92 protein-coding genes, 1 tRNA gene and 4 pseudogenes (2 of these 97 cut by a window edge) are annotated in these 115,343 nt (G+C 70.9%); 49 read left to right on the top strand and 48 right to left on the bottom strand.

Translation table 11 applies throughout. The annotated features are described in order from the left end of the window. The 3 genes from ABZU32_RS03900 to ABZU32_RS03910 all read right to left on the bottom strand — a co-directional run. Positions 1-12,619 carry the 5' portion of a hemopexin repeat-containing protein gene (locus ABZU32_RS03900; RefSeq protein WP_354916737.1) on the bottom strand. The gene continues 2,087 nt to the left of window position 1, outside the view, so the window shows 12,619 of its 14,706 coding nt (coding positions 1-12,619); its start codon is at positions 12,617-12,619; its stop codon lies off the left edge, out of view. A gap of 557 nt (positions 12,620-13,176) precedes the next feature. Next, the gene (locus ABZU32_RS03905) at positions 13,177-13,767 is read right to left on the bottom strand and encodes a nucleotide disphospho-sugar-binding domain-containing protein (RefSeq protein ID WP_354916741.1); all 591 of its coding nucleotides are present in this window, start codon (positions 13,765-13,767) and stop codon (positions 13,177-13,179) included. 74 nt (positions 13,768-13,841) lie between these two features. After that, entirely contained in the window at positions 13,842-15,038 is a 1,197-nt protein-coding gene (locus tag ABZU32_RS03910; RefSeq protein ID WP_354916744.1) for an FAD-dependent monooxygenase, read from the bottom strand. 352 nt (positions 15,039-15,390) lie between these two features. Between ABZU32_RS03910 and ABZU32_RS03915 the strand changes: the two genes are divergently transcribed. Genes ABZU32_RS03915 through ABZU32_RS03930 form a run of 4 tightly spaced genes read left to right on the top strand, consistent with a single transcriptional unit; the run spans position 15,391 to position 19,279 of the window. Then, positions 15,391-17,892, top strand: a complete 2,502-nt coding sequence (locus tag ABZU32_RS03915) for a nitrate- and nitrite sensing domain-containing protein (protein WP_354916747.1) — start codon at positions 15,391-15,393, stop codon at positions 17,890-17,892. A 31-nt stretch (positions 17,893-17,923) separates the two neighbouring features. Then, positions 17,924-18,349, top strand: coding sequence for a roadblock/LC7 domain-containing protein (locus ABZU32_RS03920; RefSeq protein WP_354838416.1), 426 nt, complete (start codon positions 17,924-17,926; stop codon positions 18,347-18,349). Further along, complete coding sequence (locus ABZU32_RS03925; RefSeq protein ID WP_354838414.1) at positions 18,346-18,696, top strand: DUF742 domain-containing protein; 351 nt, start codon at positions 18,346-18,348, stop codon at positions 18,694-18,696. The genes ABZU32_RS03920 and ABZU32_RS03925 overlap by 4 nt, the downstream gene beginning before the upstream one ends. Then, positions 18,677-19,279 carry an ATP/GTP-binding protein gene (locus tag ABZU32_RS03930; RefSeq protein WP_354838411.1) on the top strand — a complete coding sequence of 201 codons (603 nt, stop codon included), beginning with the start codon at positions 18,677-18,679 and terminating at the stop codon, positions 19,277-19,279. Before ABZU32_RS03925 ends, ABZU32_RS03930 begins: the two co-directional genes overlap by 20 nt. A gap of 103 nt (positions 19,280-19,382) precedes the next feature. Here ABZU32_RS03930 and ABZU32_RS03935 read toward each other — a convergent pair whose 3' ends face one another. Continuing rightward, a complete protein-coding gene (locus ABZU32_RS03935; RefSeq protein WP_354916750.1) occupies positions 19,383-20,231 on the bottom strand; it encodes a M23 family metallopeptidase in 849 nt (282 codons plus the stop codon). 444 nt (positions 20,232-20,675) lie between these two features. On the opposite strand from ABZU32_RS03935, the gene ABZU32_RS03940 reads away from it, so the two are divergent. From ABZU32_RS03940 to ABZU32_RS03955, 4 genes are all read left to right on the top strand, one after another. Next, on the top strand, positions 20,676-22,142 hold the full coding sequence (locus ABZU32_RS03940) for an alpha/beta fold hydrolase (protein ID WP_354916753.1): 1,467 nt from the start codon (positions 20,676-20,678) through the stop codon (positions 22,140-22,142). A gap of 187 nt (positions 22,143-22,329) precedes the next feature. Continuing rightward, positions 22,330-22,776, top strand: a complete 447-nt coding sequence (locus ABZU32_RS03945; RefSeq protein WP_354916756.1) for an ATP-binding protein — start codon at positions 22,330-22,332, stop codon at positions 22,774-22,776. 9 nt (positions 22,777-22,785) lie between these two features. Next, complete coding sequence (locus tag ABZU32_RS03950) at positions 22,786-23,574, top strand: tRNA(His) guanylyltransferase Thg1 family protein (RefSeq protein ID WP_354916759.1); 789 nt, start codon at positions 22,786-22,788, stop codon at positions 23,572-23,574. 250 nt (positions 23,575-23,824) lie between these two features. Continuing rightward, on the top strand, positions 23,825-24,208 hold the full coding sequence (locus tag ABZU32_RS03955; protein WP_354916762.1) for a histone-like nucleoid-structuring protein Lsr2: 384 nt from the start codon (positions 23,825-23,827) through the stop codon (positions 24,206-24,208). A gap of 192 nt (positions 24,209-24,400) precedes the next feature. Here the strand turns inward: ABZU32_RS03955 and ABZU32_RS03960 are convergent, their stop codons facing one another. Together ABZU32_RS03960 and ABZU32_RS03965 are read right to left on the bottom strand one after the other, a co-directional pair. Next, positions 24,401-25,195: a metalloregulator ArsR/SmtB family transcription factor gene (locus tag ABZU32_RS03960; RefSeq protein ID WP_354916765.1), complete on the bottom strand. Its 795-nt coding sequence runs from the start codon at positions 25,193-25,195 to the stop codon at positions 24,401-24,403. A gap of 258 nt (positions 25,196-25,453) precedes the next feature. Beyond that, entirely contained in the window at positions 25,454-26,509 is a 1,056-nt protein-coding gene (locus ABZU32_RS03965) for a saccharopine dehydrogenase NADP-binding domain-containing protein (RefSeq protein ID WP_354916767.1), read from the bottom strand. Positions 26,510-26,590: 81 nt separating this feature from the next. On the opposite strand from ABZU32_RS03965, the gene ABZU32_RS03970 reads away from it, so the two are divergent. Both ABZU32_RS03970 and ABZU32_RS03975 read left to right on the top strand, forming a co-directional pair. Continuing rightward, positions 26,591-27,169 carry a TetR/AcrR family transcriptional regulator gene (locus ABZU32_RS03970; protein WP_354916770.1) on the top strand — a complete coding sequence of 193 codons (579 nt, stop codon included), beginning with the start codon at positions 26,591-26,593 and terminating at the stop codon, positions 27,167-27,169. A gap of 175 nt (positions 27,170-27,344) precedes the next feature. After that, positions 27,345-28,115: a class I SAM-dependent methyltransferase gene (locus tag ABZU32_RS03975; RefSeq protein WP_354916773.1), complete on the top strand. Its 771-nt coding sequence runs from the start codon at positions 27,345-27,347 to the stop codon at positions 28,113-28,115. A 128-nt stretch (positions 28,116-28,243) separates the two neighbouring features. On the opposite strand, the gene ABZU32_RS03980 is transcribed toward ABZU32_RS03975, so the two are convergent. After that, positions 28,244-28,822, bottom strand: coding sequence for a GNAT family N-acetyltransferase (locus ABZU32_RS03980; RefSeq protein ID WP_354916776.1), 579 nt, complete (start codon positions 28,820-28,822; stop codon positions 28,244-28,246). 136 nt (positions 28,823-28,958) lie between these two features. Between ABZU32_RS03980 and ABZU32_RS03985 the strand changes: the two are divergent. Further along, positions 28,959-29,626, top strand: a pseudogene (locus tag ABZU32_RS03985) (DUF4240 domain-containing protein). Between the two features lie 322 nt (positions 29,627-29,948). Then, positions 29,949-30,125: a DUF6879 family protein gene (locus tag ABZU32_RS03990; RefSeq protein ID WP_354916779.1), complete on the top strand. Its 177-nt coding sequence runs from the start codon at positions 29,949-29,951 to the stop codon at positions 30,123-30,125. Between the two features lie 541 nt (positions 30,126-30,666). On the opposite strand, the gene ABZU32_RS03995 is transcribed toward ABZU32_RS03990, so the two are convergent. Next, positions 30,667-31,311, bottom strand: a complete 645-nt coding sequence (locus ABZU32_RS03995) for a TetR/AcrR family transcriptional regulator (protein ID WP_354916782.1) — start codon at positions 31,309-31,311, stop codon at positions 30,667-30,669. Between the two features lie 144 nt (positions 31,312-31,455). Between ABZU32_RS03995 and ABZU32_RS04000 the strand changes: the two genes are divergently transcribed. Beyond that, on the top strand, positions 31,456-32,235 hold the full coding sequence (locus ABZU32_RS04000) for an SDR family oxidoreductase (RefSeq protein ID WP_354916785.1): 780 nt from the start codon (positions 31,456-31,458) through the stop codon (positions 32,233-32,235). Next, positions 32,232-32,708, top strand: coding sequence for a nitroreductase/quinone reductase family protein (locus ABZU32_RS04005; protein ID WP_354916788.1), 477 nt, complete (start codon positions 32,232-32,234; stop codon positions 32,706-32,708). Before ABZU32_RS04000 ends, ABZU32_RS04005 begins: the two co-directional genes overlap by 4 nt. A 375-nt stretch (positions 32,709-33,083) precedes the next feature. On the opposite strand, the gene ABZU32_RS04010 is transcribed toward ABZU32_RS04005, so the two are convergent. The 3 genes from ABZU32_RS04010 to ABZU32_RS04020 form a co-directional block, all read right to left on the bottom strand. Next, positions 33,084-33,740, bottom strand: a complete 657-nt coding sequence (locus ABZU32_RS04010; protein WP_354916791.1) for a class I SAM-dependent methyltransferase — start codon at positions 33,738-33,740, stop codon at positions 33,084-33,086. 131 nt (positions 33,741-33,871) lie between these two features. Continuing rightward, a complete protein-coding gene (locus tag ABZU32_RS04015) occupies positions 33,872-34,129 on the bottom strand; it encodes a hypothetical protein (protein ID WP_354916794.1) in 258 nt (85 codons plus the stop codon). Between the two features lie 14 nt (positions 34,130-34,143). Then, positions 34,144-34,680: an ATP-binding protein gene (locus ABZU32_RS04020; protein WP_354916797.1), complete on the bottom strand. Its 537-nt coding sequence runs from the start codon at positions 34,678-34,680 to the stop codon at positions 34,144-34,146. A 213-nt stretch (positions 34,681-34,893) separates the two neighbouring features. Between ABZU32_RS04020 and ABZU32_RS04025 the strand changes: the two genes are divergently transcribed. Genes ABZU32_RS04025 through ABZU32_RS04040 form a run of 4 tightly spaced genes read left to right on the top strand, consistent with a single transcriptional unit; the run spans position 34,894 to position 37,237 of the window. Then, positions 34,894-35,754, top strand: a complete 861-nt coding sequence (locus ABZU32_RS04025) for a helix-turn-helix transcriptional regulator (protein WP_354916800.1) — start codon at positions 34,894-34,896, stop codon at positions 35,752-35,754. Beyond that, a complete protein-coding gene (locus ABZU32_RS04030; RefSeq protein ID WP_354916803.1) occupies positions 35,751-35,948 on the top strand; it encodes a DUF397 domain-containing protein in 198 nt (65 codons plus the stop codon). The genes ABZU32_RS04025 and ABZU32_RS04030 overlap by 4 nt, the downstream gene beginning before the upstream one ends. After that, positions 35,945-36,307, top strand: coding sequence for a hypothetical protein (locus tag ABZU32_RS04035; protein WP_354916805.1), 363 nt, complete (start codon positions 35,945-35,947; stop codon positions 36,305-36,307). The genes ABZU32_RS04030 and ABZU32_RS04035 overlap by 4 nt, the downstream gene beginning before the upstream one ends. Before the next feature lie 3 nt (positions 36,308-36,310). Further along, positions 36,311-37,237 carry a DUF4231 domain-containing protein gene (locus ABZU32_RS04040; RefSeq protein WP_354916808.1) on the top strand — a complete coding sequence of 309 codons (927 nt, stop codon included), beginning with the start codon at positions 36,311-36,313 and terminating at the stop codon, positions 37,235-37,237. An 814-nt stretch (positions 37,238-38,051) separates the two neighbouring features. Here the strand turns inward: ABZU32_RS04040 and ABZU32_RS04045 are convergent. The 4 genes from ABZU32_RS04045 to ABZU32_RS04060 form a co-directional block, all read right to left on the bottom strand. Continuing rightward, positions 38,052-38,861 (bottom strand): ParB/RepB/Spo0J family partition protein, encoded by an 810-nt coding sequence (locus ABZU32_RS04045; RefSeq protein ID WP_354916811.1) that lies wholly within the window; start codon positions 38,859-38,861, stop codon positions 38,052-38,054. A gap of 1,827 nt (positions 38,862-40,688) precedes the next feature. Further along, positions 40,689-41,654 (bottom strand): DUF6454 family protein, encoded by a 966-nt coding sequence (locus tag ABZU32_RS04050; protein ID WP_354916814.1) that lies wholly within the window; start codon positions 41,652-41,654, stop codon positions 40,689-40,691. A gap of 584 nt (positions 41,655-42,238) precedes the next feature. Next, entirely contained in the window at positions 42,239-44,617 is a 2,379-nt protein-coding gene (locus tag ABZU32_RS04055) for a BMP family ABC transporter substrate-binding protein (protein ID WP_354916816.1), read from the bottom strand. Then, a complete protein-coding gene (locus tag ABZU32_RS04060; RefSeq protein ID WP_354916819.1) occupies positions 44,614-44,856 on the bottom strand; it encodes a hypothetical protein in 243 nt (80 codons plus the stop codon). The genes ABZU32_RS04055 and ABZU32_RS04060 overlap by 4 nt, the downstream gene beginning before the upstream one ends. 180 nt (positions 44,857-45,036) lie before the next feature. On the opposite strand from ABZU32_RS04060, the gene dapB reads away from it, so the two are divergent. Beyond that, a complete protein-coding gene (dapB, locus tag ABZU32_RS04065; RefSeq protein ID WP_354916822.1) occupies positions 45,037-45,840 on the top strand; it encodes a 4-hydroxy-tetrahydrodipicolinate reductase in 804 nt (267 codons plus the stop codon). A 20-nt stretch (positions 45,841-45,860) separates the two neighbouring features. On the opposite strand, the gene ABZU32_RS04070 is transcribed toward dapB, so the two are convergent. After that, on the bottom strand, positions 45,861-46,247 hold the full coding sequence (locus tag ABZU32_RS04070) for a hypothetical protein (RefSeq protein WP_354916825.1): 387 nt from the start codon (positions 46,245-46,247) through the stop codon (positions 45,861-45,863). Positions 46,248-46,524: 277 nt separating this feature from the next. Next, positions 46,525-50,391 (bottom strand): hypothetical protein, encoded by a 3,867-nt coding sequence (locus tag ABZU32_RS04075; protein WP_354916828.1) that lies wholly within the window; start codon positions 50,389-50,391, stop codon positions 46,525-46,527. A 383-nt stretch (positions 50,392-50,774) separates the two neighbouring features. On the opposite strand from ABZU32_RS04075, the gene ABZU32_RS04080 reads away from it, so the two are divergent. Further along, positions 50,775-51,611, top strand: a complete 837-nt coding sequence (locus ABZU32_RS04080; protein ID WP_354916831.1) for a methyltransferase domain-containing protein — start codon at positions 50,775-50,777, stop codon at positions 51,609-51,611. A 211-nt stretch (positions 51,612-51,822) separates the two neighbouring features. Here ABZU32_RS04080 and ABZU32_RS04085 read toward each other — a convergent pair whose 3' ends face one another. After that, the gene (locus tag ABZU32_RS04085) at positions 51,823-53,940 is read right to left on the bottom strand and encodes a BMP family ABC transporter substrate-binding protein (RefSeq protein WP_354916834.1); all 2,118 of its coding nucleotides are present in this window, start codon (positions 53,938-53,940) and stop codon (positions 51,823-51,825) included. 186 nt (positions 53,941-54,126) lie between these two features. Here ABZU32_RS04085 and ABZU32_RS04090 point away from each other — a divergent pair, with 186 nt between their 5' ends. Next, complete coding sequence (locus ABZU32_RS04090; protein WP_354916837.1) at positions 54,127-55,596, top strand: ATP-binding protein; 1,470 nt, start codon at positions 54,127-54,129, stop codon at positions 55,594-55,596. Positions 55,597-55,649: 53 nt separating this feature from the next. On the opposite strand, the gene ABZU32_RS04095 is transcribed toward ABZU32_RS04090, so the two are convergent. Both ABZU32_RS04095 and ABZU32_RS04100 read right to left on the bottom strand, forming a co-directional pair. Beyond that, positions 55,650-56,813, bottom strand: a complete 1,164-nt coding sequence (locus ABZU32_RS04095; RefSeq protein ID WP_354916840.1) for a methyltransferase — start codon at positions 56,811-56,813, stop codon at positions 55,650-55,652. Between the two features lie 49 nt (positions 56,814-56,862). Continuing rightward, on the bottom strand, positions 56,863-57,318 hold the full coding sequence (locus tag ABZU32_RS04100; protein WP_354838269.1) for an Lrp/AsnC family transcriptional regulator: 456 nt from the start codon (positions 57,316-57,318) through the stop codon (positions 56,863-56,865). A 117-nt stretch (positions 57,319-57,435) separates the two neighbouring features. Between ABZU32_RS04100 and ABZU32_RS04105 the strand changes: the two genes are divergently transcribed. After that, positions 57,436-58,356, top strand: coding sequence for an SMP-30/gluconolactonase/LRE family protein (locus tag ABZU32_RS04105; RefSeq protein WP_354916843.1), 921 nt, complete (start codon positions 57,436-57,438; stop codon positions 58,354-58,356). Between the two features lie 88 nt (positions 58,357-58,444). Here the strand turns inward: ABZU32_RS04105 and ABZU32_RS04110 are convergent, their stop codons facing one another. Further along, positions 58,445-60,037: an FAD-dependent oxidoreductase gene (locus tag ABZU32_RS04110; protein ID WP_354916846.1), complete on the bottom strand. Its 1,593-nt coding sequence runs from the start codon at positions 60,035-60,037 to the stop codon at positions 58,445-58,447. 271 nt (positions 60,038-60,308) lie between these two features. On the opposite strand from ABZU32_RS04110, the gene ABZU32_RS04115 reads away from it, so the two are divergent. Further along, positions 60,309-60,887, top strand: coding sequence for a 1,4-alpha-glucan branching protein (locus tag ABZU32_RS04115; protein ID WP_354916849.1), 579 nt, complete (start codon positions 60,309-60,311; stop codon positions 60,885-60,887). Positions 60,888-61,188: 301 nt separating this feature from the next. On the opposite strand, the gene ABZU32_RS04120 is transcribed toward ABZU32_RS04115, so the two are convergent. Then, positions 61,189-62,010 carry a methyltransferase domain-containing protein gene (locus ABZU32_RS04120; RefSeq protein WP_354916852.1) on the bottom strand — a complete coding sequence of 274 codons (822 nt, stop codon included), beginning with the start codon at positions 62,008-62,010 and terminating at the stop codon, positions 61,189-61,191. A 227-nt stretch (positions 62,011-62,237) separates the two neighbouring features. Between ABZU32_RS04120 and ABZU32_RS04125 the strand changes: the two genes are divergently transcribed. The 3 genes from ABZU32_RS04125 to ABZU32_RS04135 are packed head-to-tail and all read left to right on the top strand — an operon-like array spanning position 62,238 to position 63,705. Further along, the gene (locus tag ABZU32_RS04125; RefSeq protein WP_354916855.1) at positions 62,238-62,741 is read left to right on the top strand and encodes a metalloregulator ArsR/SmtB family transcription factor; all 504 of its coding nucleotides are present in this window, start codon (positions 62,238-62,240) and stop codon (positions 62,739-62,741) included. After that, on the top strand, positions 62,741-63,244 hold the full coding sequence (locus tag ABZU32_RS04130; protein ID WP_354917342.1) for an SRPBCC family protein: 504 nt from the start codon (positions 62,741-62,743) through the stop codon (positions 63,242-63,244). The genes ABZU32_RS04125 and ABZU32_RS04130 overlap by 1 nt, the downstream gene beginning before the upstream one ends. After that, positions 63,241-63,705 carry a VOC family protein gene (locus ABZU32_RS04135; protein ID WP_354916858.1) on the top strand — a complete coding sequence of 155 codons (465 nt, stop codon included), beginning with the start codon at positions 63,241-63,243 and terminating at the stop codon, positions 63,703-63,705. Before ABZU32_RS04130 ends, ABZU32_RS04135 begins: the two co-directional genes overlap by 4 nt. 175 nt (positions 63,706-63,880) lie before the next feature. On the opposite strand, the gene ABZU32_RS04140 is transcribed toward ABZU32_RS04135, so the two are convergent. Further along, positions 63,881-64,015: a hypothetical protein gene (locus tag ABZU32_RS04140; RefSeq protein ID WP_354916861.1), complete on the bottom strand. Its 135-nt coding sequence runs from the start codon at positions 64,013-64,015 to the stop codon at positions 63,881-63,883. On the opposite strand from ABZU32_RS04140, the gene ABZU32_RS04145 reads away from it, so the two are divergent. From ABZU32_RS04145 to glnII, 6 genes are all read left to right on the top strand, one after another. Next, positions 64,014-64,610 (top strand): DUF6230 family protein, encoded by a 597-nt coding sequence (locus tag ABZU32_RS04145; protein WP_354916864.1) that lies wholly within the window; start codon positions 64,014-64,016, stop codon positions 64,608-64,610. The two genes, ABZU32_RS04140 and ABZU32_RS04145, sit on opposite strands and share 2 nt — an antisense overlap. A 134-nt stretch (positions 64,611-64,744) precedes the next feature. After that, positions 64,745-65,179, top strand: coding sequence for a DUF6114 domain-containing protein (locus ABZU32_RS04150; protein WP_354916867.1), 435 nt, complete (start codon positions 64,745-64,747; stop codon positions 65,177-65,179). A gap of 124 nt (positions 65,180-65,303) precedes the next feature. Beyond that, a complete protein-coding gene (locus ABZU32_RS04155) occupies positions 65,304-66,317 on the top strand; it encodes a DNA polymerase ligase N-terminal domain-containing protein (RefSeq protein WP_354916870.1) in 1,014 nt (337 codons plus the stop codon). 315 nt (positions 66,318-66,632) lie between these two features. Further along, positions 66,633-67,721, top strand: a complete 1,089-nt coding sequence (locus ABZU32_RS04160; protein ID WP_354916873.1) for an ATP-binding cassette domain-containing protein — start codon at positions 66,633-66,635, stop codon at positions 67,719-67,721. Continuing rightward, complete coding sequence (locus tag ABZU32_RS04165) at positions 67,718-68,497, top strand: ABC transporter permease (protein WP_354916876.1); 780 nt, start codon at positions 67,718-67,720, stop codon at positions 68,495-68,497. The genes ABZU32_RS04160 and ABZU32_RS04165 overlap by 4 nt, the downstream gene beginning before the upstream one ends. Before the next feature lie 316 nt (positions 68,498-68,813). Continuing rightward, positions 68,814-69,827 carry a glutamine synthetase gene (gene glnII / locus ABZU32_RS04170; RefSeq protein WP_354838234.1) on the top strand — a complete coding sequence of 338 codons (1,014 nt, stop codon included), beginning with the start codon at positions 68,814-68,816 and terminating at the stop codon, positions 69,825-69,827. 60 nt (positions 69,828-69,887) lie between these two features. Here glnII and ABZU32_RS04175 read toward each other — a convergent pair whose 3' ends face one another. From ABZU32_RS04175 to dnaK, 7 genes are all read right to left on the bottom strand, one after another. Beyond that, the gene (locus ABZU32_RS04175) at positions 69,888-70,547 is read right to left on the bottom strand and encodes an ATP-dependent Clp protease proteolytic subunit (protein ID WP_354916879.1); all 660 of its coding nucleotides are present in this window, start codon (positions 70,545-70,547) and stop codon (positions 69,888-69,890) included. A gap of 25 nt (positions 70,548-70,572) precedes the next feature. After that, entirely contained in the window at positions 70,573-71,139 is a 567-nt protein-coding gene (locus tag ABZU32_RS04180; RefSeq protein ID WP_354838747.1) for an ATP-dependent Clp protease proteolytic subunit, read from the bottom strand. Between the two features lie 389 nt (positions 71,140-71,528). Then, entirely contained in the window at positions 71,529-74,150 is a 2,622-nt protein-coding gene (gene clpB, locus ABZU32_RS04185) for an ATP-dependent chaperone ClpB (RefSeq protein WP_354916882.1), read from the bottom strand. After that, positions 74,132-74,452 (bottom strand): chaperone modulator CbpM, encoded by a 321-nt coding sequence (locus tag ABZU32_RS04190; RefSeq protein WP_354916885.1) that lies wholly within the window; start codon positions 74,450-74,452, stop codon positions 74,132-74,134. The genes clpB and ABZU32_RS04190 overlap by 19 nt, the downstream gene beginning before the upstream one ends. Before the next feature lie 109 nt (positions 74,453-74,561). Beyond that, a complete protein-coding gene (locus ABZU32_RS04195) occupies positions 74,562-75,545 on the bottom strand; it encodes a DnaJ C-terminal domain-containing protein (RefSeq protein WP_354916888.1) in 984 nt (327 codons plus the stop codon). Then, the gene (locus tag ABZU32_RS04200) at positions 75,545-76,129 is read right to left on the bottom strand and encodes a nucleotide exchange factor GrpE (protein WP_354916892.1); all 585 of its coding nucleotides are present in this window, start codon (positions 76,127-76,129) and stop codon (positions 75,545-75,547) included. The genes ABZU32_RS04195 and ABZU32_RS04200 overlap by 1 nt, the downstream gene beginning before the upstream one ends. Before the next feature lie 77 nt (positions 76,130-76,206). Beyond that, positions 76,207-78,123 carry a molecular chaperone DnaK gene (dnaK, locus tag ABZU32_RS04205; protein WP_354916895.1) on the bottom strand — a complete coding sequence of 639 codons (1,917 nt, stop codon included), beginning with the start codon at positions 78,121-78,123 and terminating at the stop codon, positions 76,207-76,209. Positions 78,124-78,389: 266 nt separating this feature from the next. Between dnaK and ABZU32_RS04210 the strand changes: the two genes are divergently transcribed. After that, a complete protein-coding gene (locus ABZU32_RS04210; RefSeq protein ID WP_354916898.1) occupies positions 78,390-81,272 on the top strand; it encodes a LuxR C-terminal-related transcriptional regulator in 2,883 nt (960 codons plus the stop codon). 72 nt (positions 81,273-81,344) lie between these two features. On the opposite strand, the gene ABZU32_RS04215 is transcribed toward ABZU32_RS04210, so the two are convergent. Then, positions 81,345-81,854 carry an ATP-binding protein gene (locus ABZU32_RS04215; protein ID WP_354838216.1) on the bottom strand — a complete coding sequence of 170 codons (510 nt, stop codon included), beginning with the start codon at positions 81,852-81,854 and terminating at the stop codon, positions 81,345-81,347. 265 nt (positions 81,855-82,119) lie between these two features. Between ABZU32_RS04215 and ABZU32_RS04220 the strand changes: the two genes are divergently transcribed. The 3 genes from ABZU32_RS04220 (at position 82,120) to ABZU32_RS04230 (ending at position 84,677) form a co-directional block, all read left to right on the top strand. Next, entirely contained in the window at positions 82,120-83,028 is a 909-nt protein-coding gene (locus tag ABZU32_RS04220) for a helix-turn-helix transcriptional regulator (protein ID WP_354916901.1), read from the top strand. 86 nt (positions 83,029-83,114) lie between these two features. After that, positions 83,115-83,663: a type 1 glutamine amidotransferase domain-containing protein gene (locus ABZU32_RS04225; RefSeq protein WP_354916904.1), complete on the top strand. Its 549-nt coding sequence runs from the start codon at positions 83,115-83,117 to the stop codon at positions 83,661-83,663. A gap of 126 nt (positions 83,664-83,789) precedes the next feature. Beyond that, complete coding sequence (locus ABZU32_RS04230) at positions 83,790-84,677, top strand: sugar kinase (RefSeq protein ID WP_354916907.1); 888 nt, start codon at positions 83,790-83,792, stop codon at positions 84,675-84,677. Between the two features lie 132 nt (positions 84,678-84,809). Here ABZU32_RS04230 and ABZU32_RS04235 read toward each other — a convergent pair whose 3' ends face one another. After that, positions 84,810-85,172, bottom strand: a complete 363-nt coding sequence (locus tag ABZU32_RS04235) for a peptidase inhibitor family I36 protein (RefSeq protein ID WP_354916910.1) — start codon at positions 85,170-85,172, stop codon at positions 84,810-84,812. A gap of 340 nt (positions 85,173-85,512) precedes the next feature. On the opposite strand from ABZU32_RS04235, the gene ABZU32_RS04240 reads away from it, so the two are divergent. Both ABZU32_RS04240 and ABZU32_RS04245 read left to right on the top strand, forming a co-directional pair. Beyond that, the gene (locus tag ABZU32_RS04240) at positions 85,513-85,827 is read left to right on the top strand and encodes a metalloregulator ArsR/SmtB family transcription factor (protein WP_354838206.1); all 315 of its coding nucleotides are present in this window, start codon (positions 85,513-85,515) and stop codon (positions 85,825-85,827) included. Further along, positions 85,827-86,366: an SRPBCC family protein gene (locus ABZU32_RS04245; RefSeq protein WP_354916913.1), complete on the top strand. Its 540-nt coding sequence runs from the start codon at positions 85,827-85,829 to the stop codon at positions 86,364-86,366. Before ABZU32_RS04240 ends, ABZU32_RS04245 begins: the two co-directional genes overlap by 1 nt. Before the next feature lie 179 nt (positions 86,367-86,545). Here the strand turns inward: ABZU32_RS04245 and ABZU32_RS04250 are convergent, their stop codons facing one another. Further along, entirely contained in the window at positions 86,546-87,859 is a 1,314-nt protein-coding gene (locus tag ABZU32_RS04250) for a cytochrome P450 (protein WP_354916916.1), read from the bottom strand. Between the two features lie 184 nt (positions 87,860-88,043). Next, on the bottom strand, positions 88,044-90,512 hold the full coding sequence (locus ABZU32_RS04255) for an FAD-dependent oxidoreductase (protein WP_354916919.1): 2,469 nt from the start codon (positions 90,510-90,512) through the stop codon (positions 88,044-88,046). Positions 90,513-90,583: 71 nt separating this feature from the next. Between ABZU32_RS04255 and ABZU32_RS04260 the strand changes: the two genes are divergently transcribed. Both ABZU32_RS04260 and ABZU32_RS04265 read left to right on the top strand, forming a co-directional pair. After that, positions 90,584-91,768, top strand: coding sequence for a phosphotransferase (locus tag ABZU32_RS04260; protein ID WP_354916922.1), 1,185 nt, complete (start codon positions 90,584-90,586; stop codon positions 91,766-91,768). A 104-nt stretch (positions 91,769-91,872) separates the two neighbouring features. Continuing rightward, positions 91,873-93,423 (top strand): amino acid permease, encoded by a 1,551-nt coding sequence (locus ABZU32_RS04265; RefSeq protein WP_354838196.1) that lies wholly within the window; start codon positions 91,873-91,875, stop codon positions 93,421-93,423. 127 nt (positions 93,424-93,550) lie between these two features. Here the strand turns inward: ABZU32_RS04265 and lipB are convergent, their stop codons facing one another. Continuing rightward, positions 93,551-94,210, bottom strand: a complete 660-nt coding sequence (lipB, locus tag ABZU32_RS04270; protein WP_354916925.1) for a lipoyl(octanoyl) transferase LipB — start codon at positions 94,208-94,210, stop codon at positions 93,551-93,553. A gap of 136 nt (positions 94,211-94,346) precedes the next feature. Further along, complete coding sequence (locus ABZU32_RS04275; RefSeq protein WP_354838193.1) at positions 94,347-94,553, bottom strand: PspC domain-containing protein; 207 nt, start codon at positions 94,551-94,553, stop codon at positions 94,347-94,349. A 147-nt stretch (positions 94,554-94,700) separates the two neighbouring features. On the opposite strand from ABZU32_RS04275, the gene ABZU32_RS04280 reads away from it, so the two are divergent. From ABZU32_RS04280 to ABZU32_RS04295, 4 genes are all read left to right on the top strand, one after another. Next, positions 94,701-95,279: a hypothetical protein gene (locus ABZU32_RS04280; protein WP_354838191.1), complete on the top strand. Its 579-nt coding sequence runs from the start codon at positions 94,701-94,703 to the stop codon at positions 95,277-95,279. Positions 95,280-95,510: 231 nt separating this feature from the next. After that, entirely contained in the window at positions 95,511-98,078 is a 2,568-nt protein-coding gene (locus ABZU32_RS04285; protein WP_354916928.1) for an ATP-dependent helicase C-terminal domain-containing protein, read from the top strand. Between the two features lie 239 nt (positions 98,079-98,317). Then, on the top strand, positions 98,318-100,123 hold the full coding sequence (locus ABZU32_RS04290; protein ID WP_354838187.1) for a hypothetical protein: 1,806 nt from the start codon (positions 98,318-98,320) through the stop codon (positions 100,121-100,123). Positions 100,124-100,139: 16 nt separating this feature from the next. Continuing rightward, on the top strand, positions 100,140-100,361 hold the full coding sequence (locus ABZU32_RS04295; protein WP_354916930.1) for a hypothetical protein: 222 nt from the start codon (positions 100,140-100,142) through the stop codon (positions 100,359-100,361). A gap of 102 nt (positions 100,362-100,463) precedes the next feature. On the opposite strand, the gene ABZU32_RS04300 is transcribed toward ABZU32_RS04295, so the two are convergent. From ABZU32_RS04300 to deoC, 4 genes are read right to left on the bottom strand one after another with little or no spacing between them, the layout of a single operon-like run. Next, entirely contained in the window at positions 100,464-101,333 is an 870-nt protein-coding gene (locus tag ABZU32_RS04300) for an aldehyde dehydrogenase family protein (RefSeq protein ID WP_354916933.1), read from the bottom strand. Beyond that, positions 101,326-101,535 (bottom strand): hypothetical protein, encoded by a 210-nt coding sequence (locus ABZU32_RS04305; protein ID WP_354916936.1) that lies wholly within the window; start codon positions 101,533-101,535, stop codon positions 101,326-101,328. The genes ABZU32_RS04300 and ABZU32_RS04305 overlap by 8 nt, the downstream gene beginning before the upstream one ends. Further along, entirely contained in the window at positions 101,528-102,982 is a 1,455-nt protein-coding gene (locus tag ABZU32_RS04310) for an aldehyde dehydrogenase family protein (protein ID WP_354916939.1), read from the bottom strand. The genes ABZU32_RS04305 and ABZU32_RS04310 overlap by 8 nt, the downstream gene beginning before the upstream one ends. Before the next feature lie 10 nt (positions 102,983-102,992). After that, positions 102,993-103,949 (bottom strand): deoxyribose-phosphate aldolase, encoded by a 957-nt coding sequence (gene deoC / locus ABZU32_RS04315; protein WP_354838740.1) that lies wholly within the window; start codon positions 103,947-103,949, stop codon positions 102,993-102,995. Between the two features lie 157 nt (positions 103,950-104,106). On the opposite strand from deoC, the pseudogene ABZU32_RS04320 reads away from it, so the two are divergent. After that, positions 104,107-104,528 (top strand): annotated as a pseudogene (locus ABZU32_RS04320) (transposase). Between the two features lie 92 nt (positions 104,529-104,620). Here the strand turns inward: ABZU32_RS04320 and ABZU32_RS04325 are convergent. Both ABZU32_RS04325 and ABZU32_RS04330 read right to left on the bottom strand, forming a co-directional pair. Next, positions 104,621-105,913: a hypothetical protein gene (locus tag ABZU32_RS04325; RefSeq protein WP_354916942.1), complete on the bottom strand. Its 1,293-nt coding sequence runs from the start codon at positions 105,911-105,913 to the stop codon at positions 104,621-104,623. A 291-nt stretch (positions 105,914-106,204) separates the two neighbouring features. After that, positions 106,205-106,465, bottom strand: a pseudogene (locus ABZU32_RS04330) (transposase family protein); the annotation flags it as partial. Positions 106,466-106,472: 7 nt separating this feature from the next. On the opposite strand from ABZU32_RS04330, the pseudogene ABZU32_RS04335 reads away from it, so the two are divergent. The 4 genes and pseudogenes from ABZU32_RS04335 to ABZU32_RS04350 form a co-directional block, all read left to right on the top strand. After that, positions 106,473-106,983: pseudogene (locus tag ABZU32_RS04335) on the top strand (IS5 family transposase); the annotation flags it as partial. 155 nt (positions 106,984-107,138) lie between these two features. Further along, the gene (locus tag ABZU32_RS04340; protein WP_354838177.1) at positions 107,139-107,306 is read left to right on the top strand and encodes a hypothetical protein; all 168 of its coding nucleotides are present in this window, start codon (positions 107,139-107,141) and stop codon (positions 107,304-107,306) included. 266 nt (positions 107,307-107,572) lie between these two features. Beyond that, a complete protein-coding gene (locus ABZU32_RS04345) occupies positions 107,573-110,440 on the top strand; it encodes an AAA family ATPase (protein ID WP_354916945.1) in 2,868 nt (955 codons plus the stop codon). 263 nt (positions 110,441-110,703) lie between these two features. Continuing rightward, the gene (locus ABZU32_RS04350; RefSeq protein ID WP_354838173.1) at positions 110,704-111,273 is read left to right on the top strand and encodes a TMEM165/GDT1 family protein; all 570 of its coding nucleotides are present in this window, start codon (positions 110,704-110,706) and stop codon (positions 111,271-111,273) included. A gap of 10 nt (positions 111,274-111,283) precedes the next feature. On the opposite strand, the gene ABZU32_RS04355 is transcribed toward ABZU32_RS04350, so the two are convergent. The 6 genes from ABZU32_RS04355 to ABZU32_RS04380 all read right to left on the bottom strand — a co-directional run. Beyond that, positions 111,284-112,405 carry a UDP-N-acetylmuramate dehydrogenase gene (locus ABZU32_RS04355; RefSeq protein WP_354916948.1) on the bottom strand — a complete coding sequence of 374 codons (1,122 nt, stop codon included), beginning with the start codon at positions 112,403-112,405 and terminating at the stop codon, positions 111,284-111,286. Between the two features lie 148 nt (positions 112,406-112,553). Then, positions 112,554-113,693 carry a hypothetical protein gene (locus ABZU32_RS04360; RefSeq protein ID WP_354916951.1) on the bottom strand — a complete coding sequence of 380 codons (1,140 nt, stop codon included), beginning with the start codon at positions 113,691-113,693 and terminating at the stop codon, positions 112,554-112,556. A gap of 130 nt (positions 113,694-113,823) precedes the next feature. Beyond that, entirely contained in the window at positions 113,824-114,252 is a 429-nt protein-coding gene (locus ABZU32_RS04365) for a MaoC family dehydratase (protein ID WP_354838167.1), read from the bottom strand. A gap of 3 nt (positions 114,253-114,255) precedes the next feature. After that, positions 114,256-114,705, bottom strand: a complete 450-nt coding sequence (locus ABZU32_RS04370; protein WP_354916954.1) for a MaoC family dehydratase N-terminal domain-containing protein — start codon at positions 114,703-114,705, stop codon at positions 114,256-114,258. Positions 114,706-115,042: 337 nt separating this feature from the next. Further along, on the bottom strand, positions 115,043-115,207 hold the full coding sequence (gene rpmG, locus ABZU32_RS04375; protein ID WP_089324515.1) for a 50S ribosomal protein L33: 165 nt from the start codon (positions 115,205-115,207) through the stop codon (positions 115,043-115,045). Between the two features lie 78 nt (positions 115,208-115,285). Next, a tRNA-Met gene (locus ABZU32_RS04380) sits at positions 115,286-115,343 on the bottom strand (it continues 16 nt past the right edge of the window).

The raw sequence follows: 115,343 nt of genomic DNA on the forward strand, positions 1-115,343 counted from the left end.
CGGCCACTCCGGCGTGCACCGCCCCGGGCCCGGTGAGCATCTCGCCGCCCCCGGTGAGCTCCGGCAGGCGCTCTTCGCGCTCCAGGTCGGCGTAGCTGCGCGCCGACCCGGTGCCGATGGCCGGGCGCAGGCGGCCGGGAAGGTCTCCGAGCAGGTCGTGGGCCAGGATGTAGAGCATCCGCGCCTCGTCCACGCTCTCGGCCGTGTACTGGCGGAACAGCATGTCCCCCCAGTCGAGCAGGTTGTCGACGTAGGCCATGACGACCGCGCGGCGGTAGGCCACCGGGCGCAGCGCGGCGATGGCGTGCGGGTCGAACGGGTCCTCCCGGTAGGCGGCGAGCAGCCGCCCGTTGTCGCCCACCAGGTCGTACTGCCGCCGCAAGCCCCCGACCAGCGCGACGCGCTCGCGCAGCTCGGCCAGCACCGCCCGCGCCCGGGGCGTCTCGGCGCCGGTGACCTCGTCCAGCGCGTCGTCGAAGTCGCGGGTGGCCAGGTCCCTGAGGTGGTCGACGTCGTCGTCCTCCAGCGCCCGCTCCTGGAACGCCGCCGCCAGCGACCTCAGCCGGTCCAGTTCCGGGCCGAGCTCCGCCTCCGCCCGGGACACCTCGGCGCCGAGCCGCCGCAGCTCGGCCAGGTCGCCCGCGCAGCCGTCGGCGAGCGCCCGCGGGTCGATCGCGAGGAACGGCAGGAACCGCCAGTAGGCGGAGGGGTCGGTCGGGTCGAAGATGTACTCGTACCAGCGGCGCGCGTCCTCGAACCGCTGGGCGCCGTTGAGCGCCTGCGCGATGAGCAGCGGCGCGTGGAAGAAGATCTCCCAGTAGTAGACGCTGTTGGCGCTCTGGAAGTCCAGGTAGGAGCTGGTGGGCAGCCGCTCGGGGGTGACCTTGTCCGCGCGCACCCGCACGGTCGTGGGCCCGGCCGCGCCGGTCCCGAAGGCGGGCAGCTCGTCGGTCTCCTGGGTCTCGGGGGCGAGCAGCGCCGCCACCCCGCCGGCCAGCAGCCGCCGGTTCAGCACGAACGCGGTGCTGGTGGTCAGGCGCACGATCTCCTGCGGCAGCGTGGCGTACTCGTAGGGGACGGCCACCTCGGCGTCCTTGGCGTAGCGCACGTACCGGTCGCCCATGAACAGGAACAGCTCCGCCGTGGTGTCCAGCGCCCCGGTCAGGCCGGTCTCCACGCCGTCGGGCAGCTCGCCCCAGTTACCGGCGATCGGCGCGTACGCGGTGACCGCTTCGAGGTCCCGCCCGGGTTCCCAGACGGCGTAGGAGCCGCCGCTGAAGACGTACCGGTGGCCGGACTGGCGGAACACCGCGTTGACCGGACGGGCCATCGAACGCGGATAGCCCTGGTCGGTGACGCCCGAGGGGGCGCCGTCCGGGCCGAGGGTGTACCGGGCGTACTCCGTGCCGCTGGTCACGTACAGCGCGCCGTCCTCGACGTAGGCGGCGTCGACGGTGCGCCAGCGGCTGCCGAGGTCGCGGGTCTCGTACGTGCCCGGCTCGCCGGTCCCCACGCGCAACTCGTAGGTCTGTGTGGTGTTGTCGAAGAAGCAAGAGAAACCGGGGGTGACCAGGGCCGCGCCGACGGGGCTCCAGGTGGGCAGGCCGTCGGGATTGCCGGCGAGCGTCTTGGGGTAGCCCTCGTCGAGCCGCTGCCGGCCGTCGTCCCCGGCGAGCGTGTACCGCAGGTAGCGGTCACCGAAGATCATGTAGGTGCGGCCGTCGCGGACGAAGGCGGCGTCCAGGTGGTCGACGGTGAAGGCCATGTCGTCGCCGCCGTCGGCGAGGTCGCGGGGCGGGGTCCAGCGTTCCCACATCGGCCGGACGGTCTCCAGCGAGCCGGACATGGCGTACCCGCCGCGCTCCTTGGAGAAGAAGTACTCGGTGCCGTCCGGCGCGGTGAACGCGGCGTCCACCGCGGACCATTTGGGCAGGTTGTCGCTGTTGTCGCGCATGTGCTGAGGGAAGCCCGGGTCGGGCGGCCCGATGGGAGCATCCCCCGTGCAGCGGACGTACTCATCGCCGGAGAACAGGTAGACGTGCCGGGCGCGCACCAGCACGGCGTCCACGACACCGGTCGTGGTGAGGTTCTCCGGCGGCCTGCCCCAGTCGCCGGCGATGGGCAGATCCGATTTGGCCCGCGTACGGCCACGGGCGATCTTGACGTAGCGGCCGCTCTCGTTGCCGAAGAAGTATCGGGTGCCGTCGGACAGTTCGAACGCGGCGTCGACGCGGTCCCACGCGGGCAGCTTGTCCTTGTTGCCGCGCAGCTTGGTCATGCGCGTCTCCTCGGCGGGGGCCGGGATGACCGGCCTGATGAGGAAGCTGCCGCCCTTGTGGTCGACGCTCAGCCAGTGCCGGTCGGGCGAGGAGGCCGGCCGGTTGAACCGCACGATCGCCCCCGCCCCGACGGCCTCGGCCTCCTCGGGCGCCAGGATGTCGGCGACCTCGCCCGGCCTGCCCGTCTGCGCCGTCAGCCCGGTGACCGGGACGGCGTACAGCTCGGGGGTGAGCGCGAAGGACACCGCGCCGGGCGCGGTGGGCAGGGCGCACGAGACGAGGATGGCGTCGTGCTCGTCACCGGGATCCTGACCGGGCAGCGGCGCCGACCACACCGACAGTGGGAGGTCCGGCGGCGCCCCGCTCCACAGGATGTCCGCCGACCCGACGACCTGCGGAGGGACCCACTCCTGGTTCAGGTTGCAGAAGGAGTAGAAGATCTTCACACGTTGCGGACCGGGGGGCGCGGTGACCGTCTGCTTGTCGCCCACGCGTGTGGCCGTGATCGCCGTGCTCGAGGTGTTCTGCGGGACGACCGCCTCCACGCCCACCCAGAAGACGAACACCCGGTCGAAGGCGTGGATCGGATAGACCTTCTCCGCGTCGATGCGCAGGTCGATCTTCAGCCACGGCCCCCAGGTCGTGGACAGCCGGACGCCCTCGCGGAACTCGGCGCGCCGGTAGTAGAACCGCAGCGGGGCGGTCCTGGTACGGCCGAACAGCACCAGGCCGCGCGTGCCCCGCCCGGCGCCATCGGGCACGTAGACGTAGCCGCCCGCGATCGCCAGGCGCGACACCTCGGTGTACTCGTCCAGGTAGCGCTTGTAGGCGCGCTGCACCCCGTCGCCGGTGATCTCCCCCTGGAGCAGGTCCTTCTCCAGCTCCTGGAAGGCCGGGGTCTTGGTGTCGCGCAGCTCCGGCCGCAGGTAGTTCTCCGGGTACAGGAAGACCTCGCGGTTGGCCTTCCACGTGCGGTAGTTGCGCATCCAGCCCCACAGGGCCTTGATCCGCGCGCGGACCTGCTCGGCGGCCAGGCCCGAGTACACCGTGACCGGCTCCAGGTCCAGCAGGTAGCGGTGCAGGTAGAGCTGGACGGCCGCGATGGCCTCCTTGACCCGCGAGGTCGTGCCGCGGGCGCCCATGTCCACGTCGATCAGCAGGTGTTCGAACAGCTCCCGCGAGGTCCGCCGCCCGGGGGCGGCGGCGAGCGCGGCCGAGACCAGGGCGTCCCGCTTGAGCAGGTTCAGCTCGTCGTGCACCTGCCGCGACAGCTCGGCCCACTCCTGCGGCCCGTGCGCCCGCGCGAGCAGCCCGTACAGGGCGGACGCGGCGCGCTCCAGCTCCACCGCGCGCCTGGCCGCCGACTCCCGCTCGGCCGTCGACTCCCGCTCGGCCGCCGACTCGTGCTCGGCCGTCGACTCGTGCTCGCCGTAGACCCGCGACCAGATGTCGGCGTACACCGCGGACGGGCCGAGGCCCAACCGTCCGGTGAGCAGGAACAGCTCGGCGAGCTGGAGGACGAACTCGATCTCCAGCCGGTCGCCCGGACGCGGCGCGCCCGGCAGCAGGTCGCGGTGCCGCTTGACCCACCTCAGCTCCTCGGCGTCCCAGCTGAACAGCGCGGCCAGGCCCCGGTAGGGGTCCTGGACGGGGACGGGCCCCGCGCCGAGCTGGGCGGCCAGCCCGCCGTCGCCGCCCGGGTACTCGCGGGCCAGGGCGGCGAAGCGGGCGATCGTGGCGACGTCGTCCAGCCGGTAGTCCGCCGCGGCGGACCAGCGTCGCGCGAACGCCTGCGGATAGGTGCGGTCCACGACGCCGTACCGTCCGGCCCCGCCCGGGCTCCCCGGACCGGCGCCGCTCGTCGTCGCCCGGCCGGCTCCGCCCGCGCCGCTCGTCGTCGCCTGGCCGGCTCCGCCGGCGCCGTGCCGGCTCGCCTCGGCGGCCGTACCGGAGTAGCGCACGTACTGGTCGCCCTTGGCGAGGTAGGTGCGGCCCTCGAAGACGAACGCCCCGTCGATGCCCGCCTCGAAGGACGCCGGCAGGTCGCCCCAGGCGTTCCGGATGGCGCGGGGGTGTCCCTGCTCGACCCGCTCCAGGTCACCGGGGGCGTAACGGGCGTACTGGTCGCCGCGGAAGGCGTACAGCTCGCCGTCCGGGGTGGCGAACGCGGCGTCCACCCCGGGCGGCCCGTCGGCGAAGGCGTTGCGCACCCGGCCCCACGTCCCGGCGACCGGCCGCGCGACCGGCCCTGCCACCTGCCTCGCGACCGGCCCTGCCACCTGCCCCGCGACCGGCTCGGCCCGTCCGCCCCCGGCGTCCGCGGGGGCGGCGTCCGTCGCCGGGGTGGCGGCGCCGTCGTCGGCGGTGGCCGGGTCGTCGGCGCGCAGGTATTTCTTGCCCTTGAACAGGTAGAGGTGCCCGTCGGCGCCGGTGAACGCCGCGTCGATGCCGTCGTGGAACTCCTCGGGCAGCGCCGCGACCCCCAGCTCGGCCGGCAGCGCGGCGGCGATCGTCCGCGGGTACCCCTCGTCGGCGAAGGCCAGGTCGGTGCCGGAGTAGCGCACGTACTGGTCGTCGGAGAACAGGAAGGCCCGCCCGCCGGCGACCAGCGCCGCGTCCACCCGGCCGCGCTCGGCCAGCGCGTTGCGCACCCGGCCGGCGAACCCCAGGTCGTAGGTGACGGCGGCGGCGTCCGACACCGCGTGGCACTCCCCGCCGACGAACAGGTAAACGGTGCGCCGGTTGGCGACCACCGCCTCGACCAGCCGGTCGTGGCCCGCGGCGAGGCGGTCGATCAGCACGTCGTCGAACGACTCGGGCAGGTTGGCGAACGCCTCCTCCTTGCGCAGCTCGCCGATGATCGGCTTGGGGTAGCCGGGGTCGGCGTAGCGGTACTCGGCGCCGGTGTAGCGCACGTACCGGTCGCCGGAGAACAGGAACGTCGTCGAGCCCCGGTACACGAACGCGGCGTCCACCCGTACCACGTCCTCCACCTGGCCGGCGCCGTCCCCGTCCGGCGAGCCGGAGACCGACCCGCCCGAGGGGCCGGAGGCCGACCCGGCAGGGGCCTCGGAGACCGGCGACCCGGCCGGGGAACCGTGCGCACCGGCGGCGCCGAACAGGCCGCGGGAGCCGCTCCACCGCTCCCTGGTCGGCTCCATGGGCGAGAAGGCGCCGTCGCGGTAGGCGGTGAAGCGGCCGGTGAAGAAGAAGTACGTGGCGCCGTCGCCGGCGGTGAAGGCCGTCCGCAGCACCTCACCCGGCCGCAGGTCCCGGCCGTAGCCCCGCCAGACGCGCTCGATCGGACGGGGGTAGGACCACACGCCCGCCACCTGGTCGTACTGCAGACACTCGTCGCCGCGCAGCAGGAGCATGGTGCTCCCCTCGAACAGCACGGCGTCGGGGAAGGTGAACCCCTCGGCGCGGTAGGCCTGCGGGATGTCCCAGAAGCCGGCGTCGGCGGGGCGCGGGTACCCGGGGTCGGGGCTCCGGTAGTCCGCGCCGGAGTAGACGACGTGGCGGGTCCGCCCGTCGGGGCCGGGCCGCTCGAACAGGTAGGTCCTGCCGTCGCGCACGTAGGCCAGCGCCACGTTCGACAGCCCCGCCCAGTGCTCGGCCACCGGACGCGGCCGGCCCGCCTCCGAGGCGTCCGAGGTGCGAGAGGTGCCGGAGGCGCCCGAGGTGCCCGGGGCGGCGGGGTAGGTGACGAACTGGTCGCCGCTGAACAGGTAGGTGTTCCCGTCCCGGCCGACGAACGCGGCGTCCACGATGCCGCGCTGGTGGATGTTGTCGCGCGGCCACCCCCACTCCTCGGCGAGGGGGTAGTCGCGTCCCAGCCGGACGTTGTAGCAGGAGGATCCCTTGAACAGGTAGGTGGTGCCGTCGGCGCCCCGCAGCACCGCGGAAAGGCCCGTGCGGTACTCGGGCGGGACGGCGCGCAGCGTCCTCGGTCGCGTGGGCGCCGAGGTCGCCACGGTCCCCTCCAGCGCGCCCAGGTGGCGCCAGCCGTCCGGTCCCTGCGCGACCACCCGGCCGTCCTCGATGAAGGCGCAGGTGACCCCGGCCAGGTCGAGGTGGGTGTGGCGCCGGTAGAGGCCGTCGGAGACGACGTGGCAACTGCCGTCCTTGAACAGGTACACGTTGCGCCGGTCGGCGAACGCGGCGTCGATGCCTCCCGCCAGCGGCACGTGCAGGTTCCGCAGCCGGGGCTCCTGCGCGAGGGCGGCGATCGGGCGCGGGTAGCCGTCCTGCACAGCCGAGTAGTCCTCCCCCTCGTAGCGGACGTACTGGTCGCCGGAGAACAGGTAGGTGTGGGTGCGCACGACCTCCACGCCGTCCACGACCTCGGTCGAGTCCGCCACCAGCGTCGCGTCGACCCGGCCCGTGCGCGCGAGGGCGTTGACGACGTTGCCCCAGAACGGCGTGACCGACGCCGGGTAGCGGTCGTCGACGCGGGTGTAGTCCGCGGTCGAGTACCTGACGTACCGGCGGCCGGAGAACAGGTAGGTCTTGCCGTCCTTGCCGACGAACGCGGCGTCCACCCGCTCGAACGGGAGACCGTCCCAGTCCTCGCGCAGCGTGCGCACCTCCGACCACCAGCGGCGCCTGCTGTCGAACACCACGAACCGGTCGCCGGAGAACAGGTACGTCAGCTCGTCGCGGCCGGTGAACACGGCGTCGACCCTGGTGAACCTCGGGTCGCCGGCAAGGCTCGACGGCAGGTTCCACCAGTCGTCGGTCAGCGGACGGGGGTGGCCGGGGTCGGGCGTCGAATAGTCGCGGGTGGAGTAGCGGACGTAGAACGAGGTCTCGTCGCCGGGGCCGCCGTGCACGGCCAGCCGGTCGCCCTCACGACGGACCTCCACCTCGATGCCCTGCTCGGTGGTCACCCTCCAGGCACCGCCGCCGCCCGCAGGAACGGGCCGGGCGTCGTCCGCGAGAGGGAGACCGTGCTCGGCGAGGCGGCGGCGCAGCGCCCGCGGGACGCGGCCGGCGGCCAGTTCGGCCTGCGCGGCCGAGGCGTCCTCAGGGTCGAGCGGCAGGTCGAACAGCCGCCCGGGCAGGCCGAACAGGTAGGTCTTGCGGTCCAGGACGAACGAGGCGTCCACCCTGCGCAGCCCGCCCCAGTCTGGCTCGATGCGGCGCGGGTATCCCTGGTCGACGACCGAATAGTCGGAGGTCGAGTACCGCAGGTACCGCTCGCCGCTGAACAGGTAGGTCCGGCCGTCCATCCCGACGAACGCCGACTCCACGGCGCCGCTGGACAGCACGTCGGACAGCACGCCCCAGCGCCCGGCCACCGGCACCACCTGGTCGGCGGCCCCCCAGCGGCCCTGCTCCCCGCCGGCGCCGCCCCCTGTTCCGGGGGTGGGCGGGAGGGCGACGGTCCTGCCGTCCTTGAACAGATGGACCGCGCCGTCCCCGGTCGCGAAGGCGGCCTCCAGTCCGCCCTCGAACGCGACCGGCGCGCCGGGGAAACGCGTCTCGATGCGCAGCGGATACCCCTCGACGGCCAGGACGCCGTCGTTCTCGATGCTGTCGGCGTACTCCATCACCTGGTCGCCGGCGAACAGGTACACCGCGCCCGAGGCGTCCGCGTACGCCGCGTCCACCCGCTCCGCGCCCGCGAGCGTGTTGCGCACCCTGCCCCAGGTGCCGGCGATGGGCTGGTCGGCCGCGTCGCCGACGGTGACGAAGCGGTCGCCGCTGAACAGGTGGACCGCGCCGTCCCGGTGCCGGAACCCGGCGTCGATCGACCGGCGGAAGGGCGCGGGCAGCGGGGTCCGCCGGTCCTCGCCCTCCCACCATTCGCCGATGCTCCGCGGATACCCCTCGTCCACGACGGTGTAGTCGGCGCCGGAGTAGCGCACGTACTGGTCGCCGCGGAACAGGTAGGCCCTGCCCTCCTCGTCCACGAACGCCGCGTCCACGCGCTCGGGGTCGTCGAAGGCGTTCTCGACCTTCCCCCACACCCGGTCGCGCTCCACCCAGCGGGCGCTGCCGTGCTCCCTGACGAACGTCCGCGAAGCGCCGTCGCTCCACCGTCCGACGATCCACTCGGCGCCGGCGACGGTGAAGGCCGCGTCCACGCTCCGCAGGCCGGCGAACCGGTCCGACAGCTCGGTGAGCGGCCGCGGCCGGGGGTCGGCCAAGGCGTAGGTCCCCGGCGAGTAGGCCCAGTAGGCGTCGCCCAGGAACAGCAGGACACCGCCGTCGGCGGTCTCCAGCAGGGCGTCGAAGCGGCCGGCGCCGGGCGGCAGCGCCAGCGGCTCGGGGTACCCGCCCACCAGGTCCTGGTCGCGGAAGGCCACCAGCACCTCCGCCGCGTCCAGGCCGAGCTTGGCCGCGAGCACGGCGAACCCGCGGATCCGCCGGTAGGCGCGCCGGAAGCGCGGGCCCACCGCGCCGGCCGCCTCCGCCGCGCCCGGGAGGCCGTCGTCCGCCGCGGCGTCCGCCGCGGCGAGCGCGGGCACCACCAGCACCTCCATGGTCTGCGCCGCGCCGCCGGTGACGCCCGCGCAGATGGCGGCGACGGTGTCCGCGGGCACGCCGAGGGCGTCCTGCAGCAGCGAGGACACCAGCGTCCGCTGCCGGTCGGCGAGCGCGCCGAGGGCCGCGACGATCTCCGCCATCCCGGCCGACACCTCGATCGCCACCGCGTGCAGCAGGTAGAACAGGTCCTTGGCGTAGTCCTCCAGGCCCGCGACCGTGTAGTGCAGCACGTTGCCCGCGTCGCCGAAGTACCCGAGCCGTTCGAGGGGGACGGCCAGCGCCCGGTTCAGGTCCCCCGCCCCGACGAGCATGTCCACCAGCCGGGCGCGCTCGCGCTCGTCGAAGTCCAGCGCCGCGAGCGCCACCAGGTCGAGCCGGTACGGCCGCTGCTCGGCGAGGATCGCGGAGACGCGGCCGGCCACCATGGCCGTCTCCGCGTCGGTGAACCACGCTCCCAGCAGAGCCGAGCCCGAGGAGTCCGCCACCGCCCTCATCGTCGCGTCCACCCGCATGAGGCCGTCGTCGGTGAAGGCGCCGTCGAGGTCGGCCAGGACCCGCCCGGCGACCGCCTCGTCGGCGATGTCCTGGAAGTCCTCGGCGACGAACGTGCACAGCTCCGCCCTGAAGTCCTCGACCTGGCCGCGCATCGCCGACAGCACGGCCCCGCGGTGCGGGTGGAACTCGGGCGGCAGCGCCAGGTCGTCGGCGCCGGTGGCGAGCAGGGCCGCCTTGTCGCGGTACGCGCCGTCCCGGTCGAGGTACTCGTTGAAGCGCAGCGCCTCCACCAGCGCGCCGACCTGGATCTCGGTCAGCGGGAGCGCCGCGAAGACGGCGGGGTCCAGGACGAGCCGTCCGCCGTGGAACCGCTCGACCCGCTCGCGCAGCCGTCCGAGCACGGCGGGGGCGACGTCCCCGAGGTCGGCGTTGACGGCGAGCAGCTCGATGTCGGAGTCCTGCGGGTCCTCCTTCGTGAACGGCGCGGGCCAGAGGATCTCGCCTTCGGCGTCGAGGTAACCGTTGAAGACGAGGTTGTCGTACAGCTCGGCCTGCTCGTCAGGCCCGAGTCCCAGCGAGACCAGATCGGACGGGTAAAGCGCCGCCGCCCCCGCCGCATCGTCGTCATCCGGCCACGCATCCGCGGCGTCCGCGCCCTCGGCCCCGGCGTCACCGGTCCCCTGGTCAACCGCGCCCGAACCGGTGTCCCCGGTGTCCTCCCCGTCCTCCGCGTCTCCGGCGTCTACAGCACGTCCGGGATCTCGGGGATCACGAGAATCACGAGGGCCCCCGGGATGTCCGACGTCGTCGGTGTTCTCCGTGCCCCGGGCACCCGCCGCGTCCTTGGTGCCATCCGCGGCCCTCGCGTCCCCTTCAGCCATCACGCCCAGAGCGCCCGCGCCCATGCCCGCGTGGGGCACCATGCCCTCGCCCATACCTGTGTCCGCGTCCGTGCCGGACGCCGGTGCGCCGCACAGGCGGGCGATCACGTCGTAGAGCGCGCGGCGGTGCGGGGTGAAGTCGCGCGTCAGGCGCAGCTCCTCCCCCGCACCCGGAAGCCTGTCCAGCACCAGTTCGCCGTTGGCCCGCAGGTAGCCGGCGGTGACGAGATCGGCGTAGATCTTCCCGGTCAGCCTCTCGTCGAGGCCGAGGTCCAGGAAGTCCTCCTCGGTGAGCACGGCGAGGTCGGTCAGCGCGTCGTAGGCGGCCGGCTCCGCTTCGGCACGGTCGAATCGGAGCACCCGGTCGTCGCCCGGCGACACCACGCCGTCGTAGGCGGTCAGCACGTCCTGAATGACCTGGGACGCCCGCTCCCCGAACCGGTCGGAGACGAAGGAGCCGGGGCCGAACGCCACGCTCTGGAACTCCCGGCCCAGGTCCGCGGCGACCGCGTCGGTCCCGTCGTCGGCGGGGACCGCGCCCTCGCCCGTCCGGCCCGTACCGTCCCCGCCCGCCGCCGACGCCCCGTCCGCCCTCGACGCCGCGTCCACGCCCGCACGCCCGTCCAGGCCGGTGGACAGCGGATCGCCGCCGCTCAGGGCCACCGGGCCGCCCATGACCGCGCCCAGGTCCTCGACGCCGAACCCGTCGGCCCGCATCCACTCGGCGACGCCGGAGAGCGTCCGGGCCAGCCACAGGCTCGCGCCGGCGTCCCCGGCCTCCAGGATGCGATGGCAGTCGCGGGTGCCCGGATCGTCGTCCAGCGGCAGCCCGCGGAAGGGTGTGTAGCCCTGCGGCCGCGGCGCGGGATCGGCCTCCACGGCCGCGAGCACGCCGAAGAACTCGCCGGTGGAAAGACCGAGCGCCGCGCTCAGCCGGGTGACCCGGTGCAGCAGCGACAGCGCCGCCAGACCGATCTCCTCGCGGTCGAACGGACCGGGCTCCAGCGGCGTGCCCGCGTACCTGCGGCGGTAGCGGACGACGATCTCCACCAGGTCGCTCTCGCCGACCGACAGACCGCTCGCCAGGCGGCGGCGGTAGGCGGCGTTGCGCGGCGCGAGAATGTCACCCGCGCACCGCAGCGCCTGCCCTGCCGGCGGCGCGTCCGGCCATGGCCAGACCAGGCCGTCCTCCTGGCCGCCCGGCCCGGTCATGACGTCGTTGTAGGTGCGGGTGAACAGGTCGCGGGGGTCGGCGCCGTCCCGGATGCCCGTGGTGTCCATCGGGGCGGCGAGGGCGCAGACCACGTCCACCGGCAGGTCGTGGGTCCGGTGCAGGTACACCACCGCGGCGAGCACGCGCAGGGCGGCCGGGTCGATGCGGTTGCCGCAGCAGGTCCTGAGCACCACGTCCAGGTCGGCCATCGACAGGCCGGTCCTGCGCGCGAGGCGCACGAAACGGCGCGTCCTCTCGAACCACTCCCAGGGCACGGGCGTCTCCCCGGTTCCCCACACCAGCCGCCGTCCCTCCGCGTCCACGCTCACGGGAGGGCCACCCTGGTTGACGAAGAAGGCCGACGCCTCGGCGTGCGGCGGGCGGGCGAGCGGGAGGAGGTTCTGGAACAGCAGGTCCCTCAGCTCCGCGGCGGTGAGCATGGTGGCCCGGCGGAACCGGTCGACGTCCTGCAACGCGGTCAGCGGCTTGTCGCCGAGGCCGTAGCACTCCTGGACGGCGGCCTCGCCGGAGAGCACGGTCGTCACGATCGCGGCGTCCTCGGGCGTGAGGCCCAGGTACTCTCGGGCGACCACGTCGGCGCTGACCCGCGCCGCGAACGCGCGGTAGAACTCCTCGGGGGCGATCTCGAACCGGCGCAGGTACGCCCGGAACCGCTCGTCCTGCAACGAGAACGGCTTGTCGAACGGAAACCGCAGCTCACGCAACCGCGCGAAGGCCTCCGCCTCCGCCTCCGCCTGCGTCGCGGGCTCCGCGTCCGTACCCGCGTCCGCGCCCGTACCTGCGTCCGCGCCCGCGCCCATACCCGCCGTGTCCGCGTCCGCGGACATGCCCGGCCCTCCGGACGTGTCCGGGCCCACGGTCGTATCCGGATCCGCGGACATGTCCGTACCCGCGGACGTATCCGGACCTGCGGACGTACCCGGAGCCGAGGTCGTGTCCGGAGCCGAGGTCGGGTCCGGGTCCGCGGACGCGTCCGCCGTGAGGAACCTCGCCAGCACCTCGTTGACGATGTCCAGGTACGGGACCTCGGTGTAGGTGCCCGCATGGTCGAGGACGACCCGCTTCAGCCCCGGCCGCCGTTCGAGCAGCGACGGCTCCTCGAAGTTGTCCTCCACGAGCTGGAGCAGGTCGGCCAGGTAGGCCGCGGGCGAGGTGACCGACCCCGGCTCCTCCTGCTCCCCGAAGTCCAGTTCGCCGAAGAGCCGGTCGTAGCTCGGCAATGAGCCGTCTTCGCGCAAGAGATCCTCCAGCTCGGATCCGATGAAGCGAGATAGGTGCCCCGGGGCATGGCGGATCGAGCCGTCGAATCTCGCACGAGGGCGCGAGATCACATGGCACGGCGATCGGCGAAGACGGTCCGTCTCTGCTCCGCCCGGCCATACTTGCACTCAACGCCTTGGAACGAAACAGATCCGGACTCAACAAAACAGGTAAAGCCAACCGTCCGGTGCCGACAACCGAGAATGACCACTTTTAATGCCACATGTCGTATTACGAGGAGCGCCTACACGAAGGCGCACGCCCGCCAGGTCAGGGGCCATCGCCACCGGGGCTTCCCCGTGGACCGGCGCTCACGAAAGTCGCCGCCGACTTTCTCGGACGAAGTTCGCAATAGCGGACGATGAACCCTTCAAATGCTCGAACATCACCAATCTTCTCTTCTCCCGAGAACGACCCCGGCCAAGTCGGCGAACGCGCCGTTGGCGAGGCCCAACGGTGATCAAAGACGAGACCGTGCCGATCGGCGTCGACGCGCGGGCGTGGCGGGTCGGGCACCCCCGCCACGTTCGCCGGGTCAGGTCAGGAAGGACTCGACCGCGTCCGCGGCGTGACCGGTTCCGCCGTGCGCGCGTACCGTGGCCCGCATCCCGGCCAGCCGCGCGGCCACGTCGGCTGAACCGGCCACGAACTCGACCGCGTCACGCAGCACGGCCGCGGTGACCTCCTCGGCCGGAAGGTGCCGGCCGACGCCGAGTTCCTCCAGCCGCGCCGCGTTGCCGAACTGGTCCACAGCCTGGGGAATGGCCACGGTCGGCACGCCGAACCACAGGGACTCGGTGCATCCGCCCATCCCCGCGTGGGTGACGAAAGCCGAGGCCTCCGCCAGCACGGCGAGTTGCGGCACGCTTCGATGCACCTCGAAGCCCGTCTCCGGCATCGGCCCGAGGTCCGCCGGGTCGACATGCGGACCGACCGCGAGCACGACGTGCCAGTCCGACCCCGCGAACCCTTCGACGCACGCCCGGAAAAGGTCGGGCCGATCGTTGTACGCGGTGCCGAACGACACCAGCAGCACGCGCCGCCCGTCGCCCGGCGGCGTCCAACTCGCATCGGCCAGCCGCACAGGGTCGAGGCACGGACCGACGAACCGCACGCTCGCCGGCACCCGGCCACCGTCACCCAGCGACCGTCACGCAGCGACCGTCACGCAGCCACCGATGAGCGGCCGCCGGGGAAGCGTCAGGTGGCCAGGGGCTCGGCGTCCACGTCGTGGGCGTAGAGCCAGGCGTTGTGCCGCAGGACGTCCCCCTCGCGCAGGCCGGCGTCGCGTTCGCGTTGCTCGGGACCGTCCGCCAGGTGGTTGTACTCGGCGCGGCCCCGGCTCATCAGTTGCGCGCGGCTCGCGCGCGGCCTGCGGGTCGCCTCGTAGGAGAGCAGGGCCTTCGGCACCGTGTCGGGGTCGGCGCCGCCCAGGCACCGGGCGAGCACGGCGGCGTCCTCGATGGCCTGGCCGGCGCCCTGGGCGAAGAACGGCAGCATCGCGTGCGCGGCGTCACCGAGCAGAGTGACACGGCCGCTGGTCCACCGCTCCAGCGGGCCGCGGTCGTAGAGCGCCCAGCGCTTGGTGCCGGGCGCGGCGTCGATGAGCCGCCGCAGGCCCACGTCCCAGTCCTCGAACTCGCGGGCGAAGTCGGCGAGCTCGCCGTCGGCCGTCCAGGACTCAAGGCGCCACTCGCCGGCCGGCACGACGGCGACGAGATTGACCAGGCGCCCGCCGGACACCGGATAGTGCACGACGTGCCGCGCGGGGCCGAGCCAGAGGGTCTGCACCCGCCGCCGCGCGTACTCGGGCGCCCGCTCGACGGGGACCAGCGCGCGGAAGGCGCTGAAGCCGGAGAACCGGGGCGCCGCCTCGGCCACGATGCGCGGCCGGACGGTCGAGTGGATGCCGTCGGCCCCGATGACCGCGTCGGCGCGCACCTTGGTCGTGGCTCCCGACCGGTGCGCGAAGGTGAGCTCGACCTCGGCGTCGTCCTGATCGAGGGCCACGCAGCGGTGGTCGAGGCGGACGACGCTCGCGGGCAGCGCGTTCTGGAACATCGCGAGCAGGTCGGCCCGGTGCGCGGTGTGCAGGTTGGCGCCGTACAGCCGCTCGCACGCCTCTCCCATCGGCTGGGAGGAGATCACCCGCCCGTCCTCCCACCGGCGGTACTCCCACGCCTCCTCCAGCCAGACCGCGCACCGCGCGAGGGCGTCCCCGAGGCCGAGCCGCGCGATGAGCCGCACCATGTTCGGCGCCAGCATCACCCCCGCGCCCACCTCGCGCAGCACCGGCGCCTGCTCGTACACCTGGGCCTCCACGCCGGCCCGGCGCAGGTACAGCGCCGCCGCCAGCCCCCCGAGACCACCGCCCACGATCGCCACCCGTAAGCCCACGCACGCCCCCAGCCACGATTCCCGGGTAGATCACCACTGCGGAAGTAGCGGGTTCATCTTCACCCGTGCGGCGGGGGCGGATCCAGAGCCTCGCGATGGACGAACCACAAGGTCATGTCCGAAATGGATGACGCACAGTGGCGTACTCCTCACAGCGATTACGCACCGTACACATCATGCGACTCTGGACGAACTTCGATATACAATCTTCGCCATGTTGTCTTGATGCACTTGTGCCCAAGTGGGCATAGTTGTCCAGATCATCGGCGCAGTGGCCGCGGGACGCCACTCGGGGAACGGCTCCAACCCGCGTCCACAAAGGGCGCGCCGCACACGAAATTGGACACGACAGATGAGCTCGCCCCCTCCGATTCGCACGAGGCTCCTGAGGATCCTCGCGCTGCCCCTGGTCTCCATGGTCGCCTTCTGGGGCTTCATCGCCTACTCCAGCATCACGGAGATCTCCGACATCTCCCGCACGCAGAGCCGCTGGCAGGCCATCGGGGCGCCGGTCCTGCAGCTGGTCTACGAGCTCCAGCGGGAACGCCAGGCCTCCGCCCAGGCCCGGAGCACCGGCAACGACCAGGCGCTGGCGAGGCAGCGGCAGCTGACCGACGACCGGGCCCAGGAACTGCGCGAGCTGATCGGGTCGGTCGGCCAGCAGAGCAAGGACGAGACCCCCGCCGAGGTGCGCACCCTGGTAGGAGCCCTGGACTCGCTCCAGACGCTCCGCCGGTCCGCCGACAGCGGCAGCCTCTACCCGCCCGTCCGGGTCATCGACGCCTACAACAAGCTGATCGACGACGCCGGCCGGCAGCTCAACGCCGGGGGCGCGCTGAGCGACGTGTCGACCGACCGGGCGGTGCGCGGCATGGCCGCCTACAACAGCAGCGCCGAGTACCTCAGCAGGGAGAACGCCGTCCTCACCAGCACGATCGTGCAGCGGCGGATGACTCCCAGCGACCGTTCGGCGTTCGTCGCCGCCATGACCGGCCGCCGCATGATCATGGCGAACGCCGCCCGTGACGTCGGGCCCGACCTGCGCGTCCAGTACGACAACCTCGTCCGGGGCCTGCCCTACAAGCGGCTGCTGGAGATGGAGGACAGGGTCTTCAACTGGAACGCCAGCGGCCTGCCCTTCGTGGATCCCGACGACTGGAAGAGCGACACCAGCCTCCTGCAGCAGACCATCAACCGTGACACCCAGAACGAGTTGTTCTGGGTGGAGGAGGCCCGGCAGGCGGCCAAGACCGCGGCGTACTGGCGCATCGGGCTGATCCTCGGCCTCGGCCTGGTGGCGGTCATCGCCTCGATCCTGCTGTCGTTCCGGTTCGGCCTGTCCATGATCGTCGAGCTACGGCGCCTGCAGAGGTCGGCCGTGGAACTGGCCGAAGTACGGCTCCCCCTGCTGGTCGAACGGCTGCGCAGGGGCGACGACGTGGACCCGGCGACCGAGGCGCCGCCCCTGGACTCCGCCCGCACCGCCGAGGTGGAGCGGGTGGTCCAGGCGTTCTCGGCCGTGCAGCGCACCGCCGTGGAGGCGGCGGTCAGCCAGGCGACGCTCCGCAAGGGCATCGGCCAGGTGTTCCTCAACCTCGCCTGGCGCAACCAGGCGCTGCTGCACCGCCAGCTCACCCTGCTCGACACGATGGAACGCCGCATCGAGGAGCCGGACACGCTGGAGGACCTGTTCCGGCTGGACCACCTCACCACGCGCATGCGGCGGCACGCGGAGAACCTGGTCATCCTGTCGGACTCCACGCCCGCCCGCCGATGGCGCGACCCGGTGCCGATCTTCGACGTGGCGCGCAGCGCCGTGCTTGAGGTCGAGGACTACACCCGCGTCATCGTGCCGCCCATGCCGCAGGCCCCGCAGTTGCTGGGCGTCGCGGTCGCCGACGTGATCCACCTGCTCGCGGAGCTGGTGGAGAACGCCGCCGTCTTCTCCCCGCCGGAGACCACCGTGCACGTGCGGGGCATGGCGGCGGCCAACGGCTTCGCGATGGAGGTCGAGGACCGCGGCCTCGGGCTGAGCGAGGCCGCCCTGGAGGAGCTGAACGCCAAACTCGCCGACCCGCCGGAGTTCGACCTGGTGGACAGCGACCGGCTCGGCCTGTTCGTCGTGGCCAGGCTCGCGGCCCGGCACGGCATCAAGGTCTCGCTGCGGCGCTCCCCCTACGAGGGCACCACGGCCATCGTGCTGCTGCCCGTCGCCCTGCTCGCCACGCCCGACGCCCCCGTCATCGAACCCATGCCGGACCGCGCCGCCCCGGCGCCCGCCCCCAGTTGGTGGGAACGTTCCCACATACCCTCGCAACGGGGCGCCCCGATGGGTCCCGACCGGGGAATCCGGCCCGCCCGGGCTCTTGGCACGCCTCCGCCCACCGCCCAACGGGCGCTTCCGGCACCGGAGGCGCCGTCCTTCCCCCACCGGACGCCAGGGGCCTCCCAGCCGCCGGCACAGCCACCCGTCCAGCCCTCGGGCCGGCGGTCCGCTGAGCTGTTCACCCCGCTCTCCGACCGGCCTCCCGCCTCGCCGCCCACCGAACCGTTCACCGCGCCATCCGCCCCGCCACCTGTTCAGCCACCCGCCGAGCCGCCCGCCCGGCCGGCGACCTCACCGGCCGCTCCACCGGCCGGCCGTCCGTCCGCCGCCGTGCCGAGCACCGACGAGGACGACCTGGACGGGCTGCCGATACGCGTGCGGCAGGCCAGCATGGCCCCCCAGCTCCGCCGCACGCGGGCCGCCGAACAGCGCGAAGTCAGCGTGCGCTCCCCCGAGGAACTTTTCAGCATCATGTCGTCCATGCAGCGCGGCTGGCAGCAGGGCCGCGGCGAGGCCGAGCAGAAGTAGATGACGCGCAATCGAAAGGAGGGCCATTCCAATGCCCGAACCCAGACCTGAACTGAGCTGGCTGCTCGACGACCTGACCCAGCGCGTCCCCGGCGTGCGGCACGCCATCGTGCTGTCCGGGGACGGCCTTGCCATGGGCGGCTCCCGGGGCCTGACCCGGGAGGACGCCGAGCACCTGTCCGCCATCTCCGCCGGCAGCCACAGCCTCGCCCTCGGCGCCGGACGCCACTTCGGCCTCGGCGGCGTCCGGCAGACCATCATCGAACTGGAGGAGGGCTTCCTGTTCGTCACCGCGGCGGGTCAGGGGGCCCGGCTGGCCGTGCTCGCCTCGGGCGACGCCGAACTGGGCATGGTCACCTACGAGATGGCGCTGATGGTCAAGCGCGTCGGCGAGCACCTGTCCGCTCTGCCGAGAGGAGCGGCTCCGGCACCCGCCTGGAACGGCGTGCGTCAGTGACCGGAGAGGATCCCGGGCCGCTGGTCAGGCTCTTCGGGCTGACCGGCGGCCGTGCGCGCCCACCCGGCGAATCCTTCAACTTGGTGGCCATCGTCACGACCGTCAGCATCCCGTTCGAGCAGCCGGACCTCGGCCCGGAGTACCTGGCCATCCTGAGGACGTGCCGCAGGCCGACCCCGGTCGCGGACGTCGCCGCCCAGCTGAGGCTCCCGATCAACATCACCCGCGTGATCCTCGGCGACCTGCGTCGCGAGGGTCTCGTGAGCATCGACCGACCGCAGCCTGCCGCGCAGGCGATCGACGAACGCATCTACAGGGAAGTGCTGCATGCGCTACGCAGCCTCTGATCGGGCCGCCGCCCCAGGCGCCGCCCCGGCGATGGCCATCAAGATCCTCATCGCCGGCGGCTTCGGGGTCGGCAAGACGACCATGGTCGGCACGATCAGCGAGATCCGGCCGCTGCACACCGAGGAACTGCTCAGCGAGCGCAGTGTCGGTGTGGACGACGTCTCTGGTGTCGAGGCCAAGACCACCACGACCGTGGCGCTGGACTTCGGCCGCATCACCGTCCGGGACGGGTTATGGCTCTACCTGTTCGGCACCCCGGGCCAGGACCGGTTCTGGTTCATGTGGGACGAACTGGCCCTCGGCGCGCTCGGCGCCGTCGTCCTGGCCGACACCCGCCGCCTGGAGGACTGCTTCCCGGCCGTCGACTACTTCGAGCAGCGCGGCCTGCCGTTCGTGGTCGCCGTCAACTGCTTCGACGGCGCCCGCCGCCACGATCCCGTCAAGGTCCGCCGCGCCCTCGGCCTGGACGGAGTGGCTCCCATCCTCCTGTGCGACGTGCGCGACAGGGACTCCGTCGCCCGCGTCCTGACCACCTTGGTCACCTACGCCGTCGGCGACAACTTCGAGCACGCCATCCCCTGAGACGCCACAGGCTCCCCACGCCGGGCGAGGCATGCGCCCCCGCCGACACGGACGGCGCCGTCCCCCCCAAGGGGGCGGCGCCGTCCGTGCATGGTGGCCGCCGTCAGCCGCAGTGCTCGAAGGGGCTGTCGTACTTGGCCGTGCCGATCGAGCCGCCCCACTTCACGCAGGTGCGGGCGGCCTTCGCGCGCACCGGCCCCGCGTAGTACTGGAACGTGCCCGCGTCGGTCTGCCGCGCCTTACCCTTCACTTCCAGGTACGCACTGGCGGCGACCTTGCCTCTGCCGCTGCTGCGGACCGTGGCGACGCAGTTCTGCCCGGTGGCCGAGGAGTACATCAGGAACACCCGCCCCTGCGAGCCGAGCGTCGCCACGTCGACCTGCTTGAAGCCCGAGCCGCAGACCTTCGCCGCGGTGTAGGGGTTGGAGCCGCTGGGAGCGCTTCGCGGGGCGGCGCCGCCTCCGCAGTTCCTGGACTTCACGCTCTGGCCCGGGTACCTGAAGGCGGCGCCGTTGAAGGTGGCACGGACGATCTTGCCCGCGGCCGAGCGCTGCTCGTAGTGGAGATGCGACACGATCTTGTACTTGGCGGAGGTGTTGCCCACCGCGCCGATCTTCTGCCCCTGCGCCACCTTCGCCCCCTGGGACACCGTCCGGGCGCTGAGGTGGGCGTAGAGGGTCGCGCTGCCGTCCGAATGGCGGATCTTGACCAGGTTTCCGAAGCCGTTGGCCGTCTGGTACGCGGAGATCACGACCGTACCGGCCGCCGCGGCGACGACGGTCCTGCCCCGGTCCCTGTCGCCGTCGTTCGCGCTGCCGTTGAAGTCGATCTCGTTGCCCGTGTGGGCGAAGCTGCCACTGCTGCCGACCCACGTCTCTCCGCAGGGGAAGGGCAACTGGAAGGTGGGGCCGGCGGTCCTGACGGCCGCGTTCGCCGTCGCTGAACCCGTCAACGCGGCCAGAGAACCACAAACAGTCACTATAAGGATCTTCGTTCGCACAAACGGCAAGATTGTCAGTCGGATGATCAGGTTGTCCAGATCATCCGCAAAGTGCACCCCGCCCACGAGGCGTGCAGGGCCGGAGGGTGGCGGGCTCGGCAGGTCCTGCTCCACCGGTCGCACCTGTCCGCGTGGCGGTGTGGTCCACGCCGATGATCAACACGGATTCCGGCGGTGGATCCGCATATAGGAGAAATACTGCCAATCTCTCCTGTTTCTGCTTACACGTATGCAGCGATCCGCTACGGTCGCACGTTCTGACAGAGGATCGACCGTTCCGACAGAGGATCGACGAGAGACTGGAGCATTGTGCTTAGGAGAGCTTCCTGGTTCGCCGCCTTTCTGGCGGTAGCGACGTATTTACCCGTTTCGACGGCCAGTGCGGACACCGAGGTTGTGACGCCGCGGACCATCGCTTGGGCGCCTTGCGAGGAGGAGCCTGCCGCCGAGTGCGGCACGCTGAGCGTTCCCATCGACTGGTCGAAGCCGGGCGGGGCGAAGGTGGACATCGCCGTCGCCCGGCGGAAGGCCACCGATCCGGCCGCGCGGGTCGGTTCGCTGGTGATCAATCCCGGTGGTCCGGGCGGGTCCGGAGTGGAAGCCGTGTACGGCGCCCCCGGCTCCTACACCGAGGAACTGCAGCGACGGTTCGACATCGTCGGGTTCGACCCTCGGGGCGTGGGACGCAGCAACCCGGTGATCTGCTCGGCGTCGGTGTACAACCGGATGCCGCACACCGTCATGAGAAGCCAGGCCGACTTCGACGCCTGGAACGCGTTCACGAAGAAGCTGCACGCCGACTGCCGCGCTCGTACCGGTCCGCTGTACGACCACGTCGACTCCGTCAACGTCGCCCGTGACCTGGACGCGCTCCGCGCCGCCCTGGGTGAGGAGAAGCTCACCTACTACGGCATCTCGTACGGCACTCTGATCGGCCAGATGTACGCCGAGCTGTTCCCCGGCCGCGTCCGGGCCCTCGGACTCGACAGCAACATGGACCACAGCCTCGGCGTCGCGGGCTTCCTGGCCACCGAGGCGGTCGCCATCGAGGACGCGTTCGACCAGTTCGTCGGCTGGTGCGAGCAGGACACCAGTTGTGTCCTGCATGGACGTGACATCCGTGCGATCTGGAAGGACCTGCGGGCCAAGGCGCGGCGCGGTGAGCTGAAGTACCCGAGCACAGGCCAGACGATGACCGAGCTGCAGGTCATCTACAACGCCGCACTGGGCACCGAGGGGCCGGACTGGCGCTTGCTGAGCGAGGTGATCAACTGGTTGAACGGCGGGCCGGAGCCGGAGTGGGTGCCCCCGCTGGAAGGCCGGGGGCCCGTGGAGGGCGACGTCGCGTATCTGCCGACCGCGGTTCTCTGCCAGGACTACAACCTCCGGGTGCGCAACTACGAGGAGTACGCCGCACTCATGCGCGCCTCCAGCCTGCTCGCACCCGACACGGGGTACCACCCGTACCCGATCGACGATCTGCCGATCTGCATGAACTCCCCGACCACCAACGCGCCGCACGCGCTGCGGTACACGGGCGACGCCCCGCTGCTGCTCGGCAACTCCGTGCACGACCCGGCCACCCCGTGGATATGGTCCGCCAACGCGGCCCGTCAGCTCGGGTCCAAGGCTGTGCTGCTCACGTACGAGGGCTGGGGACACCGCATCTACGGCAAGGACAAGTGCCAGGACGACATCTTCGACGCGTACCTGATCTCGCTGAAGGTGCCGCCGCCCGGCGCCCGCTGCGCCGTGGGCACGCCTGAGGAGAGCCTGCTCAGGCGGCAGACGCCGTCGCGGACCTGGCCGACCGGCCCGAACCACTGGGCGGCCGGCCCGGTCGCGTCCTCGCCCATCTCCTGACCCCGGAGGGGAGCCTCCGCCCGGTAGCTCATGCGGGTGAGATTCCTGCGACCATCGAGCGGATGGGTGTCGTCGCACCACGGCCAGTCCGGTGGTGCGACGACACCCGGTCCTCGCGTTCAAGGCCGGTGCCGACCGGCCGTCGTTCGACGCCTCATGGTGGAATTGCCGGGTGGGTGATCCGGAGGTGGCGATCCTCGTCGGACTGCAGGGGTCGGGCAAGACCACTTTCTACCGGCGGCTGCTGGCGCGAACACATGTCCATGTGAGCAAGGACGCATTTCCGAACGCCCGGAAACGGCAGCGGCGCCAGCTCCGGATGGTCCAGGAGGCGCTGGCCGAGGGCAGGAACGTCGCGGTGGACAACACCAATCCCTCGGCCGACGAATGGCGTCCGCTCATCGACATCGCCAGGGCGAACGATGCCCCGGTGGTCGGCTACTGGTTCCCGCCCGACGTGGCCGGCTCGCTCGAACGCAACGCCGCGCGGGCGGGAAAAACCCGGGTGCCGGAGGTCGGCATCTATGCCACGCTCAAACGCCTGAGGCGCCCCCGCCCGGCCGACGGGTTCGACCAGATCTTCCAGGTCGGCTTCGACGGCGACGGAGGTTTCACGATCGAGGTCTCACGATAAGGGAGAGCCGTGAACGGCAATGAGCTGGAAGCACGGATGCGAGCGCGGGAATGGTTCCACTCGCTGACCTTGCTGCCGGGCGCGTGGGCCGTCATCCGGGTGGACGGCCGCAGCTTCTCCCGCTACACCGAGCAGCGCTTCGACAAGCCATTCGACCAGCGCTTCTCCACCCTCATGACCGGAACCGCGCGAAGCCTGCTGGAGGAGTTCGGCGGACGGTACGCGTACACCGAGAGCGACGAGATCTCCGTCGTGCTTCCCCCGGCTTTCGACCTGTTCGGCCGCGAGGTGGAGAAACTGGTGTCGTTGTCCGCGTCCGTCGCCGCCGCGGCCTTCACCCACGCCGCGGGTGAACCCGTCCACTTCGACAGCCGCGTCTGGCTCGGCAACGGCGTCGAGGACGTCGTGGACTACCTGTCCTGGAGGCAGGCCGACGCCGCGCGCTGCGCGCTCAACGGCTGGTGCTACTGGACCCTGCGCAAGGACGGCCGCTCCCAACGCGAGGCCACCAAGCTGCTGGAACGGGCGAGCATCGCCGACAAGAACGAGCTGCTGTACCAGCACGGCGTCAACTTCAACGAACTGCCCGCCTGGCAGCGCCGCGGCATCGGCATGTGGTGGGAGACCTACGACCAGCCTGGCCACGACCCGATCCGCGACCTCGACGTCACCACCCGGCGGCGGCGCGTCCACGTCGAAACCGACCTGCCGATGAAGGACGACTACCGGAGACTGGTCGAACACCTGATGGACCCCGACGAAGCGCAGGCAGCCAAGTCTGCGCCGTCGGTGCGATGAGAGGCTCTGCCCGATCCTCCGGCACCACCGGCACACCTTGACCGACGGCACCACCGGCACACCTTGACCGACTCCCGCCGCGCGAGGTCGGCGGACCCTACCGGCGAGGCCGGCGACGTCCGACCGGCCCGTCATGTGCGCCCCTGTGGGCGAGTCGATCGCACGATCATTTCTCGAACACCAGTATGATGCCACGGTTCAGACAGACAACTGATGATCCACCCGGAAAGGGCCGCACGTGGCGCAGAAGGTGATACTGGTTGACGACCTCGACCACTCCGAGGGCGATGACGTGGCGAGACGGGAGTTCCCGCTGCTGAACCGGACCTTCGCCATCGACCTGTCCGACGCCAACCAGCAGCGGCTGAGCGAGGCCCTGGCGTTCATCGAGCAGGTCCTCGAGAGCTCCCGCGAGGTGAAGCAGGCGACCCGCGCGAAGAAGACCGCCGACACCTCCCCCCGCCTGCAGGGCTACACCCTCACCGACGTCCGCGAATGGGCGCGCGAGCAGGGCCTGGACGTCCCCGCCCGGGGCAAGCTCGCCGACGAGGTCCTCGAGAAGTTCATCGCCGCCCACCCCGACGCCGCCTCCCCGCAACCGGCGCCGGACGAACCAGCAGGCGGAGAGGCCTAGGACACAAGCCCCGGAAAGCCGGCATCAACGAACAGCCCGGCCGGAGAGCATCGGCTTACGGTGACTCCAGCAGGCCGCGGCTCCGTGGCGCGAACGGATCAGCGGCTTCCACGCTGCGAACCGTCGCTGATCCCCGGGCTGTTCCACACGCAAGCGGCACCTCGCGACGCCGTCGAACCCCGATCGGGGACGTCACGCATCGCCCGGCAGCGGTTCGCCGGTCTCCAGGAGCGTCTTCAGGCTCGCCACCACGTTCGGCCATCCGTGGACGACCATCTCGGCCAGGCTGGACGCGGGCTCGAAGCCGTCGTGTACGACGGTGAGCTTCACGACCTGCGCGGCCTCCTCGTCGATCGTGAAGGTGACCTTCGAGCGGGCCTCGCCGGACAGCCGGGCGAGCGTCTCGTCGTCCCAGCCGAAGCGCTTGGCGAGCTCGGGGGTGATGGCGTGCCAGGTGTAGGAGAGCCGCTTGTAGGGGTCGGCCTCCAGCACGACCTGCTCGGGGTCACTGATCTTGACGCCGTGGTTGTCCCAGGTCATCGGCGAGCCGACGGCCCAGTCCGTGTCGAACTCGGTGGCCCAGTAGCGGCGGGTGAAGGCCGGCTCGGTCAGCGCCTGCCAGAGCTTCTGCGGGGTGGTGCGGATGTAGGTGGTATAGACGAAGGTCGGCGCGTCCATCGGGGGTTCCTCCAGGGCGAGTTTCAGATCCGCCAGGGCTTGGACCCTGGCCTGGTCGTAGCGGCTGATCCACCGGTGGGCGATCTCGTGCACGGGCGCGGCGTTGAGGTAGTGCAGCTTCTCCCGGCCCCGCCGCACGGTGGCGACGAGCCCGGCCTCCTCCAGCACCGCCAGGTGCTTGCTGACGGATTGCCTGGCCATGTCGAGCCCGGCGCACAGCTCGCGCAGCGTCTGCCCGTTGCGGGCGTTCAGCGAGTCGAGCAGCGCGCGCCGGCTCGGATCGGCCAGCGCCTTGAAGACCTCGTCCATGTCCGCCTTCGTACCCGGATCACCGTCTGATATGCAGCCTTTTGGCTGCCTGTAACTTAGGCAGCCGGATGGCTGCCTGTCAAGACCGGCGTGAACCGACGCGGCCCGTTCCAGCACGGCCACGATGAGCGGACGCAAAAGTCGATCATCTCGGCACGGCCTCACACGCACCGCTGACGACCACGTGACGCGACCGATCGGGTCGAGCTCGCCGCCCGGCTTCCAGGAGACCCGTTTCGCCAGGTTCGGTACGAGTTCTCAGTCCGTGATCACGAACTCGGCGCCGGCGGCCAGCGCCACCTCGGGTCCGAAGAGCCTGGCCGGGGTGAACGCGCCGGGGCGGCCCTCGCCCTTGGCCAGGCGCTGGGCGACCTCGGTGACGGCGCCGACCGTGAACGTCATGCCTTCGCCGGTGCGCAGCCAGCCCTCACGCACGCGACCGGACGGCCATTCGACCCGGGCTCGGCCCCAGGACGACCGGCGCGGGCGCTCCTTGGCCGTGGTCGTCGTGATGCCGGCGAGCCGCCGAGTGACGAAGCCCGCCACGCCGGGCAACCGCAGCACGCCACTGATCACCGGCAGAGCCGCCCGGACGGCCGGGTTGGCCGGGACGAGAGCCGAGGCGCCGATCACCGACGGGGCGCCACTGGCCCGCCAGGCCGCGAAGAGCTCGCCGCCGCCCAGGGAAGCGGTGGTGACCACGTCGCCATCGGGGGTGGTCAGCCGCTCGGCGGCACCACCGGCCCGGGCGCGTACCAACCGGCCCTGCCGCACCTCGCGGCCGCCGTCAAGCAACCCGCGCACGATGGTGGCGGCCAGAGCTTCGCCGAGGGCGCCGGGTTCGATCGCGACCGACGCGACGGCGTCGATGCGTACTCGCGATGGCTTCTCCTCGGCCGCCAGCAGATGCAGCAAAATGCTCTCGGTCGCGAGCACGCCGAAGCCCGCCCCGCAGACCAGCGTGCGACCGGTCGCCGCCGCCTCCCGGTCCATGCCGTGGAGCAGTTCGAACGCGCTCAGCTCGGCGGCGACGTCGACGTAGTGGGTGCCCGGCGGACAGGCCCGCGCGACCCGCGGCGCCGTGACCGTGAACGGGCCCACCGTGTTGATCACGACGGCCGGCGCCTCGGTGGCCAGCCGCGCGCAGACCTCGTCGAGCGAGCCGGTCACCGCCCGGGCGTCCGGACACACCTGAGCCAGCCGCTCCCGATCGCGGCCCGCCACCACCACCTCGGCGCCCGCCTGCCGTAGACGCTCCACCGCCTCCCGGCCGACCCGTCCGGTCGCGCCGAGCACCCAGATTTCACCCGTCATGTTCGCCTCCCATAGTCATGGCACGTCGTGTCATCACTATGGCATGGCACGACATGGCGTGTCATCACTAGAATGTGCCGCATGGGTCGATGGCAGCCGGGTGCGCGAGAACGGCTCGAGCAGGCCGCGCTCGATCTCTTCCTCGAGCAGGGCTTCACCGAGACGACGGTGCCGCAGATCACGGCGAGGGCCGGGCTCACGACCCGTACGTTCTTCCGGCACTTCGCCGACAAGCGTGAGGTGCTGTTCGCCGGCGAGGAGATGGTGCCCGAGCAGGTGGCCCGCCTCATGGCCGAGGCCCCGCCGTCGCTCGGCCCGATGGAACTGATCGCCGAAGGCCTGGCCCCCGCCGCGGCCGAGATCTTCGAAGGCCGCAGCCTCGACTACCTGCTACGCCGACGGGCCGTGATCGACGCCGAACCCGCTCTGCATGAGCGCGAGCTGCGCAAGTTCTCGCTGATGTCCAAGGCCCTGGAGCAGGGCTTCCGCGACCGCGGCGTCGACGACCTGACCGCCCGGCTGGCGGCCGAGATCGCCGTGACAACGTTCCGGATAGCGGTGACCCGCTGGCTCGACCAGCATGGCGACCCCGACCTCCCGGCCACCATCAACCAGACGCTGGCGGCGATGAGGCACCTGACGAACACGCCCTCGACGTGAGCCGAACGACTCGATGGGAGCTCGGGCTTCCGCGGGAAGCACCACTCCCCTCGCAGCCGGCCCCCTGGTCGCATGCTCAAGTCCCTGTTCCATCAGTAGGGTGAAACAGCGATCAAGCGACCTCCCGGGCAGGGGCACGCCTCCAGGCCACCGGGACGACACGGAGCCGGCGAGGGTGACAGCCAGAGAGGCGGCGTCAATGTCCAGCGGGCAGTTGTACGACACCATCGGAGCCACCTACACCGCGACACGGCGCACCGAACCGCGCATCGCCGCGCAGATCTGGGCCGCGCTCGGCGATGCCCGGACCATCCTGAACGTCGGGGCGGGCACCGGGTCCTACGAGCCCCCCGACCGCCACGTCCTGGCGGTGGAACCGTCGGCGCTCATGCGTTCGCAGCGCCCCGCGGAGGCGGCGCCGTGCATGATCGGGTCCGCCGAGAACCTGCCGTTCGACGACCGGTCCTTCGACGCCGCGATGGCCGTCGCCTCGATCCATCACTGGCCGGACCCGATCGCCGGCCTGCGCGAGCTGCGGCGGGTCGCTCGCCGCGTGGTGGTGTTCACGCACGACACCAGTGACACCGGATGGCTTCACCGGTTCTGGCTCACCCGCGACTACCTGCCCGAGGTCGCGAACCTCCTTGTCGGCCGGCCTTCGATAACCGAGCTGGCCGATGCGATCGGAGCCAGGATCGAACCGGTGCCCATCCCGTGGGACTGCACCGACGGCTTCTTCGAGGCCTACTGGCGCCGCCCCGAGGCATACCTGGACGAGAACGTCCGCCGCGGAATGTCGGTCTGGACCACAGTCGGCCCGGACGCCGAACAGCGCGCGGTGCGCACCCTCCGCGACGACCTCACCTCCGGCCGCTGGCACGAACGCAACCAAGCCCTCCTCGCCCTCGAAGAAGCAGAACTCGGCCTCCGCCTGCTGATCGCCTGAACTCCCTGCGGCTGGGCGCCATCTCAGACGACTTCTGTCCGCGGCTTGCCGAGTCCTGCCCTCCAGCAGGACTCTCGCTCACGCCGCCGTACCGGCCGTGCCCTGGCTCATCGGCGCAAGCGCTCTGGTCACGCCTCGGCCGCCTGGCAGGCGAGCCACTGCTCTCGGGTGATCGCGTACTCGACCTCACCAAGATCGCTGCCGGGGATCGGCTCGTCCCACTCCATGTGGAACGTACGGACATGCTCCATCCCGAGTGCGGTCATGGTCGCGCGGGAGGCGGTGTTGACCACCATGGTCTCGGCGAAGATGCGGTGCAGCCGGAGATCTTCGAACCCGTGCCGGATGAGCTCGCGGGCTCCTTCGCTGGCCAACCCCTGGCGCCAGTAGCGACGCAGGAGCCGGTAGCCGAGCTCGGCCTGCCCCTCGACCGGCCCTTGGTCGGCGCGCTCCGGCGGCTGCAGGATCCACCAGCCGACGAACCGCCCGTCCACGAACCCGGCCCAGAAACCCAGTCCGGCGACGCGCTCCGCGGCCGCGAGCCGCTGCCCATGGAGAACCTCGACCTCCTCACGGCTGCGAGCACGGCCGTTGCCGAGGTACCGCATGACCTCGGGGTCGGCGTCGAGCGCGATCTCGTCTTCGAGGTGCTCGTCGGACAGGGGAACAAGCTCAATGCGGTCGGTGCGCAGCTTCGCCTGAGACATGCGCCGCATTCTCGCGCAAGAGCCACTCACCGGTCATCCGAGTATCGACCACCGCTCCGCCCGTCCGCGCCGTGGAGCACTAGAGCCTTCGTGATCAGTACGCGAAAATGTCATACCTGGCCGCCAAGCTTCCGGCATGAACACCGACGAGTACTGGGGCCTGGTCGAACGCTCCGGCGTGCACGCCACCGACCTGGACACCCGGGCCACATGGCTCGTGGACGAGTTGAGCGTTATGCCGCCGGCCGACATCGTCGATTTCAAGCTCCGTCACGCGGAGGTGAAAAGGGCGGCCGACACCTGGCCCATGTGGGGCGCCGCCTATCTCATTTGCGGTGGCTGGTGCTCGAAGACGTCTTCTGGTATTTCCAGTCGTGGCTCATCGGCCTGGGCAGGGAGACGTACGAAAGAGCGACCACCGACCCCGACACCCTGGCCGACGCGTCACAGATCGAGCGCCTCGCAACGGGCGGCGAGGACGTGGAACCACCAGAGTGGGAACTCCTCGACCACGTAGCCGACGAGGCCTACGAGCGAGTGACCGGCGAGCATGACGGCTTGAACCGAGTCCTCGAAGAACGAGGCATCGTGCTCCCGGTCGACCCAGAGCCTGAAGAAGACGGCCTCGATGAGGGACAAGCCGAACGAGCGCGGCGACTTCCACGACTGCTGGCAGTGTTCCCACCGGCGGACACAGCCTCAGACGGCCTGTCAATGCACGACATCCTGGACGACCACCTCACACGGACAGGGAAGCCGAGAGAAGAACTCCTCGCCGATCGCTCCACGGACGAACAGCCCTGAGGCCGTCGAGGTTCGGTATGGGGCGATCAGTCCAGCAGCCCTCACGGTGCTCGGCCGGTGGGCCAGGAGATCGCGGCGAGACATACGTGTTCCGAGGCCGCTCATCACCGACTCGGCCGTACTCGCTGACCTGGACATGCCCAGCTATGAGACAGTGATCGAGATCCCGAAGACCGCGCTGGAGGTGACCAGTGGCCTGGAGTGCCGGAGCGCCGACGTTCGACCAGTGGACCACCCTGTTCCGCTCGTGCGAGCGGTCGGCCGTCCACCTGGAGATGCGTGACCTGTACGCCGTATCCGTCGAGAACCCGGTGTTCTCGGCATGGCAGGCAGGCCACCGCTCGACGGAGACCGGGTGCAGTTCAACCACTTCACCGGAGAAGGCCACTGGGCTGGCGTGGAGTGGTGCGAAGAGCCCGACGTGGCGAAACTGTGCGCGACGGCGTTCGACGCGGTGTGGGCGGCGGGTATAGACCACGGCGACTACAGGCCCGTCTGACCCCGGCCCCCTATCCGCACACCCGGTAAGCAGCACCATGCCATCACCGCCCTGAACGCCTGAGAGCCTGGCCGAGCAGCGCGCAAGCCTCCCGATGACCTCGCATCCGGCCGGCCGAACGTGACCGATGACGGCTTCGGGGGTATGGGCAGAACCTTCTGCACGCGATCTGCACGTCACTGTCGGAGGGGTCTGCACGCGGCTGTGTGAGCATGCCCGGCGTGCGGAGACATGTGATGATCACCATGTTGGCGGCGCTGGGGCCGGTTGGCTCTTCACAGATGAGGGTGTGGCTGCGAGCCTGACTTGCGGGTCTTGCCACCCCTCTTGCCGTCGTTGGGAGTCCCCCCGAGAGCGCAGCCTTGCACGTTTGGGCTCGCTGCTGAGACCTCTTGTCGAGCCGTGCCGATGTCAGGCTGATCGAGGCGGGTCAACACATCGACGCTCCCTCCTTCGATGTCCGCCCCGGGATGCCCCGCGACGCCCTTGGTGCCGACGGCCTCGATCGCTTGGGCATCAGCTCCTTTGGTGGCGGCGGGACTCAGTCGTTGGTGGACGCCCCTGGTCCAGTCGCGGCGTACCGGGCGGCGATGGTGCGGACGGCCTCATCGACCACCTGAGCGACGCGTTCGGCGCTCACCTTCCAGCCCGGCACTAGGAGCGTCGGCCAGAAGACGTAGTTGGAGATCATGCCTAGGAACTGGGTGGCTGCGAGGTCCACGTCCTCGATCCGAACCGTTCCCGCCTCGTGCTCAGCCAGAAGGTAGCTGCGTACGGACTCGAAGTACGGCATCTTCCCGTGCGAGAACTGCGCATGGGCCAGCTCAGGGAACCGCGGCAGCTCGGCGATGACGATCCTGAACAGGTCGGTCATCTGGGCACGGCCCAACAGCTGGGCGTAACGGCGACCGATGATGCTGAGCCCGTCGACGACGTTGCCTGCCGGCGGGGGATCCTCCTCGTCAGCGGTCGACCAGGACTCGGTCACGATGGCGTCGAACAAGGCGGCTTTGCTCGGAAACTGCTTGAACAAGGTGGCCCGCGAAACGCCCGAGCGCTCTGCGATCCGCGCCAGCGACGTCCGGTCGTAGCCCAACTCGAGAAACAGTGCGGTCGCGGCCGTCACGATCAGCGCGCGCTTCTCCTGGGCGACGCGCTGGTGATACGTCGTCACGACCGTGCTCATGGGCCGAGTATAGGAGGTGAGTGGCTTGACTCGCCACTGTCGCCGACCTAGTGTCGAGGGGATGGTGAGTCGCCCGGCTCACCACTGGCCGCCGTTCATCACTGGTGATCCCGGTCATTCACCCACGTACCGAAGGAACAGCGGATGCCCCGCTTCGACAACCAGACCGTGCTCGTGACCGGTGGGACCGGCGGCCAGGGCTCGAGCCACGTGCGCGCCTTTCACGCGGAGGGAGCGAACGTGGTGATCGGCGACATCGACGAGGAACGCGGCGCCGCTCTCGCCGACGAGCTCGGGACCCGCGCTCGCTTCACCCGCCTTGACGTCACCGACGAGAGCTCGTGGTCCGCCGCCGTGCTGACCGCCGAGAGCGCCTTCGGCGCCCTGAACGTGCTCGTCAACAACGCGGGCGTGCAGAATCCCCCCGCAACAATCGAAAACACGGAGCAGGCCACGTGGTCGCGCATCCTCGGTATCAACCTCACAGGGACCTTCCTCGGCATCAAGGTCGCAGCCCCCGGTCTACGCCGCGCGGGAGGGGGAGCCATCGTCAACATCGCCTCGACCATGGGCCTGGGCGGCACGGCTCACTACGCGCCGTACGTCGCCAGCAAGTGGGCCGTGCGAGGCCTCACCGAAACGGCAGCACTCGAACTCGGCCGCGACCACATCCGGGTGAACACCATCCACCCCGGCGTGATCGCGACCCCCTTCATCCACGAACCAGCAGCCGGCGCAGTCGCGGCGATCGCCGACTTCTACTCACCCGAGCCGTTCGCCATCCCGCGGCTCGGGGAGCCGACCGACGTCAGCCGTCTTCTCCTGTTCCTCACGTCATCAGACGCGTCGTTCATCACGGGGTCGGAGTACGTCATCGACGGGGGACTCCTCCTCGGCCCCGCCCTGCAGGCCGAGACCGCATGAGCACTCCTGACACGACCGGGTCGAACGACTCCGCACGGGACGCGGCTCTGTCCCACCTGCCCGACCACGTCCGACAAGCCATCGAGATCACCCCCGCCGCGGGCACCAGAGAACGGATCATCGACATCACGACGCTGGGGCGCCGCACCGGCCGAGCACACCGCATCGAGATCTTCTTCTACCGAGCTGCGGGCACCACCTACCTCTGTAGCGGCGCCGGCGGTGCGGCGACCGACTGGCATGCGAACCTTCTCGCCAATCCCAACTTCACCTTCCACCTCAAGAACGGGATCCGCGCAGATCTGCCGGCACGGGCCACGCCTGTCACCGACCCAGCCGAACGTCAAGCCGTGCTGGCGGAGATCGTGGCGGATCTCAATCAGCCCCACGACCCCGGCACCATCCGGCCGACTCGGCTCGAAGATTGGGCTGAGAGTCGGCTGATGCGCATCAGCTTCCGCCGTCGGCCGTGATCGCGAATCCTTCGACAGATACACCTTCAACCGTGAAGAGCCGGGTTGCGGCTCAGGACCGAAGACCGCTCCTGAGATCGCCGGATATGCCGAGACGTATCTGCAGGCGCACCCGGACGTCAAGCGGGCGGCGAAGCGCCACCGTGGTCGTCAAGGGGCACCTTCTGCGATTGGGGTGCTACAACCGTCGCCGCCCCTCCGGCCGATCAGGTCCGGGTGCTGACCTGGTCGGATGGCAATTTTCGGCGGAGCCAGCGGCCGAGCACGGCCGGCGGACGTCGCCGGACGTCTACACGGCGCCGCGGAGCCGATGACCAGGCTGATTTGTTGACGTCGATATCGACGTGATCATTCAGGTGCTGGCGGCCCCGGAGATCACGCGGTGGCCGTGACCGCCAGCACTGAAGGGATGGGCCGCTCGCCGAGCTCGAAGACCTGCTCGATGTTCAGTCCGGCATTGATGAATGCGTTGATCAGGTCGGCCAGTGGCACATGGCTCATTCCCACCCGGTCCCGAACTCCACCCGTGGGCCACCACGGGCCGCGCCCGTGCCAGCCCGCGGTCCGGTAGGTGGGATGGATGAGCAGCGCGTCATCCGGGCGGCGCTCGATGTGCGGGCCGTTGAAACAGGGGTGCACTCCCTGGAACAGCAGCAGGCCCCCAGGGCGCAGCACACGAGCCGCCTCCTTCATCAGCCTGGCGAAGTCACCGATGTCGGTAGAGACCCACAGTGTGGCGACGGTGTGGAAGCTGTTCGCGGCGAACGGAAGCATCGTCGCATCGCCCTGGAGGAGTGGAGCGTGATCCCTGCGGCGGGCGATATGCAGTTGGTCGGTCGAGCGATCGAAGCCGATGACGGTCCGGCCGGTGGACCGGATGGCGTCGAGGTACAGGCCGGTGCCGCAACCGATGTCAAGGCACAAGCCTTCCCCAGCACCGAGGAGGTCGACGATGAAAGCGACGTTGTCAGCGGCGAAAGGCGCATTGAAGTCGTCGTACCACTCCGCATGGCCGTCATAGCGCGCGGTCATAATCCATCTATACATTGACGATGACGTCACCGCGGCGTGCCTTTGCCATTCGCGCCAAGCTGCGAGGCTTCAAATCTTCCCGCCGCGCCGCCGACACCGTGCATCATCCATCAACGAAACACCCCATCGGCTTACTCTTCCGGCGGCCAGATGCGGGCGTCACGCATCCCGGCGTCTCCCTGGCGCCGCTCCTCGAACCCGACGATCATCGCCAGCGCCGCGTGCGCGTTCATCCTGATCAGGACGCTGGCGTCTCCGGCCCGGTCGATGAACGGTGAGATGACCGGGGAGGCGGCGATCCCCCGACGGCCGAGCCACTCCTGCATGCGCCTGCGCAGCTCGGCGGCCAGGCGGAGCGCCTGGCGGTCGCGATCGGTGAGGTGACACATCCGGCCGCCTCCGCTCAGCTCTCGCCGACGAGCAACAGGTCGACCCACGTCTCGGGCAGCTTCTCGTCCACGTCGAACCACACGGCCATGCCGTCGCCGCGTCGCCGGGTGATGCCCCACTGCTTGGCCAGCACATCGACCAGCCGCATGCCCCGGCCGCTCTCGGCGCCCTGATCGTCCCGCAGCAGCCGCGGCAGACCGTTGTTCCCCTCGTCCATCACCTTGATGTGCAGGTCCTCGGCGAACGTCCGGACGATGGCCAGGGTGAAGAAGGACGATCCGCTGTACCGGACGGAGTTCGACGACAGCTCGGACACCAGCAGGACCGCGATCTCCGCGGCCGGATGATCGAGCAGCGTCTCCTCCGTGACCCGCCGCGCACAGGACACCTGATCCCCGGTCGCCCGGAACGTCTCCCGCCGAACCGACCGCACCCGCAGCGCCTCACCCGCCACCGGTGGATTCGGCACCAAACTCCACCCACCCGGCGCCCCAATCAACTCCCCCACCGCGACGTGCCCTTCCACGGCCCCCGCCTGGTCCATGGTCATCGCCCAGTCACCTCCAGATCTCCGGTTTCCCTGCGCTAACAGCAGGTTCGATGGCATGCTCTACCGAGAGTGACGGGTTGATTACTACGGTGCAACCGTAATCCTAAAAATACTGCGAGATAACACCGATCTTGAGTAAGGAGCACTCGCCACGGTCCATGCCGCCCTCGTCCAGAAAACGGCGAGTCGTCCCGAACAGCAGAAGGGTCCAAAATGCCTCAACTAACGAATCCCACCATCCGGCATCGCAGGCTCGCCTCCGAGTTGGAACGCCTGCGCGAGGCGGCCGGCTTCTCCAGGGAAGAGGTCGCCGAACGACTCGACTGGCACGCGACGAAGGTGTGGCGAGTCGAGAGCGCGCGCTCCGGCATCAGCACCGGCGACCTTCGGGACCTGCTCGACCTCTACGAGGTAAACGGGGCACGTCGGGAAGCACTTCTCGCACTCGCTCGGCACAGCCGACAGAAGGGCTGGTGGACTGAGTACCGCGACGTTCTCACCGGCTCCTACCTTGACCTGGAAGCTCAAGCCACCACGATCAGGAACTTCGAACCGCAGGTCATTCCGGGACTTCTCCAGACCGAGGCGTACGCCCGTGCAGTGATGCGTACCGCACTCGTCATGGAATCCAAGGAGGTCAGACGACGCACCGAGGCGCGCGTCGCACGACAGCGATTGCTCGCGGAAGACAGCGACGGCCCGACGCTGTGGGTCGTGTTCGACGAGGTGGCCATCCGGCGTCCCGTAGGCGACGGCAACACGATGCGCGAACAGTTGCAACGGCTCATCGACCTGAGCGAGCACCCGCGAGTCACCATGCAGGTCATCCGCACTGCGGCTGGCGCCCACCCCGGCCTGTCCGGTCCGTTCGTCATCCTCGACTTCCCGACACCGCAGTTCTTCGCCCCGATCATCTACCTCGAGACCGCGGCCACCGCCCTGTATTTGGAGGAGACGGAAGAAGTAGCGCGATATACGCTGATGTTTGACCACCTCCGGGCAATCGCCCTTGGCCCAGCGGAGTCTGTCAGGTTCATCCAATCGGTCCAGTCCGGATTCGGGAGCGAAGAATGATCAACCGGCAGGACATCGACCTCTCGCGCGCCGACTGGCGCAAGAGCACCCACAGCACGGCCCAGGGAGAGAACTGCGTAGAGGTCGTCCGAATGGACTCACACGTCGCAGTACGCGATTCCAAATGCCCCGACGGCCCCATCCTGATCTTGCGGCACCAGGAGTGGAGCGCCTTTCTAGCGGAGATCAGATGACGACACGGGTCTGGACTTGCGTTCTCGACTGGTCAGCATCACACGGCGACCTCGACCCGTCCGTGTGCGTAGTACAGGCAGAGGATCCCGACACTGCCACAGATCAGGCGATTACCCTGACCAGCGCCCACTTCGTCGGCGTCAACGAAGACTGGCGAACTGAAGTCGACATCGCGGAGCAACTCTTCCCCATCCTGACATTCCACGGCGATCTATCTGGCCTGGTGGCCTCACCAAGCCACTGCATACTTCGCAGTCCAGGGTCTGTAGATCATCTTGAAGGACCAGCCGACTTCACACAACCCTGGCCAGGTGCCAAGGAGTCGGCCATTCCCGCCAAACATAAGCCGTATCGTTGACTCATGCCAACCGAATCCTCAGGAGTCACTTCTAGTCAGTCGGCCGACGAAAGTGAGTTCTCGCCCTTATATCGCGATCTCGATGAAGCGGCGATGATAGGGCAACGGCGCTATCTGAGACTCACGACAATAAGGCTGACCATGCTACTGGCCGCTGCCTTCGCCGGAGCATTCACATTAAAATGGCGAAGTGCCGATGTAGCCGGAATCATAGCAGCAGGAGCGTTCGGCGCCGCCTTGGTCACCGAAGTACATCTGCTCGGCAGTCGCCCTCAGCAATTATGGTACGACGGCCGGGCCGCCGCCGAATCGGCTAAAACGCTTATCTGGCGATACGTCAGCGGCGGACGCCCATTCGCGAAGAATCAGGTCTCAGACGCGGAGGCAGATCGAGGCCTTGCCATTGCATTCCGCGAGATCACTCGCTTGTTGATGGGCGGAAGAATACTCCCTCCCATCACCCAGAGCGCACAGATCACTGATGGCATGCGGCGAATCCGAAATCTTCCGCTCACAGCCCGGCGAGCACATTACTTGGCCAACCGTTTGGGTGATCAGCAAAATTGGTACGCACAGAAATCCAGATGGCATGAACGGCGCGCGAATAGGTGGTCGGTGCTTCTGGCCTCTTTGGAAGCTATAGGCATCGTCGGCGGCGTCCTAAAGGGGGCCGGCATCGTCGAAATCGACCTGCTAGGAGTATGTGGCGCGGTAATCGCAGCGGGAACTGCGTGGCTAGAGGTTCGGCAGCACACTACCCTTGCCTTCATCTACGCTCTTACGAGTCAGGCGATCGCGGAAATCATGCCGCTCGACGCCTTACCCGACAACGAAGATGAATGGGCAACTATGGTGCACGATGTCGAGCGTGCCATACGAGCCCCCGGAAGCCCTCGCGACGCTGCAGCTCTACCGTTTCCCGGAGGATAGACCCAAGCTCATATATAGCGATTTTCCGCAACGCAACGGGCGAATATATCAAACACGCACAAAAACCAACTCTAGTTGTTTCGCCACGGCACCCGCTTGGCCCACTACTGGCATCACCCCTTATCGTCGGATGGATTTCGCGCTATGCCAATGAGCCGACGCGCCTGGCACGGATCGACTGGCCGCCAGCACCGTCGCGCAGGTCAAGCGGATCGGCGCGACCGAACACCACAGGCGGATCCGCCCACGCCGCAGCCACCTGGTCTAAGCCGCCATACGCAGACCGCTGGCCGATCAGCTGGTGTTCAGTACTCGACAGTGACCGGCTGAATGTCCGGCTACAGCGCTTCATGCCGGCCCTTAGGGTACCTCGACATGATCATGTCCGTAGATTCGGCGCTGCTCGCCTCGTGCAGTATGCAGATGTCGGGCCGATCGACCTGCATCATGCAGTCTCCGTCGCCTCTTCCCCGAGAGGGCATGGGGCGAAACAATGACGCATGGCAAAGATCACGGAGTTCTTCAAGTCGACATCTCCATCTCGCCCTCACCCCACAGAGGTCGAGTGTGGTTACCAGGTCATTCAGTCCCCCGAAGGCCCACTACTGCAGATCAGCACCTACGGATCGGATGCTCGCGTGTCTGAGAAGAAGGTGAGTCAGACCTTGCAGATGGACCGGAAGACCGCAGCCGAACTCGTCGCCATTATCCGGAGCTCCTTCCCGGGCCTGTAGCTGCCAAGCAGCATTCGCCGGTACAGCCGTCGCATCATCCTCTTTTCGCTGCGTACGGCTGTGCCGGCAATTTGCTCAAACTATTCGATGCGATTAGCTGCGGTACGCCCTTTGTTCCAACTCTCTACAACCATTTGGTAGCACTGACTCTCTCGCGACCCTGTGCCACTGTTGTTGTACCCACCGTTCGAGGCTCGCGTCAAAGCTTCAGACCGCCAGCGTGCCGCCAGCCCTCGCTTGAGGAGCTTATTCGCAAGCTCATCGTCGTCAATCTTGTCCCCATGCCGACCGAGAAACATGGCCACTCCGCCAAGAATAACTCCGTCCCAGGACTCCTTGTTTCTACCCCAAGCCGCCTGGACCACCTTCAAAGTCCGGTCCAGGGTGTCCGGCCCATACTGCCGTGTCACACGCAGTACGGCCGATACGGCACCCACGCTGTTCGTCGAACTAGAGCCCAGTCCCAGGCCGTGGCTCTTCAGCACTCTGTCGACGCTTACACAGAGCATGTCTCCGGCCGTGAGTCCTACCTTGTACTCATCTAGAGTGCTGACCTTCGCTGACTCTCGGTTTTTGATCAGGAAGAGCGTCGCTTCCTCCTGCTGATTGAGACCGTAATGGATCTCCGCCTTGATGGTCCGCAGGCCCTTGAGCCTGCAGGCCTCGGTGCGGTGCATACCGTCCACTACGTAACGGTTGCCGTCACCACGCTCAGAGACCACAATCGACCCGAGGGCGTCTACAATCAGCCCGTCGGCGATGCTCTTCGCTCGCTTCTCATTGAGGCCACGCTGCGCATCCTCATCGATCTTCAGCGAGTCAATCTCTACCTCGACACCGTACTCGACGAGGTGATCTGGAAGCACATACTGGAATCGGGATTTAGCCATAGATCGAGATCTCCGTTTTTCCATGGGATGCTAGAGCCGTGGTTATGAGAGGGAAAGGCGCGTCTATCAGTTAAGGCAGCCGTCTAGCAAGCTCAATCGCGGCCTTTTCGCTCCACGTTGACACAGTTCTATAAACCGTACCGTTCTGCTCTTCGTAAAAGAAGAGGGTCTTCTGCCGATCCCGACGATCAGTTATCCGACGCCGCGCGCTTGACTCGGCCTTGGAGCCCACCCACACCCCCAAGACAGAAAGGAGGGGCACCGCCAGCCAGGCGAGAGGGTTACTCTTCAGCTCAGTGGCGAGGTTAACGGCGATATCTACGAGGGCTCCAGTGAGACCTCCGCAGATCCGCCAGAGCTTCGACCCCATATCCCATGCCCTCCAGGATGCCGCGTAGCTGCCAAGGCCTCTATGCCTTGCTGGCAACGCTGCGGGCCTGCGCTGGACTCTAGAGGATCATCCCATCCAGCACAAGCGGAACGAATGGATCCCATCCATACAAGTGCAGGAGATCGGGCATATCATCACATTTTCCCATGTCAGAGCCACCCGCATAGGCCTCGCGATCGATGCAACTTGGCGAGGAGTCGACGGTGGTCTTCTGCAATAGACCTAGTTGTGAACGGTGTAGACAACCGCGAACCGTCTCACGCAGACCTATGACTTGCGACGCATGGCGGACACCCGCGACAAGATATTCTCCCTATCGACGCAGGTAGGTTCGTTATACGCCCGACGCCTACCCCCCCGGGACGGAGTGAGTGAGGCCGCCCGCGAGCTACTGCGGAGTTGCCTAGCTGTGCACCTTGACCAGGCTGTCGCGACCATAGTTTGAGTAGCTTCATTTGATAACAAACAGATCACGATGCGTCTGTGGCAGACCATAAGGATCGGGCAGTCCGCCACCCGGACTCTGATCGACCGTGGTCACTTGGGGAAGAACACCACACATCTAGGCCAACGCGAACATCAGCGGCAAGCTTGGGGCGTCTCATGGACGAAGGTACATCGCCCTTCGGGACCACCTTAGGAATGAAGTAACTAAGTAAGTAGACCGGTGCCGAGATTGATGGGCGTGAGGATGTGTCAGGCTGCGATAGGCAGTGAGGCAGGTCCGCCTACAGTGGCGGCTGTCCAAGAATTTCTTGAATGAAATCGATCCTGCCCATCTGGCCAGACCCAAGAGCAGGGCGGCGTAGCAGCCTTGACGCGGAGGCGATGGCCAAGGGCTCGCGGCTGGTTATGAACGATCCTCCCCACGTCAGCTATGTGTAAATGATCGAACTGGCCGGGTGGGCGCAGCTCGTCGCGGCCGGGATCATCGGGAACGCCGTACGGGCCTGCGGGCGCTGCGTGTTGGTGGTCGTGGGGGTCAAGGTGGACACTCTCGGGCGTCTGGGGCAAGGCCCACGACCCCGCACCCGGCTAAGCTGCCGGTGCGGGTGGGCGTCGGGCTGGACAGGGACCGGTTCAAGTCAGGGTGGGGCCTGTGGCTGCTGGTAGCCCTGACAGCTGGATGGGATGTCATGCTCACGCCCATCGGGAAGCGGGTTCGCTGCCTGACTCCCGCCGAGGAGCCTAAGTGGTGGCTGGCGGCTTGACTAAGAGTCGGGGTCCTCAGTGGCTGGCTGGACCGCTACCTTGGCCAGTCCGGTGCACGATGTCGAGAGGTGCGGCATCCGCTCCATGGGAGAAGAACCAAAGGAACCGTCCGCCTGTTGTGCCTGCAAGCGAGCGGAGCACTTGGGAGGCCGGACGGCTGGGTCGGACTGCGGGTCTCGGTGGTACCGCCGATCCGGTAGTGGCCGTTGGGTCGCCGGGTTCTCTTAGGAGAGGGCCGGGGTGGTGTAGGTGAGGAGGGTGGATTGGCTGTCGTCGGGGACGGCGGTGAGGGTGAGGGTGTTGCCGGTGGCTTCTAGCCAGGTGGGGTTGCGGGTGATGGAGTTGCCGGCGGCGCTGAGGGCGGTGATCGGGATGGTGTTGATCGCGGTCAGTGAGTCGAGGTCGAGCAGGGAGATGCCGCCGAGCTGGAAGGACTGGCCGCCGACGTTCAGGCTTGCGACGCCGGTGCAGGCGGCCTTGCCTTCGGCGAGGTAGTCGCAGTCCTGGTAGTCGGTGAACTGCTCGGGGTTCTTCACGGTTCCCTTGAGCCTGCCCTGCATGTTCCAGGTGTAGAAGGTGCGCGAGCCCCAGCTGATGCCGACCAGGCGGTCGTTCTTGAGGTCGTGGACGACGCCGCCGATGTGGTCGTCGACGCGCAGCACCTCGGTGGCGCGGAACTTCGCCAGGTCCACCCTGTAGACGATCGCCTTGCTGTTCGGGCGGTACTCGGCCACCGGGATCCACAGGTAGCGGCCGTCGTAGTCGATGCCGCCCGGGTGGTAGGCGTTGCCGTCCTTGAACTTCAGGTCGCGGAGCAGGTTGCCGGCCTGGTCGAACTCGAAGAGGTGACCGAGGCCCTCGCCCGGGGTGCGGTCGTAGCCGTCGCAGGCCGGGTTGCACGGGGTCGTCGGCTTGATGATCTCGACGGAGGACATGTAGTAGCGGTCGCCGACCCGAAGCATGCCCTGCGGGTGGTAGGTCTCGAAGTTGAGCTTTAGCGGGGTCGTGCTCTGCGTCCAGGAGGTGCCGCGGGCGACCTTGGTGAGGAGCTGCGCGGTGGCGCTGTCACGCGAGGGACGTCCGTTCTCCTGCCGGTCGTCGGCCGCGGACGCGATGGCCGAGGTGCCGGCGATGACGGTGGCCGCGAGGGACAGCGACAGCAGCAGCCGTCGCGTGATACCCAGACGCATGGTTCCCCTTCCGGGAGTTGAGGGTAGAGCAGCAGGCATTGACGCCCAGGGGTGTGTGCGGACGCCGCCGGCAAGTACAACAGACGCGAATGAATGCCCAACCAAGCAGGAATGAACATGTTTGCCACTTGGCTGGATAAAAGGGATATAGGCGACTAAAACGGCGTCAGAGCCCGCCGTCGAGGTTTGTAGCGAGCGGGGACGGCGTCAGAGTGCATTGCCGGGGCTTGTACGTGCGGGAATGGCGTCAGAGGGCATCGTCGGGCTGTCGTGCGCGGGACCGCGGCGTCCCGCGCGCCGGCGCTGTAGGCGCGGGGCCGACGACCGCGATCTGCCTTATCTCGCCTCGCTCGGCCTCGTGGACAACCGCCACGAAGCTCCGAGATGCCTCGGTCGCCGTCATCACCTTCATGAATCGGATTGTCCGACAGAGGCTCTGCCGGCATGACCCAGTGGCGCGGTCGGCGCAAGCCGCCGTCGTCGGCGATCGGTGCTGCTGATGTGGCTGCGTCCGCATAGGTCGCTTCCGCACGCCAGGCTGGACGTGCCGTCGGGGGTGCGGTCGCAGGGGTCGATGTGTTCGGTCACTGCTTCGGGACGTCTATCTGGCCGTTGGCGATTTTCTGTTCCACCTCGTCCAGGCGGGCCGTGATGTCGTCGATGTGGTGGCCGGTCGTGGTGTAGGCGAAGCCGTGGGACTTGATGCCGTAGACGTTGCGGCCGGGTGTCGTGGAGCCGGTAAAGAAGTCCTTGAGGTAGTCGAAGACGACCATGTCGACGCGCTTGATGATCGAGGTGAGGACGACATTGCGCATCGCGTCGTCCGCGGCGTGGGCCTCGTCACCCTCGGCGCCGATGACATGCCCGCCGGCCGCCTCGGCGGCTCGCATGACACCGAGGTTGGAGTCTCCCGCCGCCTGGTAAAGCACATCGGCCTGCGCGCGGAACAGGCCGGCCGCGACGGTCTGGCCTTGGTCGGGATCGTTGAAGCCGCCGAAGTCCGGGTAGCGGGTCACGTACTTCACGTCGACCTTGATGTCCGGCTTGACCGACCGGGCGCCCGCGACGAAGCCTGCGGCGGCCCGTTCGATCGGTCCCTCGTCATTGACCGCTCCGACGAAGCCCAGGTGCCCGTTCTTCGACTTCAGGGCTGCCGCCACGCCGGCGAGGAAGCCGCCTTCCTGCTCGGCGAAGACCAGGTTGGAGATGTTGCCTCCCTTCGCCTCCTCGCTGTCGACGATCGCGAACGTGGTGTCGGGGAACTCGGTCGCGACGGCTTTGACCACCTCGGAGTAGGCGTAGCCGATGGCGATGATCGGGTTGTGTCCACTCTTGGCGAGTACTCTCAGTCGCTGTGCCTTCTGCTCCTCCGTCTCACCCGCCTTCGCCGCCAGTTCTTTGACCTCGCGTGCGCCGAGTTCCCGCTTGGCGCGTTCGATGCCCTGGACGGCCGAGTCGTTGAACCACATGTCACCCCGGCCGCCGATGTCCAGGGCGATGCCGACCTTGTCCAGCTTGCCGGCGACGGCGGCGATGGCGGAGGAGGAGGCGGTGGCTCGGCGGGAGGCGGAGGGAGTGGAGGGAGTGGAGGGACCGGCGGAGTCGACGGGGTGGCCGCCGGGCGATTTCCACAGCCAGATGCCGGCCATGACCGCAAGAGCGAGCAGCACACCCAGCCAGGGGACCATCGCGCGCGGCCTGACGCGGCGGTGTCGTCCGGTCTGGGGCGGACCGGCTGTGGTCCCCGCCGTCGCCACCTTCACCTGTGACGAAGGCGGCGAGACCGGTGATGCGGTGGCGGTGGTGGAGGGCAAGACGCGCTGCAGCGAGGCCGCGTCGTGGCCGACCAACTGCAGCATGATCTCGGCGGCCGTGGGTCTGTCCTGCGGGGTCTTGGCCAGGCATCGTCCGAGCAGTGGACGCAGCGACTCCGGAACCCCACTGAGGTCGGGTTCGGCGGTGAGGACGGCGTGCAGGACGGACGGCACGCTCGCGCCGCCGAAGGCACGGCGGCCGGTGGCCGCGAAGACCATGGTCACCGCCCAGGCGAAGACGTCGGCCGGGGGGCCGGCCTGCTCGCCGGCGATCTGTTCGGGCGCCATGTACATCGGGGTGCCGGTGACCCCGCTGCCGGTGACCCCGCTGCCGGTGACCGTCAAGGAATCCAAGGCGCGGGCGATGCCGAAGTCGATCACACGCGGCCCGTCGGGGCCGAGCAGCACGTTGCTCGGTTTGAAGTCGCGGTGCACGACGCCCGCCTGATGGATCGCCGCCAGCGCGCCGGCCGTGCCCAGCGCCAGCCGTACCAGCTCGTCACCGCCGAGCGGCCCGCGTTCCCGGACCCGCTGCTCCAGCGAGGCGCCCTCGACGTACTCGCTGACGATATAGGGCAGATGATCGGCCGTTCCGACCTCGATGACCCGTGCCGTGGAGAAGGTCGCCACCCGCTGCGCCGTGGCCACCTCGCGCAGGAACCGGCGCTCCGCGTCCGGGTCCATCATCAGGTGGGGGTGCAGGACCTTGATCGCGACCCGGTCCCCCGCGGACGACTCGGCCAGGTACACCGTTCCCTGCCCGCCCTGACCGATGCGGCCGAGCACCCGGTAGTCGCCGAACTGGCCCGGCTCACCGGTGCGTAACGGGGACAGGTCGGACATCCACCCCTCCAGCGTGTCGGTCCGACAATAGGGGATCGCGTGATCCCCTCGTGAGAAGACGCCGAGACCACCGAGACCACCGAGACCGACGCGCTGCGGCAGTTCGGCGACGCGCTGGCCGCGCATGTTGGCGAGCCCGTCCCGTTCCGCTTCGCCGATTGGGACCAAGCCATGGCCCGGCTCCTGCGCATCGCCACCGCCGGCCCCACCGTCGCGGTCATCGACGAGTTCCCGTTCCTCGCCAAGGCGTCCCCCTCGACCGTGGCCGGCGGCACCGTCCCCGACCCGGCCGACCGGACCGCTCACGAGATCGATGTCGCGGCCTTCGGCCAGGACGGCACCGGCGCGAGCAACTCCTTGCCATCGGCGAATGCAAATGGAACGACGTCATGGGCTTGGGGCACCTGCGTCGGCTCGACCAGGTCCGCGACCTGCTCCGTGCCCGCGAGGGCGTCAACGCCGAGCGCACCCGACTGCTCTTGTTCAGCGGCACCGGCTTCAGTGACGACCTCCGCGCCGTGGCCCGGCAGGACCCCATCGTCCAACCTATCGACATGACCCGGCTTCATACCGGGGTATGAGGCCCACAGGCCGATCAACGATGGGCGGACGCCTTTCCGCTGAAGCGCCGGCTTCCCTGTGGGAGGGGACGTCCGGGTGCCGCTACCGTTGATCTCCTCGTGCCGGGTGTCGGTATTCGAGGCGGAGCGACCGGAGGAACGTCCATGCTTTCCGTCTGTGTGGCAGGTGCGACCGGGTGGACCGGACGGCCGGTGGCCGAGGCCGTCCTGGCCTCCGACGATCTGCGGTTGCGTTCGGCGGTCAGCCGGTCGGCCGCCGGGAAGGACCTGGGCGAGGTCTGGGACGGCGCGCCGAACGGCGTCCCGGTGTCCGGCCGGGTCGAGGAGGCGCTGGACGGCGTGGACGTGCTCGTCGACTACACCTCCCACGACGCGGTGCTCGGCAACGTGCTGGCGGCGATCGGCCGTGGGGTGTCGGTGGTCATCGGGACCTCCGGTCTGAGCGCGGACGACTTCGCTGGCATCGACGCCGCGGCCCGGGAGGCGGGGGTGGGCGTCGCCGCGGCCGGGAACTTCTCCCTGACCGCCGCGATGGCCCAGGCCGCCGCCCTGCTCGCCGCCCGCTACCTGCCCAACCGCGAGATCATCGACTACGCCAAGGCCGGTAAGCCGGACGCGCCGAGCGGGACGGCCCGCGAGCTGGCCGAGCGGCTCGCCGAGGTGAACACGCCTACCTTGCAGGTCCCTGTCGGCGAGACCAGCGGGTACGCCGAGGCGCGCGGCGCCACGGTGGCGGGCACCCAGGTGCACTCGGTGCGGCTGCCGAGCTTCGTCGTCTCGACCGAGGTCGTCTTCGCGCTGCCGGACGAGCGCCTGGTCATCCGCCATGACGCCGGGTCCACCCCGACGCCGTACGTCGCGGGCACACTGCTCGCCGTCCGAGCGGTGACCGGCCACACCGGCCTGGTACGCGGCCTGGACACTCTGCTGCTCATGGGCGACCGATGAGTCTGCTCAATCCCACACTGTCAGAACGTGTTGTACTGGGTGTTGTCCTCGCCGACCTGAACGCCCTTCGAGTCCTTGATCGTCACGTTGTACTTGCCGGGACTCGCGCCCGATCGGTCCAGGAGCTCCATCAGGGCCTTGGCCGCGGCGAGAAGTTCGGTGTCGTCGGCCGCACCTGCCGCGGCCAGTTTCTTGGCGAGCGGCGCCTCGTAGGTGGCCGGGTCGTTCTGGTGCTCGGACAGGATCACCTCGGCACTGGCGTTTCCCTTGAACCGGCGCCTCGTCAGATCGAGCAGCTTGACGAAGGCGGCGTTCGCGTTCTCTTTGACGGTGCCGGCCAGTCCCTCGATCACCCCGGAACTCGCTCCGGCCGCGAGTGCCGTCACGATCAACGCAACCGGTTCCATCGATTCCCCCTCGGCTCACGCATCGCGCCCACTGGTTCGGGCGATGCCGCTGGTCAGGTTGGCCAGGCTGGTGTAGCCGGACCGCCGGGTCCAACCGGTCGCCCTGCCGGACCCGGAAACCAGGTCGCATGACCGCCCCGCATACCGCATACCGCATACCGCATACCCGGTCATACGCCCACGGTCGGCCGACGTTACGGCCGCGCTGCGAGAGTTACTTCTGGCTGACCGGAGCACCACGGCGGCCGATCAGGGAGGCCTGGCTTCACCGGATGGGTCAGCAGACCGCGGGCAGGGGTTCATCGGGGGCATACTTGGACCATTCTTGGCTGGTGGGGGCGCCCGTGGTGGTGCAGAGCGCCTCGTAGGGGTGGGTGAGCGGCCAGACACGCCAGCGCCGTATCGCCCCGTCGTTGCCCGCGGTGGCCACTTCCGCGCCGTCCGGACTGAAGGCGACGGTCCGCAGGTTGGCCGTCAGGTCGGCGGCCCGGAAGGGCTCGCTGACCAACCGGCCGGTCGCCGGGTCCCAGAGCCGCAGGGTCCCGTCGGAGCCCGCGCCGGCGAGCAGGCTGCCGTCCGGGCTGAACGCGAGCTTGAAGATGCCGACCGAGCGCGGCAGCGGCCGCGGCCGCGCGACGCGGTGGCCGGTGAGCGGGTTCCATAGCTGCACGGTGCCCGCTCCGTCGGCCGTGGCCACCAGTTTGCCATCCGGGCTGAACACGATCGAGGAGATGGTCACCGTCGTGTCGCTGCTCACCGGGACGGGCACGCCGGCGGGCCGGCCGGTGATGGGATTCCACATGCGCAGCACGTTGCCGAGACCGCCGGCGAGGAGGGTCCCGTCCGGGCTGAACGCGAGCCCGGACGGATCTGGGTCCTTATCGCCCCCGGTCGTGATGACGCGGCGGCGGCCGGACCGGTCCCACAGGGTGATCATCGGGGCGTCGCCCGCGGCGGCCAGCAGGTCGCCGTCCGGGCTGAAGGCCACCTCCTTGAGCAGGCTGGTAGTGCCGGCCGGCTGTAGCCACGGTCCGGCGGGACGCCCGGTGACGGGGTTCCACACCCGGACCAGCGCCCGGTAGCCGAGCTTCAAGGTGTAACCGGCGGTGGCGAGCCGGGTGCCGTCCGGGCTGAACGCCAGCGAGCCGCCGCTGAACGACGTGTCGCCGACCTGGAGTGACCCCCCTTCCTGCCGGCCGGTGGCAGGATTCCACAACCGGACCAGGCCGTCGCTGCTGAGGGCGGCGAGCAGGTCGCCTTGCCCGCGGAACGCCAGGTCGTAGATGACCAGGGCGGCGTTCCCCGTCGCGGCGCGCAGCGGCTGGCCGACGAAGCGGCGGGCGGCCAGGTCCCACAGCCGGACCGTGCCGTCGCCGGCGGCGCCGGCCAGTATGCGGCCCCGCGGGCTGAACGCCAGGCCGTTGACGTACGAGGAAACGGTGGAGTTGACCGCGAGGGTTTCGCCGGTCTGCCGGCCGGTGGCGGGATTCCACAGCCGGATCAGGTCATCATTGCCGTCGGCGACCGCCAGCAGCCGGCCGTCCGGGCTGAACGCCATCCCCTCGGCGAAGGTGGCCGGGGCACCGGACGGGAACTGCCTGACGACCCGGCCCGTCGCCGGGTCCCACAGCCGCACCAGGCCGGACTCGGCGTAGGTGGCCATCAGTTTGCCGTCCGGGCTGAACGCCACCGTGTTGACGCCGATGTCCTGACCGGTGGGCTGGGCCCGGAGGGGCGCGCCGAGGAGTCTGCCCGTGGTCATGCTCCACAGCCGCACCCGGCCTTCGTCGCGGCCGGTGCCGGCCGCCAGCACCGTGCCGTCCGGGCTGAACGCGAGGGCGGACACAGCGCGGTAGGGGCCGACGAACTGCCGCGCCGGCGGGCCGGCCGGGTGGCCGGCCGTCATGTCCCACAGGCGGACCGTCCCGTCGTTGCAACCGGCGGCCAGCAGCTTGCCGTCCGGGCTGAACGCCACCACATCCGGTGCGATATAGGCGTTCCGGTCGTCAGGCCGGAGCGGGACCCCGACGGGCTGGCCGTCGGCCGCATTCCAGATCCACAGCCTGCGGTCGTGACCGGCGGCGGCGAGCAGCCTGCCGTCGGGGCTGAAGGCGAGTCCCAGCGAGTCGGGGTAGCCGTCCGGCCGCGAGGTGGTGGGCAACGGCGGGCCGACCGGACGGGACGTCGCCACATCCCATATCCGCACGGTGCCATCATTGTCGCTGCTCGCCAGCAGCTTCCCGTCCGGGCTGAACGCCACCTGGGACACCTGGCGCGTGGAGGCGGGCAGCATTCCCCACTGCTGCTGCTCGGCCAGCAGCGTCACCATGGCGGAGCCGGCCTCGCTCGTCGGGTACGCGTGCCAGGCCGCCGCCGCCAGCCGTCGTGCGATGACCGCGTCGGTGGGGTCGAGGGACACCGCCTTGGTGGCGAGCAGGCGGGACAGCGCGATGGCGTGCTGGTGGTTGGCGATGGCCACCTGCCGGTTGGCGTTCGCCGCGTTGACCAGCGCGACGCCGCCCCCTGCCACGGCGGCGAGGGCGAGCGCGAGCAGGCCGGCCAGGACCGCGCGGCGGCGGCGGGCCTGGGCGAGGCGAGAGCGGTCACTGGCCCGCAGGAAGTCCCGCTCGGCCTGGCTGAGCGGCGGGTTACGCCCGGGATCGGCGTCGATCCTGCCGACCGTCTCGGTGGCGGCTTCGAGCAGGGTGCCGCCGTACAGGTAGGAGGGATCCTGGGAGTGAAGGTCCCATTCGGCCGCCGCGTTCCGCAGGCGGGTCCGGACGACGCGGTCGGCATGGGTATCCGCCAGCCAGCTGTCGCGCAGCAGCGGCCAGGCGGTGAGCAGCACCTCGTGGCTTATCTCCACGCTGTCGGCGGCCAGGGTGAGCAGCCGTTCGGCGGCGAACGCTTCCAGGACCGCCGCCACGTCGCGCGCCTGCGCGGCGCTGAGGCTACCGGTCAGCTCGGCTCGCGTGGCCCGCTGCGCGGTGTCCACGTTGTCCCCGCCGACGGCGGTCAGCCGGATGAACACCTGCCGGGCCGCCGCCTGCCGGCCGGCCGTCAACTGGTCATAGGCGCGTTGCGCGCTGTCGGCGACGGCCCGTTCGATGCCGCCGGTCCGCTCGTAGTCAGCCGGCGTCAGGTTCGGGCCTGAGCGGGACCGCCATGCCTTGTCGAGCGCGTGTGACAGCAGGGGGAGCACCCCCGGCCCGGAGCCGCCGTGCTGCCGGGCCCGGATTTCGGCCAGCAGCACGTCGGCCAGGTCGGGCGCAACCTCGGCGCCGGCCTGCCGGGCGGGCTCGGTGATGGCCAGCCGCAGCTGCCGCGCGGTCATGGCGGTCACCAGGTAGCGGTTCTGGACCGCGTCGGCCAGCGCCGGGTAGTTCGCGCAGCGGGCCTCGAAGTCGGCGCGCACGCCGAGCAGGACCAGCGCGGCGGGCTGCTGTTCCGCTCCGTGTTTCAGCGTCGCCGCCGCGTGGAGGGCCGCGATGAACGCCGCGCGCTCCGCCTCATCCGGGCACTGCGTGAAAACCTGCTCGAACTGATCCACCACTATCAGCAGCCGCGGACTGGACGGCCTGCGCTGCCCCGCCGCCGAGTACGGCGGCCCGGCGGACGGCGGTGCCGCCGTCAGGGCGGCCTGCCGCACGGCGAGCGCGAAGGCCGCCGTGTCCGACTGTGCCGCCTGCCGCAGCACGCCCGCACCGGCGCCGCCGAGTACGGCGATGCGCAGCGCCAGCTCATCGAGCGGGGACGGGGTGGGGGTGAGCACCAGGCACGGCCAGGTGGCCGCTTCGGGTGCACCCGCCAGCCCGGTCCCCCTGATCCGGGGAATGACCCCGGCGCGCAGCAGTGAGGACTTGCCCGCGCCCGAGACCCCGGAGACGACGAGAAGGCCGGCTCCCGTCAACTGGCGCGCCATCCGGTCAAGTATCTCGCCCGCGGCCGCTTCCCGCCCGAAAAAGAATGGGGCGTCCTGTTCCTCGAACGCATTCAGCCCCCGGTAGGGGGAATCGATCTCTCCCGCTACGCTCACCAGCGGCGGCGGCGCCAATCCGTCCACCCAGGTCAGCCTGTTATAGGTGTAGTTGATCTGGGTGTTCCGCTCACCGACCTGGACGCCCTGCGATTCCCTGACCTCCACCGAGTAACCGGACTCAGGGACGGCGGAATCCTGACCAGGAACTTCGGGATCCGGCGAGTCAGCGTTCATCCGCGCCCGGCACGAACACGATCAGCGCCATCTGGTGAGCCTTCCCACGCCAGGTAAAACGTGCGACCAATGTAGCAATTCGCCAAGGGCCGATAAATGATAATTAGTGACGCGCCGTCTCGCCGTGCCTCGGGTCACGGGCGGCTCGGTAGAGCACAGAACACGGCGCTTGCGGCTGATGGCGGTGGCGGTGTCGTTGTGTGAGATATGCCTCTGCCGTCGTTGTGGCGTGGCGGCGCGGGGAGGTCGACCATGTGGTGATGACCTCCTCGCCTCGCCCGCCGGACGTCGGTGGCCGACCGGATCCGACCGGCGTGACCACCGTGCCCGGTGGAGAGCCCGCCCGCGGGTACCTGTTGGACAACGCGCGCGCCGAGGCAGGCGAGCGATTCGTCTGGCTGGCCGAGCTGTTCGACGGTGTGACGCGCGCGCACTTCGACCGGCTCGGGGTCAGGGCCGGCTCGCGCTGCTGGGAGGTGGGGGCGGGTGGCCGCAGCATCCCCGAGGCGCTCGCGGCGGCCGTCGGCCCGACCGGGTACGTGCTGGCCACCGACATCGACCCGTCCTGGCTGAAGGCAGGCGACGGGTACGAGGTGCGCCGGCACGACGTCGTCGCTGATCCGCCCCCGGAACCGGGGACGTTCGATCTGGTGCACGCCCGCCTCGTGCTGGTCCACCTACCCGACCGGGCCCGGGCGCTGGCCACGATGGCGGCGGCGCTACGGCCCGGCGGTTGGCTGTTGGTCGAGGACGCCGATACAGCTCTGCAGCCATTGGCATGCCTGGACGACAGCGGCCCCGCGCAGCGGCGGGCCAACCGGCTGCGCGACGCGGTCCGGGAGCTGCTGGCGCGCCGCGGCGCCGACCTGCGCTACGGCCGGACGCTGCCCAGGGCATTGCGTGAGGCGGGCTTGGTGGACGTCGCCGCGGCGGGCTCGTTCCCGGTCGGCGGGCCGGCCTGCGACCGGTTGGAGGCGGCGACCATACGGCACGTGCGCGGCGAGCTGCTCGCGGCCGGGTTGGCCGACGACGCCGAGATCGACGCGCACCTGGCCGCCATCCACGCCGGCGAACTCGACCTGACCCTCGCGCCGCTGATCTCGGCCTGGGGACGCCGTCCGGAAGAGCACGCGCCGACACCTGGTAGATGACCGTGAAAGTGTGGTGTCGCGGGTAGCCGGCGGCTGGTGATCGCCGAGGTGTGCGCTCGTCATGCGACAGTGACACAGGCCGGAAAGGCGGCCGTCATCGGCGATCGGCGCTGCCAGAGGTGGCTGCGTTCGCGTGGATCGCTTCCACACGCCAGGCCGGACATGCCGTCGGGAGGTGTGTCGCGGTCATAGGGGGCGATGTGGGCGATCGCTATTCCGGGAGGACGATCTGGCCTCTGGCGATCTTCTGTTCTGCCTCGTCCAGGCGTGACTTGATGCCGTCGATGTGGCCGCCGGTCGTGGTGTAGGCGAAGCCGTGGGACTTGATGCCGTAGACGGTGGGGCCGGGTTTGGCGGAGCCGGTGGAGATGTCTTCGAGGTAGTCGAAGACCACCGTGTCGACCCGCTTGGTGATCGAAGTCAGGACGACGTCACGCAAGGCGGCGTCCGCGGTGCGGGCCTCGTCGCCTTCGGCGCCGATGACGTGCCCGCCGGCGGCCTTGGCGGCCTGCATGATGCCGATGTTCGAGCCACCCGCCGCCTGGAAGAGGACATCGGCGCCCGCGCCGAACATGGCGGCCGCGACGCGCTTGCCCTTGGCGGGGTCGTCGAAGCCGCTGAAGTCCGGAGAAGTGGTTATGTACCTGACGTCGAGCTCGACGTTCGGCTTGACCGACTTGGCGCCCGCGACGAAGCCCGCGGCCGCTCTCTCGATGGGGCCTTCGTCCTTGACCGCGCCGACGAAGCCCACGCGTCCCTTGCTGGACTTCAAGGCCGCCGCCGCACCGGCGAGGAAGCCGCCTTCCTGCTCGGCGAAGACGAGGTTGGAGATGTTCTTCCCCTTCGCCTCCTCGCTGTCGACGATCGCGAAGCTGGTCTTCGGAAACTCGGGCGCGACGGTGTTGAGCGCCGTGGAGTAGGGGTAGCCGATGGCGATGATCGGGTTGTGGCCGCTCCGGGCGAGCGTCCGTAGCCGTTGCGCCTTCTGTTCGTCCGTCTCATCGGCACTGGCCGCCAGCTCTTTGACCTCGCCCACGCCGAACTCCTGCTTGGCGCGTTGGAGGCCCTTCACGGCCGAGTCGTTGAACCAGAGGTCACCCCGGCCGCCGATGTCCAGGGCGATGCCGACCTTGCCCAGCTTGCCGGCGGCGATGGACGAAGACGTGGCCCCGCTGGAGGCGGAGGTGGTGGCCGAGGTAGAGGCGCGGTCGCCGGGCGAGTTCCGGAGCCAGATGCCGACGGTGACCGCGAGGGCCAGCAGCACGCTCAGCAGCGGGATCGTCGTCCGCGACGCGACGCGCCGGAAGCGGCTGGTCCGGGGTGAAGTGCCCGGCGTCCCGGCAGCGGTGACGGCCGCCACCCGCGGCACGGTCCCCTGCGCGGGAGGCACGGTCCCTTGCGCTGGGGACGGCAGGGCGGCGGAGGTAGAGGCCATGGAGGCGGCGGAGGAGGGAGGGGGCGGCCCGCCGGTCGTCATTCCAGGGGGCCCAGGTGGCCAGGGCGTCCCAGGTGGCCGGGCCGCGTCGTGTCCCACCAACTGCAGCATGATCTCGGCGGCCGTGGGCCTTTCCTGTGGGATCTTGGCCAGGCATCGTCCGAGCAGCGAGCGCAGCGACTCCGGGACCCCACTGAGGTCGGGTTCGGCGGTGAGGACGGCGTGCAGGACGGACGGCACGCTCGCGCCGCCGAAGGCACGGCGGCCGGTGGCCGCGAAGACCATGGTCACCGCCCAGGCGAACACGTCGGCCGGGGGGCCGACCTGCTCGCCGGCGATCTGTTCGGGCGCCATGTACGTCGGGGTGCCCGCGACGCCGGTGCCGGTGGCCGTGACGGAGTCCAGGGCGCGGGCGATGCCGAAGTCGATCACGCGCGGCCCGTCGGGGCCGAGCAGCACGTTGCTCGGTTTGAAGTCGCGGTGCACGACGCCCGCCTGATGGATCGCCGCCAGCGCGCCGGCCGTGCCCAGCGCCAGCCGTACCAGCTCGTCACCGCCGAGCGGCCCGCGTTCCCGGACCCGCTGCTCCAGCGAGGCGCCCTCGACGTACTCGCTGACGATATAGGGCAGATGATCGGCCGTGCCGACCTCGATGACCCGTGCCGTGGAGAAGGTCGCCACCCGCCGCGCCGTGGCCACCTCGCGCAGGAACCGGCGCTCCGCGTTCTGGTCCATCGCCTGGTAGGCGTGCAGAACCTTGATGGCGACCCGGTCCCCCGTAGACGACTCGGCCAGGTACACCGTTCCCTGGCCGCCCTGACCGATGCGGCCGAGCACCCTGTAGTCGCCGAACTGGCCCGGCTCACCGGTGCGTAACGGGGACAGGTCGGACATCCACTCCTCCAGCGTGTCGGTCCGACGATAGGGGATCGCGCGCTTCCCGCGCGAGGAATCGCCGACGCGCCGGGGGTACCGGCGCGATCGGCTTCGTGGGCTCACGCAAGCAGAGAGTGGCCCGTCGACACGCACCGTTTGTATAACCAGATCTATAATAGATGCAGTTATACATCGGAGGCGCGTGTGGACAAGCCCAGTGAGATCTTCGCTCGGGACTTCGAGTGGGCGGAGCTAAGCCGCTTCGCCACCTACGAGGCCCCCCAGGCGACCCTGGGTGTGGTCTCCGGGCGTCGCCGCCAGGGCAAGACCTTCCTGCTCGACGCGCTCACGACCGCGACCGGCGGCTTCATGTTCACCGGCACCGAGACCACCGAAGCCGACGCGCTGCGGCAGTTCGGCGACGCACTCGCCGCGTACGTCGGCGAGCCCCATCCGTTCCGCTTCGCCACCTGGGACGAGGCCATCACCCGGCTCCTGCGCATCGCCACCGCCGGTCCCACGGTCGCGGTCATCGACGAGTTCCCGTTCCTCGCCAAGGCCTCTCCCGCCCTGCCCTCCATCATCCAGCGCGCGCTGGACCCGACCGCCCAGCGCGGCAACACTCCCGTCCGCCTGCTGCTGTGCGGGTCCGCCCTGTCGTTCATGGGACGCATCTTGTCGGGGAACGCTCCGCTGCGCGGCCGTGCCGGACTGGAACTGGTCGTGCCCACCCTCGACTTCCGTCTCGCCGCCCGGTTCTGGGACATCGCCGACCCGCGCACCGCCGCGCTGACCAACGCCGTCGTGGGTGGCACCCCCGCCTACCGTCGGGAGTTCACCCAGGGTGACACGCCCGCCGGCGCGGACGACTTCGACTCCTGGATCGTCCGCGCGGTCCTCAACCCCGGCCGCCCGCTCTTCCGCGAAGGCCGCTATCTGCTCGCCGAAGAACCCGAGCTGCACGACACCGCCCTATACCACTCTGTGCTGGCCGCGATCGCCGACGGCAATCACAACCGCGGCGGCATCGCCTCCTATCTCGGCCGCAAGTCGACCGACCTGGCCCACCCGCTCACCATCCTCCAGGACGTCGGCATGATCACGCACGAGCGGGATGCCTTCCGCGGCAACCGCTCCACCTACCAGATCGCCGAACCTCTTCTCGCCTTCTACCACGCGGTCATGCGATCCGCTTGGGGGGAACTGGAACGGCCCGGCCGCGCGCCGGACGTCTGGCGTCGCCTCCAGCCGACCTTTCGCAGCAAGGTCGTCGGACCGCACTTCGAGCGCATCTGCCGCGAGTGGACCCGCTGGTACTGCCGCCCCGAGACCATTGGCGGTTTTCCCTCGACGGTGGCCGCCGGCACCGTTCCCGACGCGACCGACCGGACCGCTCACGAGGTCGATGTCGCGGCCTTCGGCCATGATGAGGCCGGTCGCGAGCGGCTCCTCGCCATCGGCGAATGTAAATGGAACGACATCATGGGCGTGGGACACCTGCGCCGGCTCGGCCGGATCCGCGACCTGCTCCGCGCCCGCGAAGGCGTCGACGCCGAGCGCACACGCCTGCTCCTGTTCAGTGGCACCGGCTTCAGCGACGACCTGCGCACCCTGGCCCGGCGTGATTCCGCCGTCCAACTCGTCGACCTGGACCGCCTCTACACCGGCGCATGAATGCGCTCAGGGGCGACCAGCCCTGATGGAGTGCCCAGATGCCGGTGGCGGCGTCAGTGCTTGACGGCTCGGAGGACGACGAACCTTGGGTCGCTCGCGGCGACTTCGCAGTTGCCGAACAGCCGGCGCAGCTTGGCGTGGTAGCCGAGATGCCGGTTGCCCACCACCCACAGCTCACCGCCGCGGCGGAGCGCCGCGCGTGACCCGTTGAACATCCGCCAGGCCGTCTCGTCGGTCGTCGTACGGTGGGCGTGGAACGGCGGGTTGTTCAGCACCAGGTCCACCGTGCCGGCGGGGACGCCGGACATGCCGTCGGCGGCGAGGAACCGTGCGGTGGTGCTCGCGTCCGCGTTGTCGATGTGCGCCCGGAAGGTCGTCTCCGCCGACGCCAGCGCCTGGTAGGACTCGTCGATGAACGTCACCTGGGCCTCGCCGTTGCCCAGCGCGGCGGCGAGCCCGACGACCCCGTTGCCGCAGCCCAGGTCCACGACGTGCTCGGGGCCGCGGCGCGACGGCAGGTGCCGGAGGAAGAAGCGGGTGCCGACGTCGAGGCGGTCGGCGCAGAAGATCCCCGCGTGGTTGGTGACGGTCAGGCCCGACACCGCGCCGATGCCGGCGGGCAGCGCGTAGCTTCGCGGCCACGGGTTCTCGCCCCGGGACAGTCCCGGATCGGGCGCGCAGAAGATGAGCCGCGCCTTCTTCACGGCCAGCGACGTCCTGGTCGGCCCGAGGATGCGTTCGAACAGCCTCAACGTCGAGGTGTGGATCTCGGTCACCATCCCCGCGCCGACGACCACGGTGCCCGCGTGCACGTGCGGGGCCAGGCGGTGCAGCTGGTCCTCAAGGAGGGCGAGGCTCTTCGGCACCCGGACGAGCAGCACGTCGATGCGGTCCGGCGGCGGGTCCTGGGTCGTGGCCAGTCGCACGGCGTCCGCCGCGACCCCGTTGCGCTCGATGTTCGCCTGGGTCGCCCGCTGGGTGAGGTAGGAGTCGGTGATCTGCACGGGACGGTGATCGGCGAGCGCCGTGACCAGGGCGCCCCACCGGTCGTTCAGCACGACCACGGTGCCCGACAGGTCGGTCGGGGCGCCGTCGATCCCCTCGAGCTCCCGCAGGAGATACTCGTCGGCGGCGTCCCAGGCGCGAAGCGGGTCACGGGGACTCTCGGGGAAGCGGGTGAGGTCGAACCCACCTGTCGACGTCGTCAAACGGTTCATCACGCCCCAGGTTAGCGACCCGCCGCCACCCCGGCCGCATCCCGTCCGCTCACCGTGGCATGTCCGGGGCGGGGACGTGGAGGGGGCGTTCGAAGAAGGTTTCCAGGGCGACGATGGTCTGGGTTCTGGCCACGCCGTCGACCTCGAAGAGTCTGCGCAGGACGTCCTGGAGGTCCTGGGTGCTCGCGGCCCTGATCTTGAGGAGAAGGGACGCGGGGCCGGCGATGACGTGGGCCTCCTCCACCTCGGGGATGGCGCTGAGCGCCTGGCGGGTGTCGCCCATCCACGTGGTGCCGTCGACCATCACGTACGCCAGGACGCCCCGGCCGGCGGCCACGGGATCGACGTCCACCGTCGTACGCCGGATGACGCCGCGTTCGCGCAGTTTGCGGACGCGCTCGTGGGCGGCGCCGCTGGACAGACCCACGGCCGCGCCCAGCGCGGCGTAGGAGCGGGTGGCGTCCTGCTGGAGGAGGCCGATCAGCGCCCTGTCGATGTCGTCCATGGAGGGACGTTATCACCCGACTCCCGAACGTCATCTTGCGTCTATGCACCTTCATGAGACGAGATATCGAGATAAGGCCGATTGACGATATGACGTTCGGTAGGATTTGCTGGGGGCATGACGGAGACCATTCCCACCGAGCTGGAGGAGCTGGACGAGCGGTTCGCCACGGTCGGGGGCGACGAGCGCGTCGAGCGCATCTACCAGGGCTGCCGGTGGGCCGAAGGGCCGGTGTACGTGCCGGCGGGGCGTTATCTGCTGTGGAGTGACATTCCCAACGACCGCATGCTGCGCTGGGACGAGCCGACCGGCACCGTGGGGCCGTTCCGGACGCCGGCCGGGTACACCAACGGGCACACCCTGGACGCCCAGGGGCGGCTCATCTCCTGCGAGCAGGGGCGACGCCGGGTGACGCGCACCGAACACGACGGCTCGGTCACCACCATCGCCGACCGGTGGGAGGGCAAGCGGTTCAACAGCCCGAACGACGTGGTGGTGAAGTCCGACGGGTCCATCTGGTTCACCGACCCCTCCTACGGGATCACCAGCGACTACGAGGGTCACCGGGCCGACAGCGAGATCGGGGCCGACCAGGTGTACCGCGCCGACCCGGTCACGGGCGAGGTGCGGGTGGTGGCGGACGACTTCGTCCGGCCCAACGGGCTGGCGTTCTCGCTCGACGAGCGGCTGCTGTACGTCGTGGACACCCGGCGCAGGCACCTGCGGGTGTTCGACGTGCACGACGACGGCACGCTGACCGGCGGGAAGGTGCTCGCCGAGTGCACGGCCGGCTCGTTCGACGGCATCCGGCTGGACGACACCGGCCGCATCTGGGCGGCGACCCACGAAGGGGTGCACTGCTTCGCCCCCGACGGCACGCTCATCGGAAAGCTGCGCCTGCCGGAGAAGACCTCCAACCTGGTCTTCGGCGGCCTCAAGCGCAACTGGCTGTTCATGACCGCCTCGACGTCGGTGTACGCCATCATGCTCAACGTCCGCGGAGCCCGCCCCGTCTACGCCGCGCCGGCCGGCGGGTGACCTACGCCTGATCGTCCCGTGTCCGGCGTCGTCGGCGGACCGCGGAAGCGCCCGGGACAGGGAGGGTCGTCCCGGGCGCCGTGGTGCGTCAGTGGGCGAGGACGCGCTGGTGGAGGTCGGTGACGGTCTTTCTGGCCGACTCCAGGGCGCCGGCCTGCCAGGCGATGAGGTAGCTGAGCCAGTCGCCCGCGAAGTGGACGTGGCCGGCCGGCCTGTTGAGAAGCTGGTAGGCGCCCGTGCGGGACGGCCAGCCGACCCAGGCTCCCTCGATGAACGGCTGGCGCTTCCACGACACCGAGACGGAGGTGACCAGCTCGTCGCGGTACTTGGCGCCGTGGATCTTCATGCCCTGTTCGATGGCGCGTTTCTCCCGTTCGGCGTGCGGGAGCGCGGCGTAGGCGTCCTGGTTGGCGCCGTTGTTGTAGTAGCCGATGACCAGGCCGCGCCGCTTGCCGTACCCGTAGGAGGGGTACCAGACGACCGACAGGTCGAGGTCGGTGTTGGTGATGCCGCCGTAGATGTTCTCGTCGGTCTCCCACCAGCGGCGGCGGTACTCCAGGCCGATCTTTCCGGAGGAGGTGACGGTCGGCGTGGCCAGGGCGGCCTGGACGTCCGGGCCGAGGTTGTGCGGGGTCCTGGCGAGCAGGTGCGGCGGCATGGCGGCCACGCAGAAGTCGCCCTTGACGGTGCGGACCTTGCCGTTCTTGTCCTGGTACTCGATCTCGACGCCGTTCGGCAGGTCGGTGATCCTGGTGACCTTCGACCGCAGCCAGATCTTGTGCCTGCCGATGGCCTCGGCGAACGCCTTGGGGATGGCGTCCATGCCGCCGACCGGCTGGAACATCAGCATCGCCTGGTCGTAGCCGAGCTCGAAGGAGAAGCGCTGGCCGACGCCGCTGGCGAGCACGTCCGACAGGGACGGGACGGGGCCGAGGGGGACGCCCGGCTGCTCCCCCGCGCCGGGGTCGGTGCTGTACCCGCGGCGGTCGCCGCTGCCGGTGTAGGCGTACCCGTCGGCCTTGGTGCCGATCGCGCCGAAGCCGCGCAGGAAGGTGAGGAGCCGGTCCTTGTCCTGCGCGGTCAGCTTGGCGTCGAGCGCGCCGCCGTCGGTGGCGGTGGCGAGCAGTTCGGAGATGTAGCCGTAGACGTCCGCCTTCGCGGTGCGCCAGGTGACCGGGGCGGTCATCCCGGCCGAGGCGTTGAAGATGTAGGTCTGCGCGTTGGAGTTGGTGAACACTTCCAGGTCGACGCCCAGCTCGCGGCAGTAGTCCATGGTGACCATCCACTGCGCGAGCCGCGCCGGGCCGGCGTTCATGTAGATGCCATCGGAGAAGCGGGCGATCTGGGTGGACCCGTCGAGCTCGGTGATCCGGTCGCCTCCCCTGATGGTCCAGTTGCGGCCGCCGACCCGGTCGAGCGCTTCCAGGACGGTGCAGTCGTATCCCGCCTTGCCCAGTTCGTAGGCGGTGGCGAGGCCGGCGACGCCCGCGCCGAGGACGATCACCTTCTTCGCCCCTCTGCCGGTGAGGGTGAAGTCGGACGGCCGGGGCGGGTCGAACCGGGTGCGGCTCGCCGCCTCGGCCGTGGGCGCGAGTCCGAGCGCGCCCATCGTGGCCAGGAGTGCGCCGGCGCCGCCCGAGGCACCGACGGCGGTGAGGAATCCACGCCTGCTGTAGTCCACAGACACCTCCAAGATCTCTGGAGGCAAGTGTGAGCGTGATCTATTGCCATGATCCGACGATCACGTTTCATCCGTATTTCTCCACATATTGGCGGTTTGTCACAGCGTGCCGCCTCGAGGAGAGGGTCACTGGCCGGTGCGCCATGGGCGCCGGCCCGGATTGCTCCGCCAATGACACCCGGATACCGAAAGGTGCTGGAATAGGGAGCGTTTCGAAAGGGCGCCCTCCCGTTGGAGGACGGGCCCACACCCTGCGCGTGAGGAAGTACGCATGGCCTTCATCCACCACACCACCATGACGCCCACCAAGCTGGAGTTGCTCGCCGACTGGTTGCCCAAGCAGAGCTGGTACGTGGGCGAGGCGGGAACGCCGGAGCTGGTCAGGGCCGGCGGGTTCCGCCTGGACGATCCGGAGGGCGCGGTCGGCATCGAGTTCATGGTCGTGGTGGACGCCGCCGGACGGGAACCGGTCGCGTATCTGGTGCCGATGGGGTACCGCGACGCGGCGCTGGAGGAGGTTACCGGCGAGGCGCTGATCGGCACCTCCGAGCACGGGGTGCTCGGCACCCGGTGGATCTACGACGGCGTCCATGACCCGGTGGTGATGGCGCGGTTGCGCGCCCTGCTGCGCGGCGAGGCGATCCCGCAGCACCAGAGCCGGAGCGACACCCCGGACCCGACCGTCACCGTGCACGCGACCGCCCCCCGCGATGGGGGCGAGGTTCGGGTCAACCGCATTCTGCGGCCGGCGGATGCCGCGCGGAGCCTGCCCGGACACCTCGTCGCCGGGTGGACCTGGCCGGACGGGACGACCGCACGGGGAGTCTTCGCGACCGTCGACCCGCGGTAGGAGGTCGCGCGGGCTACCCGCCCAACGTGCAGCCGGCGAGCAAGCGCGCCAACCGGACATGCGGGCCGGCCGTGCCTCCGACGCGGCGCGGCCACCGGGTCCGCCGCGCCGGAACGCCGGAGCACTCGACGTACAGCGGCGCCGCCGTCTCCGTACACCTTCCCGCCCCCGGCCCGTCCGATGAGCACCCCGCCCTTCTCGGCCGGTGGCGGCGGACCGTGACAGCCCGACCGGTGACGGGACGGCCGGTGACGGGACGGCCGGTGGTAGGTCAGCGGGTGGTGGGACGGCCGGTGGTGGGTCAGCGGGTGGCCGAGGTGAGGAGCGCGGCGGCGGGGAGGGTGGCGCGGCCGTCCTCGGTGAGGTGGGGGGCGAGGATGGCGTGGTAGGCGGCTTTCACGCGTTCGATGGTGGCCGGATTCTGCCGGGCGATCACGGCGGCGGTGCGGGCGGTTCCGGTGAGGATGGCGGTCCACCACTCCTCCGGGTCGACCGTGTGCTCCCATTCCAGCGTCCGCGCGCGCACCTCGGTGTACCCGGCGTCCTGGAGCAGCCCCGCGAACGACTCCGGGGTGCCGTACGCCTGGAAGGGGGACTTCTCGGGGACGTCGGCGGGCCGGGGCACCCCCACCGCGGCGACCGCCTCGTCGAAGACGACGGTGGCGCGCATCTTGGGGTAGTACCAGGAGGTCAGCGCCACCCGGCCGCCCGGGCGGACGACGCGGCGCAGTTCGCGTACGGCGGCGCGCGGGTCGCCGACGTGGTTGATGACGAGGTTGCCGACGGCGGCGTCGAACTCTCCGTCCTCGAACGGCAGGACCGGGAGGATCGCGTGCTCGACCCGCACGCCGGGCAGGCGCCGCGCGGTGGCCGCGACCATCTCGGGCTCGGCGTCGGCGGCCGTCACCTCCGCTCCCCGGGCCAGCGCCGCCGCGCTCACCCCGCCGGGGCCGCAGCCGACGTCCAGGACGCGGCCGCCGGCGCCGACCCGCGCCTCGTCCAGCAGCGGCTCGATCAGGCGGGCGGTCAGCAATGCGACTCCCTGCTTGTACGCCTCGCTGCGGCCACGCCAGCCGGCCCGCTCGAAGGCGTCGAACTCGACGGCGAACTGCTCTCGTCCCATGCTCACCAGTATCGCCCCGCCACGCCGGGCGCGGCTTCCGTGAGCATGCGCGTCACACCCGGGTGGTGCGGCGCGCGTAGATGACCTTTCCCACGTGCCCTCCGCCGTCCTTCGGGCGCGCGGCGCGTGGGACCGGTGTGGCCGCCTCCGCACGCCTCCTGCCCTTGACGGGGACCAACGCCGGCACCTATAAAACCATAAGGTTATTAAACCGAGAGGTAATGGTCATGACCGCCGATGTTCTCGACGCGACGTTCGCCGCGCTCGCCGACCCCACCCGCCGGGCGATCCTCGCCCGGCTGGCGGAAGGCGAGGCCACGGTGACCGAGCTCGCCGCGCCCTTCGCGATGACCCAGCCCGGCGTCTCCAAGCACCTGCGGGTGCTGGAGCGCGCCGGCCTGATCACCCGTGGGCGCGACGCGCAGCGCCGGCCGTGCCGCCTGCAAGCCGGCCCCTTGAAGGACGCCATGGAGTGGCTCGCGTCCTACCGGCAGTACTGGGAGGAGAGCTACCAGCGGCTGGACGATCTGCTCGCCGAGCTGGAGGCCGGCCGCTCCGGGCCACCGGCGGCCTTCGAAGAGCCCGAAGAGCCCGAAGAGCCCGAAGAGCGACACCACCGGCTCCGCATGCGAGACGACGGATCGGGAGAGCGACGCGACGGATCAGGACGACGACGCGGCGGACCGGGACAGCGAAGCGGCGGAGCGGGCGCGGAAGGAGCCGCTCGGTGATGCCGCCACGCGAGCGCGCCGAGGGCCTGTCGGTGACGGCGCCCTCCGACACCGAACTCGTCCTGACCAGGGTGTTCGCCGCGTCCCGCGACCTGCTCTTCGAGGCGTTGACCCGGCCGGAGCTGCTTCGGCGGTGGCACGGCGCGCGCGGCTGGCACCTGGTCGTCTGCGAGGTCGACCTGCGCCCGGGCGGCGCCTGGCGCTTCGTGTCGCGCGGGCCGGACGGCGCCGAACTCGGCCACGGCGGGGTGTACCGCGAGGTGGAGCGGCCCCGCCGGTTGGTCCAGACCGAGGTCTACGACGGATGGGACGCCGGCGAGGCGCTGGTCACCACCGTCCTGGACGAGCGGGACGGCCGGACCACGATGACCACCACCGTGCGCTACCCATCGCGCGAGGCGCGCGACAGCGTGCTGCGCACTCCCATGAGCCGCGGCGTGGGCGAGGCGTACGACCGCCTGTCCGAGCTGCTCGACGACATGACGAAAGGCGGATCACGATGACCGAAATCCATGACGCGAAGGCCGAGCCCGGAGGGACCGCCGAGGACGCCGCGCCGGCGGGCGTCACGCTGCCCGTGCGTCCTGGGGCGTATCTCCTCGAACTGGTGCCGGTGCCCGTCTCCGACATCGACCGGGCCAAGGCGTTCTACGCCGACAAGCTGGGTTTCGCCGTGGACGTCGACGTCCGGCCGGCGGAGGGAGTGCGGGTCGTCCAGCTGACCCCGCCCGGCTCCGCCTGCTCGATCACCCTGACCGAGGGCCTTCCGCAGGCCGACATGCCGGCCGGCTCGCTGCGCGCCCTGCACCTGGTGGTGAGCGACATCGAGCAGGCACGCGCGGCGCTCGTCGCGCGCGGCGCGGAGGTGGGCCCCGTCGAGGACATGGGCGGCGTCTACTACGCCTTCTTCGCCGACCCGGACGGCAACACCTGGACGCTCCAGCACATGCCGTGGCGCGCCTGACACCGGTCGCCGGCATCGGGCGTGGCGACCCGGACGGCGGAGCGCGGGCCGGCAGGCTCGCGGCCGGGGCGACGTCCGGGCCGGCCCGTGGGGTGCCGGGGCCGCGTCAGGGGTAGCCCAGAGCCCTGTCAAGATCTTTTCCTTCCGAGCCCATTTCTCGCCCACCGGCCGCTGATCAGCGCAAACGTACGACGATATCCGGCGTGGCCGGTTGATCGGCGGCACGGCTGATCCTCATGCTCGCCTGGTAGCCGTGCGGATCGTCACGGCAGGTGTCCGTCAGCTTGCCGGCGACATGGAGTGTGGCCATGCGTGAACAGGGTCGCGTACGGTGGAAGCGCTTCGCGATGATCTTCATCCCCGCGACGGCCGCGGCGGCGATGCTGGTCGGCGCCACCGTGCAGGGCGCCGTCGGCGCGTCGTTCGTCGTCGCCGGGACGCCGATCAAGGCGTCGGCCGACCTGATCAAGGCGTTCGGGGACGAGGAGTTCGGCGGCTTCGTGGAGACCAAGGACGGGCAGAAGATCCCCGTCTACATCGTCGCCAGCGGGCGCCTCGAGACCTTCAACCTGTGCCAGAGCTACCTGCTGAACACCCCGATCGGGCCGGTGACCGTGCGGACCACCGCCGGGAACGACGGGCGGCCGGTCGTCGCCATCCGCCAGGTCCTCAAGGCGACGACGATCGCCGGCGATGTCACCTACACCGGCATCGAACTCGGCCGTGACGCCAGCACGCTGGACGAGGTCCCCGGCATCACCGGCCCACCCGGGACGCCCGGCGTGCAGGCGCCGAAGGTCGTCTCGCGCAACAGCCGGCAGGTGTTCCTGGCGCTCAGCGCCGCACGGCTCGAGTTGCCGAATCTGACGCTCCGGATCCTGCTGGGCGATCACGAGTGCTTCTGACGACCGATGACCGCCACCCCCTGCCCGAGCGCCCAGCCCCGCACCGGACGCCCGGCGTGAACGACGCTCACCCCGTGGACGGCGCTCCCGATGCTCCCGGCGCGCCCGCCGCACGGCCGCGAGGGCGGGCGGCGATGAGGGCGTGGCGGCGTTCGCGGCCGTTCTGGGGCGGCCTGCTCACCGTGCTGGCCGGGGTGGAACTCATCAGCCTGCCCTTCTCGCTGGACGCGCTACCGCTGATCGTCCACTCGGTGGAGGCGGGGCTGGCGTACCTGCTCTCGATCACGATGATCGTCCTCGGCGTGCTGATCGTCTTCCAGCCGGCGCAGCGCGTGTTCCTGGGCGTCGTGGCGATCCTGCTGTCGATCGCCTCGGTCGTCTACGTCAACGTCGGCGGCTTTCTCCTGGGGATGGTCCTCGGGCTGCTCGGGGGCGCGCTGACCGCCGCCTGGACCCCCGTCCCGCACGACCCGGCTGCCGCCGTCCCGCAGGACGCACCCGGCGCGCCGCCCGCCGGACCCGAGGTCCCGGATCCGCGGAAGGAGCCGGCGGCCGGGGCCGACAGCTGACCGGCGGGGCATGGTCGAGGGCCGGCCCGGCGGCGTGGTCGAAGGCCGACCCGGCTCGACGGGATCGACGCCCGGACAGGCGGTATGGGGGTGCGCGCCGCCCGAGTGTGGGTAATAACCGGCAATGCCGGCCGACAAGCTCGACACCTACCGGAGCAAGCGCGACGCCGCCCGCACCCCCGAACCCGTCCCCGAGCCCGGGCCGCCGCCCACCGGGAACGACGACACCTTCGTCATCCAGGAGCACCACGCCCGCCGGCTGCACTGGGACCTGCGGCTGGAGCGCGACGGCGTGCTGGTGTCGTGGGCGATCCCGAAGTGCCTGCCGCTGGACCGCACGCCGAACCACCTGGCCGTGCACACAGAGGACCACCCGCTGGAGTACGCGACGTTCGAGGGCGAGATAGCCGCGGGCGAGTACGGCGGCGGGCTGATGCTCATCTGGGATCGGGGCACCTACGAGACCGAGAAGTGGACCGACCGCGAGATCAAGTTCGTGCTGCACGGCACGCGGTCCTCGGGCCGGTACGTGCTGTTCCCGACCGACGGCAAGAACTGGATGATCCACCGGATGGACCCGCCGCCGCGGGAGGGGCTGCCGCCCGCCGACGGCCTGCGTCCCATGCTCGCGGAGGACCGCAAGCGGCCGCCCCGCGACCAGGAGGCGTACGGCTACGAGTTCGACCTCGGCGGCACCCGCGCCCTGGCGATCCTGGGCGAGGGCAAGGCCCGCTTCGTCGGCGCGGACGGCGTGCCGCTCACCCCGCGGACCACTCCCGGCCTGGAGGAGCTCGCCGGTCTGGGCAAGGCCGCCTGGGGCCTGCCCGCCGTGCTGGACGGCCGGATCGCCGAGGTCGGCGGCACCGTGATCTACATGATCTTCGACGTGCTGCGGCTGAACACCGGTGACCTGCTCGGCAGGTCCTACCGCGACCGGCGCAGGACGCTGGACCACCTGTCCCTGCGCGACCGCCACTGGCAGCCGACCCCGTGGTTCCCCGGCGACGGCGAGGCCGTGCTGAAGGTGGCCAGGGACCAGGGCATCCCGGCCGTCCTCGCCAAGCGCCTCGACAGCCCCTACCTGCCCGGCGCCCGCTCCCCGTACTGGCTCCGCGTCCCCCTGGAAACCGGCGGCTGACGGCGCCCCCCGGACGTCCGTACCGGCCGGACGCGCCGGCGGGCGGGCAGCCCTCGGATCTTTTTTCGCCTTTTCCCTTTCCCACCGGGAAAGAGCAGGTCAGAGGGGCCCGCGGTGGAGGAATTCGCCACCGCGACGGCCTTTTCCCGAATGGTGGTGAAAGGCGTTCCCGCAGGTGGCGGCCGTATGTGAATGCGACGTTCACGTTTGCCAGTTCCAGCCGGGCCGGTCGAAGATGAATCATCACCGAAACACCCCCGGCCGGGGTTCTCTCGCCATGCCCGCGAACGCCCGCAATCCCTTGAGGAGGGGACGATGATCCATGCCCGAGGACTGACCCGGCGGTTCACGGCGCGACGCCGTGCCGTCGAGGCCGTCCGCGGTATCGACCTCGACGTGGAGCCCGGACAGCTGGTGGCCTTCCTCGGCCCGAACGGCGCCGGAAAGTCCACCAGCCTGCGCATGCTGACCACCTTGCTGCCCCCGACCTCGGGGACCGCGACCGTCGCCGGCCGCGACGTGGTGTCCGACCCCGCAGGGGTGCGCGCCCGCATCGGATACGTGGGGCAGAAGAACAGCGCCGGCGAGAGCTTCCGCGTCCGCGACGAGCTGGTCACGCAGGGACGCTGCTACGGCCTGCCCGTGCCGGTGGCGCGGCGGCGGGCCGACGAGGTGCTCGGGATGCTGGAGCTCGAGGCGCTGGCCGACCGCCGGCCGGGCACCCTGTCCGGCGGGCAGCGCCGCCGTCTGGACATCGCCCTCGGGCTGGTCCACCGGCCCGAGCTGCTCTTCATGGACGAGCCGACGACCGGGCTCGACCCGCGCGGGCGCGCCGACATCTGGCGGCACATCCTGCGCCTGCGCGCCGAGCACGGCACGACGCTGTTCATGAGCACCCACTACCTGGAGGAGGCCGACAGCATGGCCGAGCGAGTGGTGATCATCGACCGTGGCCGGATCATCGCCGACGGGACGGCCGAGAAGCTCAAGAGCGACCTGGCCGGCGACCGCATCACCGTGACCTGCGCGTCCGAGCAGGACGCCGCGCGGGCCGCGGTCACCGCCGAGCGCGTCGCCGGCCCCGAGGGGGTCGGCGTGTCCGGGACGGCCGTCGAGATCCGGGTGCCGCACGCCGCCGTGGCGCTGCCGGCGTACCTGCGAACGCTGGAGGAGGCGGGCGTGCGGGTGGCCGCCGCCGAGACGGCCCGGCCCACGCTCGACGACGTGTTCCTCGCGCTCACCGGGCGCACCCTGCTCGAGAGCGACGATGCCGGCCACGGCCCCACGGCGGGGCCGGCCGGGTCCGCCGATCAGGACGGCCTGAAGGACCAGCGGGACCAGCAGGACCAACAGGACCAGAACGGGCGCGACGGCCGGGACGGCCGGAAGGAGGGATGGGCATGAGCCGGCGTTTCTTCCAGGACACCCGCACGGTCTTCGTCCGGGAGATCGTCCCCGCGCTGCGCGAGCCGTACAGCACGGTCTTCGCCATGGCGCAGCCGCTGCTGCTGCTGTTCCTGTTCGGCCCGCTGCTCGCGGGCACGACAGGCCAGGGCGGGTGGGGCGGAGGCGAAGGGGCGGCCTCGCCGTGGCAGTGGTTCGTGCCCGGGACGCTCATCATGATGTGCCTGTCCGGGCCGATGCTGGCCGGGTACTCGCTGCTCATAGAGCTGCTGGGCGGCTCGATGGAGCGGATGCTGGTCACTCCGCTCAACCGCGCCTCGATGCTGGTCGGGCGCATTCTGAAGGAGTTCGTGATCCTGCTGGCCCAGGCGGCGGTGCTCATCGGCCTCGCGGTGCCGCTGGGTCTGCGGCTGCCCGTGGCGGGCGTGCTGGCCGCACTGGCGCTGCTGATCGTGTTCGGCACGGGGCTCGGCGCGCTGTCGTTCGTGCTGGCGATCGCCTCCCAGCCCAGCGGGCAGCTGTTCTGGGCGGTCACGCAGGTGGTGGCGTTCCCGCTCATGTTGCTGTCGGGCGTGCTGCTGCCGATCGACCACGGGCCGGCCTGGCTGCGGACGGCCGCCGCGCTGAACCCGGTGACCTACGTCGTCGAGGCGGAACGGGCGCTGTTCGCGGGACGGTTCGCCGACCTGTCGGTGCTGTACGGGGTGGCCGCCGCGGCCGCCGTCGCCGCGATCGGCCTGACGTGGGGCACCCGCGCCATGCGACGCGGGGTGTGAGGGGTAGAGTCGCGAGTGTTCGACCGGACACGGGGCCGCGCCGGTTCGACCGGCTCCGCAGGGCCGAGTTCGACGCGCGCTTCCCCGGCCTGCCGGCCCTGGTCCTCGCCGAGGAGACAACCTCGCCGGCGGAGCCACAGGTCTAGACCTTCCCGCCCGATCATGGCGCTGACCAGCGAGGACGTGTGAGCAAGGCCACTGCGTCCCTGACACCATTTCACACGGCGTTCATAAACGGGCAACAGCTCCGAAACGGCTGATTGGAAACCTCGGCGTTGCGGACACGAGAGGGGTCTGCCTTGCTGAAGGGATCGTCGTGACCTACAAGGCCGAGTACATCTGGATCGACGGCACCGAGCCGACCGCCCGGCTCAGGTCGAAGACCAGGATTCTTGCCGACGGAGCCGACCTGCCGATCTGGGGCTTCGACGGCTCCAGCACCAACCAGGCACCGGGCAAGGCGTCCGACTGCGTGCTCAAGCCGGTGTTCACCTGCCCGGACCCGATCCGGGGCGGCGACAACGTGCTCGTCCTGTGCGAGGTCCTGCTCACCGACATGACGCCGCACGCGACCAACACGCGGGCGCTGCTCACCCCGGTCGCCGAGCGCTTCGCCGACCAGGACTCCTGGTTCGGCATCGAGCAGGAGTACACCTTCTTCAAGGACGGCCGCCCGCTCGGCTTCCCCGTCGGAGGGTTCCCCGCCCCGCAGGGCTTCTACTACTGCGGCGTCGGCGCCGACGAGGTGTACGGCCGCGACATCGTCGAAGCCCACCTCGACGCCTGCCTGACCGCGGGCCTGGCGATCTCCGGCATCAACGCCGAGGTCATGCCCGGTCAGTGGGAGTTCCAGGTCGGCCCGGCCGGGCCGGTCGAGGTCTCCGACCACCTCTGGATCGCCCGGTGGCTGCTCTACCGCATCGCCGAGAACTTCGGCGTGTCGGCCACGCTCGACCCCAAGCCGGTGCAGGGCGACTGGAACGGCGCCGGCGCGCACACCAACTTCTCCACCAAGGCCATGCGCGAGGGCTACGACGCCATCATCACCGCCTGCGAGGCCCTGGGCGAGAAGGCCCAGGAGCACATCACGGGCTACGGCTCGGGCATCGAGAAGCGGCTCACCGGCATGCACGAGACCGCCCCGTGGAGCGAGTTCAGCTACGGCGTCTCCGACCGCGGCGCCTCGGTGCGCATCCCGTGGCAGGTCGAGGTCGACAAGCACGGCTACATCGAGGACCGCCGCCCGAACGCCAACTGCGACCCGTACGTGGTCACCCGGCTGATCGTCGGCACCTGCTGCGAGGGCCTGGAGAAGGCCGGCCAGGTCTGACCTGGGCGAACGGCGCCGCCCGCGGGGAGATGCATCCCCGCGGGCGGCGCCGTCGTCATGTCAGCGCACCAGGGCGGCGACGCGCTTGCGGTTGGCGAAGATGTCGTCGACCAGGCCGTACGCCCTGGCCTCCTCGGCGGTGAAGATCTTGTCGCGCTCGATGTCGGCGCGCACACTCTCGGCCGTGCGGCCCGAGTGCCGGGCGAGGAGCTCCTCCTGCAGGGCGCGCATGCGGATGATCTCGCGTGCCTGGATCTCCATGTCGCTGGAGGGGCCGAAGCTGCCCTCCATCGACGGCTGGTGGAGCAGGACGCGCGACTGCGGCAGCGCCGCCCGCTTGCCCGGGGCGCCGGCCGCCAGCAGCACGGCCGCGGCGGAGGCCGCCTGGCCGATGCAGACGGTCTGGACCTCGGGCCGGACGAACTGCATGGTGTCGTAGATCGCGGTCATGGCCGTGAACGACCCGCCCGGCGAGTTGATGTAGATGCTGATGTCGCGGTCGGGGTCGAGCGACTCCAGCGTCAGCAACTGGGCCATCACATCGTTGGCCGAGGTGTCGTCGATCTGCACGCCGAGGAAGATGATGCGGTCCTCGAACAGCTTGTTGTACGGGCTCATCTCCTTGACCCCGTAGGTCGTGCGCTCGGTGAAGGACGGCACGACGTACCTGGCGGCGATGGGCGCCACGCCGGTGGAGAGCTCGGGTCGGCGTTCTGACATGGGCTTGTCCCCTCCTCGTCTCGGGTCAGGACACCGGGCCGGCGGAGGGCACCAGCGCGGCGCTGCCCACCACCTTGTCGATGAAGCCGTACTCGCGGGCCTCCTCGGCGGTGAACCAGCGGTCGTGGTCGGAGTCGCGCTCGATCTGGTCCACCGGCTGACCGGTGTGGAAGGCGATGCGCTCGGCCAGCAGCTTCTTGGTGTAGAGCATCTGCTCGGCCTGGATCTTGATGTCGGAGGCCGTGCCGCCGATGCCGCCCAGCGGCTGGTGCATCAGGATGCGGGTGTGCGGGAGCGCGTAACGCTTGCCCGCCGTTCCGGCGCAGAGCAGGAACTGCCCCATCGAGGCGGCGAGCCCCATCGCCACCGTGGAGATGTCATTAGGGACATATTGCATGATGTCGTAAATCGCCATTCCGGCGGAAACGGAGCCGCCGGGCGAGTTGATGTAGAGAAAGATATCCCGCTTGGCATCCTCGGCGGACAGCAGAAGAAGCTCGCCGCAGATTCTGTTGGCGATATCGTCGTCCACCTCCTTTCCGAGGAAGACGATGCGCTCGCGCAGCAGTCGCTGGCCCAGGACGTCGAGCATCCCCGGCGGGGGCGCCTCGACCGGGTGCGAACCCACGACGCGGCCCGCGCCGGCGGACGCGAACGGATCAAAGGAATGAACGCCGGAGGGCACCATTGCCACCTGCTCCCGAATCGGACGCGTGAACGCCGCGCCTTTCCGGCGCGGCGAATGACGTCTTCAACGGTGCCAGGCGTTCCGGCCGGCCGACAGCTTTTTCACTGTCGGCGTCACCGGCCGCGCCTTTTCCGCTTCCGGCGAATTGCCGCGGGCCCTGTTCCGCCCTGGACGAAATTCCTTGACCACCGCCGGAGGGACGATCACTCCGGGCGATTCCCCGGCGCCGAGCACCGGCGGCCGAGCACCGGTGCTCGTCATATGACGAGCACTCCCGGCCGTCCCGGCGGCGGTCACGCGCCGCCGGGGTTGTCGTAGGAGACGACGAGATCGCCGTCGGTCACCTCGACGCGGATGACCGCCCCGTCCCGCACGTCCCCGGCGATCAGCGCGCGGGCGATGCGCGTCTCGACCTCGCGGGCGATGAACCGGCGCAGCGGGCGGGCGCCGTACACCGGGTCGAAGCCCTGCTCGGCGATGAACCGCAGCGCGGCCCCGGTGACCTCCAGGCTCATCATCCGCTCGGCCAGCCGCGTCCTGACGTCGTCGAACATCAGCGAGACGATCCGCTCGATCTCCGGCTCGGTCAGCGGCTTGAACAGCACCGTGTCGTCCACCCGGTTGAGGAACTCCGGGCGGAAGCGCCCGCGCAGGTCCGCCATGACCAGGTCGCGCGCCGGCTGGTCGATCTCGCCCACGGCGGTCACGCTGTCCATCAGGAACTGCGACCCGATGTTGGACGTCATGATGATCACGGTGTTGCGGAAGTCCACCGTGCGGCCCTGCGCGTCGGTCAGCCGCCCGTCGTCGAGCACCTGGAGCAGGATGTTGAACACATCGGCGTGCGCCTTCTCCATCTCGTCGAACAGCACCACCGAGTACGGCTTGCGCCGCACCGCCTCGGTGAGCTGGCCGCCCTCCTCGTAGCCGACGTACCCGGGCGGGGCGCCGACCAGCCGGCTGACGGTGTGCCGCTCCTGGTACTCGCTCATGTCGACGCGGACCATGTTCTCCTCGGTGTCGAACAGCGCCTGCGCCAGCGCCTTGGCCAGCTCGGTCTTCCCGACCCCGGTGGGGCCGAGGAAGATGAACGAGCCGATCGGCCGGCGCGGGTCCTTGATGCCCGACCGGGCGCGCATGATCGCGTCCGCCACCGCCTTCACCGCCTCGTCCTGGCCGACGACCCGCTCGTGCAGGATCTCCTCCAGCCGCAGCAGCTTCTCCCGCTCGCCCTCCTTCAGGCGGCTGACGGGGATGCCGGTCCACCGGGAGACGATGCCGGCGATCTCCTCCTCGGTCACCACCTCGCGCAGCAGCCGATGGCCGCCCTGCTTGGACCCCAGCTGCTCCTCGGCCGCGCGGAGCCTCCTCTCCAGCTCCGGCAGCCTGCCGTGCGTCAGCTCGGCGGCCCGGTCGAGGTCGTACCCGCGTTCGGCCTGCTCGGCCTCGCGTCGCACCGTCTCGATCTCCTGGCGCAGTTGCTGCACCTTCTTCAGGGCGTGCCGCTCGGCCTCCCACTGTGCGCGCATGGCGTCGGCCTCGGCGCGCAGGTCGGCCAGCTCCTTGCGCAGGCTCTCCAGCCGCTTGACGCTCCCCGGGTCGTCCTCCTTGGCCAGCGCCGCCTCCTCGATCGAAAGGCGCGTCACCCGGCGCGTCAGCTCGTCCAGCTCGGCCGGCATCGAGTCGATCTCGGTGCGCAGCATCGCGCACGCCTCGTCCACCAGGTCGATCGCCTTGTCCGGCAGGAACCGGTCGGAGATGTACCGATGGCTCAGGACGACGGCCGCGACGATCGCACTGTCCTGGATCTTGACGCCGTGGTAGACCTCCAGGCGCTCCCGCAGGCCGCGCAGGATCGACACCGCGTCCTCGACCGACGGCTCATCCACGAACACCGGCTGGAACCTGCGCTCCAGGGCGGCGTCCTTCTCGATGTGCTTGCGGTACTCCACGATCGTGGTCGCGCCGATCAGGTGCAGCTCGCCGCGGGCCAGCATCGGCTTGAGCATGTTGCCGGCGTCCATGGCGCCCTCGGTGGCGCCGGCCCCCACGACGTTGTGCAGCTCGTCGATGAACAGCAGGATGCGGCCCTCGGACGCCTTGACCTCGGTGAGCACGGCCTTGAGCCGCTCCTCGAACTCGCCGCGGTACTTGGCGCCCGCGATGAGCGACCCCATGTCCAGGCTGAAGATCGTCTTGTCCTTCAGCCCCTCGGGGACGTCGCCGCGGGTGATGCGCTGGGCGAGCCCCTCGACGATCGCGGTCTTGCCGACGCCGGGGTCGCCGATGAGCACCGGGTTGTTCTTGGTCTTGCGGGAGAGGATCTGCACGACCCTGCGGATCTCGGCGTCCCGCCCGACGACCGGGTCCATCTTGCCCGCCCTGGCCGCGGCGACCAGGTCCATGCCGTACTTCTCCAGCGCCTCGTAGGCCACCTCCGGATGCGCCGAGGTCACCCGCTGGTTGCCGCGGATCTGCGTCAGCACCTCCAGCAGCCGGTCGCGGGTGATGCCGTGCCCCTGCAGCAGCCGTCCGGCCGTGGTCTCGGCGCCCTCGTCGGTGAGGGCGAGCAGCAGGTGCTCGACGGAGACGTACTCGTCCTTGAGCCGCCTGGCCTCCTGGTCGGCCTGGTCGAACAGGCGCGACAGCCGGCGGGTCACGTACACCTCACCGGGAGATGCGCCGGGGCCGCTGACCCGCGGCCGCCGCTGGAGCTCCGACTCCAGCTCGAGAGTGAGCTTGTCCGGGTCGCCGCCCGCCGCCGCCAGCAGACGCGGGACCAGGCCGTCATGCTGCCCGAGCAGGGCCAGCAGCAGGTGCTCGCCGTCGACCTCGGTGTGCCCGTGGCGGATCGCCTTGGTCTGCGCGTCGTGCAGGGCTTCCTGCGATCTCTGGGTCAGTCGGTTCGGGTCCACGATGACACTCCCGTCGATGAGGCGTGGCGGCGCAGGGCCGCTTCCAGCTCCGCGATGCGGTCGAGCAGGTCGAGTACCACGCCCAGCGAGGCGTAGTTGAGCGACAGGCCCTCGTGCAGGCGCTCGATGCGCCCGAGCACGACGAGCTGGGACGGCGCGAACCTCGGCTCTTCCCGGTACCTGTCTATGGGCTCCAGCAGGCCGAGGACGACCAGCCTGCGCACGAGGTCGGGATGCAGGCCGCCCGCCCGGGCGAACGACTCGAGGCCGATGCCCGGCACCGGGGTCAGGGCCGTCGTCATGGAACGTCTTCGCGAGGTCACGGCGCTCGCCTCCTGGGGTCGAAGCGGGAGGCCGGCGCCGTGTCATGGCGCTCACCTCCTGGGGTCGAAGCGGGAGGCCGGCGCCGGGTCACGGCGCTCCGCTTCTGGGGTTGAAGTGCGAGACCGCCGCCAGCCGCTCGAACGCGGCGCGCTCCTCGTCGGTGACCTTCGGCGGCACCATGATCCGCGCCTCGGCGTACAGGTCGCCCGGCGTGCCCTTCCGGTTCGGCAGGCCGCGCCCGCGGAGCCGGAGCCGGCGGCCCGAGGACGTGCCCGGCGGCACCTTGACCTTGGCCTCCCCGCCGGGGGTGTCGATCGGCACGGTCGCCCCGAGCGCCCCCTCCCACGGGGCCAGCGGCAGCGGCACATAGATGTCGCGCCCCTCGACCCGGTAGCGCGGATCGACGATCCGGACGATCAGGTACAGGTCCCCCGCCCGGCCCCCGTCGGCGCCGTGGCCGCCCTGGCCGGACAGCCGGATGCGCTGGCCGTCGGTCACGCCCGGAGGGATGGTCACCTGGAGGGTGCGCGACCCGTCCGCGCCCTGGATCGTGATCGGACGGCGCCCCCCGTGGAAGGCCTCGTCGACGTCGAGGGTGATTTCGGCCTCCTGGTCGGCCCCCGGGACCGGGCCCCAGCGGCGCCGGCCTCCCCCTCCGCGACCGAACATGCCCCCCAGCAGCTCCTCCAGATCGACGTCCATGCCGGCCTGGTCGGAGGTGAACCGGAAGCCCTGGCCGCGCCCGGAGGCGCCCGCGCCGGCCGCCGCCTCCCACGGCGCGCCGGCCCAGCCCGCGCCCGCCCCCGCGCGGGCCCTGCGGTAGGCGTCGGGGTCCACGTCCTCGGGCACCGACCGCCAGTCCGCGCCGAACGCGTCGTAGCGCCGCCGCTTGGCCGGGTCGGACAGGACGTCGTAGGCCTCTGACACGTCCTTGAACTTCTCCTCCGCGCCGGGGTCCTTGTTGACGTCGGGGTGGTAGGCGCGGGCGAGCTTGCGGTAGGCGCGCTGGATCTCGTCCTGAGTGGCCGTCCTCGGCACTCCCAGCACCTGGTAGAAGTCGCGCGCCGCCATCACCGCGCCGGTTCCGGCCGGTCCGGCGCCGTGGAGACGATCACCGCGGCCGGGCGCAGCTGGCGCTCGCCGTCGCCGTACCCGGGACGCACGACGCCGGCGACGGTCCCCGCCGGGACCTCCGGGTCGGCCACCGTGCCCACGGCCTCGTGGTGGGCCGGGTCGAACGGCACGCCCAGATCCTCGTGCCGGGGGAACCCCAGCCGGGCCAGCGTGGCGACGGCCTGGTCGCGTACAGCGCGCACACCCTCGACGACCGCGCCGGGCTCGGCGTCGGCATGCCGCAGGGCGAGGTCCAGGTTGTCGACGATCGGCAGCCACTCGCGCACGATGCGGGCCCGCTCCTCGGCGCGGACGCGTTCGACGTCCCTGGACACCCGCTTGCGCAGGTTGTCCAGCTCGGCGGCGGACCGCAGCCAGCGGTCCTCCAGCTCGGCCATCCTGGCGTCGGTGTCCTCGGCGGGCGAGCGGTCCGGCCCCTGGCCGGGCGCCCGGGCCGGCGGATGCCCGGCGGGCGCGCCGTACGCCCCGGCGGGGGGCGGGCGCCCCGTGCCCCCCGGGGTCTCACCACGTTCCTCGGCCATGTCCGTTTCCTTCTGGTCCGACGTGTCGGTCCGGCGTCGTCACTCCCGCGTGTCGATCCTGCGTGCGGTCCCGGGGGTCAGTCCGACGTGGTGAACTCGGCGTCGATGACGTCGTCGCCGCCCTTCGTTCCGCCGCCCTGCGCGGCCCCCTGGGAGGCGGACGGGCCGGCGCCCTGCTCCTGGCCCGAAGGCTGCTGCTGGGCGGTGACGGCGGCGAGGCTGTGGAACACCTGCTGCAGCTCGGAGGACAGGTCGCGCAGCCGCTCGACCGGCGCCTCCTCCTTGACGGCCTGCCGCGCGTCGGAGACGAGCTGCTCGGCGCGGGCCTTCTCGTGGACGGGGACCGCCTCGCCCAGCTCGCCGAGCCGCCGTTCGACCTGGTAGGCGACCGAGTCCAGCTCGTTCCTCGCGTCGATCGCCTCGCGGACCCTCGCGTCCTCGGTGCGGTGCCGCTCGGCGTCCTGGATCATCCGGTCGATCTCGCCCTTGTCCAGGTTGGAGCTCTCGCTGATCGTGATGCGCTGCTCGGCCTGGGTGTCCTTGTCCTTGGCGGCGACGTTGAGTATGCCGTTGGCGTCGACGTCGAAGGTGACCTCGACCTGCGGCACTCCGCGGGGCGCCGGCCTGATGTTCTCCAGCCGGAACCGGCCGAGGGCCCGGTTGTCGGCCGCGCGCTCGCGCTCTCCCTGCAGGACCACCACGTCCACCGCGTTCTGGTTGTCCTCGGCGGTGCTGAAGGTCTCCGTGCGGCGGGCCGGGATGGTGGTGTTGCGCTCCAGGACCTTGGTCATCACCCCGCCGAGTGTCTCGATGCCCAGCGACAGCGGGGTGACGTCCAGCAGCAGCACGTCCTTGACCTCGCCCTTGAGCACGCCGGCCTGGACCGCGGCGCCGTCGGCCACCACCTCGTCGGGGTTGACCGTCATGTTCGGCTCCTTGCCTCCGGTGAGGCGGCGCACGAGGCTCTGCACGGCCGGGATGCGCGTGGAGCCGCCGACCAGGATGACCTCGTCCAGGTCGTCGGCGGAGAGTTTGGCGTCCTCCATCGCCCGCTGGACCGGGCCCATGGTCCTTTCCACCAGGTCCCTGGTGATCTCCTCGAAGGTGGAGCGCATCAGGGTGGTGTTCAGGTGCTTCGGCCCGTTGGCGTCGGCGGTGATGAACGGCAGGCTGACGGTCGCCTGGGTCACTGACGACAGCTCCACCTTGGCCTTCTCCGCCGCCTCGAACAGCCGCTGGAGGGCCTGGGGGTCCCGGCGCAGGTCGATGCCGGTCTGGGACTGGAACTCGTCCGCCAGGTGGTCGACCAGCCGGCGGTCGAAGTCGTCGCCCCCGAGGTGGGTGTCGCCGGAGGTGGAGCGCACCTCGATGACGCCCTCGCCGATGTCCAGGATGCTCACGTCGAAGGTGCCGCCGCCGAGGTCGAACACCATGACCGTCTCGCTGCCCTTCTTGTCCAGCCCGTAGGCCAGGGCGGCGGCGGTCGGCTCGTTGATGATGCGCATGACCTCCAGGCCCGCGATCTTGCCGGCGTCCCTGGTGGCGTGCCGCTGCGCGTCGTTGAAGTACGCGGGCACCGTGATCACCGCCTCGGTGATCTTCTCGCCGAGGAACTTGGCGGCGTCGGCCACCAGCTTGCGCAGCACCAGGGCGGAGATCTCCTCCGGCGCGTAGAGCTTGTCCCTCACCTTGAAGCGCACGGCGTCGTCCGGGCCGGGCACGACGTCGAACGACACGGCGTGGATCTCGCTCTCCACCTCGTCGTAGCGGCGGCCGATGAAGCGCTTGACGGAGTAGAGGGTGCCCTTGGGGTTGAGGATGGCCTGCCGCCGCGCGAGCTGGCCGACGAGCCTCTCCCCGGTGTCGGTGAAGGCCACCACCGACGGCGTCGTCCGCTGCCCCTCCGCGTTCGGGATGACCACCGGCTGGCCGTCCTCGGTCGTGGCGATGACGGAGTTGGTCGTTCCCAGGTCGATGCCGACTGCCTTGGCCATTGCCGCCTCCAAAGGACGCCCGTGGTGGCGGCGTGCGCGCTGACGCGACGTCGCGCAGCGCACACGCCCACACCTTCGACACTGGCCAGCGGGGGACGGCCGCACATCCTCAATACGGGTAGTCGTTGGACGCCCAGGCCCCTGTGTACTGTTGAAAGGGCAGGTGGGACCGGGTGCCGTCCACCACCGCCGCGGGGGCTCGGGCGCGGCGCCCGCTCGCCGGCGGAGCACGCCGCGACGACCCGGCCCCCTGTCACGGGGGAGAAATGCGTGGACGCGAGCCCGAGTGGCACATCCTCGGCCGGCTGCTGAGCGCGGCCGAACACGGCGGCGGTGGAACGCTGCTCATCGAGGGCGAGCCCGGCACGGGCAAGACCCTGCTTCTGGCCGAGGCCGCCGCCCACGCCTCCCGGCGGGGGTTCACGCTCGCCACCGGCAGCGTCGAACGGATGTCGCCCGAGCGCCTCGGGACGCGCGCCCTGGAGTACCTGCGCGTCCGGCTGGCCCGCGGCGCGCCCGGCCGCCCGGTGCTGGTCAGCCTGGACGACCTGCAACGGGCCGACTCGGCCACACTCGCCACGCTGCGCGCCCTGCACCGCGACCTCGGATGCCGCCGCCTGGTGTGGCTGCTTTCCCGGTCGGTCACGACGGCCGGGCGTCCCTGCCCGGCGACGCGGGCAGGGGTGTGCAGCGAACACCTGTTCCAGGCCCTGGAGAGCCACGGCGCGACCCGCCTCGCGCTGCGCCCGCTGCCGGAGGAGGCGGTCGCCGCGGTGGCCGCCGACGTGCTCGGCGCGGTGCCCGACCCCGGTCTGCTGAGCTTCGCCGCGGGCGCGGGCGGCAACCCGTTCCTGCTGGTGGAGCTGCTGCGCGGGCTGCGCGAGGAGGGCGCCGTCGAGGTGCGGGGCGGCCGTGCCCGGCTGCCGCGGCCCTATCCCGCCGCCGCCTGGCACGGCGGGGAGAGCCCGTGCCCGCCGCCCGAGCCGCCCGAGCGGGTGCGCGCCGCCGTGCGGTCGCGGCTGCGGGGGCTGAGCCGGGAGGGGCGCCAACTGGTGGAGGTGGCGGCGGTGCTCGGCAGTCGCTTCTCCCCCGAGGACGTGGGCGACCTGGTCGGGACCGGCCCGGCGGCGCTGCTCCCCGCGGTCGAGGAGGTGCTGGACGCCGGGCTGCTCCTCGCCGCCGGCGACACACTGGAGTTCCGGCACGAGCTGGTCTGGCGGGCCGTCCTGCGCGATCTGCCCGCGGCCATGCGCAACGCGCTGCACCACCAGGCCGGCCGCCTCCTGCTCGGCCGGGGCGGCGCGGCGGCGCGGGCCGCCGGGCACCTGGTCGAGGGCGCCCGGCCGGGCGACACGCGCGCCCTCGCCGACCTGGACCGGGCGGTCACCGAGGTCCGCGCCACCGCGCCCGGCGCCGCCGCCGACCTCGCCGTCCAGGCGGTCGAGCTGAGCGACTCCGCCGACCCGCGCCGGCCCGCGCGCGTCGTCACGGCCGTCGAGGCGGCCACCGAAGCCGGGCGGCTCGCCGACGCCGAACGGCTGGCGCGCTCGACGCCGGCCCGGACGACGTCCCCGGCCGCCGCCGAGTTGCACTGCGCCCTGTCCGGGGTCCTGCTGCCGGCCGGGCGGCCGGCCGAGGCGGTGGCCGAGGCGGAGGCGGCGCTCCGCGAGCGAGCCCTGCCCGCCCCCTGGCGCGAGCGCGCCACGCTCGGCCTGCTGTACGGCCTGTCCGCCCTGCCCGACCGCGAACGGGCCGAGCGGGAGGCCGTCAGGGTCCTCGCGGACGCCGGACGGCACGGAGAGGCGGCGGAGGCGGCGGCCACGGCGGTGCTCGGGACGATCTGGTGGGAGTCCGGACGCCTCGCCGAGGGCCTGCGCGCGGCCAGAGAGGCCGTCGGGCGGGCGGATGACGCCGGCGATCCGGAGGGGCGGGCCTGCACGCGGCTCGCGCTGGCCGCGATGCTGACCGACGTCCGCCTGCTCGACGAGGCCCGCGCCGTCATCGGCGAGGCCGCCGAGGAGGACGAGTCTCCCGGCCACGACGCGTGCGCGGCGGCAGAGCCGCCCGGCCACGACGCATGGGCGGCGGGCGAGGCGCCCGGTCATTGGGCGACGGGCGAAGTGCCCGGCCACGGCCCGTGGGCGGCGGGGGCGGCGGCCCTGTCCGCGCGGGCAGAGCTGGCCGCCGGGCATGCGGAGGACGCCGCGGCCCGGGCGAGCCGGGCGCTGGACCTCGTCCAGGCCACGGGCGCCCGCCTGTCCGGCGCCGTCGCGGCAGCGGTGCTGGCCACCGTCGCGCTGCGCCGGGGCGACCTGCGCGCGGCCGAGCGCCACGCGGACGGTGACGACGGGTGGCCGCTCCAGGCCGGGACGGCCGCCTGCTGGTGCGCGATGGCCGCGGCGCAGGTCGTCGAGGCCCGGGACGGTCCCGCCGCCGCGCTGGAGCGGCTCGGCCCGCTCTACGCCGGGGTGCGGGAACGGCCGGGCCTCCTGGTGGCGGACCCGGCCGCCGCGCCGTGGCTGGTCCGCGTCGCCCTGGCGGCGGGCGACCGGCCCGGCGCCCGGCTCACCGTCGCCTCGGCCGAGCGCCTGGCGGAGGGCGCCCCCGGGTTCCCCACCGTCCGCACCGCCGCCACCCACGCGCGCGGCCTGCTCGAAGGGGACGCCGAAGCGCTCGAACCGGCCGTCAAGGAGGGCGTGGACCCCTGGGCCCGCGCCTCGGCCGCCGAGGACCTCGGCGTGACGCTGGAGGCCGCCGGCGACCGGCGGGCGTGCGTGCGGAGCCTGGACCAGGCGCTGGCCGGCTACCAGGAGTGCGGGGCGGCCAGGGACGCGGCCCGGCTGCGGCGCAGGCTGCGCCGGCTGGGCGTGCGGCACCGGCACTGGGCCACCACCGAGCGGCCGGTCACCGGCTGGGCCAGCCTCACCGACACAGAGCGCACGGTCTCACTGCTGGTCACCCAGGGATGGACCAACCGGCGGGTCGCCGAGCAGATGTTCATCAGCGTGCACACCGTGGCCTTCCACCTGCGCCAGATCTTCCGCAAGCTGGGCATCGGATCGCGGGTGGAGCTGACCCGTCTCATGCTCGAGCGGCACCACCACCAAGAGGCCACAGACGGCACGAACGGCGCGGACCGGCCGGAGTGAGATCAAGCGGGGCGCCCGGCTCCGGCGCGGGCCTTCGCCAGCGGGCTCCAGGCCGGCGGGCCCGGAGAGCGCTCAGGCGGAGGCGCGGTCGTGCCCGTAGGCGACGGTGACGGCGGGGGCGATGAAGGCGGCCCAGACGAGCTTGCCCTGGCCCTCGGTCATCCTCCAGCCCCAGGAGCAGCTGAGGCTCTCGACCAGGTGCAGCCCACGGCCGCTCTCGGCGAAGTAGTCGGCGCGGGTGACGACGGGCGGCCCGTCGTAGGGGTCGGAGACGGCGCAGACCAGGTGCGAGGCCCGGTGGAGCAGGCGCAGCCGGGTGGGTTCCCCGGCGTGCCGCATGGCGTTGGTGACCAGCTCGGACACCACGATGCGGGTGTCGTACGCCAGCTCCCCCAGGCCCCAGTTGTTCAGCGTCGCCATGGTGAAGTCTCGGGCCATCTTGATCGTCGCACCGGTGCGGCCGAGTGAGCACAGCTCGGCGGCCACCGGCTCCCAGGAGTCGCCCTCCATCGCGGGCAGCAGCCACCAGGGAGCCTCACCCCGTACAACGGACTGCCGGCAAGCCTGGTGGTGTGCGGTCATCAAGGTCCTCACTACGTTGGGGCCGTTCACGCGGTCCGGACATGACGGGGCGAGTCAATCTTTCTTCACGACACGTTCTGATGCAAGTGCCGATGCACGTGCAAATGCTACTTTTCCCCACAGAACTCAGACATATGCCCGTCTATGACCGTTTATATGCAAAGAGAGGGCCAAAAACCCCTCGCCGATGTCGCGTGGTGTACGAGCACCGCTCAGGGATGAGACACTGTCGGCTGCTCATTCATCCGTGGCTCCAGGAGCTCGCATGATCACGGCCCTCGGACAAGACGACGACGTACCTGACGGACATATCCTCGCCTACTCGCGAGGCGGCCCCACCGCCTTGCGCATCCTGCTCGGCGCGAACCTTCGCCGGCTGCGCATCGCCAAGGGCATCACGCGCGAGGCCGCGGGCGACGCCATCCGCGCCTCGCACGCCAAGATCAGCCGCCTGGAGCTGGGCCGGGTCGGTTTCAAGACGCGCGACATCACCGACCTGCTCACCCTCTACGGCGTGATCGACCCCGACGAGCGCGCCACGTTCCTCAAGCTGGCCCAGCAGGCCAACGCCCCCGGATGGTGGCAGAAGTACAGCGACCTGCTGCCGACGTGGTTCGAGCTGTACGTCGGCCTGGAGGAGGCCGCGTCGGTCATCCGCACCTACGAGATCCAGTTCGTCCCCGGCCTCACGCAGACCGAGGACTACGCCCGTGCGGTGATCATGCTGGGACACTCCGAGGCCTCGGTCGAGGAGATCGACCGGCGCGTGGCGCTCCGCATGGCCCGCCAGCGGCAGGTGATCGGGCCGGAGGGCCCCCGCCTGTGGGCCCTGGTGGACGAGGCGGCCCTGCGGCGCCCGCTCGGCGGCCGCAACGTCATGCGGGCCCAGGTCGACCGCCTCTTGGAGCTCACCGAGTCGCCCACCATCACGGTGCAGGTCGTGCCGTTCGGCCAGGGCGGCCACGCGGCGGCGGGCGGCCCGTTCACGATCCTGCGCTTCAACGAGCGCGACCTTCCCGACGTGGTCTACATGGAGCAGCTCACCAGCGCTCTCTACCTGGACAAGCGCGAAGAGACCGATCCGTACATGAAGGTCATGGACCGTCTCTGCGTCGAGGCCGCCACCGTGGCGGAGTCCCGGCGCTTCCTTGAGGCGCTCCGCACGGAGATGTGAAGGGTTCCAGATATTCGCGTATATAAGGCGAAAAGTCGGGCACGGGACGTCGAGTAAGGGAGAAAACGCAGCTCAGAGGAGGCACCATGCTCCAGGGCAAGACGATCGCCTTTCTCGTGGCCCCCGAGGGCATCGAACAGGTCGAGCTGACCGAACCGTGGAAGGCCGTGGAACAGGCCGGCGGCACCCCGCGTCTGGTCTCCACCCAGCGCGGCAAGGCCCAGGCGTACAACCACCTCGACAAGGCCGACGCCTTCGACATCGACGCGACCGTCGATGAGGTGAGCGCGGGCGACTTCGACGGCCTGATCCTGCCCGGCGGGGTCGCCAACCCCGACGCCCTGCGGATGAACGACGACGCCGTGCGGTTCGCCCGGTCGTTCTTCGACGCCGGCAAGCCGGTGGCGGCGATCTGCCACGCGCCGTGGACGCTGATCGAGGCCGGCGTCGTCGGCGACCGCGCGATGACGTCATGGCCGAGCCTGAAGACCGACCTGCACAACGCGGGCGCGTCCTGGGTCGACCAGGAGGTCATGGTCTGCACCAACGGGCCGAACACCCTCATCACCAGCCGCAAGCCCGACGACCTCAAGGCCTTCTGCCAGGCCGCGGTCGACGCGTTCAGCGGAGGCTGACCGGCCGGTCCCCGAGGGTGATCGGAGCCGAAACCCCGCCTTCTCGTTGTGAGCGATATCGGTCTCTGCCATGCTTTCCGCCATCAGCGGCAGATGGGCATGTCGCGTGGCAGGAAAGAACCTGACATGACCGAGATCTTCACGCTCGGCGAGGCGCTGGGCGTCGTCTCCGCGGACCGGCTCCGGCACGACACCGACGTCCGGCTGGACGTCGCGGGCGCCGAGCTGACCGCCGCCGTGGGCCTGGCCCGGCTGGGGCACTCCGTGACCTGGCTGGGCAGGGTCGGCGTCGACGAGCTGGGCGCCCGCATCCTGACCGTGCTGCGGGGCGAGGGAGTGGACGTCTCGCACGCCCAGACCGACTCCGCCGCGCCGACCGGGCTCGCCATCCGGCAGCGGCGCATCGGCCGGGTGGGGCACGTCGTCCACTACCGCGGCGGGTCGGCCGGCTCGCGGCTCGGCCCGGGCGACATCCCCGCGCGCGCCCTGCAGTCCGCCAAGGTGCTGCACGTCACCGGCATCACCCCGGCCCTGAGCGGCACCGCCTGGAGCGCGGCCCACCACGCCATCAAGCTGGCCAGGGAGGCCGGCGTCGCGGTGTCGGTCGACGTCAACCACCGGCCGCAGCTCTGGGTCGACCGCCAGGAGGCCGTCGAGGCGCTCACCGAGCTGGCGATGGGCGCCGACGTCCTGTTCGCGAACCAGGACGAGCTGCAGCTCATCGAGCCGGCCATTGGAACGGTCCGCGAGCTGGTGGTCACCCGGGGCGGCAAGGGCGCGAGCGCGACCATCAACGGCATGCGCTACGACGCCCAGGCCGCGCCGGTCACCGTGGTCGACCCGGTGGGCGCCGGGGGGTCCTTCGTCGCGGGCTACCTCAGCGGCATGCTGGAGGAACTGCACCCCACCGACCGGCTGCGCCGCGGCTCGGCGCTGGCCGCGTTCACCGTCGCCAGCCACAGCCCCTGGCAGGGCCTGCCCACCCGCTCCGAACTCCCCCCGCTCACCTTCTGACCGGTCCGCGCCTCGAACGCCCCTGCCGGCCGGGGCATGCCCCGGCCGCGCCTGGGACGGCCATCTGACCGGTCCGCGCCTTGTCCTTGCTCTAGCCGCTACCAGGCCAGGCCGACGGCCCTGCTCCGGCCGCTACCAGGCCAAGCCGACGCTGAGCCCGTTCGGCCACAGCACGGGCAGGCTGCTCTGCTGGCCCACACCGCCGACCAGCGTCCCCGTGCAGCCGGCCCCGGCGAACACGGCCGCCACGGCGGGGATGCCGGGCGAGCCGAAGGTGTTCCTGATCGAGGCGATCGGGAACGGGGCGGCCACGCACCCGCCGCCCGGCGGCAGGTAGACCATCTTGCCGGTGTAGTTGTATCCGCTGTACGCGCAGATCGATCCGGGCTTGCAGTCCTCGGCGGCGGCGTTCGCCGCGGGCGGGGCGAACGACAGCGCGGCGGCTCCCGCGAGCACGGCCAGCGAGACCAGACGCGCGCCTCGGCGTACGGACATTGACTACCCCCTTCTCGGACGAACACCGAGCGGCCCCTACCTCTTGCTCCGGCCGCACCGCCGTACGGGCTCCGCCGCACGTGCGGAGCCGGTTCACCCTCGGATCAACGCACCCGCGCCCGAGCCGGTCAACCCCGCGCCGGACCCGACACACGTCCGCCATGGCCAGCGCACCACCCGCCCCCGAACCCGGTGAAATTTTCGCCGCCCCGGCCGTCACCCGCAGGTGGTGGACGGCTGTCGGGTGTGCGGGTGCCGAGGCGTCGCTCGGGGGGTTCGCCGGAGTCCGATGGATTATATGCCTTGACCAGTATATGCATGGCGGGGCATACTGGCTGGTGTGCCCGATGTCATCTGGTCCGTGCTGATCGATCCGCATCGCCGCGCCATGCTCGACCTCCTGCGTGAACGTCCGCGCACGGTCGGCGAGCTGGTCGACGCGCTGCGCCTGTCACAGCCCACGACGTCCAAGCACCTGCGGGTGCTGCGGGACGGAGGCTTCGTGCAGGTCGCGCGGGACGCTCAGCGCCGTGTCTACACCATCGACCCGGCCCCGCTGGCCGAGCTCGACGCCTGGCTCGCCCCCTACCGGCGGCTGTGGAACGACCGGCTCGACGCGCTGGGGCGCCACCTCGACACCACCAAGGAGAACTGATGGATCTCGGAACCTCCATCGAACACCGGGGCCGCCCCGCGGTGCGCTTCGAGCGCGTCTACGACCATCCGGTCGAGCGGGTCTGGGAGGCCGTCGCCACGCCCGGAGGGCTGGCGCACTGGTTCCCCTCGGCGGTCGAGCTCGAACCCCACGCCGGAGGAAAGATCACCTTCTCGGGTGACCCGAACCTCGAGACCATGACCGGCACCGTCGTGGCGTTCGAGCCGCCACGCCGCCTGGCCTTCACCTGGGGCGGCGACGAGCTGCACTTCGACCTCGAACCAGTCGGCGACCACGGCTGCCGGCTCACGCTCGTCAACGTCCTGGAGCGCGCCGACACGGCCGCGCGCAACGCGGCCGGCTGGACCGTCTGCCTGGCAGAGCTGGACAAGCACCTGGCCGGCGCCGCGGCCGGCGGGCCGCACAGCGACACCGCGCTGCCGTGGCGGCAGGTGTACGAGGCGCATGTCTCCTCCGGCATGCCGTCCGGAGCCCCGATACCCGGCGCTCCGCAGGAGACGACCGACACCGCGAACTGAGGCCGGCCGCGGCGATCAGACCGAAACAGGGTGTCCTGCGCGGTCAAAGGGCGGAGCGGGAGGCGGGCGCGGCCGAGCGGAGTCCAGATGGCCGGCGCGGTCAGACCGGAGCCCGGTGGCCGGCGCAGTCCGACCGGAGCCCGGTGGCCGGCGTGGTGGGAGTGGAGCCGGGGGCGGCGTCAGAGGTGGAGGGGGAGGCGGGCCAGGCGCCAGGAGCCGGGCATGGGCTGGCGTTCCAGATCTTCGGGTGCGACGGCCAGGGCCATGCCGGGGAAGCGCCGCAGCAGCCCCGCGAAGGCCACCTCGGCCTCCTGGCGGGCGAGCGCCGCGCCCAGGCAGTAGTGCAGGCCGTGCCCGAACCCCACATGGGTCTCCCTGCGCCCGTCCGGCTCGCGGGTGACGTCGAGCCGCTCGGGGTCGTCGAACACGCGGGGGTCGTAGTTGCCCCCGACCAGCACCGCCATCACCGCCTCCCCCTTGCGCACCGGCATGCCGCCGATCTCGACGTCCTCGGCGGCGTACCGCAGGCGGGTGCCCTGCACCGGCCCGCACCAGCGCATCAGCTCGTGCACGGCGCGCGGCGTCAGCCCCGGGTCGCCGCGCAGCAGGGCGAGCTGCTCGGGGTGGGTGAGCAGGGCGGCGACGCCATTGCCGATCAGGTGGGCGGTGGTCTCGTGACCCGCCAGGACCAGGGTCAGCACGAGGGTGACCATCTCGGTGTCGCCGAGCCGGTCGCCGTCCTCGTCGTGGGTGCGGATCAGGGCGGTCAGCAGGTCGGCGGTCGGCGCGGCGCGGCGCCGTTCGATCAGGGCGTGGATGTGCTCCACCATGTCCCGCAGGGCGCCGGCCATGCCGCCCGCCTCCAGGGTCACCAGGGCCTTGCCCCATTCGCGCCACTGCGAGCGGTCCTGTTCGGGGATGCCCACCAGTTCGCAGATGACGGTGATCGGCAGCGGGTAGGCGAAGTGTTCCATCAGGTCCACCGCCCCGTGCCGCCCGAGGCCCTCCAGCCGGTCGAGGAGGCACTCGGTGATCTCCTGGACGCGCGGACGCAGTTCCAGGACCCGGCGCGCGGTGAAGGTGCGCGACACCAGCCTGCGCAGCCGCAGGTGGTCGGCTCCGTCGGCGTCCAGGACGCTGTCCAGGATGTACGGCGCGTACTCCTCGGGGATTCCGCGCGCGGCGAGTTCGCGCTCGCGGATGTCGCCGACGTCCATGCCGGGCACGTTCGCCGGATCGTTCACGAAGCGCGGGTCGCCGAGGACGGTCTTGACGTCGGCGTACCGGGTGACCAGCCAGATCGGCGTGCCGCGCCCGAAGAACGTCCCCCGGACGAGCGGGGCCCGCTCGCGCAGGCGCGCGTAGCCGCGGAAGGGGTCGCGCATGAGCTCGAAGTCCATCAGGTCGACGGCGTCCCCCGCCCCGGCGGACGTGCCGGGACCGCCGGACGTGCCGGGACCGCCGGACGTGCGGGGGTGTGCGGGAGTGCCCATGCTCGCCTCCTGGAGCGTCAGGTGAGGTCGCGCCGTGTGCCCCTCCTCGTCGGACGCTCGGCGCTCGCCGGCCGCCACCGGAACAGGACACCGCGGAATCAGGAGGACCGCGTACAGGTATGCGCGGTAGGAATGATTTTCAATCCTGCCGCACCGCAACTGTGGAACGGTTGTGAAGCGGCCCTTACGCTCCGGGAAGGTGACGGACCCGGCTGTTGCCCGGGTCGTAGAGCGGCTCGGCCGCGATCTCGGCCGGGACCCACCCGCCGTTCACCCCCACCTCGACCACGCCGGGCGGCGCGGCGTCCGGACCCTCCTCGCCGACCGGCAGGTAGGCGTACGCGATCGAGCGGTCGACCCGGTGGCCGTAGCCGCCGCTGGTCACCCGGGAGGCGGGCACGCCGTCCACGCGCACCGGCTCGCCGCCCAGGCAGACCTGCCGCGGGTCGGCGAGCACCAGGCAGCGCAGCGAACGCCGCGGGGCGGTCAGGGCGTCGCGCCCGACGAAGTCCTTGCCCGCCGCGACGGCGAAGCCGAGACCGGCCTCCAGCGGCGTGGTCTCCGGCGTGATGTCCAGCCCCCAGACGCGGTACCCCTTCTCCAACCGCAGGCAGTCGAGCGCCCGGTAGCCGGCCGGGCGCGCGCCGTGCGGCGCGCCCGCCTCCGTCAGGACGTCCCACAAGGTCAGGCCGTACTCGGTGGGGCAGTAGAGCTCCCAGCCGAACTCGCCGGCGAAGGTCACCCGCTGGGCCAGCACCGGCACGTTGGCCACGCTGATCTCGCGCGCCCGCATGTAGCCGAAGGTCAGGTCGTCGTCGCTGAGCTCGCCGAGGACCTCCAGAGCCTTCGGACCCCACAGGCAGTAGCAGGCGTGGGCGGAGGTGACGTCCCGCACGTCGAGCCCGTGGCGGCGCAGCCAGGCGGCGTCGTGCACGCCGAACGCGGTGCCGGTGACCATGCGGAAGCGGTCGGCGGCCAGGCGGGTGACGGTCACGTCCGCCTCGATGCCCCCGCGCTCGTTGAGCAGCTGGGTGTAGACCACCGAGCCGACGGGGCGGTCGAGGTCGTTGGCGCACAGGCGCTGCAGACCGGCCAGCCCGGTGATCTCCAGTTTCGCGAAGGAGGTCTGGTCGAACAGCGCGGCGGCGTCGCGGGCGGCCAGGCACTCGGCCCTGATGGCCGGCGACCAGAACCTTCCCGCCCATCCGGCCGGCCGGAACTCCTCCCCGTCGCCGTCGCCGTCCCCGGCCGCGACGGCGGCGCCCGTGGACGCGGAAGCGGGGGCGGGGGCGGGGGCGGCGAACCAGTTCACCCGCTCCCAGCCGGCCTTCTCGCCGAACTCGGCGCCCAGCGCGAGGTGGCGCGGGTAGGCGGGAGAACGGCGCAGCGGGCGCGCGGCCGTGCGCTCCTCGCCGGGATAGACCACGTCGTAGTACTTGCTGTAGGAGTCCAGCGCCTTCGCGCGGGCCCACCGCGCGCCGCGGGCGTGCGCGCCGAACCGGCGCACGTCCATGCCGAAGACGTCGTACTCCGGCGTGCCGTCCACGATCCACTCGGCCATGACCTTGCCCACGCCGCCCGCCGCCGCCAGGCCGTGGACGCAGAATCCGGCCGCGACCCACAGGCCCGCGACCGCGGTCTCGCCGAGCAGGAACTCCCCGTCCGGGGTGAACGCCTCGGGCCCGTGCACCACCTTGGCGAAGTCCGCCGCGTCCTGCCCGCCCGTCTCGCCCAAGCCGGGGAGCCTGCGCCGGGCCGACTCCCACGATTCGGCGAACTTGCCCATGTCGGGCTCGAACAGCGTCCGGGGCTCGGACAGCGGCTCGGCGGCCTGCCAGACCTGCGGAGTGCGGATGTAGCCGCCGACGAGGATGCCGCCGTCCTCCTCCCGGAAGTACACGATGTTGTCCGGGTCGCGCACGGTGGGCGTCGAGGCCGGGACGCCGAACGGCCGGGTGACGACGTACTGGTGCCTGATCGGCACGATGGGGATGTCGGCCCCGGCCAGCCGGCCGAGCCGCCCGGCCGCCGCGCCGGCCGCGTTGACGACGGTCCCGGTGGCGATGACGTGCTCGCCGACCCGCACGCCGCGCACGCGCCCGTCCCGCACGTCGAAGCCGGTCACCTGGACGCCGGTCACGATGCGCGCTCCGAGCTTCTCGGCGCCGGCGGCGAGGGCGCGGCCGAGGCTGGCCGGGTCCAGCCAGCCGTCCCCGGGCAGCCACAGGGCCGCGCGCACGTCCCCGACCTCCATCAGCGGGAGCATGTCGCGGGCCTCGCGGGCCGAGACGAGGTCCATGTCGAGCCCGTAGGTCTCGGCGGCGCCGGCCTGGCGCAGCAGTTCCTCGTGCCGCTCGGCGGTCGTGGCCAGCCGCAGCCCGCCCACGCCGTGCCAGCCGGGGTCGAGCCCGGTCAGCTCGCGCAGCTCCGGATACAGCCCCGCCGAGTACATGATCATGCGAGTCTGGGTGACCGTGGAGCGAAGCTGGCCGACGAATCCCGCCGAATGCCAGGTGGTGCCTTCCGTCAGCCCGTGCTGTTCGAGCAGGATGACATCCGTCCAGCCGAGTCGTGCCAGGTGGTAGGCGACGCTGCACCCGGCGACGCCGCCGCCGACGACCACGGCCTGCGCCTCGGCGGGAAGTTCCACCATCGATACCCCCGTGTAACGACCGGCCCGCAGAATCGGATCAATGGTCTGAAGGTAGACCAAAGGAGGCCCGCGTGCCAGACCTCGGCTCGGCACTCGAACTCGTCGCGGCCTGGGCGGGCCGGCCGGTCATCCCTACCCCGATCAAGGGCGGGTTGAGCCACCACATCGTCCGCGTCGACACCGAGGCCGGCGACCGCTGGCTGCTGCGCGTCCTGGACCCGCGCGTCTCCGTCGCCGGGCTGGGCATCCCCCTCGACCTGGAGATCGTCAACACGGTCCGGGCCGCCCAGGCGGGAGTGGGGGCCAAGGTGCTGCTGCGCCTGCCCGGCGCGGTCCTGCTGGAGTACATCGACGGCGCCACGCTCGACGCCGCCGCCGTGCGCGACCCGAAGATGACCGAGGGCATCGCCCTGGCCTGCCGCCGCCTGCACGCCGGGCCGCGCTTCGCCACCGACTTCTCGATCTTCCGCAAGCTCGACGAGCTGCTGTCGCTGTGCCGCGGCCACGCGCTGCGCATCCCGGAGGGGTACGAGGACCGGCTGCCCGCCATCGCGGCGATCGAGGCCGCCATGACCGCGCGGCCGGCGCCCACCGTGCCCTGCCACAACGACCTGCTGCCGGAGAACTTCATCTTCGACGGCTCGGCGGTCCGCATCGTGGACTACCAGCTGTCGGGCAACAACGACCCGGCGTTCGAGCTGGGCGACATCGCGGCGGAGGCCGATTACGACCCCGAGATGGCCGGGCGGTTGACGCGGGCCTACTTCGGGGACGAGGATCCCGCGGCAAGAGTCCGGCTCTACCTGCTCATGTCCAACTTCACCTGGACGCTGTGGTTCAGCGTCCACCACGGCCTGCTCGCCGAGCATGCCGCGGCGGCCGACTTCGACTATGAGGCCGAGGCCGCCGACAAGTACGCCCAGGCCGTCCGCGATCTCGACGATCCGGGGTTCGGCCGGCTCCTCGACGACGTCCGAGGCGGGCGACGCACGGCGGGAGGCGCGGTGCCGCCCTCCGCCCCGCCGTCCGCGCATCCTTCACCGGCCCCTCCTCCTCCCACCGCCCCATCTCCGGCCCCCTCCGCCGACCCGTCTCCGGCTTCTTCCACCGCCCCGCCTCCGGCCCCCATCTCCGAGCCGTCCCCGGGAAACACCACCGGCCCGTCCCCGGCCCCCTCCACCGGCCCGTCCTCAGCGCCCTCCACCGGCCCGCCCCACGGAAACGCCCCCGGAGGGCGGGACCCGCGGGCCGGCTGACCCGCCCGACCTCCCGGCGGTCGCCCGACCTCCCGGCGGTTCCCTCGCAGTACGCACCCCCCGCACCGCACCATGGCACCACCCGCGCCACCAAGGAGGCCTCGATGGCCCAGCCCACCCTCGACGACGACGCCAAACGCCTCGCCGAACTCGGATACAAGCAGGAGCTCTCGCGATCGTGGAGCGGCTTCTCCAACTTCGCGATCTCCTTCTCGATCATCTCCATCCTGGCCGGATGCTTCACCACCTTCAGCCAGGCGTGGAACAACGGCGGGCCGATCGCCATCTCCATCGGCTGGCCGCTGATCTCGGCGTTCATCCTCATCATCGGCTTTTGCATGTCCGAGCTGGTCTCGGCCTACCCGACGGCCGGCGGCATCTACTGGTGGGCCGCCAAGCTGGGCCGTCCCGTACACGGCTGGTTCACCGGCTGGCTGAACCTGATCGGCCTCATCGCGGTCACCGCCTCGGTGGACTACGGCTGCGCGACGTTCCTCAACATCACCATCGGCCGGTTCAGCGACGGCTGGGCGAAGGGCGACCCGCTGCACCAGACGTTCCTGCTGTTCGCGATCGTCCTGGTGCTGCACGCGCTGATCAACATCTTCAGCCACCGGCTGATCTCACTGCTGCAGAACATCTCGGTGTGGTGGCACGTGTTCGGCGCGGCCGTCGTCGTGCTGATCCTGATCTTCGGGCCGTCGGAGCACCAGAGCGTCGGCTTCCTGTTCGAGCGGTTCAACAACTCCGGCTTCGGCTCGGGCGCGTCGGGGCCGACGTTCTGGCTGTACGTGCTGCCGCTGGGCTTCCTGCTCACCCAGTACACGATCACCGGCTTCGACGCCTGCGCCCACGTGTCGGAGGAGACGCACGGCGCGGCCACCTCCGCCGCGAAGGGCCTGTGGAAGTCGATCTTCTACTCGGCCATCGGCGGATGGGTGCTGCTGCTGGCCTTCCTGTTCGCGGCCACCGACGTGGACGCCGTCAACAAGGAGGCCGGCTTCGTCGGGGCGATCTTCACCTCGTCGCTCACGCCGAGCCTGGCCACGGTGATCTTCGGCATCTCGACCATCGGCCAGTTCTTCTGCGGCATGAGCTGCGTGACCTCGATGTCCCGGATGACCTACGCGTTCTCCCGCGACGGCGCGGTGCCCGGGTGGCGCCTGTGGTCGCGCGTCGACCGCAACAGGACGCCGGTGAACGCGATCATCGCCGGGTGCGCCGTCGCCCTGCTGATCACGCTGCCGGCGCTGTACGCCCCCGCCGGCACCACCACCCCGGTGGCCTTCCTGGCCGTGGTGTCCATCGCGGTGATCGGGCTGTACCTGGCCTTCCTCATCCCGATCTGGCTGCGGCTGCGGATGGGCGCCGCCTTCCGCCCCGGGCCGTGGACGCTGGGCGGCAAGTACAAGGTGCTCGGCTGGATCGCGGTCATCGAGATCATCGTGATCTCGGTGTACTTCGTCCTGCCGATCAGCCCGGCCGGCGTGCCGGGGTCGGCGGACTTCACCTGGACGTCGGTCAACTACGCGCCGATCGCCGTCGGGGCCGTGCTGCTCGGCATCGCCCTGTGGTGGACGCTGTCCGCGCGCCACTGGTTCACCGGCCCGCGCCGCAACGTCGACGAGCTCCCGATGGACGAGCCCGTCGGCTGACCCGCGGACGCGAGCCGGCCGCTCCTGGTGGCCTTCTCGCCGGCGCCGCGCCGGCGAGAAGGCCGCCGGCGCACGCCGCGCCGTCCCATGGCGGGAAACCCGGCCCGTGGTCGGCGCCGACGAACTCTCAGGAGGTGGACGCCTCGTATGCCTCGGCGACCAAGCGGCGCACCTGGTCCATGGACGGCGGCTCGGGCAGTTCACGCGCCAGCGAGGTCATGTCGACGTCGGGCATGCCGCACGGGATGGCGTAGTGCCACGGGTCGAGGTCGCCGTCGACGTTCAACGCGAAGCCGTGGCTGGTGACGCCCCGGCTCGCGCGCATGCCGATGGAGACGACCTTGCGGCCGGTGCCGCGCGTCCAGACGCCGGTGAGCAGCTCCGACCCCGGCGGGGTCTGGCGGCGCTCGGCCGGCAGGCCGAGCTTCTCCAGCGCCTCGACCATGCGCAGCTCCACCTCGCGGACATAGTCCACGACGCCCTCGTCCGGGCGGAGCCGGACGATCAGGTAACCGACGAGCTGCCCCGGCCCGTGGTAGGTCAGCTGGCCCCCGCGGCCGGTGAGGACGACGGGGATGCCGTGCGAGGGATCGGGCAGGTGCTCGGCGGCGGTGCGCTTGGTCGCCGTGAACACCTGCGGGTGGCTGAGCAGCCACAGGGTGTCGGGCGACTCGTCGCGCTGCCGCGCGGCGACCAGGTCGTTCATGCGATCCATGGCCTGCTCGTAGTCGACGAGGTCGTCGTCCACCAGGGTCAGCGGCCGCGCACGTACGCTTCGTTCGCTCACGGCTCCGAGCATACGTCCCATGAAAGGATGACAAACCGCCCACGCGTCGTCGCGGGACGGCCTCGCCCCCGCGACCGGCCGCCGCCGGCCGCGGGCCCAGGGACGACGGGCCCGAGGACCACGGGCCCGCGCGGCGTCAGTGCCGGTAGGCGGCCGCCGAGTCGTAGGCCGCCGGGGCCTTCGGCACGAAGGCCCACATGATGAGGTAGATGACGAACTGCGGGCCCGGCAGGATGCAGGACAGGATGAACAGCAGGCGCACCATGGTGGGCGGCCAGCCCCACTTCTCGGCGATGCCGCCGCAGACACCAGCGATGATCTTGTACCTTCTCGAGCGATACATTAAGACTCCTCCCCCGTTCCGTTGTCTTGACCAACGAACGAGACTCCTGCCCCGTTCCGGAGTGGACATTCGTCATCACCCACCCACGTACGCCGCCGGAAGGCGGACAAGCCTTAGGGTGGCAATCCCCTGACTATGGAGAGCAACGTGGACCTCCCCACTCTGCAGGCACAGCGCCGCCTGCTCGTCCGGCAGAAGATCACCATGATGGTGAACCGCTATGTGGTCCACATAGAGCAGCCCGACGGCTCCGAGGGGCCGATGGTGGCTTTCGCCGAGCAGAAGCGCCTGGCGTTCAAGGAGCAGGTGACCCTCTACACCGACGAGTCGCGCCAGTACGTGCTCGCCGGGTTCAAGGCCCGCAAGGTGCTCGATTTGGGCAGCGGTTACGACGTCGTGGACCACGCCGGCCAGCCGATCGGCTATTTCCGCAAGGAGTTCGGCGCGTCGCTGCTGCGCTCCACGTGGCACTTCCAGCAGCCGGGCATGCCGACGTTCACCGGGCAGGAGCGCAATGTGCTGGTCAGCATCCTGCGCCGGTTCGTCGACTCGCTGTCGTGGCTGCCGTACCACTTCGACTTCGGCGCCGGGGCGCAGATCGCCTTCTCGGTGGACCGCAAGTACGGACTGCGCGACCGCTACATCGTGGACATCCAGGATCCCCGGCTCGACCGGCGAGTGATCATCGCGATGGCCGTCGCCCTGGACGCGCTCCAGGCCCGATGACGCCCGGCGACGCCCGTCTGGCCCGTCTGGCCCGTCTGGCCCGTCCCGCGTCCAGCACGGCCCTGTACGAGATCAGGCGGTAGGCCGCCACCACGTCGGCCGCGGCCAGGTCGGCCATTCCGTCGCCGACGAAGGTCGCGGCCCGCCGGCCGTGCCGGCACCCGCCCGATCGTGACGAGCCTCATCATCGGCCGGTGCCCCGCACTCCGCCGGGTGCGGCAAGCTCGGTACATGACCGTGGAGGAGTCGCGCGCGGGTGACCTGCCCGTCCGCCAGGCGCTGCCCGAACTGCGCGCGGCGCTGGAGGGGGCCGGCGGCGCCGTGCTGGCCGCGCCGCCCGGCACCGGCAAGACGACGCTGGTGCCGCTGGCCCTGGCCGGGCTGTACTCCGGCGGCCCGCCGCGCCGGGTGATCGTGGCCGAGCCCCGGCGCGTCGCCACGCGGGCGGCGGCCCGGCGCATGGCCTGGCTGCTCGGCTCGCGGGTCGGCGAGGAGGTCGGCTTCACCGTACGCGGCGAGCACCGGCCCGGCCGGCGGGTGCAGGTCATGACGACCGGCGTGCTGCTCCAGCGGCTCCAGCGCGACCCCGACCTGGACGGCGTCGACGCCGTGCTCGTCGACGAGTGCCACGAGCGCCATCTTGACGCCGACACCGCGCTGGCGTTCCTGCTCGACGTCCGGGCGACCCTGCGGCCCGACCTGCGACTGCTGGCCGCCTCCGCGACCGCCGACACCGCGCCCTGGTCGCGACTTCTCGGGGACGCTCCAGTGGTGCGCGCCCCCGGCACGGCGCACACGGTGCGGGTGGTGTGGGCCCCGCCCCCGCGTCCGGTCGCCCCGCCGCACGGCATGCGGGTGGACCCCGCCCTGCTCGCCCACGTGGCCGGGGTGGTCCGGCGGGCCCTCGACGAGCGGGAGGGCGACGTGCTGTGCTTCCTGCCCGGCGTCGGGGAGATCGGGCGGGTCGCCTCCGCGCTGGCCGGCCTGCCCGCCGAGATCGACGTGCTGCGGGCCCACGGCAGGGCGGAGGGGCTGGAGGAGATCCTGTCGCCCGGGGCGCGCAGGCGGGTGATCCTGGCCACCTCCGTGGCCGAGTCCAGCCTGACCGTCCCCGGGGTGCGGGTGGTGGTGGACGCCGGGCTCGCGCGCGAGCCGCGCACCGACCACGGCCGCGGCCTCGGATCGCTCACCACCGTGCGGGTCTCCCGGGCCTCCGCCGAGCAACGCGCCGGGCGCGCGGGCCGCGAGGGGCCGGGCACCGTCTACCGGTGCTGGACCGAGGCCGAGCACGAGCGGCTGCCCGAGCAGGCCCAGCCCGAGATCGCCCTGGCCGACCTGACGGCGTTCGCCCTCCAGGCCGCCTGCTGGGGCGCCCCGGACGCCTCCGGGCTCGCGCTGCTCGACCCGCCGCCCCCCGCGTCCATGGCCGCCGCGCTGCGCACGCTCCACGCGCTCGGCGCCCTCGCGGACGGGCGGGTCACCGCGCGCGGCCGGCGGATGGCCGGGGTCGGCGTCCATCCCCGGCTCGCCCGCGCGCTGCTCGACGGCCCGCCCCGGGCGGCCGATGTGGTGGCGCTGCTGTCGGAGGAGCTTCCCCGCACGGCCTCCGACGACCTGGTGGCGCTGTGGCGCGAGGCCCGGCGCGGCGGATCCCCGGCCTGGCGCAAAGAGACCCGCCGCCTCACCCAGGCCGCCCACGCCGCCGTCCACGGAACCGAGGACGACACGGCGGCCGATGCCGGGGACACGGCGGCCGGCGCGGGAGCCCGGCGGCAGGCAGCGTCGCGCGGCGGAGCCTGGAGAGAAGCGGAGGCACACGACCGAGCCTGGGAGGAGGCGGGCACGCGCGGCGGAGCAGGGGACGACGCGGTGGCCGGGCTCGTGGTGGCGCTGGCCTATCCCGAGCGGGTGGCGCGCCGCCGCGGCGGCGGGTACCTCATGGTGTCGGGGACGGCCGCGACGCTGCCCCGCGACTCCCGGCTGGCCTCGGCGGAATGGCTGGCCATCGCGGTCGCCGACCGGCCAACCGGCGCCGCCTCGGCACGGGTGGCACAGGCCGTGGTCATCGACGAGGACGTCGCCAGGATGGCCGCGGCGCCGTTCCACCGCGTCGAGGAGGAGATCGGGTGGGACGGCGAGGTCGTGGCGCGCCTGGTCGAACGGCTGGGCGCCGTCGAGCTGTCGTCCACCCCGTTGCCGGCCACCCGCGCCGGCGAGGCGATCATGGCGGGCCTGCGCGCCGAGGGGCTGTCCCTGCTGCGCTGGACGCCGGAGGCCGTGGCGCTGCGCGACCGCATGGCCTTCTGCCACCGGGTCCTCGGCGCCCCCTGGCCGGACGTCTCCGACGCCGCTCTGATCGAGGCGGCGCCCACCTGGCTCGACCTCCCGCGCCTGCGCCGCCGCGCCGACCTGGCGCGGGTTGACGTGGCGGCGGCGCTCAGGCGGCTGCTGCCGTGGCAGGCCAGGCTGGAGGAGGTCGCCCCCGAGCGGATCACCGTGCCGAGCGGCTCCCGCGTCCGCGTCGACTACTCGGGAGACCAGCCGGTGCTGGCGGTCAAGCTCCAGGAGCTGTTCGGCTGGGAGGCGGCGCCGCGCGTCGCCGGGGTCCCGCTGGTGGTCCACCTGCTCTCGCCGGCCGGACGGCCCGCCGCCGTCACCGCCGACCTGGCCTCCTTCTGGCGGGAGGGCTACCGCGCCGTCCGCGCCGAACTACGCGGCCGCTACCCCCGCCACCCCTGGCCCGAGGACCCGAGCAGCGCCGTCCCCACCCGCCACACCAACCGCCGAGGACCGGGCTGACCGCCCCGCTCATCCCTCAAAGCGGTTGATATCGAAAAGCGCCGCTTAAACACCGAGAATTTCGATAGACAGTCGTTTTCGCAATATAACCGTACGAACATCGGCTCCCGAGTCTCGTTTCCATCAAGAAAGCCGGGGCCGCTACTCTCCGTGTCAACCTCCGGTGCCGGTCGGGCGATTTTCCTGTGTCAGGTACGCGTGGCACCGCACCCACACACCGGAGAGGTTCGGGTCCCTCAATGAAATGGTCGAATATCTGCTGCGTGGCGCTCGGGGCGGTGAGCGCGGTGTGCGGCTGGCTGGCCCTGCTTCCGCTCCCCGGCGACGACGGCATGCTCACCGCGCGGCCGGCTCCGCTCGTCCATCCGCGCCCCTGGATGCTCGCGGCCTGCCTCGCCGCCGCCATCGCGCTCGTCATCCTGCGTGACGGCCGGTATCGCAGGCGGGCGAAGGCGCATGAGCCCTCCCACTGGGACGGCGTCACGGTGGCCACCATGCAGAGGGTCCTGGCGCTGCGTGACGAGGCCACCCGCCCGGACATGCTCGCATCGGTGCCGGTCTTCCTGTCGATGATCCTCCAGCCGGAGAAGTCGCGGACGCGGACGGTGGAGACCATCTCCCTGGAGAGCCGCGTCGTCGTCCAGGACGTGCGCATCGAGATGTCCTTCCCGGCCCTGGAGGACGGGCCCTGGACCCTCCCGCGTCCCGAGCCCGGCCCCGGCCGGCGCCCCCGGCGGCGGGGGGCGGAGCAGGCTCCGGCCGAGCGGCCGGGCGGTGAGACGTATGTGCCGATCCTCACCTGCCTCAAGCGCGAGATGGTCGACAACTTCGAGGTCAGGGCGCGCGACGGGGCCCTGCTCGACATCCTCTGCCATGACGAGACGATCCAGCTCATCTCCTCGTCTCTGTACTTCCTGATCGAGCTCGTGCTGAGCGACGCGCACGCGGGCGCGCCCGTCTCCACGGAGCGCGTCCAGAAGGCCGCGGTGTCGTTCCTGATGCCGATCTGCGGCCGCCTGTCGGACGAGGCCGCGGCCACGGCCATCGACAAGGGCCTCGGCTACATCGGCGTCCGCGCGGACAGCCCCTGCGAGAAGGTGCAGTGGCTGCGGGAGTTCGTCAACACCCTGGGCGAGGCCGGCCCGATCGTCGCCGTCGTCCCCGAGGCGATGAAGTCGCGGCGCCTGCAGGTGTCCTACCGCCGCACGATGGTGCCCCCGAGCACGTCGCGGCAGCCCCGCCACCGCCTGCGCCTGGCTCTCGGGCTGCGGCCGGTGACCATGCAGATGGCGCCGGGGATGGCGCACAACTCCACGTCCTACCACCTGCAGATCAAGGCGCCCGAGTCGCAGTACCTCATGGAGCAGACGCTGCGCTGCGCCGACTGCGGCGACCCGCTCAGCGCCTCGGAGATCGAGACCGACGGGTCGCAGACCTGCGTCCACCTCAAGCTGTCACAGGACACCGAGCCCTACTTCCAACTGCTCGGCAAAAGAGGTCAGAACTACGCCCACCTGTACATGCGCGGCTTCACCGGCATGGACTGGCGGAAGATCAAGTTCACCTCCTCGTTCGGGGAGGTGCCGCCCGGCACGCTGGCCAGCGCGGTCGTCACCGCGGCCACCTCGCTGTCCCTGATCGGCGCGGTGGCGCTGGCCGAGGCCAGAGGGCTGCCGCGCACCAGCGACGTGCCCGCCCTGCTGCTCGCGCTGCCGGCCGTCGCGGCCTCGTGGTTCGGCTTCTCCTCCGACAACGAGGCCGTGCTCCGCTCCTCGCTCGCCGCCCGATGTTCACTGATTTTGGGCGGTTTAACGTCATTAGTGGCATGCGCCCTGTTTATCGTTACCCGAACCATCGAAGACGCGCAGAAAGCCGATTCACTGCCCCTGATGGACAACGGGATGCGATGGTGGGCATGGGTCGGTTTGGCCTACCTCGCCGGCGCCAACTTCGGTTACGTGTCGATCCAGCTGGTAATCCGCTCCAGCGCCTACCGCCGTCTCTTGCGAAAGGAGTCCGCCGTCGATGACAATACGATTAACTGACGAGGTGGTGCCGCCTATGACCGCTGACCGACCAGACGGGGTCTACGTCGTCGAGCCCATCGAGTACATCCGGTCACGCGCGCTCCCCGACCTCCCGACGCTCCGCGACCGCGAGCAGGTGCGGACGCTGCTGCGCGACACCCGCGACTCCATGCGCTCCTGTTCCGCCGAGCACATCGCCGAGTTGATCAACGAGGTCTTCCAGGACCAGGCCGAACCGGACCGCACGCCCCGCTGAGCCGGCGTCGCGCCAGCACCCAACCCCGCGCCAGGCCCGGACAGCGGTGCGACGACCCCGGCGTGCCAAGGCCGTCGCACCGCGTCGCCACCTCGCGCCGGGTCAGACTCCGATGGGGTGCCAGACGGTCTTGGTCTCCAGGAAGGTCGTCATGCGGTCTGTGCCGGGGTCGGCGAGCCAGTCGGTCTTGCCGGCCGGGCGCAGCACCCGCTTGAGGTTCTCGGCCGCGGCCTGCTGGCAGGACACCGCCAGCTCCTCCGGGCAGCCGGTGAGGTCCACGGCGTTGACGTCCATGTGCGACGCCAGCCACGGGGCCAGCTCGGCGAGCCTGCCGGTCAGCAGGTTCACCACCCCGCCCGGCAGGTCGGAGGTCGCCAGCACCTCCGCCAGCGTGATCGCCGGCAGCGGCGCGCGCTCGGAGGCCACCACCACGCAGGTGTTGCCCGTGACGATCACCGGGGCGATGACCGACACCAGGCCGAGCAGCGGGCCCTCCCCCGGCGCCATGACCGCGACGACGCCGGTCGGCTCGGAGGTGGACAGGTTGAAGTAGGGCCCGGCGACCGGGTTGGCCGCCCCCTGGACGGCGCCGATCTTGTCCGACCAGCCCGCGTACCAGACCAGCCGGTCGACGGCGGCGTCCACCAGCTCGCCGGCCTTGCGCGCCGACACCCCGTCGGCGGTCGTCACCTCCTCGACGAACTGCGCCCGGCGGCCCTCCATCATCTCGGCGATGCGGTAGAGGATCTGGCCCCGGTTGTAGGGCGTGGCGCCGGACCAGCCGGGGAACGCCTTGCGGGCCGAGGTCACCGCGTCGCGGGCGTCCTTGCGCGAGGCCAGGGCGGCGTTGGCGAGGAAGTCGCCCTTGGAGGAGGTCACGGCGTAGGACCTTCCGCTCTCCGAACGCGGGAACGCCCCGCCGATGTACAGCTTGTACGTCTTGCGCACGGCGAGCCTGCCCGGCTCAGTCATCGCCTCTCCAGGTGATCTCTTCCGGCGAGAGCCGCGCCGTCAGGATCACCTGGCGGCAGCGGCTCACCCCGCAACGATGGGCGAACCAGCCCTGGCGGGCGGTCGTGGCCGTAAGGCCGGAACGGGCGTGGGCGTGCCCGCGGGTGATCTGCGCCCGGCGGACCCGGCGGGGCGCCCGGCGGTGCTCACAGGGGTCAGACATCGAGGTAGGCCTCCAGTCCGTGCCGCCCGCCCTCGCGTCCGTATCCGGACTCCTTGTAGCCGCCGAACGGCGATGCCGGGTCGAAGCGGTTGAAGGTGTTGGCCCACACGACCCCGGCGCGGAGCTTGTCGGCCATCCACAGGATGCGCGACCCCTTTTCGGTCCACACCCCGGCGGACAGCCCGTAGGGGGTGTTGTTGGCCTTCTCGACCGCCTCCGCGGGCGTGCGGAAGGTGAGGACCGACAGCACCGGGCCGAAGATCTCCTCGCGTGCGATGCGGTGCGACTGGGCGACCCCGGTGAACAGCGTGGGCGGGAACCAGAAGCCCTTGTCGGGGATCGGGCAGGGCGGCGACCAGCGCTCGGCGCCCTCCTGCTCGCCCGCCTCGCTGAGCGTCCTGATCCTGTCGAGCTGCGCCGCGGAGTTGATCGCGCCGATGTCGGTGTTCTTGTCCAGCGGGTCGCCGAGCCGCAGCGTGGCCAGGCGACGCTTGAGCGCCGCGAGCAGCTCCTCCTCGATCGACTCCTGGACCAGCAGCCGCGAGCCCGCGCAGCACACGTGGCCCTGGTTGAAGAAGATGCCGTTGACGATGCCCTCGACGGCCTGGTCGAGCGCGGCGTCGTCGAAGACGATGTTGGCGGCCTTCCCGCCGAGCTCGAGCGTCAGCTTCTTGCCCGTCCCGGCCACCGAGCGGGCGATCTGGCGGCCGACCTCGGTGGAGCCGGTGAAGGCGACCTTGTTCACGTCCGGGTGGGAGACCAGCGCCTGCCCGGTCGCCCCCGCCCCGGTGACGATGTTGACCACGCCGGGCGGCAGGTCGGCCTGGCGGCAGATCTCGGCGAACGCCAGCGCGGTGAGCGGCGTCGTCTCGGCCGGCTTGAGCACGACGGTGTTCCCGCAGGCCAGCGCGGGCGCGATCTTCCAGGCCAGCATGAGCAGCGGGAAGTTCCACGGGATGACCTGCGCGGCGACCCCGAGCGGCCGGGGTTCGGCGAAGCCGCCGTCGGGCGTCCTGCGGGCCAGCCCGGCGTAGGACAGCTTGTCGGCCCACCCGGCGTAGTAGAAGAAGTGCGCCGCGACCAGGGGAAGGTCGACGTCGCGCGACTCGCGGATCGGCTTGCCGTTGTCCAGGGACTCCAGCACGGCCAGCTCGCGGGCGCGCTCCTGGATGATGCGGGCGATGCGGAACAGGTACTTGGCGCGCTCGCGGCCGGGGAGCCGCCCCCAGACCGACTCGTAGGCCTTGCGCGCCGCGGAGACCGCCCGGTCGACGTCGGCGTCGGAGGCGAGGGCGAACTCCGACAGGACCTCTTCGGTGGCCGGGTTGACGGTCTTGTCGCGCTCGTCCCCCAGTGAGTCGACCCACTCCCCATTGATGAACAGGCCATAGGACGGCCGGATGTCGACGATGTCGCGCGACTCGGGCGCCGGTGCGTATTCGAACATGGGGGCCGCCTCAGTCGAGGGTGAAGTAGTCGGGGCCGGCGTAGCGGCCGGTGGCCATCTTCTGGCGCTGCATCAGCAGGTCGTTGAGCAGGCTGGAGGCGCCCAGCCTGAACAGGGCCGGGTCGAGCCAGTCGGCGCCGGCGGTCTCGTTGACCAGCACCAGATACTTGATCGCGTCCTTGGTGGTGCGGATGCCGCCGGCCGGCTTCACGCCCACGACGCGGCCCGCCTGCTCGCGGAAGTCGCGCACGGCCTCCAGCATCACCAGCGTGACGGGGAGCGTCGCGGCCGGGGACACCTTGCCGGTCGAGGTCTTGATGAAGTCGGCGCCGGCCAGCATGGCCAGCCAGGACGCCCGCCGCACGTTGTCGTAGGTGGCGAGCTCCCCGGTCTCCAGGATGACCTTCAGGTGGGCGTCCTCCCCACCGGCGTCGCGGGCGCAGGCGGCCTTGATCGCGACGATCTCGTCGTACACCTTGCGGTAGTCGCCGGACAGGAACGCGCCGCGGTCGATCACCATGTCGATCTCGTCGGCGCCGTCCTGGACGGCCTGCCTGGTCTCCTCCACCTTGACGCCGAGGGACGATCTGCCGCTGGGGAAGGCGGTGGCCACGCTCGCCACCTTCACGCCGGACCGGCCGAGCGCCTCCACGGCCTGCGGGACCAGGTCGGGGTAGACGCAGACGGCGGCGACCTTGGGAACGGAGGGGTCTGCGGGGTCGGGCCGAACGGCCTTGGCGCACATCGCGCGCACCTTGCCGGGGGTGTCGGCTCCTTCCAGGGTGGTCAGGTCGACCATGGAGATGGCCAGGTCGATGGCTCGGGCCTTGGCCGTCGTCTTGATGGAACGGGTGCCCAGCATCGCGGCGCGCTGATCGGCACCCACACGATCGACACCGGGCAGGCCGTGCAGGAATGCCCTCAGGGACGCGTTCGACGACGCGATCTCCGTGGGCGAGGTCGTCAGTGTTGACACCTCACCAGCATCGCCGACCGGCCTGATTGTTCCAAACCGGGCCGCCCGCCCGGCGGGGCCCGCGGCGTTTCATCACCTGTCGCCTACGGTCCTATTAAGACCGTGACTCGTTTGGCGGTTGATCGTTGGATGGGTCGTGGATGCTTTCATGCAGCGGTTGGTCCCCGACGAGCTGTGGGAGCTGTTCCAGCGGGTGGTGCCGCCCCCTCCGACTCGGCCGCAGGGCGGGGGACGGCGGCGGGTCGACGATCGTCTGATTCTCGCGGCGATCGTGTACGTGGCCACCACCGGCTGCGCGTGGCGTCAGCTCCTACCGGTCTTCGGTGCCTCGTGGCAGACCGTGCACCGCCGCTTCACCGAATGGAGCGCCGCGCGTGTGTGGGCCAAGCCCGCCGCGGCATCGAGTCCAGCAAGCGGCTTGGGCGTCACCGCTGGGTAGTCGAGCGCACCGTTTCCTGGCTGACCGGCTGCCGCCGCCTCCACCGCCGTTACGAGCGCCGGGCCGACCACTTCGCTTCCTTCGTCGCCATCGCCGCCGCCCTCATTTGCTACCGCCGCCTGGCCAAATGAGTCACCTCTTACGCGGCGGGCGACGAAAAGGGGTCGGCATCCAGAGCGCCGGCCCCTGATCGCTCAAATCAGATCATTCGAGATGTCGTCGATCATCCGGGGATGATGGCGATGCCGGGGAACGCCAAGGTCGCGTTGCTCCACGGGGTGTAGTACATGCGCCAGGAGCAGATACGGCCGGTGGTCACGTAACCGGTGCACGTCACCGAGGCGCTGGTGTCGATGGCCGTGACCACACCGGCCGCGTACACCTGGGTGGTGTTGCTCGGGTTCACGTATTCAACGGGGCCGCCGCTGTCGCCCTGCCCCACCGCGTTGACCATGTTCTGCTGCTCGGCGCGGACGAGGCCGGTGATGATGTAGCCAACGTTGATGGTGACGTTGACCTGCGTGGTCCGGATGTTGCAGTTGGTGCCGGAGTAGGCGCCGGAGGCGCAGAGGTAGGTGCCGACGACCGAGGTGGCGGTGCCGATCACGGGGTTGCTGAACTCGACGCTAACGATCGCGAGCCCTTGCGAGTCGACCGGGTTGTTGAAGACCCGGCCGCCGGCGCTGGCGCCGATGAGCAGCACGTCGCGGCTGTTGTCGTCGTGCGTGACGTTGCCCATGACCTCATTGGTCGGGTCGGTCGCGGTCTGGCCGATCGCCGCGCAGTGCCCGGCGGACAGTATCTTCTTCTCGGGGCCGGGTTCGAGAACGCCCTGGTAAGTCACGGCGAAGCCGGTCGAGCAGCCGCCACCGGTGCTGACGTTGCGCCAAGCGCCGCCGCCATACCACGGCGCACTGTCGTTCCAGCGGGTGGCCAGTTCGGGCTTGACGCCTTGCTCGATGCTGACCGGCACCGCCGCGTCGGCGATCGCGGTGCGGGCCGCGTCGACGACGGCGCTGGAGGCCGCCAGGCCCGAGCCGTCCTGCAGTGCCGTGATGGAGGTGAGCGTGCTGCTGTTGGCGCGGATCAGGCGGTCCGCCTCCCGCTGCAGCTCACGCGCCGAGTACTTCGCCGGTAGGACGTTGATTCCCACGTCGCGCCGCAACTGGTCCACCAGTTCGTTGACCTGCCTGGGGGGCTTGCCCTTCCAGTACACGCGCAGTTCACGGTTCTCCGGCGCGGCGATGACGCCGGCGTAGCCGCTGCCGCCCAGAGCGGTGATGCGGTCGGCGGCCTTGATCATCTTCTGCTGGTCGAGCAGCAGATCCTTCCAGGAGGCGTAGCCGCCGGGGACCGCTCCGGTGTGCTCGACGGCCCCGGTGGTCCGGGGCTTGATCGGATCGGGCGCGCTGGCGGCCTGGGCGGTGCCCATGCCGGCGGCGGCGAGCACGATTCCCGTCGCCACGGCGAGGTGGCGGAATCGTGAGAGTTTCAAGGTGCTGGGGGGGTTACTCACCGGGTTGATCCTCCTTGGGCATTACGGTGACAAACCCCGGTATGTCATGCTAATAAAGACCGATCAATAGCTTGACCCTTACGGTCGGCGATGGTAAATGCTTATTGTTCACCGCCCGAATGCCCGGATCCGACCATCCGATTATCAGGGGTAGGGGCAGGTGATCTGGCCCACCACCTGGGCACACGAATTCACGGCATCCGGAACCTCGCGAAAAGGACGCTTGCCGGATAATGTCCGCATCCGGACATGCCTAAGACCGTGACTCGCTTGCCCATCGAGGAACTCATTTCATCCTCGCGCGGCCTGAGCTATGCGGTGGTTCTGTAGGACGGCGATGGCCTTGACCAGGCGGCCGGCCTTGTTCGGACAGCAGCGGAGCTTGCGCAGGATGCGCCAGCTTTTGAGATGGGAGTTTGCGCGTTCGTCAGGGCCGCGGAGCTTGGCGTGGGAGCGGTTGGCGTGCTTCTGGGAGGCAGGCTTGTAGGGCGTGATCACGACGGTGGCCCCAGAGCCCTGATACCCCTTGTCGGTCACGGTGAGGATCCCTGCCCTTTAGCTGGACTGGTCGCGGTGCGCGATCGACTCGGTCAGTGTCCGGGCGGTCAAAGGGGGGATCTGACAGGCCTGAATCCTGTCGATCGCGGCAAGAAAGGGTCGAAGATCCACCTCATTACCGAACGGAGTGGTCTGCCGATCTGTGTCGCGGTCAGTGCCGCCAACACCCATGACAGCCTGGCGTTGGAGCCGCTGGTACGCAGCATCCCGTCCATCCGCTCCCGTCGCGGACCACGACGCCGCAGGGCCGCCAAGCTCCACGGCGACAAGGGCTACGACTACCCCCACCTGCGCGCCTTCCTGCGCGGCCGTGGCATCGTCCCGCGCATCGCCCGCCAGGGGATCGAATCCAGCCACAGGCTTGGACGGCACCGTTGAGTCGTGGAAAGGACCGTCTCCTGGCTGCCAGCTGCCGACGATTACACCGCCGCTACGAACGCCGGGCCGACCACTTCGCGTCCTTCGTCGCCATCGTCGCAGCCCTCATTTGCTACCGCCGACTCACCAAATGAGTCGTCGTCTAAGGGGCCTAAGGCGGCTCAGAGCGCCTTAGACGGTCCTAGGCCGTAGGACGCCCGGGAGATAAGGCATCCGCCCGATGTGGGAGGGGGCGCCTTAGCCCGAATCTAGAGATGTCAGAGAAGACGACATCGAAGGAGAAGCCGAAATGGCTCCCGAGCTCCACTACCAGCTCATCATCAGCCGCGTGGCCGAGCTGCACGCCGAGGCCGGCGAGCACCGCCGCGCCCGTGAGGCCGCCTCCGGCCGCAAGGCCCGGTCCGAGGGCTCGCAGCACCGCCTGCGCGCCGCCTTCGGCAAGCTGCGCACCTCGTGACCGCCCTCGGTCACGCCCTCCCCGGCGTGCCGCGGGCCCGGTCGCGGGCCGACGGCGAGCCGGAGGGGCGAACCCCGCGATCTCGTCCGCGGCGATCGCGGCTGAGACCCTCGCGCACGATGCCCGGCCGGGACCTCCCTCCCGGCCGGGCGTCACAGCCGCCGTAACGGCCCGGGAGGGGGCGCTCCCCATCCTGTTCACCCTGACCGAAAAGCAGTACGAAAGACGCTATTGGGCATGACATGCTGGCAGACATGGTGGGCCGGATGGTGAGTCCTGTCTTCGTGGGCCGACAAGCCGAGTTGCGCACTCTCTCGGACGCCTTCGAGCAGGCGCGCAAGCAGGCGGCGTCCGCCGTCCTCCTCGGGGGCGAGGCCGGCGGGGGGAAGACGCGCCTGGTTTTGCGCTTCACCGACGAGGCCGCCTGCACGGGCGCGCACGTCCTGGCCGGCGGCTGCGTCGAGCTGTCCACCGAGGGCCTCGCCTACGCGCCGTTCACCGCCGCCCTGCGCCAGCTCGTCAGGGAGATGGGCGCCGCAGAGGTGGCCGCCCTGCTCCCGGAAGGCGCCGCCCGCGACCTGGCCCGCCTGCTGCCCGAGTTCGGCGAGCCCAGCGGCGAGCGGGAGACCGAGACCGGCCGCGCCAGGCTGTTCGAGCAGATCCTCACCCTTCTCGAACGGCTGGCGGAGCGCCGGCCGGTCATCCTGGTCATCGAGGACATCCACTGGGCCGACCGGTCCAGCCGCGACCTGATCGCCTTCCTCAGCCGCAACCTCAGGACCGCCCCGATCCTGATGATCATGACGTTCCGCTCGGACGAGCTGCACCGCCAGCACCCGCTGCGCCCGGTGCTGGCCGAGCTCATGCGCGTCGAAGGGGTGGCGCGCATCGACCTGCCCCGCCTGAGCGAGAGCGAGGTCGCCGCGCAGATCGCCGGCATCCGGGGCGACGCGCCCGAGGCCGCGGTCGTCCGCAAGGTCTACCAGCGCAGCGAGGGCATCCCGCTGTTCGTCGAGGCGCTGATGGAGCGCGGCGACGACTGCTCCAGCGTCCCCGACTCCCTCCAGGACCTGATCATCGGCTCGGTGGAACGGCTGCCGGAGGACAGCCAGCGCGTGCTGCGCGTCGCCTCGGCCGGCGGCAACCGCGTCGGCCACGAACTGCTGGCCGCGGTCACCGGCCTGTCCGACATCGACCTGGAGAACGCGCTGCGCCCCGCGATCGCCGGCAACGTCATGCTGGTGGACGGGCGGGCGTACGTCTTCCGGCACGCCCTGATCCGCGAGGCCGTACACGATGAGATGCTCCCGGGCGAGCACAACCGCATCCACGCGCGCTTCGCCGAGGAGATCGACCGCGACCGCAAGCTCGTCCCGCCCGGCCGCGCCGCCATCGAGATCGCCCACCACTGGTACTCCGCGCGCGACCACCTGTGGGCGCTGACCTCCGCCTGGGAGGCCGCGGCCAAGGCCGCCGACGCCTTCGCCTACACCGAGCAGATGCAGCTGCTGGAGCGCGTGCTGTCGCTGTGGGACCGCGTGCCGGACGCCGCCGAGCGCATCGGCGCCGACCACGTCGGCATCCTGGAGCGGGCCTCGGAGGCCGCCGCCATCAGCGGCGAGATCGAGCGAGGCCTGAAGTTCGTCAAGGGCGCCCTGGCCGAGCTGGACGAGGCCACCGAGCCCGAACGGGTCGCCTACCTTCTCGTGCGCCGGGCGCAGCTCACCATCGACCGGGGCCGGCGGGGCGCGCTGCCCGACCTGCGCTACGCCGAACGGCTCGTGCCCGCGCCGAGCGCCGCCCGCGCCCAGGTCCTGTCCCGGCTCGGCTCGTTCCTGATGTTCAGCAACGAGACCGACGAGGGCACCGTGCTCACCGAGGAGGCCCTCCAGATCGCCCGCGACCTCGGCGACGTGTGCATGGAGGCCGACCTGCTCTGCACCCTCGCCCTCGGCCACTCGCTGGCCGGCGACCTCGAGGGCGCGCTGCGCACCAACGAGCGGGCCATGGAGGCCGCCACCGAGCTCGGCAACCAGCGCATCGTCCTGCGCACCATCGGCAACAAGGTGGACGCCCTGAACAACCTCGGCCGCTCCGAGGAGGCCGTGGCCCTGGCGCTGGAGGGCGACGCGCTGGCCCGCGAGTACGGCCGCTACCGGGTGAGCGGGGCCTTCATCGCCAACAACCGGGCCGAGGCCCTGGAATCGCTCGGCCGCTGGGACGAGGCCCTGGAGGTCATCGAACAGGCTTTGGCGCTGGACCCCATCCCGAAGATCCGCGGTCACCTGCGGCGCCTGCGCGGCCAGGTCGCCGCCGGACGGGGCGAGGTCGACCTGCTGGAGCAGGCCCTCGCCGAGGTCGGCGCCCTGCAGAACGAACGCGACGAGTACGCCCAGGAGTGGCTGACCAACCTGCGCCTGCGCGTCGAGCTCCATCTGCTGCGCGGCCGTCCGGGCCCGGCGCTCGACGACGTCGAGGAGATGCTGCGGGTCGGCGACATGCCGCACTCCAACAAGGCGATGCTCGGCTGGCAGTTCATGGCGCAGGCCCGGCTGACCTGCGAGGTGGCCGCCGCGGCGCACCCCGAGCGGGCGCGGGAGGTGTGGCACCGGGCCCAGGGGCTCTTCGCGACCATGAAGTCCGACGGCCCGGTCGCCGACGCCTTCGGGCTGATGTTCACCGGCGAGCACGACGCGGCCGCCGCGGCCTGGCAGCGGCTGGGCCGCCCGTACCCGCGTGCCCGGTCGCTCACCCATGCCGCCGCGGCCCGCGCCAAGGCCGGCGACCGCGACGGGGCGGCGGCACGGCTGACCGAGGCCCGCGCCATCGCCGCCGGCCTGCGCGCCCGGCCGCTCATGGGGGAGATCGAGGCGCTCGCCCGCCGCGTCGGGGTGACCGTCACCGCGGGCCCCGCGGCCCCGGTGGACGCCTCGGCGGCCCCTGATCTCACGCCGCGCGAGCTGGAGGTGCTGCGGCTGGTCGCGCTCGGCCGCTCCAACCGCGACATCGCGGGCGAGCTGTTCATCTCGGCGAAGACGGTCAGCGTGCACGTGTCCAACATCCTGGGCAAACTGGCGGTCTCCACCCGCGGCGAGGCGGCCGCCGCCGCCCACCGCCTCTCCCTGTTCACCTGACCTGCGCCGGAGCCGGTGGCCCGACGTGCCGGTCCACCCCCTGAGCGCCGTCGGGTAGGGTGGGGCGAACACCGAAGGGGAGTAGTCCCGAACCGCGTGGTCGACATGCTGGCGTGAGCCCGGTCGCGTGGGCCTCGATGAGGCGGACGAGACCTTCGGCCCGTTGTCGTGCACGTGCGCGGCCGGGCCGAAGCCGACTCCCCCGAGCTCTCTGGTGATGCCGCTTCCGGCCCGGTCGCAGGAACAAGAAGGGCGACCCCCCTGTGGAAGCGTTCTGGATAAGCCTCGGCGTCATCTTCGTGGCCGAGCTGGGCGACAAGAGCCAGCTCATGGCCATGACCTTCGCCACCCGCTTCAAGCCGTTGCCGGTGCTCGCCGGCATCACCTTGGCCACCGCCGTGGTCCACCTGCTCAGCGTCGGCCTCGGCGGCCTCATCGGCGACGCCCTGCCGACCACGGCCATCTCGATCGTCGCCGGCGTGGCCTTCCTCGGCTTCGCGCTGTGGACGCTGCGCGGCGACGAGCTGAGCGACGAGGAGTCGCGCAAGGCCGAGCGCACGACCCGCAACGCGCTCGTCGCCGTCACCGTGGCGTTCTTCCTCAGCGAGCTGGGCGACAAGACCATGCTCGCCACCATCACCCTCGCGACCCAGCACGGCTGGTTCGGCACCTGGGTCGGCTCCACGATCGGCATGGTCGCCGCCGACGCGCTGGCCATCCTCGTCGGGCGCATGCTGGGCAAGCACCTGCCCGAGAAGGTCATCCGCTACGGCGCCGCCGCCGCCTTCGCCGTCTTCGGCATCCTCCTCATCGCCGAAGCCCTCATCGGCTGACCGGCGGCGATCAGAGCGTCAGGCGGACCAGGACCGGCTCGGGGACGAGGGTCACACCGAAGGCGGCATGGACGCCGTCGCGGACCTCGCGGGCCAGGGCCAGCAGGTCGGCCGCCGTCGCCGGGGCCGGAGACGGGCGGGACGGGACTCCGAGGGCGACCTCCTCGGGGTCGCTCGGGAAGCCGGTCACCGCGTGCCCGCCGGGGTTGGTGAGGGCGAGGGTGTGCTTGGTGGAGATGCGCGCCGGGCCCCGCCGGTGGCCCTTGGCGAAGCCCGCGTGCTCGATGAGCCATGCGGCCGGCACCTTGACCGCGCCGCCGGGCATGTCCCAGCGGGGGTACCCGGGAGCCCGGGCCTCCAGCTCGGCGGCCCGCTCCGCGGAAAGCACGGGGTTGGTGAAGAACGACCCGGCGCTGCAGGTGTCGGGATCGGCGGCGTCGAGCACCATGCCCTTGCCCCGGCGCAGCTCCAGCACGGCGTGGCGGGCCTCGTGCAGGGTGACCCGGTCGCCGATGGCGACGCCGAGCTTCGCGGCGAGCTCCTTGTACGCGATCGGTCCGGACTTGTCCGACCTTTCCAGCACGTACGTCACGGACAGCACGACATAACGGGCCAGGTCCGCCTTGAACGCGCTGTGCCGGTAGGAGAACCCGCACTGGGCGGCGTCCAGGTCGAGCACCTCGCCCGAGCGCCGGTCGTAGACGCGCACGCCGGTGACCGTCTGCGAGACGTCCTGCCCGTACGCGCCGACGTTCTGGATCGGGGTCGAGCCGACCAGCCCCGGAACGCCGGACAGGCACTCGACGCCCGACCAGCCCTCGGCGACCGCCCGGGTGACCAGCGCGTCCCAGTCTTCCCCGGCCCGCGCGGTCACCACGACACGATCGGCCTCGTCGCGCACCTCGACCCCGCGCGTGCACACGCGCACGACCAGGCCGTCGAAGCCCTCGTCGGAGATGACCAGGTTGCTGCCGCCGCCGAGGACCAGCACGGGCTCACCGGCGCGGTCGGCGACCGACACCAGCTCGACGAGCTCCTCGTCGGTGGACGCCTCCGCGAAGGCGCGGGCGGCGCCGCCCACTCTCAACGTGGTGAACGGCGCGAGCCGCACCCCGGCCACTCGGTCAGCCATGCGTCTTCCCCAAGGACATGCGGAACGGCACGCGAAGGCCGCGTGCCGGCCATCAGCCTAGTGCCGCCCCGGCGCCCGCCGGCGTCACCGGGCCCCGGCTCCGGCATCCGTCGGTGTCACCGGGCCCCGGCTCCGGCGCCCCGCCTGGTCAGTAACGGCGCGGCGCGTCCGCGTTGCGCGCGTCCTCGGCCCTGTCCTCGTCGTCCGGCCTGTCCCCGCCGGCGCGGAGCTTGGCCAGCACCCGGTCGTAGGTGCGGCGGGATTCCCGCTCGCGGTAGTCGGGGTCGACGTCGTGGTAGCCGCGGTGGCGCTCCTGGTGGACCGGGAGGGGCTCGTTCGGGACGACCAGCGTGCCCGGCAGCGACAGCGAGAACTCCAGGTCGGCGTTGCGGTAGTACCGCGCCTTCTCCGGGAAGCCGCCCGCCGCCAGGGCCTGGTCACGCCGGACGGCGAACAGGTAGCCCAGCAGCCCGCGCACCCGGCCCGGCCCCGCGTCGTGCCAGTCGAGGCCGCCCTCGTCGGGGTCGACGCCCTTCCAGCCGGCGGCGACGACGTCGCCTCCGAGCGCCGCGACCAGCGGGGTGATCGCGTCGCCGTCGAGGATCGTGGAGGTCTCCATGACGACGTGCACGTCCCCGGAGTCCAGCGCCAGGAGCCTGTTGCGGACCGCGCCCCACCCCGCCGGACCGCCGCGCCAGTGCGGGGCCTCGGCGACGTGCCAGGCCTCGATGCGGCCGGGATGACGCTCGGCCAGCTCGTGCAGGACGACCCCGGCCTCCTCGACGTTCCCGAGGTCCACGGCGAGGATCTTGGCGTCGGTGTGGCCCACCAGCGCGTCGACGCACGTGCACAGCTCGGCCGGGCCGCCGTCGACCAGGAGGGCCACGGTGACCGCTCCGGGGGCGCCCTCGGCGTGGTCGCGCGCCGGCGTCGCGGCGCCGGCCGCCTGGTCCAGCCGGGAGGCCGCCAGCGTGGAGTCCCACAGCATCTGCGAGGCGACCATGTTCCGGGTGCCGGTCTCGGCCTCGGTGCTCTCGGCCACGTCAGAGGCTCTGTCGGCGCCACCGCCCGGCCAGTCGGGCGTCAACGGGACGGGAATCGACGCGACCGTGGGCCAGACCTTGAACGGCTTGGGCGTCAGCTCGAATCCGCCGGCCTCGTCACGGACCAGCCAGCCCGCGTCCTCGATCTCCTGGCGCAGTGCGTCGGCAGCGGCGAAGTCACGCTCCGCACGGGCCTTCGCCCGTTGCTCGGCGAGTCCATATACGTGGTTCGGTGGCTCAGTCACGCTCGCCCCAGTACCCACCTGGCACCGAAGCATTCAGGCCGCCCCGGCTCGCCCCCCGATTCGGCGGCGAGCCGGTGCCCCCGGGCGGGCCGGTGCCCCTGGTGAGCGGGACCGTCAAGCGAGCGGACGGTCAGGCGAGCTGGACGGTGGCGCGGGCCCGGGACAGGACGCGCGAGTCGCCGGACCTGGCGGTGAGCGCGATGACCACGCGGTCGCCGTCCAGCTTCTCCTCCACGAGGCCGCTCACCGTGATCACGGCGCCCTCGTCGTTATCCGGGACGACCACCATGGACGAGAAGCGGACGCCGTAGTCGACGACCGCCCCGGGGTCGCCGGCCCAGTCGGTGACGAAGCGGCCGGCCTGGGCCATCGTGAACATGCCGTGCGCGATCACGTCGGGCAGGCCCACGGCCTTGGCGTGCCGCTCGTTCCAGTGGATGGGGTTGAAGTCGCCGGAGGCCCCGGCGTACATCACCAGGTTGACGCGGTGGACGGGGTACTCGACGGCCGGGATCTCCTGGCCGACCTCGACCTCGTCGTACTTCACGGTCGCCGTCATCGGTTACGCCGCCCCTCCGCGCTCGATCAGGGTGTTGTAGGTCCTGCACACCGGTTCGCCCTGGACGGTCGTCACCTCGCTGGTCACCGTGAGCAGCTCGTTGCGGCCGACGCTGCGGATCTCGGAGATGGTCGAGGTGCACAGCAGCTCGTCGCCCGCGTAGATCGGCCGGGTGTACTCGAAGCGCTGCTCGCCGTGGACCACCATGGCGAAGTCGAGTCCGAGCTCGGGATCGGCGAGGGCCGCGCCGACGCCCGTGACACTGAACACGATGGGGAAGGTCGGCGGGGCGACGACGTCGGGGTGGCCGGCGGCCTTCGCGGCCTCGGGGTCGCGGTAGATCGGGTTCTGGTCGCCGATGGCGGCCGCGAACTCCTTGATCTTGACTCGGCCGACCTCGTAGGAGCCGGACGCCGGATAGGTCCGTCCGACGAAATCTCGGTTCAAAGCCATCGTGCCGGTGCCTTTCGACGCGCGCGCGGAGCTGACGGAGGCGGTGCCCACGGACGATTCGCCGGGCCGCCCGGCGAGGGCTGGTGGACATCGCGCCAGCCCGACCGTAACAGAACAACCTTCGGCCGTCGCGAACCACCGGCGCGGCCGGGCGTGCGGGCGCGGGTCGTTTCCGGACGCGACAAACCGGCGCCCTCAGGGAGAACGCCGGTCGTGCGTGATGGTGCCCAGGGGTGGCCGAAGGCGCCGGGCCTTCGTGCTCACCATGCCCTGTCGCCGCCCGTCCAGTGGACGGCGGCGTCCGTCGCGGCCGTGCGGCGCGGCGGGCGGTGGGACCCTAGCGGGTCTCGCGGTGCGGGCGGTGGCACCTGCAGTTGGGGCAGTACTTCTTCAGCTCAAGCCGGTCCGGGTCGTTGCGCCGGTTCTTCCGCGTGATGTAGTTGCGGTGCTTGCACTCCTGGCAGGCCAGCGTGATCTTCGGCCTAACGTCGGTGGCAGCCACGTGGGAGTGCCTTTCTACGTTTGGGACACATGGACAACCCGAACCCGGTCACCCTTCACAGGGGACCCGGCAGGGTAGTAGCGGAGGCCGGACTTGAACCGGCGACACAGCGATTATGAGCCGCTTGCTCTGCCTG

The sequence above is a fragment of the Sphaerisporangium sp. NPDC005288 genome, from assembly GCF_040607475.1.
In the GTDB taxonomy this organism is placed as follows: domain Bacteria; phylum Actinomycetota; class Actinomycetes; order Streptosporangiales; family Streptosporangiaceae; genus Sphaerisporangium; species Sphaerisporangium rhizosphaerae.

Bases quoted from the DNA above. Each gene is read 5' to 3' on its own strand.
- ABZU32_RS03915 (WP_354916747.1), top strand. From the start codon at position 15,391: ATGAGCTCGCCCCCTCCGATTCGCACGAGGCTCCTGAGGATCCTCGCG.
- ABZU32_RS03920 (WP_354838416.1), top strand. From the start codon at position 17,924: ATGCCCGAACCCAGACCTGAACTGAGCTGGCTGCTCGACGACCTGACC.
- ABZU32_RS03930 (WP_354838411.1), top strand. From the start codon at position 18,677: ATGCGCTACGCAGCCTCTGATCGGGCCGCCGCCCCAGGCGCCGCCCCG.
- ABZU32_RS03960 (WP_354916765.1), bottom strand. From the start codon at position 25,195: ATGGACGAGGTCTTCAAGGCGCTGGCCGATCCGAGCCGGCGCGCGCTG.
- ABZU32_RS03965 (WP_354916767.1), bottom strand. From the start codon at position 26,509: ATGACGGGTGAAATCTGGGTGCTCGGCGCGACCGGACGGGTCGGCCGG.
- ABZU32_RS03970 (WP_354916770.1), top strand. From the start codon at position 26,591: ATGGGTCGATGGCAGCCGGGTGCGCGAGAACGGCTCGAGCAGGCCGCG.
- ABZU32_RS03980 (WP_354916776.1), bottom strand. From the start codon at position 28,822: ATGTCTCAGGCGAAGCTGCGCACCGACCGCATTGAGCTTGTTCCCCTG.
- ABZU32_RS03990 (WP_354916779.1), top strand. From the start codon at position 29,949: ATGGCAGGCAGGCCACCGCTCGACGGAGACCGGGTGCAGTTCAACCAC.
- ABZU32_RS03995 (WP_354916782.1), bottom strand. From the start codon at position 31,311: ATGAGCACGGTCGTGACGACGTATCACCAGCGCGTCGCCCAGGAGAAG.
- ABZU32_RS04000 (WP_354916785.1), top strand. From the start codon at position 31,456: ATGCCCCGCTTCGACAACCAGACCGTGCTCGTGACCGGTGGGACCGGC.
- ABZU32_RS04005 (WP_354916788.1), top strand. From the start codon at position 32,232: ATGAGCACTCCTGACACGACCGGGTCGAACGACTCCGCACGGGACGCG.
- ABZU32_RS04010 (WP_354916791.1), bottom strand. From the start codon at position 33,740: ATGACCGCGCGCTATGACGGCCATGCGGAGTGGTACGACGACTTCAAT.
- ABZU32_RS04015 (WP_354916794.1), bottom strand. From the start codon at position 34,129: ATGTGTCACCTCACCGATCGCGACCGCCAGGCGCTCCGCCTGGCCGCC.
- ABZU32_RS04020 (WP_354916797.1), bottom strand. From the start codon at position 34,680: ATGACCATGGACCAGGCGGGGGCCGTGGAAGGGCACGTCGCGGTGGGG.
- ABZU32_RS04025 (WP_354916800.1), top strand. From the start codon at position 34,894: ATGCCTCAACTAACGAATCCCACCATCCGGCATCGCAGGCTCGCCTCC.
- ABZU32_RS04030 (WP_354916803.1), top strand. From the start codon at position 35,751: ATGATCAACCGGCAGGACATCGACCTCTCGCGCGCCGACTGGCGCAAG.
- ABZU32_RS04035 (WP_354916805.1), top strand. From the start codon at position 35,945: ATGACGACACGGGTCTGGACTTGCGTTCTCGACTGGTCAGCATCACAC.
- ABZU32_RS04040 (WP_354916808.1), top strand. From the start codon at position 36,311: ATGCCAACCGAATCCTCAGGAGTCACTTCTAGTCAGTCGGCCGACGAA.
- ABZU32_RS04045 (WP_354916811.1), bottom strand. From the start codon at position 38,861: ATGGCTAAATCCCGATTCCAGTATGTGCTTCCAGATCACCTCGTCGAG.
- ABZU32_RS04050 (WP_354916814.1), bottom strand. From the start codon at position 41,654: ATGCGTCTGGGTATCACGCGACGGCTGCTGCTGTCGCTGTCCCTCGCG.
- dapB (WP_354916822.1), top strand. From the start codon at position 45,037: ATGCTTTCCGTCTGTGTGGCAGGTGCGACCGGGTGGACCGGACGGCCG.
- ABZU32_RS04070 (WP_354916825.1), bottom strand. From the start codon at position 46,247: ATGGAACCGGTTGCGTTGATCGTGACGGCACTCGCGGCCGGAGCGAGT.
- ABZU32_RS04085 (WP_354916834.1), bottom strand. From the start codon at position 53,940: ATGTCCGACCTGTCCCCGTTACGCACCGGTGAGCCGGGCCAGTTCGGC.
- ABZU32_RS04095 (WP_354916840.1), bottom strand. From the start codon at position 56,813: ATGAACCGTTTGACGACGTCGACAGGTGGGTTCGACCTCACCCGCTTC.
- ABZU32_RS04100 (WP_354838269.1), bottom strand. From the start codon at position 57,318: ATGGACGACATCGACAGGGCGCTGATCGGCCTCCTCCAGCAGGACGCC.
- ABZU32_RS04105 (WP_354916843.1), top strand. From the start codon at position 57,436: ATGACGGAGACCATTCCCACCGAGCTGGAGGAGCTGGACGAGCGGTTC.
- ABZU32_RS04115 (WP_354916849.1), top strand. From the start codon at position 60,309: ATGGCCTTCATCCACCACACCACCATGACGCCCACCAAGCTGGAGTTG.
- ABZU32_RS04120 (WP_354916852.1), bottom strand. From the start codon at position 62,010: ATGGGACGAGAGCAGTTCGCCGTCGAGTTCGACGCCTTCGAGCGGGCC.
- ABZU32_RS04125 (WP_354916855.1), top strand. From the start codon at position 62,238: ATGACCGCCGATGTTCTCGACGCGACGTTCGCCGCGCTCGCCGACCCC.
- ABZU32_RS04130 (WP_354917342.1), top strand. From the start codon at position 62,741: ATGCCGCCACGCGAGCGCGCCGAGGGCCTGTCGGTGACGGCGCCCTCC.
- ABZU32_RS04135 (WP_354916858.1), top strand. From the start codon at position 63,241: ATGACCGAAATCCATGACGCGAAGGCCGAGCCCGGAGGGACCGCCGAG.
- ABZU32_RS04145 (WP_354916864.1), top strand. From the start codon at position 64,014: ATGCGTGAACAGGGTCGCGTACGGTGGAAGCGCTTCGCGATGATCTTC.
- ABZU32_RS04140 (WP_354916861.1), bottom strand. From the start codon at position 64,015: ATGGCCACACTCCATGTCGCCGGCAAGCTGACGGACACCTGCCGTGAC.
- ABZU32_RS04150 (WP_354916867.1), top strand. From the start codon at position 64,745: ATGAGGGCGTGGCGGCGTTCGCGGCCGTTCTGGGGCGGCCTGCTCACC.
- ABZU32_RS04155 (WP_354916870.1), top strand. From the start codon at position 65,304: ATGCCGGCCGACAAGCTCGACACCTACCGGAGCAAGCGCGACGCCGCC.
- ABZU32_RS04160 (WP_354916873.1), top strand. From the start codon at position 66,633: ATGATCCATGCCCGAGGACTGACCCGGCGGTTCACGGCGCGACGCCGT.
- ABZU32_RS04165 (WP_354916876.1), top strand. From the start codon at position 67,718: ATGAGCCGGCGTTTCTTCCAGGACACCCGCACGGTCTTCGTCCGGGAG.
- ABZU32_RS04175 (WP_354916879.1), bottom strand. From the start codon at position 70,547: ATGTCAGAACGCCGACCCGAGCTCTCCACCGGCGTGGCGCCCATCGCC.
- ABZU32_RS04180 (WP_354838747.1), bottom strand. From the start codon at position 71,139: ATGCTCGACGTCCTGGGCCAGCGACTGCTGCGCGAGCGCATCGTCTTC.
- ABZU32_RS04190 (WP_354916885.1), bottom strand. From the start codon at position 74,452: ATGACGACGGCCCTGACCCCGGTGCCGGGCATCGGCCTCGAGTCGTTC.
- ABZU32_RS04195 (WP_354916888.1), bottom strand. From the start codon at position 75,545: ATGGCGGCGCGCGACTTCTACCAGGTGCTGGGAGTGCCGAGGACGGCC.
- ABZU32_RS04200 (WP_354916892.1), bottom strand. From the start codon at position 76,129: ATGGCCGAGGAACGTGGTGAGACCCCGGGGGGCACGGGGCGCCCGCCC.
- dnaK (WP_354916895.1), bottom strand. From the start codon at position 78,123: ATGGCCAAGGCAGTCGGCATCGACCTGGGAACGACCAACTCCGTCATC.
- ABZU32_RS04210 (WP_354916898.1), top strand. From the start codon at position 78,390: ATGCGTGGACGCGAGCCCGAGTGGCACATCCTCGGCCGGCTGCTGAGC.
- ABZU32_RS04215 (WP_354838216.1), bottom strand. From the start codon at position 81,854: ATGACCGCACACCACCAGGCTTGCCGGCAGTCCGTTGTACGGGGTGAG.
- ABZU32_RS04220 (WP_354916901.1), top strand. From the start codon at position 82,120: ATGATCACGGCCCTCGGACAAGACGACGACGTACCTGACGGACATATC.
- ABZU32_RS04225 (WP_354916904.1), top strand. From the start codon at position 83,115: ATGCTCCAGGGCAAGACGATCGCCTTTCTCGTGGCCCCCGAGGGCATC.
- ABZU32_RS04230 (WP_354916907.1), top strand. From the start codon at position 83,790: ATGACCGAGATCTTCACGCTCGGCGAGGCGCTGGGCGTCGTCTCCGCG.
- ABZU32_RS04235 (WP_354916910.1), bottom strand. From the start codon at position 85,172: ATGTCCGTACGCCGAGGCGCGCGTCTGGTCTCGCTGGCCGTGCTCGCG.
- ABZU32_RS04245 (WP_354916913.1), top strand. From the start codon at position 85,827: ATGGATCTCGGAACCTCCATCGAACACCGGGGCCGCCCCGCGGTGCGC.
- ABZU32_RS04250 (WP_354916916.1), bottom strand. From the start codon at position 87,859: ATGGGCACTCCCGCACACCCCCGCACGTCCGGCGGTCCCGGCACGTCC.
- ABZU32_RS04255 (WP_354916919.1), bottom strand. From the start codon at position 90,512: ATGGTGGAACTTCCCGCCGAGGCGCAGGCCGTGGTCGTCGGCGGCGGC.
- ABZU32_RS04265 (WP_354838196.1), top strand. From the start codon at position 91,873: ATGGCCCAGCCCACCCTCGACGACGACGCCAAACGCCTCGCCGAACTC.
- ABZU32_RS04275 (WP_354838193.1), bottom strand. From the start codon at position 94,553: ATGTATCGCTCGAGAAGGTACAAGATCATCGCTGGTGTCTGCGGCGGC.
- ABZU32_RS04285 (WP_354916928.1), top strand. From the start codon at position 95,511: ATGACCGTGGAGGAGTCGCGCGCGGGTGACCTGCCCGTCCGCCAGGCG.
- ABZU32_RS04290 (WP_354838187.1), top strand. From the start codon at position 98,318: ATGAAATGGTCGAATATCTGCTGCGTGGCGCTCGGGGCGGTGAGCGCG.
- ABZU32_RS04295 (WP_354916930.1), top strand. From the start codon at position 100,140: ATGACCGCTGACCGACCAGACGGGGTCTACGTCGTCGAGCCCATCGAG.
- ABZU32_RS04300 (WP_354916933.1), bottom strand. From the start codon at position 101,333: ATGACTGAGCCGGGCAGGCTCGCCGTGCGCAAGACGTACAAGCTGTAC.
- ABZU32_RS04305 (WP_354916936.1), bottom strand. From the start codon at position 101,535: ATGTCTGACCCCTGTGAGCACCGCCGGGCGCCCCGCCGGGTCCGCCGG.
- ABZU32_RS04310 (WP_354916939.1), bottom strand. From the start codon at position 102,982: ATGTTCGAATACGCACCGGCGCCCGAGTCGCGCGACATCGTCGACATC.
- ABZU32_RS04340 (WP_354838177.1), top strand. From the start codon at position 107,139: ATGGCTCCCGAGCTCCACTACCAGCTCATCATCAGCCGCGTGGCCGAG.
- ABZU32_RS04345 (WP_354916945.1), top strand. From the start codon at position 107,573: ATGGTGAGTCCTGTCTTCGTGGGCCGACAAGCCGAGTTGCGCACTCTC.
- ABZU32_RS04355 (WP_354916948.1), bottom strand. From the start codon at position 112,405: ATGGCTGACCGAGTGGCCGGGGTGCGGCTCGCGCCGTTCACCACGTTG.
- ABZU32_RS04365 (WP_354838167.1), bottom strand. From the start codon at position 114,252: ATGACGGCGACCGTGAAGTACGACGAGGTCGAGGTCGGCCAGGAGATC.
- ABZU32_RS04370 (WP_354916954.1), bottom strand. From the start codon at position 114,705: ATGGCTTTGAACCGAGATTTCGTCGGACGGACCTATCCGGCGTCCGGC.